107 protein-coding genes (2 of these 107 only partly in view) are annotated in these 114,174 nt (G+C 56.8%); 67 read left to right on the top strand and 40 right to left on the bottom strand.

Annotated features, from left to right (window positions below; translation table 11 throughout):
* From rluB to D0C27_RS15160, 9 genes are all read left to right on the top strand, one after another.
* Positions 1-1,098: the 3' portion of a 23S rRNA pseudouridine(2605) synthase RluB gene (gene rluB, locus D0C27_RS15200; protein WP_115634074.1), read on the top strand. Its footprint begins 735 nt before the window's first position; only the last 1,098 of its 1,833 coding nucleotides appear in the window; its start codon lies off the left edge, out of view; it ends in the stop codon at positions 1,096-1,098.
* 323 nt (positions 1,099-1,421) lie between these two features.
* Entirely contained in the window at positions 1,422-1,913 is a 492-nt protein-coding gene (gene rimP, locus D0C27_RS15195; protein ID WP_009457607.1) for a ribosome maturation factor RimP, read from the top strand.
* On the top strand, positions 1,910-3,394 hold the full coding sequence (nusA, locus tag D0C27_RS15190; protein WP_026484319.1) for a transcription termination factor NusA: 1,485 nt from the start codon (positions 1,910-1,912) through the stop codon (positions 3,392-3,394). The genes rimP and nusA overlap by 4 nt, the downstream gene beginning before the upstream one ends.
* A 67-nt stretch (positions 3,395-3,461) precedes the next feature.
* Complete coding sequence (gene infB / locus D0C27_RS15185) at positions 3,462-6,518, top strand: translation initiation factor IF-2 (RefSeq protein ID WP_137431255.1); 3,057 nt, start codon at positions 3,462-3,464, stop codon at positions 6,516-6,518.
* Positions 6,519-6,521: 3 nt separating this feature from the next.
* A complete protein-coding gene (rbfA, locus tag D0C27_RS15180) occupies positions 6,522-6,935 on the top strand; it encodes a 30S ribosome-binding factor RbfA (RefSeq protein WP_009457603.1) in 414 nt (137 codons plus the stop codon).
* 33 nt (positions 6,936-6,968) lie between these two features.
* The gene (gene truB / locus D0C27_RS15175; RefSeq protein ID WP_022983561.1) at positions 6,969-7,721 is read left to right on the top strand and encodes a tRNA pseudouridine(55) synthase TruB; all 753 of its coding nucleotides are present in this window, start codon (positions 6,969-6,971) and stop codon (positions 7,719-7,721) included.
* A gap of 3 nt (positions 7,722-7,724) precedes the next feature.
* On the top strand, positions 7,725-9,542 hold the full coding sequence (gene typA, locus D0C27_RS15170; protein WP_009457601.1) for a translational GTPase TypA: 1,818 nt from the start codon (positions 7,725-7,727) through the stop codon (positions 9,540-9,542).
* A 363-nt stretch (positions 9,543-9,905) separates the two neighbouring features.
* Entirely contained in the window at positions 9,906-11,096 is a 1,191-nt protein-coding gene (locus D0C27_RS15165) for an NAD(P)/FAD-dependent oxidoreductase (protein ID WP_035275100.1), read from the top strand.
* A gap of 14 nt (positions 11,097-11,110) precedes the next feature.
* Entirely contained in the window at positions 11,111-11,569 is a 459-nt protein-coding gene (locus D0C27_RS15160) for a DUF1641 domain-containing protein (protein WP_170978586.1), read from the top strand.
* A gap of 84 nt (positions 11,570-11,653) precedes the next feature.
* Here D0C27_RS15160 and hisM read toward each other — a convergent pair whose 3' ends face one another.
* The 4 genes from hisM to D0C27_RS15140 form a co-directional block, all read right to left on the bottom strand.
* Positions 11,654-12,355: a histidine ABC transporter permease HisM gene (gene hisM, locus D0C27_RS15155; protein ID WP_022983563.1), complete on the bottom strand. Its 702-nt coding sequence runs from the start codon at positions 12,353-12,355 to the stop codon at positions 11,654-11,656.
* The gene (locus D0C27_RS15150; RefSeq protein WP_009457595.1) at positions 12,355-13,044 is read right to left on the bottom strand and encodes an ABC transporter permease; all 690 of its coding nucleotides are present in this window, start codon (positions 13,042-13,044) and stop codon (positions 12,355-12,357) included. Before D0C27_RS15150 ends, hisM begins: the two co-directional genes overlap by 1 nt.
* 16 nt (positions 13,045-13,060) lie before the next feature.
* A complete protein-coding gene (locus tag D0C27_RS15145; protein ID WP_009457593.1) occupies positions 13,061-13,855 on the bottom strand; it encodes an ABC transporter substrate-binding protein in 795 nt (264 codons plus the stop codon).
* A gap of 102 nt (positions 13,856-13,957) precedes the next feature.
* Positions 13,958-14,626, bottom strand: a complete 669-nt coding sequence (locus D0C27_RS15140; protein WP_009457591.1) for a TIGR00730 family Rossman fold protein — start codon at positions 14,624-14,626, stop codon at positions 13,958-13,960.
* Here D0C27_RS15140 and polA point away from each other — a divergent pair.
* Positions 14,625-17,342: a DNA polymerase I gene (gene polA / locus D0C27_RS15135; protein WP_137431254.1), complete on the top strand. Its 2,718-nt coding sequence runs from the start codon at positions 14,625-14,627 to the stop codon at positions 17,340-17,342. The genes D0C27_RS15140 and polA overlap by 2 nt on opposite strands.
* 94 nt (positions 17,343-17,436) lie before the next feature.
* Here polA and D0C27_RS15130 read toward each other — a convergent pair whose 3' ends face one another.
* On the bottom strand, positions 17,437-19,101 hold the full coding sequence (locus D0C27_RS15130; RefSeq protein ID WP_035270762.1) for a Na/Pi cotransporter family protein: 1,665 nt from the start codon (positions 19,099-19,101) through the stop codon (positions 17,437-17,439).
* Between the two features lie 60 nt (positions 19,102-19,161).
* Positions 19,162-19,611: a MarR family winged helix-turn-helix transcriptional regulator gene (locus tag D0C27_RS15125; RefSeq protein ID WP_137431253.1), complete on the bottom strand. Its 450-nt coding sequence runs from the start codon at positions 19,609-19,611 to the stop codon at positions 19,162-19,164.
* Between the two features lie 177 nt (positions 19,612-19,788).
* On the opposite strand from D0C27_RS15125, the gene aceE reads away from it, so the two are divergent.
* From aceE to D0C27_RS15105, 4 genes are all read left to right on the top strand, one after another.
* Complete coding sequence (gene aceE, locus D0C27_RS15120) at positions 19,789-22,464, top strand: pyruvate dehydrogenase (acetyl-transferring), homodimeric type (protein ID WP_137431252.1); 2,676 nt, start codon at positions 19,789-19,791, stop codon at positions 22,462-22,464.
* A 186-nt stretch (positions 22,465-22,650) separates the two neighbouring features.
* Positions 22,651-23,595 (top strand): prolyl oligopeptidase family serine peptidase, encoded by a 945-nt coding sequence (locus tag D0C27_RS15115; protein WP_137431251.1) that lies wholly within the window; start codon positions 22,651-22,653, stop codon positions 23,593-23,595.
* 64 nt (positions 23,596-23,659) lie between these two features.
* Positions 23,660-24,118, top strand: a complete 459-nt coding sequence (locus D0C27_RS15110) for a GNAT family N-acetyltransferase (RefSeq protein ID WP_137431250.1) — start codon at positions 23,660-23,662, stop codon at positions 24,116-24,118.
* A gap of 25 nt (positions 24,119-24,143) precedes the next feature.
* A complete protein-coding gene (locus tag D0C27_RS15105; protein WP_205717079.1) occupies positions 24,144-24,701 on the top strand; it encodes a GyrI-like domain-containing protein in 558 nt (185 codons plus the stop codon).
* Positions 24,702-24,851: 150 nt separating this feature from the next.
* On the opposite strand, the gene htpX is transcribed toward D0C27_RS15105, so the two are convergent.
* Positions 24,852-25,733 carry a protease HtpX gene (gene htpX, locus D0C27_RS15100; protein ID WP_009457574.1) on the bottom strand — a complete coding sequence of 294 codons (882 nt, stop codon included), beginning with the start codon at positions 25,731-25,733 and terminating at the stop codon, positions 24,852-24,854.
* On the opposite strand from htpX, the gene D0C27_RS19305 reads away from it, so the two are divergent.
* The 12 genes from D0C27_RS19305 (at position 25,732) to D0C27_RS15045 (ending at position 35,374) form a co-directional block, all read left to right on the top strand.
* Entirely contained in the window at positions 25,732-25,890 is a 159-nt protein-coding gene (locus D0C27_RS19305; protein ID WP_155624324.1) for a hypothetical protein, read from the top strand. The two genes, htpX and D0C27_RS19305, sit on opposite strands and share 2 nt — an antisense overlap.
* 89 nt (positions 25,891-25,979) lie before the next feature.
* Positions 25,980-26,888 (top strand): DMT family transporter, encoded by a 909-nt coding sequence (locus tag D0C27_RS15095; protein ID WP_080655545.1) that lies wholly within the window; start codon positions 25,980-25,982, stop codon positions 26,886-26,888.
* On the top strand, positions 26,881-27,732 hold the full coding sequence (locus D0C27_RS15090) for a sulfurtransferase (RefSeq protein WP_088450775.1): 852 nt from the start codon (positions 26,881-26,883) through the stop codon (positions 27,730-27,732). The genes D0C27_RS15095 and D0C27_RS15090 overlap by 8 nt, the downstream gene beginning before the upstream one ends.
* A gap of 179 nt (positions 27,733-27,911) precedes the next feature.
* Positions 27,912-28,178 (top strand): exodeoxyribonuclease VII small subunit, encoded by a 267-nt coding sequence (locus tag D0C27_RS15085; RefSeq protein WP_003802451.1) that lies wholly within the window; start codon positions 27,912-27,914, stop codon positions 28,176-28,178.
* 1 nt (position 28,179) lies between these two features.
* Entirely contained in the window at positions 28,180-29,088 is a 909-nt protein-coding gene (locus tag D0C27_RS15080) for a polyprenyl synthetase family protein (RefSeq protein ID WP_022983568.1), read from the top strand.
* A gap of 113 nt (positions 29,089-29,201) precedes the next feature.
* Positions 29,202-31,067, top strand: a complete 1,866-nt coding sequence (gene dxs / locus D0C27_RS15075) for a 1-deoxy-D-xylulose-5-phosphate synthase (RefSeq protein ID WP_137431249.1) — start codon at positions 29,202-29,204, stop codon at positions 31,065-31,067.
* Positions 31,068-31,216: 149 nt separating this feature from the next.
* The gene (gene folE2 / locus D0C27_RS15070) at positions 31,217-32,020 is read left to right on the top strand and encodes a GTP cyclohydrolase FolE2 (RefSeq protein WP_026484336.1); all 804 of its coding nucleotides are present in this window, start codon (positions 31,217-31,219) and stop codon (positions 32,018-32,020) included.
* A gap of 143 nt (positions 32,021-32,163) precedes the next feature.
* Positions 32,164-32,562 carry a 30S ribosomal protein S6 gene (gene rpsF, locus D0C27_RS15065; protein WP_026484337.1) on the top strand — a complete coding sequence of 133 codons (399 nt, stop codon included), beginning with the start codon at positions 32,164-32,166 and terminating at the stop codon, positions 32,560-32,562.
* Positions 32,563-32,575: 13 nt separating this feature from the next.
* A complete protein-coding gene (gene priB, locus D0C27_RS15060) occupies positions 32,576-32,893 on the top strand; it encodes a primosomal replication protein N (RefSeq protein ID WP_009457572.1) in 318 nt (105 codons plus the stop codon).
* 89 nt (positions 32,894-32,982) lie between these two features.
* Positions 32,983-33,255, top strand: coding sequence for a 30S ribosomal protein S18 (gene rpsR, locus D0C27_RS15055; RefSeq protein ID WP_003802444.1), 273 nt, complete (start codon positions 32,983-32,985; stop codon positions 33,253-33,255).
* An 18-nt stretch (positions 33,256-33,273) separates the two neighbouring features.
* Complete coding sequence (gene rplI, locus D0C27_RS15050; protein ID WP_009457571.1) at positions 33,274-33,729, top strand: 50S ribosomal protein L9; 456 nt, start codon at positions 33,274-33,276, stop codon at positions 33,727-33,729.
* A gap of 274 nt (positions 33,730-34,003) precedes the next feature.
* Complete coding sequence (locus D0C27_RS15045; protein ID WP_009457570.1) at positions 34,004-35,374, top strand: replicative DNA helicase; 1,371 nt, start codon at positions 34,004-34,006, stop codon at positions 35,372-35,374.
* A 144-nt stretch (positions 35,375-35,518) separates the two neighbouring features.
* Here D0C27_RS15045 and D0C27_RS15040 read toward each other — a convergent pair whose 3' ends face one another.
* The 5 genes from D0C27_RS15040 to D0C27_RS15020 all read right to left on the bottom strand — a co-directional run bounded on the left by D0C27_RS15040 (position 35,519) and on the right by D0C27_RS15020 (position 40,280).
* The gene (locus tag D0C27_RS15040; protein ID WP_137431248.1) at positions 35,519-36,490 is read right to left on the bottom strand and encodes a bile acid:sodium symporter family protein; all 972 of its coding nucleotides are present in this window, start codon (positions 36,488-36,490) and stop codon (positions 35,519-35,521) included.
* Entirely contained in the window at positions 36,487-37,479 is a 993-nt protein-coding gene (gene pdxA, locus D0C27_RS15035) for a 4-hydroxythreonine-4-phosphate dehydrogenase PdxA (protein ID WP_035270748.1), read from the bottom strand. The genes D0C27_RS15040 and pdxA overlap by 4 nt, the downstream gene beginning before the upstream one ends.
* Before the next feature lie 116 nt (positions 37,480-37,595).
* Positions 37,596-39,320, bottom strand: a complete 1,725-nt coding sequence (locus tag D0C27_RS15030; protein WP_060185752.1) for a PhoH family protein — start codon at positions 39,318-39,320, stop codon at positions 37,596-37,598.
* Between the two features lie 52 nt (positions 39,321-39,372).
* Complete coding sequence (locus tag D0C27_RS15025) at positions 39,373-39,840, bottom strand: peroxiredoxin (RefSeq protein ID WP_137431247.1); 468 nt, start codon at positions 39,838-39,840, stop codon at positions 39,373-39,375.
* Positions 39,837-40,280 (bottom strand): Mth938-like domain-containing protein, encoded by a 444-nt coding sequence (locus D0C27_RS15020; RefSeq protein ID WP_115634067.1) that lies wholly within the window; start codon positions 40,278-40,280, stop codon positions 39,837-39,839. The genes D0C27_RS15025 and D0C27_RS15020 overlap by 4 nt, the downstream gene beginning before the upstream one ends.
* Positions 40,281-40,447: 167 nt before the next feature.
* Here D0C27_RS15020 and alaC point away from each other — a divergent pair, with 167 nt between their 5' ends.
* From alaC to speG, 4 genes are all read left to right on the top strand, one after another.
* Positions 40,448-41,635 carry an alanine transaminase gene (gene alaC, locus D0C27_RS15015; RefSeq protein WP_137431246.1) on the top strand — a complete coding sequence of 396 codons (1,188 nt, stop codon included), beginning with the start codon at positions 40,448-40,450 and terminating at the stop codon, positions 41,633-41,635.
* Positions 41,632-42,930: a homoserine dehydrogenase gene (locus D0C27_RS15010; protein ID WP_022983573.1), complete on the top strand. Its 1,299-nt coding sequence runs from the start codon at positions 41,632-41,634 to the stop codon at positions 42,928-42,930. The genes alaC and D0C27_RS15010 overlap by 4 nt, the downstream gene beginning before the upstream one ends.
* Entirely contained in the window at positions 42,930-44,339 is a 1,410-nt protein-coding gene (gene thrC, locus D0C27_RS15005; protein ID WP_060185754.1) for a threonine synthase, read from the top strand. Before D0C27_RS15010 ends, thrC begins: the two co-directional genes overlap by 1 nt.
* Before the next feature lie 311 nt (positions 44,340-44,650).
* Complete coding sequence (gene speG, locus D0C27_RS15000) at positions 44,651-45,208, top strand: spermidine N1-acetyltransferase (protein ID WP_009461630.1); 558 nt, start codon at positions 44,651-44,653, stop codon at positions 45,206-45,208.
* Positions 45,209-45,224: 16 nt separating this feature from the next.
* Here speG and hpnE read toward each other — a convergent pair whose 3' ends face one another.
* The 3 genes from hpnE to hpnC are packed head-to-tail and all read right to left on the bottom strand — an operon-like array spanning position 45,225 to position 48,238.
* Positions 45,225-46,511, bottom strand: coding sequence for a hydroxysqualene dehydroxylase HpnE (gene hpnE, locus D0C27_RS14995; RefSeq protein ID WP_009461632.1), 1,287 nt, complete (start codon positions 46,509-46,511; stop codon positions 45,225-45,227).
* The gene (hpnD, locus tag D0C27_RS14990) at positions 46,508-47,371 is read right to left on the bottom strand and encodes a presqualene diphosphate synthase HpnD (RefSeq protein WP_137431245.1); all 864 of its coding nucleotides are present in this window, start codon (positions 47,369-47,371) and stop codon (positions 46,508-46,510) included. The genes hpnE and hpnD overlap by 4 nt, the downstream gene beginning before the upstream one ends.
* Before the next feature lie 6 nt (positions 47,372-47,377).
* A complete protein-coding gene (gene hpnC, locus D0C27_RS14985) occupies positions 47,378-48,238 on the bottom strand; it encodes a squalene synthase HpnC (RefSeq protein WP_137431244.1) in 861 nt (286 codons plus the stop codon).
* A 70-nt stretch (positions 48,239-48,308) separates the two neighbouring features.
* On the opposite strand from hpnC, the gene alr reads away from it, so the two are divergent.
* From alr to phoU, 12 genes are all read left to right on the top strand, one after another.
* A complete protein-coding gene (gene alr, locus D0C27_RS14980) occupies positions 48,309-49,439 on the top strand; it encodes an alanine racemase (RefSeq protein ID WP_009461638.1) in 1,131 nt (376 codons plus the stop codon).
* Positions 49,440-49,457: 18 nt separating this feature from the next.
* Positions 49,458-50,174 carry an SDR family oxidoreductase gene (locus D0C27_RS14975; RefSeq protein WP_009461640.1) on the top strand — a complete coding sequence of 239 codons (717 nt, stop codon included), beginning with the start codon at positions 49,458-49,460 and terminating at the stop codon, positions 50,172-50,174.
* Between the two features lie 9 nt (positions 50,175-50,183).
* Positions 50,184-51,569 (top strand): DNA repair protein RadA, encoded by a 1,386-nt coding sequence (gene radA / locus D0C27_RS14970; protein ID WP_026484350.1) that lies wholly within the window; start codon positions 50,184-50,186, stop codon positions 51,567-51,569.
* 5 nt (positions 51,570-51,574) lie between these two features.
* Positions 51,575-52,354, top strand: a complete 780-nt coding sequence (locus D0C27_RS14965; RefSeq protein WP_060185756.1) for a sulfite exporter TauE/SafE family protein — start codon at positions 51,575-51,577, stop codon at positions 52,352-52,354.
* Positions 52,355-52,363: 9 nt separating this feature from the next.
* Positions 52,364-53,083 carry a 3-deoxy-D-manno-octulosonic acid kinase gene (locus tag D0C27_RS14960; protein ID WP_060185757.1) on the top strand — a complete coding sequence of 240 codons (720 nt, stop codon included), beginning with the start codon at positions 52,364-52,366 and terminating at the stop codon, positions 53,081-53,083.
* A gap of 77 nt (positions 53,084-53,160) precedes the next feature.
* Positions 53,161-54,267, top strand: coding sequence for a polyamine ABC transporter substrate-binding protein (locus tag D0C27_RS14955; RefSeq protein WP_060185758.1), 1,107 nt, complete (start codon positions 53,161-53,163; stop codon positions 54,265-54,267).
* Positions 54,268-54,273: 6 nt separating this feature from the next.
* Positions 54,274-55,404, top strand: coding sequence for an ABC transporter ATP-binding protein (locus D0C27_RS14950; RefSeq protein ID WP_009461650.1), 1,131 nt, complete (start codon positions 54,274-54,276; stop codon positions 55,402-55,404).
* On the top strand, positions 55,401-56,321 hold the full coding sequence (locus tag D0C27_RS14945; RefSeq protein ID WP_060185759.1) for an ABC transporter permease subunit: 921 nt from the start codon (positions 55,401-55,403) through the stop codon (positions 56,319-56,321). Before D0C27_RS14950 ends, D0C27_RS14945 begins: the two co-directional genes overlap by 4 nt.
* Positions 56,318-57,124: an ABC transporter permease subunit gene (locus tag D0C27_RS14940; protein WP_009461654.1), complete on the top strand. Its 807-nt coding sequence runs from the start codon at positions 56,318-56,320 to the stop codon at positions 57,122-57,124. Before D0C27_RS14945 ends, D0C27_RS14940 begins: the two co-directional genes overlap by 4 nt.
* Before the next feature lie 27 nt (positions 57,125-57,151).
* Positions 57,152-57,496: a Spx/MgsR family RNA polymerase-binding regulatory protein gene (locus D0C27_RS14935; RefSeq protein ID WP_009461656.1), complete on the top strand. Its 345-nt coding sequence runs from the start codon at positions 57,152-57,154 to the stop codon at positions 57,494-57,496.
* A 38-nt stretch (positions 57,497-57,534) separates the two neighbouring features.
* Complete coding sequence (gene rpiA, locus D0C27_RS14930) at positions 57,535-58,218, top strand: ribose-5-phosphate isomerase RpiA (RefSeq protein ID WP_009461658.1); 684 nt, start codon at positions 57,535-57,537, stop codon at positions 58,216-58,218.
* 87 nt (positions 58,219-58,305) lie between these two features.
* Positions 58,306-59,040 carry a phosphate signaling complex protein PhoU gene (gene phoU, locus D0C27_RS14925; protein ID WP_009461659.1) on the top strand — a complete coding sequence of 245 codons (735 nt, stop codon included), beginning with the start codon at positions 58,306-58,308 and terminating at the stop codon, positions 59,038-59,040.
* Positions 59,041-59,101: 61 nt separating this feature from the next.
* Here phoU and D0C27_RS14920 read toward each other — a convergent pair whose 3' ends face one another.
* The 3 genes from D0C27_RS14920 to argA all read right to left on the bottom strand — a co-directional run bounded on the left by D0C27_RS14920 (position 59,102) and on the right by argA (position 62,455).
* The gene (locus tag D0C27_RS14920) at positions 59,102-60,388 is read right to left on the bottom strand and encodes an EAL domain-containing protein (protein ID WP_060185760.1); all 1,287 of its coding nucleotides are present in this window, start codon (positions 60,386-60,388) and stop codon (positions 59,102-59,104) included.
* Between the two features lie 368 nt (positions 60,389-60,756).
* The gene (locus tag D0C27_RS14915) at positions 60,757-61,029 is read right to left on the bottom strand and encodes an oxidative damage protection protein (protein ID WP_009461661.1); all 273 of its coding nucleotides are present in this window, start codon (positions 61,027-61,029) and stop codon (positions 60,757-60,759) included.
* Between the two features lie 70 nt (positions 61,030-61,099).
* The gene (gene argA, locus D0C27_RS14910; RefSeq protein ID WP_009461662.1) at positions 61,100-62,455 is read right to left on the bottom strand and encodes an amino-acid N-acetyltransferase; all 1,356 of its coding nucleotides are present in this window, start codon (positions 62,453-62,455) and stop codon (positions 61,100-61,102) included.
* A 72-nt stretch (positions 62,456-62,527) separates the two neighbouring features.
* On the opposite strand from argA, the gene hrpA reads away from it, so the two are divergent.
* The 8 genes from hrpA to D0C27_RS14870 all read left to right on the top strand — a co-directional run bounded on the left by hrpA (position 62,528) and on the right by D0C27_RS14870 (position 75,879).
* A complete protein-coding gene (hrpA, locus tag D0C27_RS14905) occupies positions 62,528-66,319 on the top strand; it encodes an ATP-dependent RNA helicase HrpA (protein ID WP_035270709.1) in 3,792 nt (1,263 codons plus the stop codon).
* Positions 66,320-66,476: 157 nt separating this feature from the next.
* The gene (gene dnaE, locus D0C27_RS14900; protein WP_088450757.1) at positions 66,477-69,953 is read left to right on the top strand and encodes a DNA polymerase III subunit alpha; all 3,477 of its coding nucleotides are present in this window, start codon (positions 66,477-66,479) and stop codon (positions 69,951-69,953) included.
* Positions 69,950-71,056: a glycosyltransferase family 4 protein gene (locus D0C27_RS14895; RefSeq protein WP_137431243.1), complete on the top strand. Its 1,107-nt coding sequence runs from the start codon at positions 69,950-69,952 to the stop codon at positions 71,054-71,056. The genes dnaE and D0C27_RS14895 overlap by 4 nt, the downstream gene beginning before the upstream one ends.
* Positions 71,053-71,895 (top strand): polysaccharide deacetylase family protein, encoded by an 843-nt coding sequence (locus D0C27_RS14890; protein WP_022983576.1) that lies wholly within the window; start codon positions 71,053-71,055, stop codon positions 71,893-71,895. Before D0C27_RS14895 ends, D0C27_RS14890 begins: the two co-directional genes overlap by 4 nt.
* Positions 71,868-72,674: a glycosyltransferase family 2 protein gene (locus D0C27_RS14885; protein WP_009461667.1), complete on the top strand. Its 807-nt coding sequence runs from the start codon at positions 71,868-71,870 to the stop codon at positions 72,672-72,674. The genes D0C27_RS14890 and D0C27_RS14885 overlap by 28 nt, the downstream gene beginning before the upstream one ends.
* 33 nt (positions 72,675-72,707) lie before the next feature.
* Positions 72,708-73,424 (top strand): polysaccharide deacetylase family protein, encoded by a 717-nt coding sequence (locus tag D0C27_RS14880; protein WP_060185766.1) that lies wholly within the window; start codon positions 72,708-72,710, stop codon positions 73,422-73,424.
* Positions 73,421-74,605 carry a glycosyltransferase family 4 protein gene (locus D0C27_RS14875; RefSeq protein ID WP_137431242.1) on the top strand — a complete coding sequence of 395 codons (1,185 nt, stop codon included), beginning with the start codon at positions 73,421-73,423 and terminating at the stop codon, positions 74,603-74,605. The genes D0C27_RS14880 and D0C27_RS14875 overlap by 4 nt, the downstream gene beginning before the upstream one ends.
* Before the next feature lie 158 nt (positions 74,606-74,763).
* Positions 74,764-75,879: a glycosyltransferase family 4 protein gene (locus tag D0C27_RS14870; protein WP_137431241.1), complete on the top strand. Its 1,116-nt coding sequence runs from the start codon at positions 74,764-74,766 to the stop codon at positions 75,877-75,879.
* 67 nt (positions 75,880-75,946) lie between these two features.
* Here D0C27_RS14870 and D0C27_RS14865 read toward each other — a convergent pair whose 3' ends face one another.
* Genes D0C27_RS14865 through D0C27_RS14855 form a run of 3 tightly spaced genes read right to left on the bottom strand, consistent with a single transcriptional unit; the run spans position 75,947 to position 77,876 of the window.
* Positions 75,947-76,213 carry a zinc/iron-chelating domain-containing protein gene (locus D0C27_RS14865; RefSeq protein WP_009461678.1) on the bottom strand — a complete coding sequence of 89 codons (267 nt, stop codon included), beginning with the start codon at positions 76,211-76,213 and terminating at the stop codon, positions 75,947-75,949.
* Positions 76,210-76,974 (bottom strand): YdcF family protein, encoded by a 765-nt coding sequence (locus tag D0C27_RS14860; RefSeq protein WP_009461680.1) that lies wholly within the window; start codon positions 76,972-76,974, stop codon positions 76,210-76,212. Before D0C27_RS14860 ends, D0C27_RS14865 begins: the two co-directional genes overlap by 4 nt.
* Positions 76,971-77,876, bottom strand: a complete 906-nt coding sequence (locus tag D0C27_RS14855) for a glycosyltransferase family 9 protein (protein WP_035270695.1) — start codon at positions 77,874-77,876, stop codon at positions 76,971-76,973. The genes D0C27_RS14860 and D0C27_RS14855 overlap by 4 nt, the downstream gene beginning before the upstream one ends.
* Positions 77,877-78,023: 147 nt before the next feature.
* Here D0C27_RS14855 and msbA point away from each other — a divergent pair, with 147 nt between their 5' ends.
* The 3 genes from msbA (at position 78,024) to D0C27_RS14840 (ending at position 80,972) form a co-directional block, all read left to right on the top strand.
* A complete protein-coding gene (gene msbA, locus D0C27_RS14850; protein ID WP_009461684.1) occupies positions 78,024-79,817 on the top strand; it encodes a lipid A export permease/ATP-binding protein MsbA in 1,794 nt (597 codons plus the stop codon).
* Between the two features lie 30 nt (positions 79,818-79,847).
* Entirely contained in the window at positions 79,848-80,306 is a 459-nt protein-coding gene (locus D0C27_RS14845) for a hypothetical protein (RefSeq protein WP_115634061.1), read from the top strand.
* Positions 80,307-80,492: 186 nt separating this feature from the next.
* The gene (locus tag D0C27_RS14840; protein ID WP_137431240.1) at positions 80,493-80,972 is read left to right on the top strand and encodes an AAA family ATPase; all 480 of its coding nucleotides are present in this window, start codon (positions 80,493-80,495) and stop codon (positions 80,970-80,972) included.
* A 175-nt stretch (positions 80,973-81,147) separates the two neighbouring features.
* Here D0C27_RS14840 and rng read toward each other — a convergent pair whose 3' ends face one another.
* Positions 81,148-82,611, bottom strand: a complete 1,464-nt coding sequence (gene rng / locus D0C27_RS14835; RefSeq protein ID WP_009461688.1) for a ribonuclease G — start codon at positions 82,609-82,611, stop codon at positions 81,148-81,150.
* Between the two features lie 835 nt (positions 82,612-83,446).
* Between rng and D0C27_RS14830 the strand changes: the two genes are divergently transcribed.
* Positions 83,447-84,049 (top strand): nucleotidyltransferase family protein, encoded by a 603-nt coding sequence (locus D0C27_RS14830; protein WP_137431239.1) that lies wholly within the window; start codon positions 83,447-83,449, stop codon positions 84,047-84,049.
* An 8-nt stretch (positions 84,050-84,057) separates the two neighbouring features.
* On the opposite strand, the gene D0C27_RS14825 is transcribed toward D0C27_RS14830, so the two are convergent.
* Positions 84,058-84,798, bottom strand: a complete 741-nt coding sequence (locus D0C27_RS14825) for a flagellar brake protein (protein WP_137431238.1) — start codon at positions 84,796-84,798, stop codon at positions 84,058-84,060.
* Positions 84,799-84,910: 112 nt separating this feature from the next.
* Positions 84,911-85,831: a delta(1)-pyrroline-2-carboxylate reductase family protein gene (locus D0C27_RS14820; protein ID WP_035273380.1), complete on the bottom strand. Its 921-nt coding sequence runs from the start codon at positions 85,829-85,831 to the stop codon at positions 84,911-84,913.
* Between the two features lie 215 nt (positions 85,832-86,046).
* Between D0C27_RS14820 and D0C27_RS14815 the strand changes: the two genes are divergently transcribed.
* Positions 86,047-86,463 carry a YidB family protein gene (locus D0C27_RS14815; RefSeq protein ID WP_088452259.1) on the top strand — a complete coding sequence of 139 codons (417 nt, stop codon included), beginning with the start codon at positions 86,047-86,049 and terminating at the stop codon, positions 86,461-86,463.
* Between the two features lie 148 nt (positions 86,464-86,611).
* Here D0C27_RS14815 and D0C27_RS14810 read toward each other — a convergent pair whose 3' ends face one another.
* Entirely contained in the window at positions 86,612-87,892 is a 1,281-nt protein-coding gene (locus D0C27_RS14810) for a bifunctional O-acetylhomoserine aminocarboxypropyltransferase/cysteine synthase (protein ID WP_060186600.1), read from the bottom strand.
* Between the two features lie 273 nt (positions 87,893-88,165).
* On the opposite strand from D0C27_RS14810, the gene D0C27_RS14805 reads away from it, so the two are divergent.
* Entirely contained in the window at positions 88,166-90,874 is a 2,709-nt protein-coding gene (locus D0C27_RS14805; protein WP_137431237.1) for an AsmA family protein, read from the top strand.
* Positions 90,871-91,263 (top strand): MOSC N-terminal beta barrel domain-containing protein, encoded by a 393-nt coding sequence (locus D0C27_RS14800; RefSeq protein ID WP_137431236.1) that lies wholly within the window; start codon positions 90,871-90,873, stop codon positions 91,261-91,263. The genes D0C27_RS14805 and D0C27_RS14800 overlap by 4 nt, the downstream gene beginning before the upstream one ends.
* Before the next feature lie 63 nt (positions 91,264-91,326).
* On the opposite strand, the gene D0C27_RS14795 is transcribed toward D0C27_RS14800, so the two are convergent.
* The 3 genes from D0C27_RS14795 to rsmD all read right to left on the bottom strand — a co-directional run bounded on the left by D0C27_RS14795 (position 91,327) and on the right by rsmD (position 92,826).
* Complete coding sequence (locus D0C27_RS14795) at positions 91,327-91,584, bottom strand: YfhL family 4Fe-4S dicluster ferredoxin (protein WP_009454772.1); 258 nt, start codon at positions 91,582-91,584, stop codon at positions 91,327-91,329.
* A gap of 85 nt (positions 91,585-91,669) precedes the next feature.
* Positions 91,670-92,176, bottom strand: coding sequence for a pantetheine-phosphate adenylyltransferase (coaD, locus tag D0C27_RS14790; protein WP_009454773.1), 507 nt, complete (start codon positions 92,174-92,176; stop codon positions 91,670-91,672).
* A gap of 20 nt (positions 92,177-92,196) precedes the next feature.
* Positions 92,197-92,826 carry a 16S rRNA (guanine(966)-N(2))-methyltransferase RsmD gene (gene rsmD / locus D0C27_RS14785; protein ID WP_137431235.1) on the bottom strand — a complete coding sequence of 210 codons (630 nt, stop codon included), beginning with the start codon at positions 92,824-92,826 and terminating at the stop codon, positions 92,197-92,199.
* A gap of 463 nt (positions 92,827-93,289) precedes the next feature.
* On the opposite strand from rsmD, the gene ftsY reads away from it, so the two are divergent.
* Positions 93,290-94,372 (top strand): signal recognition particle-docking protein FtsY, encoded by a 1,083-nt coding sequence (ftsY, locus tag D0C27_RS14780; RefSeq protein WP_431188477.1) that lies wholly within the window; start codon positions 93,290-93,292, stop codon positions 94,370-94,372.
* Positions 94,373-94,513: 141 nt separating this feature from the next.
* Here the strand turns inward: ftsY and D0C27_RS14775 are convergent, their stop codons facing one another.
* Positions 94,514-96,043 carry a CYTH and CHAD domain-containing protein gene (locus D0C27_RS14775; RefSeq protein WP_137431233.1) on the bottom strand — a complete coding sequence of 510 codons (1,530 nt, stop codon included), beginning with the start codon at positions 96,041-96,043 and terminating at the stop codon, positions 94,514-94,516.
* 119 nt (positions 96,044-96,162) lie between these two features.
* Positions 96,163-96,990, bottom strand: coding sequence for an IclR family transcriptional regulator (locus tag D0C27_RS14770; protein WP_042488803.1), 828 nt, complete (start codon positions 96,988-96,990; stop codon positions 96,163-96,165).
* 115 nt (positions 96,991-97,105) lie between these two features.
* Here D0C27_RS14770 and ribBA point away from each other — a divergent pair, with 115 nt between their 5' ends.
* From ribBA to D0C27_RS14740, 6 genes are read left to right on the top strand one after another with little or no spacing between them, the layout of a single operon-like run.
* A complete protein-coding gene (ribBA, locus tag D0C27_RS14765; RefSeq protein WP_009454780.1) occupies positions 97,106-98,272 on the top strand; it encodes a bifunctional 3,4-dihydroxy-2-butanone-4-phosphate synthase/GTP cyclohydrolase II in 1,167 nt (388 codons plus the stop codon).
* A 14-nt stretch (positions 98,273-98,286) separates the two neighbouring features.
* Complete coding sequence (gene ribH / locus D0C27_RS14760; protein WP_009454781.1) at positions 98,287-98,805, top strand: 6,7-dimethyl-8-ribityllumazine synthase; 519 nt, start codon at positions 98,287-98,289, stop codon at positions 98,803-98,805.
* Complete coding sequence (nusB, locus tag D0C27_RS14755; protein ID WP_431188460.1) at positions 98,789-99,274, top strand: transcription antitermination factor NusB; 486 nt, start codon at positions 98,789-98,791, stop codon at positions 99,272-99,274. The genes ribH and nusB overlap by 17 nt, the downstream gene beginning before the upstream one ends.
* 13 nt (positions 99,275-99,287) lie before the next feature.
* Positions 99,288-100,250, top strand: a complete 963-nt coding sequence (thiL, locus tag D0C27_RS14750) for a thiamine-phosphate kinase (protein ID WP_035273371.1) — start codon at positions 99,288-99,290, stop codon at positions 100,248-100,250.
* 9 nt (positions 100,251-100,259) lie between these two features.
* Positions 100,260-100,781 (top strand): phosphatidylglycerophosphatase A family protein, encoded by a 522-nt coding sequence (locus D0C27_RS14745; RefSeq protein WP_009454786.1) that lies wholly within the window; start codon positions 100,260-100,262, stop codon positions 100,779-100,781.
* The gene (locus tag D0C27_RS14740; RefSeq protein ID WP_026485462.1) at positions 100,778-101,284 is read left to right on the top strand and encodes a CinA family protein; all 507 of its coding nucleotides are present in this window, start codon (positions 100,778-100,780) and stop codon (positions 101,282-101,284) included. Before D0C27_RS14745 ends, D0C27_RS14740 begins: the two co-directional genes overlap by 4 nt.
* 4 nt (positions 101,285-101,288) lie before the next feature.
* On the opposite strand, the gene D0C27_RS14735 is transcribed toward D0C27_RS14740, so the two are convergent.
* Positions 101,289-102,089 carry an IclR family transcriptional regulator domain-containing protein gene (locus D0C27_RS14735; protein ID WP_137431232.1) on the bottom strand — a complete coding sequence of 267 codons (801 nt, stop codon included), beginning with the start codon at positions 102,087-102,089 and terminating at the stop codon, positions 101,289-101,291.
* Positions 102,090-102,238: 149 nt separating this feature from the next.
* Here D0C27_RS14735 and D0C27_RS14730 point away from each other — a divergent pair, with 149 nt between their 5' ends.
* Both D0C27_RS14730 and D0C27_RS14725 read left to right on the top strand, forming a co-directional pair.
* Positions 102,239-103,225 (top strand): Bug family tripartite tricarboxylate transporter substrate binding protein, encoded by a 987-nt coding sequence (locus D0C27_RS14730; protein ID WP_009454792.1) that lies wholly within the window; start codon positions 102,239-102,241, stop codon positions 103,223-103,225.
* A gap of 25 nt (positions 103,226-103,250) precedes the next feature.
* The gene (locus D0C27_RS14725; RefSeq protein ID WP_239054599.1) at positions 103,251-104,504 is read left to right on the top strand and encodes a CaiB/BaiF CoA transferase family protein; all 1,254 of its coding nucleotides are present in this window, start codon (positions 103,251-103,253) and stop codon (positions 104,502-104,504) included.
* 388 nt (positions 104,505-104,892) lie between these two features.
* On the opposite strand, the gene pyrF is transcribed toward D0C27_RS14725, so the two are convergent.
* The 4 genes from pyrF to D0C27_RS14705 all read right to left on the bottom strand — a co-directional run bounded on the left by pyrF (position 104,893) and on the right by D0C27_RS14705 (position 108,232).
* On the bottom strand, positions 104,893-105,720 hold the full coding sequence (gene pyrF / locus D0C27_RS14720; RefSeq protein WP_026485466.1) for an orotidine-5'-phosphate decarboxylase: 828 nt from the start codon (positions 105,718-105,720) through the stop codon (positions 104,893-104,895).
* 5 nt (positions 105,721-105,725) lie between these two features.
* The gene (locus D0C27_RS14715; protein WP_009454798.1) at positions 105,726-106,109 is read right to left on the bottom strand and encodes a diacylglycerol kinase; all 384 of its coding nucleotides are present in this window, start codon (positions 106,107-106,109) and stop codon (positions 105,726-105,728) included.
* A gap of 154 nt (positions 106,110-106,263) precedes the next feature.
* A complete protein-coding gene (gene groL / locus D0C27_RS14710; protein ID WP_026485468.1) occupies positions 106,264-107,910 on the bottom strand; it encodes a chaperonin GroEL in 1,647 nt (548 codons plus the stop codon).
* A 34-nt stretch (positions 107,911-107,944) separates the two neighbouring features.
* Positions 107,945-108,232 carry a co-chaperone GroES gene (locus D0C27_RS14705; RefSeq protein WP_009454802.1) on the bottom strand — a complete coding sequence of 96 codons (288 nt, stop codon included), beginning with the start codon at positions 108,230-108,232 and terminating at the stop codon, positions 107,945-107,947.
* Positions 108,233-108,552: 320 nt separating this feature from the next.
* On the opposite strand from D0C27_RS14705, the gene D0C27_RS14700 reads away from it, so the two are divergent.
* Positions 108,553-109,386, top strand: coding sequence for an aminoglycoside phosphotransferase family protein (locus D0C27_RS14700; RefSeq protein WP_035273360.1), 834 nt, complete (start codon positions 108,553-108,555; stop codon positions 109,384-109,386).
* Here D0C27_RS14700 and D0C27_RS14695 read toward each other — a convergent pair.
* The 5 genes from D0C27_RS14695 to D0C27_RS14675 all read right to left on the bottom strand — a co-directional run.
* On the bottom strand, positions 109,378-109,935 hold the full coding sequence (locus tag D0C27_RS14695; protein ID WP_137431231.1) for a DUF1697 domain-containing protein: 558 nt from the start codon (positions 109,933-109,935) through the stop codon (positions 109,378-109,380). The two genes, D0C27_RS14700 and D0C27_RS14695, sit on opposite strands and share 9 nt — an antisense overlap.
* A gap of 339 nt (positions 109,936-110,274) precedes the next feature.
* Entirely contained in the window at positions 110,275-111,693 is a 1,419-nt protein-coding gene (gene iaaH, locus D0C27_RS14690; RefSeq protein WP_137431230.1) for an indoleacetamide hydrolase, read from the bottom strand.
* A 122-nt stretch (positions 111,694-111,815) separates the two neighbouring features.
* Entirely contained in the window at positions 111,816-112,961 is a 1,146-nt protein-coding gene (locus tag D0C27_RS14685; protein WP_137431229.1) for a GGDEF domain-containing protein, read from the bottom strand.
* 132 nt (positions 112,962-113,093) lie between these two features.
* Positions 113,094-113,294: a hypothetical protein gene (locus D0C27_RS14680; RefSeq protein WP_009454811.1), complete on the bottom strand. Its 201-nt coding sequence runs from the start codon at positions 113,292-113,294 to the stop codon at positions 113,094-113,096.
* A 515-nt stretch (positions 113,295-113,809) separates the two neighbouring features.
* Positions 113,810-114,174: the 3' portion of a pirin family protein gene (locus tag D0C27_RS14675; RefSeq protein ID WP_086061432.1), read on the bottom strand. 337 nt of this gene lie beyond the right edge of the window; the window shows 365 of its 702 coding nt (coding positions 338-702); the start codon falls outside the window, past its right edge — the gene reads right to left on this strand; its stop codon occupies positions 113,810-113,812.

Raw genomic sequence — 114,174 nt, 5'->3', positions numbered from 1 at the left:
TCGGTCGGTCGACTGGATTTGAATACCGAGGGTTTGCTGATCTTCACGACATCGGGTGATATTGCCAACCGCATGATGCATCCGCGCTACGGTGCCGAGCGTGAATACGCTGTACGTGTTCTGGGTGAGCTGAGCGAAGAGCAAATGCAATCCATGCGCGATGGCGTGCAGTTGGAGGACGGTGTGGCCAAGTTCGGCATGATCGAATTTTTGGGTGGCGAAGGCAGCAACCGTTGGTATCGCGTCACTATTCATGAAGGCCGTAACCGTGAAGTGCGCCGTATGTTTGAAGCGATGGGTGTGACGGTCAGCCGTCTGATTCGCACTCGTTTTGGGGATGTGGGTCTGCCTAAAAATCTGCGCCGTGGCCGTTGGGAAGAATTGGATGCTGATGTGGTGATGGCATTCATGCTGCGCCTGGGGCTGGTGAAAGAGTCGGATGACGAAGGCACCCACCAGCGTCGCGAACGTCAACCTCTGTCCCACGACAGCGCTTTGCCTCCCGGTTTCGGTACGCTGGAGCACAACGGTCTGAGTGGTGCTCGCATGGGGCGTGGTGGTCGTGTGGCAGGTCGCGGTCGCTCCTCAAATAATGTGCGTGTAAACGAATCCGTCAGCGGTGCCTTGTTCATTAGCGGTGGTCTGGCCAATGGCCATCCTGATGGTGGTCGTCGTGAACACGGTGGTCAAGGGCGTGGTGCTCCACGTAGCGGTCAGGGTGTACGTGGTGGCCAGCAACGCGGTCGTTCGGCGGAAGGGCGTTCTTCGGAAGGACGCGCGCATGAAGGTCGCAGTCGCGAGGGGCGTTCGCAGGAAGGTGCGCGTGTGCACAATGGCCGCCGTCCAGTGCGTGGCGACCAGGCGCGCGGTGACCAGGGGCGTGGTGATCAGGCCCGTGGTGGTCACGCTCGCGGTGCTCAGGAAGGACGTGCGCCTTCGGCCCGTCGCGGCGCGTCCGATCGTGCCGGAGCCGGGCAAACTCCCAAGGCTCATGTGAAGAAAACAACGGTGGTGCGCCGTGTCAGCCGTCGTGATGATGACTGGCAACCAGCCAGCTCGGCGGCCCATGAATCCCACCTGGGACGCGGGCGCCGGTAAAGCCAGGACGCACGGACTTTGAGTTTGTGGCCCGAACCCTGCGGTTTGGGCCTGTAAGGCCGTGTGAATGCACGTATTTTCCGGTTTTCTGGTAGAATATAGAACTTGGCTCAGAGACGTTTGTGTCGGCTGGGTCTTTTTTGATGCTGCGCGCCAGCGAATAGGGCGGTCTTTCAAGGCAGAGACCGCGTGGATCATACGGTTCGGTTGCGCCTGCAACTATCCCGATTTGACGTTGGCAATGCGCAAGACCAGGGCCCGCTTGATTCTCAAGCGTGCATGGTGACCATGGGCTGGCGTACAGCCCATTTTTTTTGGATTTTATGGCAGACATTCTAGCTTTGGCACAAGAGACCCTGGCGGGTACCGAGTACGAACTGGTGGACGTGGAGCGTGCGCCGCTAGGCTTGTTACGCATCGTCATCGATCACCCGGAAGGGGTGCGTATCGAACACTGTGAATGGGTGTCTAAACAATTATCACGCGTTTTCGAAGTGGAAAACGTGGATTACAAGCGCATGGAAGTGGCCTCGCCGGGGATAGATCGCCCCTTGTTGCGTATTGGCGATTACGTGCGCTTTGCGGGCAGTCGGGTGCAGGTGCGCCTGCACGAGGCGCTCGACAATCGGAAAGTGTTTGTGGGTACGCTCCACGCTCCTGAAGGGGCGCTACCGGCTAGTGTTCCGCTGGATACCGTTTTTAGGCTGGAACTGGACGAAGCATCGGGCAAGCTGACGCAGGTCGAATTCACCTATGACCAGGTGGATCGTGCCAAATTGGATCCCGTTCTTGATTTCAAGGGTAAGAAGCGATGAGTCGCGAAATTCTATTGCTGGTCGATGCGCTGGCGCGTGAAAAATCCGTAGCGCGTGATGTCGTGTTCACCGCGCTCGAGAGCGCCTTGGCCTCGGCCATGAAAAAGCGCTTCAAGGAAGATGTCGATATCCGTGTGGAAATCGACAGGGAAACCGGCGCCCACGAAGGCTTCCGGCGCTGGCTGGTCGTGCCCGACGAGGCCGGTCTGCAAGAGCCGGACAAGCAGGAGATGCTGTCGGACGCCCAGGAGATCGATCCCGAGCTGCAAGTGGACGATTACATCGAAGAGCCACTCGAGCCTATCGAGTTTGGCCGTATCGGTGCCCAGGCTGCCAAGCAGGCCATCCTGCAAAAAATCCGTGATGCCGAGCGCGAGCAAGTGCTCAACGACTTTCTGGAGCGTGGTGAGACCATTGTTTCCGGTACGGTCAAGCGCATGGACAAGGGCGATGCCATTATCGAAATGGGCAAGATCGAAGCACGTTTGCCTCGTTCGGAAATGATCCCCAAGGAAAATATCCGCGTGGGCGACCGTGTCCGCGCCTGGGTACAGAAGGTGGACTACGCAGCACGTGGCCAGCAGGTCATCTTGTCGCGTACAGCACCTGAATTCATTAAAGAACTGTTCGAGAACGAAGTACCCGAGATCGAACAGGGCCTGCTGGAAATCAAGGCCGCTGCCCGTGATGCGGGTGTGCGCGCCAAGATCGCTGTTATTGCTTACGACAAGCGTATCGATCCTATCGGTACTTGTGTGGGCATGCGAGGTTCGCGCGTTACTGCGGTGCGTAACGAACTGGGCGGCGAGCAGGTCGATATCGTGTTGTGGGCCGATGATCCGGCCGAATTCGTGATCGGTGCTCTGGCACCGGCACACGTCGAATCCATTCTGGTGGACGAAGACAAGCACGCCATGGATGTGGTGGTAGACGAGGAAAACCTGCCCAAGGCGATTGGTTCGCGTGGTCAGAACGTGCGTCTGGCATCGGAATTGACGGGCTGGCAGATCAACATCATGACACCGGAAGAAAGCCGCAACCGTCAGGACGAAGAGCGCGAAGAATTGCGCGCTACCTTCATGTCCCGTCTGGATGTGGACGAAGCCGTGGCCGATATTCTGATCGACGAAGGGTTTACCGGTCTGGAAGAAATCGCTTATGTGCCTCTGCAGGAATTGCAGGACATCGAAGCCTTTGACGAAGAAACCGTCAACGAGCTGCGTGCCCGCGCCCGCAATGCGCTGCTGAGCGAGGCCATCGCCAAGGAAGAATTGGTACAGACCGCGGTCAAGGAACTGGCAGGAGTCGAGGGCATGACGCCTGAGCTGATCGCCGTACTGGCCGAAAACGAGATTACAACGCTGGATGAACTGGCGGAACTGGCAACGGACGAACTGTCCGAGATGACCGGCCTGGCGCAAGATGCGGCCAGCGAACTGATCATGCGTGCCCGTGCCCACTGGTTTGACGACGAGGCCTGATATGTCTAGCTAGGTCCCGCGCGTTGTATTCATTAAGAATAGTTGTAGTAAAGCAAGAGAGAGTCGAATGTCGAGTAACACTGTCGCCCAGTTCGCTCAAGAACTGAAAATGCCTGCGAATGTTCTGCTGGAGCAGTTGCGTAGCGCAGGTATTGAGCTCAAATCAGTTGATGACGCCATCACTGATTCGGATAAGGCGAAGCTGCTTGAATCGTTGCGCCGCTCGCACGGCAGTCAGGAAGGCAACAAGATCACCCTGACTCGCCGTCAAACATCGGAGATCCGTCAGGATGACGGATCGGGTCGCTCCCGCACGATTCAGGTGGAAACACGCAAAAAACGCGTGTTTGTAAAGCGTGATCCCTCCGAGCTGGTGGCAGAAGCCAATGCGGCATTGGCACAGGAAAATGCAAAGGAGCAAGCTGCTCAGGCCCAGGCGGCCAGTCAGGAAAAGCAAGCTGTTGAACAGGCGCCTGCCGCGCCTGTCAGCAAGCCCGTAGATCCTGTGGCAGCAACTCCTGAAGCTCCTGTGAAAGAGCAAGCCCCTGTCGAGCCCAAGCCTGAGCCCAAGCCAGAGCCTGAGCCCGAAGTGGTGGCTGCTCCCGAGCCGACTCCTGTTGCCGAGCCTGCGCCCGAACCTGCTGCTCCTGCACAGCCCGTTGAGGCTGCTCAGGAAGATACAAAGAAACCCGAGCCTCAGCCTCAGGAACAAGCACCTGCTGCAACGGAGCCATCCGAAGCCGCGGCAGCGCCTGTTCAGGAAAAGGCCGAATCGGCTCCCTCTCCTACGGCCCAAGAAAAGCCCGTGGAACCTACTAAATCTGTAAACGACGCCCGTCAAGCTAACTCTGTGAATAAAAATCAGCACCCTCAAGGGACTAAAACGCCCACTTCGACTGGAAAACCTCGGGATATGGCCGCTACTGGTCAGCGCCGTGCAGTGCGTGGCCCGGTGATTCCTCCTGTTGCCGCCGATGTGGAGCAAGACCAGGATCGTGATCGCGCCCGTAAGGCCGCAGAGGCCGAAGCCGCTGCGTTGCGCGATATGTTGAACCGTCCTCGTAAGGTCTTGCGTGCTCCCGAGCCAGAGGCTGATAGCAAGGCAGGTGCCAAGGGCGCTCAGAAGAAAGACGCCAAAGGCTCCAAGACCGAGAAGGCCCCGGGCAAACCCGTCAAGACTGACAGCACCCCTGGCTGGACCAGCGATGCCAGCCGCAAGAAGCAGCCTTCCAAAGCTGATGTGGCTTCCGCCGGTGCCGGTGGTGGTCGTGAAGGCTGGAAAGCCAATGCCAAGGCAGGTCGTGGCAAGGGTGGTCGTGGTGGCCGCAACGCTCAGGCCGAGCGCCGTGAACCACAAGTGGCAGAATTCATTGCCCGTGAAGTGCACGTGCCAGAAACCATTTCGGTCAGCGATCTGGCTCACCGGATGGCCGTCAAGGCTGCCGAGGTGATCAAGCACCTGATGAAGCTGGGTCAGATGGTTACCATCAACCAGGTTCTGGATCAGGAAACAGCCATGATTCTGGTCGAAGAACTGGGTCACAAGGCGATTGCTGCCAAGCTGGACGATCCTGAAGCCTTCCTGGTCGATACCGATGCTCAGAACGACGCCGAACTGAAGCCCCGTGCTCCAGTGGTAACTGTCATGGGTCACGTTGACCACGGTAAGACTTCGCTGCTGGACTACATCCGTCGTGCCAAGATCGCCTCGGGCGAGGCCGGTGGTATTACACAGCACATCGGTGCGTACAACGTCAAGACAGAACGTGGCACGGCTACGTTCCTGGACACCCCCGGTCACGAAGCCTTTACGGCCATGCGTGCTCGCGGTACCAAAGCCACTGACGTGGTGATTCTGGTGGTGGCCTCCGATGACGGTGTGATGCCCCAGACCCGTGAAGCCATTCACCACGCTCGCGCCGCTGGCGTGCCGCTGGTGGTGGCGATCAACAAGATTGATAAGCCTGAAGCTAATCCAGAGCGCGTCAAGCAAGAGCTGGTAGCCGAAGAAGTGGTGCCTGAAGAATACGGTGGCGATGTGCCCTTTATTCCTGTGTCGGCCAAAACCGGCCAGGGCATCGACGAATTGCTGGAAAACGTGCTGCTGCAGGCCGAAATGCTGGAGTTGAAGGCTCCGGTTGACGCACCTGCCAAGGGTACGGTTATTGAAGCCCGTCTGGACAAGGGCCGCGGTCCTGTGGCCACCATCCTGGTTCAAAGCGGTACCTTGAACCGTGGTGACAGCGTGCTGGTCGGCGCCTCCTTCGGTCGCGTTCGCGCCATGCTGAACGAAACCGGCAAGTCGCTGAATTCGGCTGGTCCGTCGATTCCTGTAGAAATCCAGGGTCTGACTGAAGTGCCCGCTGCGGGTGATGAACTGGTTGTGATGGCTGACGAACGTAAAGCTCGTGAGATCGCGCTGTTCCGTCAAGGCAAGTTCCGTGATGTGAAACTGTCGCGTCAACAGGCCGCCAAGCTGGAGTCCATGTTCGACAACCTGGGCGAAGGCATGCAAACCCTGTCGCTCATCATCAAGACCGACGTTCAGGGCTCGCAAGAAGCGCTGGTACAGTCGCTGGTCAAGCTGTCTACCGACGAAGTGCGTGTGGTGGTTGTACACGCCGCCGTGGGTGGTATTTCCGAGAGCGACGTCAACCTGGCGATTGCCTCCAACGCGGTAGTGATCGGCTTTAACGTCCGTGCCGAGCAAAGCGCCAAGAAACTGGCTGAAGCCAACGGCATTGATCTGCGTTACTACAACATCATTTACGATGCGGTTGACGAGGTCAAAGCAGCCCTGTCCGGCATGCTGGCTCCCGAGCAGCGCGAAGAAGTCATCGGTATGGTTGAAATCCGCGAAGTCTACAACGTGTCGCGTATTGGCAATATCGCCGGTTGTATGGTTACCGAAGGCGTGGTCCGTCGCGATTCGCAAGTTCGCTTGCTGCGCAACAACGTCGTGCACTGGAGTGGCTACCTGGATTCCCTGCGCCGCTTCAAGGACGACGTCAAGGAAGTGCGTTCCGGCTTCGATTGCGGTATCACGCTGCGTGGCAACAACGACATCCAAGTGGGCGACCAGCTTGAGATCTTCGAGATCAAAGAGATCGCCCGGACACTGTAATTTATGGCACGACACAAGTCCAAACCAAACCCAGGGCGCAACCTGCGCCTGGCCGACCAGATCCAGAAGGATCTGGCGGTTCTGATCCAGCGCGAGATCGACATGACCCGCGCTGGTCTGATTACCTTGACCGGCGTGGAGCTGTCTCCAGACTACGCACACGCCAAAGTGTATTACTCGGTGCTGGGCGCCGAGCCCGAAGTCGCTCAGGCGGCTTTGACCGAGAAGGCCGGTTGGTTGCATTCGCTGCTGTTCAAGCTGCTGCACATCCACACGGTTCCTACTCTGCATTTTCATCACGACCGACAGTTGGAACGCGGCATGGAGCTCTCCAAGCTCATCGACAGCGCCAACCAGGCCGATAGCGAATTGACTGGCTCTGCTTCCAAATCGGACGAGCCAGACGAACAGCCCTGACGCGGCTGTTGTTTCTTCACGGATTGACACACGATGGCTACGCGAAAACGCGGGCAGTTGATTGATGGTGTGCTGCTACTGGACAAGTCCGACGGAATGTCCAGCAACCACGCTTTGCAGCGTGCCCGCCGCACTCTGGATGCCCGCAAAGCTGGCCATACTGGAACCCTGGACCCGTTTGCAACGGGCCTGCTGGTTTGCTGTTTTGGCCGGGCTACCAAGATTTCCGCCACGATGCTGGAAGCAGACAAAGCCTATGAAGCTACCTTGCAGTTTGGGCAGGAAACCGATTCAGGTGACTTGACCGGCAATGTGGTGTCCCAGGCTCCGGCAGATTTTGCCGGTGTCACCCTCGAGGCGCTGGAAGCAGTTCTACCTGCTTTCCGAGGACCCATTACCCAGGTGCCGCCCATGTATTCCGCGCTCAAGCGCGATGGCAAGCCCCTGTATGAATATGCCCGTCAGGGTATAGAGCTGGAACGTGAGGCACGACATCTCGTGATTCACGATTTGCAGGTGCAAGACTTTACGCCGCAATCGGCGCGTTTGTTTGTACGTTGCAGCAAGGGAACCTATATCCGGACCCTGGCGCAAGACATTGGACGTGCTCTGGGGTGTTTTGCCCATCTGACGGCCTTGCGCCGGACAGAATTAGGACCTTTTCATATCGACGACGCCTACACCCTGGACGGGTTGCAGGCGATGGAAGACCCGATGTCGGCCTTGCTGGCCATCGAGAGCTTGCCTACCGAGATTTTGCCCAAAAAACTTCAATCAGAAGGATGAGTTATGAGACGCGCATTGCGCAATGTGGCCATTATTGCCCACGTTGACCACGGGAAGACCACCCTGGTCGATCAATTGTTGAGACAGGCAGGTACGTTCCGTGACAACGAACATATCTCCGAACGTGTCATGGACTCGGGCGATATCGAGAAAGAACGCGGTATTACCATTCTGGCGAAGAACTGTGCCGTCGAATACGAAGGCACCCACATCAACATTATCGACACCCCCGGTCACGCCGACTTCGGTGGTGAGGTCGAACGCGTGCTGTCCATGGTTGACGGCGTGTTGTTGCTGGTGGATGCGGTTGAAGGCCCCATGCCTCAAACCCGCTTTGTGACTCGCAAAGCTCTGGAACTGGGTCTGCGTCCGATTGTGGTGGTCAACAAGGTTGACCGTCCCGGCGCCCGTCCTGACTTCGCGATCAACGCTACGTTCGACTTGTTCGACAAACTGGGCGCGACCGACGAACAGCTGGATTTCCCCATCATTTATGCATCGGGTCTGTCGGGCTACGCCGGTTTGACCGAAGACGTGCGTGAAGGCGATATGCGTCCTTTGTTCGACGCTATCCTGGAGCATGTGCCTCAGCGTGAAGACGACGTCAACGCACCGTTGCAGTTGCAGATCTGTTCGCTGGACTACAGCTCCTACGTGGGCAAGATCGGTGTAGGCCGTGTGAACCGTGGCCGCGTGCGCGCTGCCCAGGACGTGGTCGTGAAATTTGGTCCTGATGGTGAAGTCATCAAAGGCCGTATCAATCAGGTTCTGAAGTTCAAGGGCCTGGAGCGTGTATCGGTAGATGAAGCTGAAGCCGGCGACATCGTGCTGATCAACGGTATTGAAGAGCTGGGCATTGGTTGCACGGTGACCGATCCTGCTCACCAGGAAGCTCTGCCTTTGCTGCGCATTGACGAGCCTACCCTGACCATGAACTTCATGGTGAACACCTCGCCTCTGGCCGGTCGTGAAGGCAAGTTCGTGACCAGCCGTCAGCTGCGTGATCGCCTGGACCGTGAATTGAAGTCCAACGTGGCTCTGCGCGTTAACGAAACTGACGACGATACCGTGTTTGAAGTGTGCGGTCGCGGTGAATTGCACCTGACCATTCTGATCGAAAACATGCGTCGTGAAGGCTATGAAATGGCCGTGTCGCGTCCACGCGTGCTGATTCGTGAAGAGAACGGCGTCAAGATGGAGCCCTACGAGCAACTGACCGTGGACGTCGAAGACGGCCACCAAGGTGGCGTGATGGAAGAACTGGGTCGCCGTCGTGGTGACTTGCAGGATATGGTTGCTGATGGCCGTGGTCGTACACGTCTGGAGTACCGTATTCCCGCCCGTGGCCTGATCGGTTTCCAGGGCGAGTTCATGACGCTGACACGCGGTACCGGCTTGATGAGCCACACCTTCGACGAGTTCCGCCCCATGCGTGAAGGCACGGTTGGCGAGCGTCGTAACGGCGTGCTGATCAGCCAGGACGACGGTGATGCCGTGGCCTACGCCTTGTGGAAGCTGCAGGATCGTGGTCGCATGTTCGTGTCCCCGGGTGATGCCCTGTACGAAGGCATGATCATCGGTATTCACAGCCGCGACAACGACCTGGTGGTTAACCCCATCAAGGAAAAGAAACTGACCAACGTGCGTGCTTCCGGCAAGGACGAGCATATTGATCTGGTTCCACCTATTCGTCTGACTCTTGAATACGCCGTGGACTTCCTGGATGACGACGAGCTGGTTGAAGTGACTCCCAAGTCCATTCGCCTGCGCAAGCGTTACCTGAAAGAACACGAGCGCCGTCGCAGCCAACGCGAAAGTTAATTCTTCGGGTTTAGCGATACGAGAAAACGCCTGCTTGATGCAGGCGTTTTTTTTGTCTTACTATGGTTGGCGTCAGCCGGATTTAGAACGCGGTATTAAAAAGCTGGGGTGTATGCATAAGCACCCCAGCTTGATTTTTAAATTCAAGAAAGGGTGTGGGATAAATAAAATTGATTAAGTGGCTTATTGAGTCTGATGGGTTGCTTTAATTTCTGCTTAATACCTGCCTGATACAAACTGGCTGGACACATTACCAAGCTCGCTTTGCAAAGTCTCAGTTGTAGCTGGGCATCTTCTTGTTTTTGAAAAGATTTTTTCATTGCAAGAGCCGGTGCGCAGTTTCCCCCATTAAGGAGAATACTGATGGTGCAGCATATTGTGATTGTAGGTGGTGGTATTGGCGGCACGATGACCGCCAATCATTTAGTGACCAAGCTATACCCGGAAATTCGCTCTGGTAAAGTCCGCATTACCATGCTGTCCAACTCTCCCTGGCATTATTACAAGCCCGCTTTTATGTACGTGGCGTTTGATGCTTTTTTTCGGGACGAGTTGCGACGTCCGCAAATTTCACTTTTGCGCCCCGAAATTGATTTTCAGCTAGAGGAAGTCAGTGGTTTTGACTTCAAGGCCAGCCGCCTGCATTGCGCCAGTGGCAAGAAGATTGATTACGACTACCTGGTGCTGTCTACGGGCTGCGTGCCCTCTCCGGAAAAAATTGAAGGTTTGAAAGAGGGCGGTGACCACTTCTATCAGCATGCTCCTGCGCGTCAACTGGCTGACCGCCTGAGCAAGTTGGAAAAAGGCCGCGTATTGGTAACGGTCACCTTCCCCAAAACTCATAACGTTCCTCACCAGTGCGGTATTGCACCGGTAGAAACAACCTTGATGCTGGACGAGTACCTGCGTCGTCGTGGTGTACGCGACAAGGTGGAGATTGCTTATACCTATCCCACAACCTCCCAGCTTTTGCGTAATTGTCTGTTCATGCAGAACGAGGTTTGTCAGGTCTTGCCGCCCATTTTTGAGGATCGGGACATCAAGCATCAACGCGGTTTCACCCTGAGCCGTGTGGACCCTGAACGCAAGATTGCCTATTCCGAAGAAGGCGCAGAAGAGCCGTTCGACCTCCTGATGGCGACTCCTCCCATTACGGCGGTGCCTGCTGTACGTGACTCGGGGATTTCTCAAGCCGCCGACAACGAAGGCTGGGTCCCCACCGATCACCAAACCATGAAGGTGCTGGGGCTGGACAATGTATACGTGCTGGGTGACACGGTGGACCTGCCTATCAGTAAAGCGGGCGGCTCCTGCCATAACCAATCGCCCGTAGTGGTCAACAACCTGGCCTCAGAGTTGCGATTTGGGCGCACCAGCGACGAGTACGATGGCCGGGTGGTGGCGGTAGCCCAAATGGGTCTGGAGGGCGGTATGCCGCTTTGGTACGACTACAAGGAGGATGTGCATCCCACGCCGCCCACCAAACTGGGTGGACTGCTGCGCAAGGGTTTTAACCGGGGTATTTACTGGGCCGTGGCCCGTGGCTTGGTCTAATTCAGGAGAGACAGATGAATTCGGTATCGGATAAATCCTTGAATCCCGGTGATGCGGGAGCTGCTCAGAAGTCCCCTTCCGCCCTGGAAAGCCTGCTTGGAGAGGATCCGGGCATCAAGGGCCTGGATGAACTGATCGGCAAGATCGAACCTTTGCTGGCCGGTGGTCGCCTTAATCGGGTGGTGGATGCGGTGTCCCTGCTGGCCGATCTGGTGGATATGACGGACGACTATATGCTCGAAAAGCTTATGAAGGGCTTTGAGGAGGGCATAGGGGCCGCCTGGTCGGTTGGAAATGCGGCACGTATGGCTTCGGATCAGGTGCGGGCCACGGAGACCACACCGACCCTGATGGGCCTGATACGACTGGCCAAGGAGCCGGAAGTGCGTCGCGGCCTGACTTTCTTTTTGATGATGGCCGGTGTGATGGGGCGCCAGATGCGTTATCAGGACCTGGATCACACGGGGGACTGACACGGCCGCTGTATCGCTAAAGAAAAAAGGGCGGCTTGTGAAAGCGGCCCTTTTTTCTTGTTCGGCACCTCAGCACCTCAGCGTTCAGTGATTCAAAAATGCCATTTGGCGCTTTTCCACGATACGGAAAATGCCCACCAGAATGAAGGACACGCACAGGTAAATCAGTGCAGCAATCCCGTAGGAGGTAAAGGTTTGATAGGTGGCCGCATTGGCATCGCGCGCGATCTTGAGCAGATCCGGGACGGTGGCTGTAAAGGCCAGCGAGGTGGCATGCAGCATCAGCACCACTTCATTGCTGTAAGCAGGCAGCACACGGCGCAGGGCTTGCGGCAGAATCACGCGGCGGTACAAGGTCCAGCCGGACATGCCATACGCACGGGCCGACTCCACTTCACCGGGAGGCATGGAGCGGATGGCTCCGGCAAAAATCTCGGTGGTGTAGCCAACAGTGTTCAAGGTCAGTGCCAGAATCATGCAATTGAAGCCGCTCATGAAGAAGGCTTCCAGTGCAGGTACGGATTTGACGATGGCCAGCTTGTACATGGCGGTGTAGATCAGTAGGATCTGCACGTACAAGGGGGTGCCACGGAAAAAGTAGGTGAAGGCACCGATAGGGCGCGATAGCCAGGCCTTGCCCGAGACACGGCCAATGGCCATGAAAATCGACAGGAAAAAGCCGATGGCAACCGAGATCACCAGCAGCCAAAGTGTCATGGCCAGACCCGAGAGCTGACCATTGCTTTGGTACAGATAGGCGCGCCAGAATTCGTTCAGAACATCCATTAGAACTGTGCTCCTTTCACGCCAATGTTGTAGCGTCGTTCCAGGTAGCCCAGTCCAATATTGCTGACGGCGGTCAGGCCCAGATAGATCAGGGCAGTGATGCCCACAAAGAGGAAGGAGTTGAAGGTCGCGTTACCGGCATTTTGCGCAATCTTGACCACATCGCTCAGGCCGATCAGGGACACCAGCGCGGTGGATTTGAGCAGGATTTGCCAGTTATTGCCCAGTCCGGGCAGGGCGTAGCGCATCATTTGAGGAATCTGGATGCGATGCAGAACTTGCCAGGCGCTCCAGCCACAGGCTTTGCCCGCTTCCATTTGGCCCTTGGGGATAGCCATCAGGGCGCCACGGAAGGTTTCGGCAAAGTAAGCACCATAAATAAAGCCCAGCGTGACCACACCGGCTCCGAAGGGATCGATCTCGATCATGTCCCATTCCAGCCAGTCAGTCAGTTCGTTCAGCCAGATTTGCAAGCTGAAAAAGAACAACATCAAAAGCACCAGATCCGGGACGCCCCGGATCAAGGTGGTATACAAACCGCCCACCCATCGCAGCAGCGAGGTGCGGGACAGTTTCATCAGGGCAGCGACCAGACCCAGCACCAGGGAAACCAGCAGCGAGAGCACTGCCAGTTTGATGGTTTCCCAGGTGCCGACCAGCAACTGCGGCCCATAACCGTAAAGCAACATGGTTCAGGTATCCAGGTCAGGGCGCGATGCGAATGTTTTCTTTTTGGAAGTATTTGTCGGCAAAGGTCTGCATGGTGCCATCGGCCTTCATTTCACGCAGAACTTCATCAACAGTTTTCTTGAGTTTCTTGTTGCCCTTGCGAATACCCATGGCGATAGGCTCGTTCAGGATGGGGCTGTCGTCCACGGTGCTGCCAGTCAGCTCAAAGTCGGCACCGGCAGGTTTGGTCAAAAAGCCTTCAACGGCGTTCTGGGCTTCCTGGAAGGTGGCGTCCACGCGGCCACCGGCCAGGTCATTGAAGGCGTCGGTGTAGCTGGGGTAAGCCACGATGGTGACACCGTTGTTGGCCCAGTTCTGGCGCGCATAGGTTTCCATGGTGGTGCCTTGCTGCACACCGACACGCTTGCCTTTCAGGGATTCGGCGGTGGGCTCCAGACCGCTGCCTTTGCGGGCGGCCAGGCGAACCGGCACGATATACATGGGCTCGCTAAAGTCGATCACCTTGGCGCGTGCCTCGGTGGCGGTCATGGTGGAGTTGGCCAGATCGAATTTGCGCGCTTGCAGGCCGGGGATCAAGCTGTCAAAGGACTGATCGATCCACACGCACTTGGCTTGCAGGCGCTTACAGATTTCGTTGCCGATGTCGATGTCAAAGCCTTGCAGCTCGCCACTGGGGTCCAGAAACTCGAAGGGGGGATAACCCGCCTCAGTGGCAAAACGGATTTCGGACGGCCCGGCTGCATGGGCAGCAGCGGGCACCAAGGCACTGCAAAAAGCCACCATCAGGAGGCGGGCAAGCATTTTGTTCATGTGGAGGACTCCGGCAAATATCGACTAGCTTGTGGCATTCAATACAAATTCGGCCCTGCTGATGGAGGGCCGAAGAAAGACTGCAAATTTAACCCGTACGCCTTACTGGGGCAATGCGGGTTCCGCCCTAGGCAGTACGCAGCACTGGTTGATGTAGCCCATGACCTCGTCCAGATCGTCGGTCAGGACCAGCAAATTCAGGTCTTTCGGACCAATCAGGCCCATCTCCATCAATTGGTCACCAATCCATTCGATCAGGCCGGACCAAAAGGAAGTGCCGATCAGTACAATGGGTGCGGGTGGGACTTTGCCTGTTTGAACCAGGGTCATGACTTCAAACAGCTCGTCCAGGGTACCGAAACCGCCAGGCAGGGCAATGTAGGCCCAGCTGTGCATGAAAAAGGTGGCCTTGCGCGAGTAGAAGTACTCGAACTGCAGACTTTGTGTCTGGTAAGGGTTGTTGGTGGTTTCGTGAGGCAAGCGTATATTCAGGCCAATACTTTGCCCGCCTGCTTCGTACGCGCCTTTATTGGCGGCTTCCATCAGGCCAGGGCCACCGCCAGCAATCAGGGTGACGCCCGCTTCGGCCAGACGACGGCCCAGTTCCTGGGCCAGTTCGTAGTAAGGATGACCGGGTTTGATGCGTGCGCTGCCGAAAACACTAACGCCAGCACCCATTTCTTTTAATGTATCGACCGCAGTTTGCAGCTCCTTCATGATGGTAGGAATCTGCTCAGAGGCCGGTAAACGGACGATTTTATTGTTAGACATGAAAAAAACCTTGTTGCTCGTTGATGGTTCCAGCTATCTGTACCGAGCGTACCATGCGATGCCCGATCTGCGAAACGCGCAAGGCCAGCCCACAGGCGCCTTGTACGGGGTCATCAATATGCTGCGCCGTCTGCTACAGGATTATCAAGCGGACTATATGGTATGCGTATTTGATGCCAAAGGCCGCACATTCCGGGACGATCTGTACGATCAATACAAGGCTAACCGGCCCTCCATGCCCGAAGATATGGCGGTGCAAATAGAGCCTATTCATAAAGCGGTACGCGCCATGGGCTGGCATCTGATTTGTCAGCCTGGCGTAGAGGCCGACGATATCATCGGCACGCTTTCCCGTCTGGCGGCAGAAAATGGCATCGAGACCGTGGTGTCTACCGGGGACAAGGACCTGGCCCAACTGGTCAATGAGCATGTGCAGCTGGTCAACACCATGAGTAACGAGAAGCTGGATGTAGAAGGCGTTACCAGCAAGTATGGGGTACGCCCAGATCAGATTATCGATTATTTGATGCTGATTGGCGACACCTCGGACAATATTCCCGGCGTTCCCAAGGTGGGGCCCAAGACGGCTGCCAAGTGGTTGGGCGAATATGGCAGTCTGGATGAACTGTTGCAGCATGCCGACAAAATCAAAGGAGTGGCCGGCCAGAATCTGCGCGACTTCAGCTCCAACTTTGAAATGACGCGCAAACTGGTCACCGTCAAACTTGATTGCGAAGTGCCTGGGTTTACGGGGGATTTCGAGGCGCTGGAGCCAGAGCCCCGCGACAACGCCGTGTTGCAGGATATCTACGAGACCTTCGGTTTCCGCACCTGGTTGCGTGAATTGACAGATGATCCCAAGCGCGTTCCCGCCCAGGATGCCCGTGTCGAGGCTGAAACACCTGCTGCGCCTGCCGAGCTGGATTACCAGACCGTCATGACGAAAGAACAACTACAGACCCTGCTAAACCTGCTGGAAAAGGCCGAGCTGGTGGCCTTGGATACCGAAACCACCTCCCTGGACCCCTTGATGGCGCGTCTGGTGGGCTTGTCGGTGTCGGTCAAGGTCGGTCAGGCTTTCTATGTGCCGGTGGCCCACCGTGGCTCGCTGGATGTAGAGCAGCTGGATAAAGACTATGTGCTGGAAACCCTGCGTCCCTGGCTGGAAAAAGCAGAGGCGGCCAAGGTCCTGCATAACGCCAAATACGATACTCATGTCCTGCTGAATGAAAAAGTCAGCCTGCGCGGTATCCGCGAGGACACCATGTTGCAGGCTTATGTTCTGCAATCGCACAAGCGTGTCGGCATGGAAGAACTGGCCTTGCAATGGCTGGGTCTGAAAGGGGCGTCTTACGAGGATATTTGTGGCAAGGGTGCCAAGCAGATCGGCTTTGATGAGGTGGATATTCCGGTGGCTTCGCAATACGCCTGCGAAGATGCGGACTACACCTTGCGTCTGCATCAGTGCCTGCGTCCCCAAGTGGCCAAGGAAGAGGGGCTGGAGCGCATTTACCTGCTGGAAGTTCAGGCCTCGGACGTGCTGACCATTGTGGAGCGCAATGGCGTCAAGATTGATGTACCTACTTTGGCGCGCCAAAGCCACGAGTTGGGTCAGAAAATGCTGGAGCTGGAAAACAAGGCCTACGAACTGGCCGACCAGCCCTTCAATATGAACTCCCCCAAGCAAGTGGGCGAGATTCTGTTCGGCAAGCTGGGTATTCCGGTGGTTCGTAAAACGGCCAGCGGTGCTCCCTCTACCGATGAGGATGTGCTGACCCGTTTGGCTCAGGATTACCCCTTGCCGCAGGTACTGCTGGAGTACCGTGGCCTGGCCAAACTCAAGTCCACCTACACGGACAAACTGCCCAAAATGGTAAATCCGGACAGTGGCCGTGTGCATACCCGTTATGCACAGGCTGCCGTCATTACCGGACGTCTGGCTTCCTCCGATCCCAACTTGCAGAACATTCCTGTTCGTACCGCAGAAGGCCGCCGTGTTCGCGCCGCTTTCGTGTCTGAACTGGGCAAAGTGGTGTCGGCTGACTATTCCCAGATCGAATTGCGTGTCATGGCCCATGTATCGGGCGACGAGAATCTGCAGCAGGTGTTCGAGCAGGGCGGGGACGTGCACACGGCAACCGCTGCCGAGATCTTCGGTGTGGATGCCAAGGACGTCAGCTCGGACCAGCGTCGTGCGGCCAAGGCGATCAACTTTGGTCTGATCTACGGCATGGGCGAATTCGGTCTGGCCAGCAATCTGGGCATTACTCGTGATGCAGCCCGTGCCTATATTGATCGCTACTTCGCCCGCTATCCTGGCGTGGCCAGCTACATGACGCGCATCAAGGCGCAGGCGCATGAGCAGGGTTATGTGGAAACCGTGTTTGGTCGCCGTCTGTGGCTACCTGAACTGAAGGGCGCGAAAGGGCCACGCATGGCCGGTGCAGAGCGTGCCGCCATTAACGCGCCGATGCAGGGCACGTCGGCCGACCTGATCAAGATGGCCATGGTGGCTGTGCAGCGCTGGCTGGAAGAAAAAGGGCTGCGCACGCAGATGGTGATGCAGGTACATGACGAGCTGGTATTCGATGTACCCGAAGACGAGCTGGATGTTCTGCGTGAAAACCTGCCGGGCCTGATGTGCAATGTAGCCAAGCTGGATGTGCCGCTGGTGGCTGAAGTCGGCGTGGGTGATAACTGGGAACAGGCTCACTAAGGCTTCCTGGCAAGCTAAAGGAAAAGGCGACCTGATGGTCGCCTTTTTTTTAAGTAGCAGAGCGGCTTGTTTTCACTGCCTGGCTGCAGTCTGTTTATTCCTCGTTGGAGCGTACTCGGTTGGGCAGCAACTCGTCGTGCTTGGCCAGAATTGGATAGGCGGCGGCGCTGACCAGATAGGAGTTGATGGTACGCACGTCGCGCAAAATCTCCAGGTACAAGGAGCCCTGCTCGGCGGAGTCCAACTGTCCGGCCTTGATCTTGCGAATATGACGGTCTCCCGCCGCCACTTCCAGTTCGCGGAAGAAGTCTTTTTCAAAGGCCAGGAAGCGGGCGGTTTTTACATCTTCGGCCACAAACAGGGCTGCTGCCTGACGCTGGTTGCGAATCAGCCTGTCCATGACTTTGCCGATTTCGGCCTGTTCTTCCGATTGCAGTATCCAGCCTTGTTTACGCAGCTTGGCCGTGTGGCTGAGCAAGCCATTGACGCTGATCGTGGCGGCGTGCGAGATATTGGTGGAGAACGTCAGAATATCGTTCAGACGACGGGTATCCTTCTTGCTGAGGTTTTCCTGGTCCATACTGGCCAGATAGGTGGTGATCAGCGGCTCCAGACGGTTGACGGCATTACTGATATAGCGCGCATGGTTAATGCTTTGGGCGCTATTGTTCAGCATGTTCTGACGGGCCGTATCCAGGATTTCCTGCAGCATATCGGACAGACGCAACGCCTCACGCGCAGCATTGCCCAAGGCCACGGCAGGCACTTCCTGGGCGGACTGGTCCAGATACAAGGGCAGGCCGGGATCATCCGGGTCGGTGCGGCGGGGCAGATAACGGCTCAGCAGACGCGAATAGGGTTTGAGTAAAGGCAGGAACAAGGCTGCCACGGCCAGGTTGAAGAAGGTATGGAAGTTGGCCACAGCACGAGCTGGGTCATTGGTGAACCAGCTCATCAAATCCGGAATCCAGGGCAGCAAAATCATGCCGACCAGACAACCAAACACACGTGTGCCCAAGTTGCCGATGGGCAGACGTTTGTTGGCTGGGTCCTTGGAGCCGCCAGCACCTTCCAGAATCGGGTTGATAGCGGTACCCACATTGGCACCCAGCACCAATGCGTAGGTCAGTTGCGGGTCCATATGCTGGTGACTGGCCAGCGAGATGATCAGCACCACAATGGCCACACTGGAGTGTGCGGCCCAGGTCAGCAAAGCGGCCAGCAACATGCCCGTCATGGGACTGCCTGCCAGCGCTTCCAGAATGGTTTGCAGCAGGGGGGCGTCCTGAATGGGGGAGAACAAGCCCACCAGTTCATGCAGGGACAGCAGCAAGAGGCCCAGACCAATAAAGACGCGACCCAGGTCACGACGGCGTCCAGGCTCCTGCGAGCGGAACAGCCAGACGCCCAGAAGAATCAGGGCTGGGGCCAGCGCGGTCATTTTGAAGGACAGCAGTTGCACGATCAGCGTCGTACCCACATTGGCGCCCAGCATGGCGGCCAGGGCCGGAACCAGGGCGACCATGCCGGTGGCGGCAAAGCTGGTAATCATCAGCCCGGTGGCGGTACTGCTTTGGATGGCGGCCGTAATGGCCGCTCCGGCAACAAAAGCACGGCGGGGACGCCCCAGGGCATGACCCATCCAGATGCCCAGTTCGGCACCGAAGGCGCGTTGCACACCGCTTTGCACCATGTGGATACCCCACAGGAGCAAGGCGATATAACCCCCGAAATCGAGAAGTGCGAAGATTTCTTTCATTGCTAAATAATAGCCCAGCGCCTCTTACAAGCGTGAGCCTCAGGTATCAGTTAGACACATCTAGGTGTTGGAGGATTGCCGCGCTTGTCGGGCAGCCTGATCCAGCCCGTGTGCAAACTGCGTTTGTTCCTGATCGGAAAAGGCCGACAGAAACAGTTCCTGCACAGCGCTTTGGTAGATCTGCCACATCTGTTTGCGCAAGGCCCGGCCTTCATCCGTGATGCTGGCAAAGGCGGCCCGACCATCTTCCGAGGAGCGACTGCGCTGGACCAGCCCCTGGGCTTCCAGCCGGTCGATCAGTCGCGTCAGGTTATAGCGTTCTATGACCAGTCGATCGGCCAGTTCATGCATGCGACGGGTTCCCTCCGGCCCGCTTTCCAGTCCCCACAACACGTCGTACCAGGCATAGGGTGGCAATTTTTCGGCAGCCAGTCTGCGTTCGATTTCTTTCAGGGTGCTACGGTGCGCGCGCACAAAGGAAAACCACAGATCAGTGTCGGAGCGACTCATCGTTCTTTCCCCCAGGAATTTATTTTTTAGTTGCAAATGCAATTATACGCGGATAAGATGCGCTCATAAAGTAGTTGCAATTGCAATCGTATGGGTGAGGGTCTGTCCTGCCCTGCGTCTTGTTCAGGCCGTGAGGACGTCGCGTGGCGGATCCGGCCTATCCACCTGGAGATTGTTATGAATCACGCTTTGCAGATCGCGGATGTGGACCCGCAAGAGACGACCGAGTGGCTGGATGCCCTGGAATCGGTCACGGCGGCAGTAGGACGCCCCCGTGCCCACTATCTGATTGATCAATTGCTGGATTTCGATGCGCGTCATCACGGTGACCTGTACACACGCGTGACCACCTCGTATGTGAATACCATTCCGGTGCATCAGCAAACCCCGTATCCCGGTGACAAGGAACTGGAGCGCAAGCTCAATGCCTATGTGCGCTGGAACGCCATGGTCATGGTGCTGCGTGCCGGTCGGCACTCCAATGTGGGCGGACACATTGCTACTTATCAGTCCGCGGCCGTTCTGTACGACGTGGGCTTTGACCATTTTTTTCGGGGCCGCACAGAAAGCTTTGACGGTGACCTGGTCTATATACAGGGTCACTCCGCCCCTGGTATTTATGGCCGTGCTTATGTGGAAGGGCGTCTGGATGATGAACAGATGGACAACTTCCGTCGTGAGGCGGGGCGTCGTGGCTTGTCGTCTTACCCGCATCCACGCCTGATGCCCGAGTTCTGGCAATTTCCCACGGTGTCCATGGGCCTGGGGCCTTTGATGGCTGCCTATCAGGCACGCTATATGCGCTATCTGGATTTCCGTGGTTTGAAGCCTATGGATGGTCGCAAGGTCTGGGCGTTCCTGGGGGATGGGGAAATGGATCAGGCCGAGTCCCTGTCCGCCATTGCCGTGGGTGGGCGTGAGAAGCTGGATAACCTGATCTTCGTGGTCAACTGCAATTTGCAACGTCTGGACGGCCCTGTGCGTGGCAATAGCAAAGTCATTCAGGAACTGGAAGCGAACTTCCGTGCGGCAGGCTGGAATGTCATCAAGGTAATTTGGGGCGCGGGCTGGGATGAGCTGCTTGCCAAGGATAAAACCGGTCTGTTGCGCAAGCGCATGATGGAATGCGTGGACGGGGATTATCAGACCTTCAAGTCCCAAAGTGGCGCTTATGTACGTGAGCATTTCTTTGGCAAATATCCCGAGCTGCTGGAACTGGTAGCGGGTTTGTCGGACGATGACATCTGGGCCCTGGCCCGTGGTGGTCACGATCCCGACAAGGTCTACGCCGCGTATGCCCAAGCCGCACGTAACAGCCATGGCGGGCCGACCGCAATTCTGGTGAAAACCGTGAAGGGTTTTGGTATGGGCGAGGCTGGTGAAGGCCAGAACATCAATCACCAGCTCAAGAAAATGAGCGCAGATGCAGTGCGTGCCTTCCGGGATCGTTTCCAGCTACCCGTTACGGATGAACAACTGGAAGAGCTGCCTTATCTGCGCCCCGAGCCAGGCAGCCCGGAAGCGGTGTACTTGCAGCAGCGTCGTGCTGCCTTGGGTGGCTTTGTGCCATCGCGAAGAACCTCTGTTCGGGCCTTGACGGTGCCCACGCTGGACAGCTTTGCGGCCCAGTTGAAGGGCAGGGGCGAGCGTGGCCTGTCCACGACCATGGCCTTTGTACGTATTTTGAGCACCTTGTTGAAAGACCCGGTACTGGGCAAATTGATTGTGCCCATCGTGCCGGATGAGTCGCGCACCTTTGGTATGGAAGGTCTGTTCCGCCAGATTGGTATTCACTCGTACTTGGGGCAGTTGTACACGCCACAGGATGCTGGCCAGCTGAGCTATTACAAAGAAGCCAAGGACGGGCAGATCTTGCAGGAAGGCCTGAATGAGTCCGGGGCGATCTCCTCCTGGATTGCAGCAGGCACGGCCTACAGCAATCATGGTGTGCCCACGATTCCGCTCTTTATCTTCTACTCCATGTTCGGTTTTCAGCGAGTAGGGGACTTTATCTGGGCTGCGGCGGATGCACGGACACGAGGCTTCTTGTTTGGTGCAACGTCGGGTCGCACCACCTTGATGGGCGAAGGTTTGCAGCACGATGATGGTCATAGCCATGTGCTCTCCAGCGTGGTGCCTAGCTGCTGCTCTTATGACCCCACCTTCTCTTATGAGCTGGCCGTGATCATGCAGGATGGTATCCGTCGCATGTATCAGGATCAGGAGGACGTGTTCTATTACATTACCGTGCTCAATGAAAACTACCCGCATCCCGAGATGCCGGACGGGGTGGAGCAGGGCATTATCAAAGGGCTGTATCTATTGCAGGCGGGACCGCAGCAAAAAGCCAAGGCCCCGCGTGTGCAGTTGATGGGCAGTGGCTCTATCTTGATGGAGGTGCTGGCTGCCGCACAATTGCTGCAAGAGGACTTTGGTGTGGCCAGCGATGTGTGGAGTGCGCCCAGCCTGAACCAACTGCGTCGTGATGGCCTGGATACGGAGCGCTGGAACACCTTGCACCCGGAAAGCGAGCCGCGTATCCCTTATGTGCAGTCTTGCCTGGAAGGGCATGCAGGCCCGATTGTGGTTGCCACGGATTATATGAAGATTGTGGGCGAGCAGATCCGGCCCTTTTTGCCGGAGCGTCGTTTGCTGGTTTTGGGTACGGACGGCTTTGGGCGTTCCGACACACGGGCCTCGCTGCGCGAGTTCTTTGAAGTGGACCGACACTTTATCGTGGTCTCGGCCTTGAAGGCCTTGGCCGACGAAGGTTCGGTGCCACGCTCGCTGGTCAGCGATGCTTTGCAGCGCTATCAAATCAATCCAGAAAAGACCAATCCCATGAAGCCTTGAGTCTTGCCAGTCCGGTCGTCTTTTTGGGCAAATGGCGACCGGCGGCGGGACACCAGCCAGCAAAGGGTGTGATGGCTTGATGTCTCCCCCGGTCAGGTCAGCTCTTTGCTGACTGGTCCCTTTTCATGGCGGCGAGTCCGCCATTTTTCTCCATCAAATCTTCATCATTCTGTGCCACAGTGCGGCATGGATTATTCAATTTCTCTGGCCCGCCTGGCGGGCCTTGCTATCTCTGGGGTCGTGGGCAGCCAGGCTTATGCTCAAGCGCAGCCACATGAATTGGCGCGTGCAGATGGCAGCACCATTCATTATTACGTCCAGCCTGCCATCGCCCCTCAAGAAGGTGTGCATGAGCTGCTTCTGATTGTGCAAGGCTCGGATTGCAATAGCGTGGCGCACAAGAAAGTTGTTTGGGAAACCCTGGCCAAGGCTCGTCCACAAGCCCAGGTGCTGGCGGTGGAAAAATATGCGCTGACGGCCGCGCTGCCTGATAGCGACGATCCCGAGCGTAGCGATTGCCCGACAGACTATATTCAGCGCGACCAGCCCCAACAGCGTGTGGCTGATCTGGATGCGGTTTTAAAACAGCTGCAAAGTCAGACCCGCTATGACAAGCTTTTTGCCTTGGGTGGCAGCGAGGGAGCGGTGATTGTTCATTTGCTGGCGGCCCAGACTTCGCATCTGGATGCGGCCATCAGTTTTAATGGCGGCGGGCGCTGGTTCCAGGATGATGTGCTCTATAGCGCCTCAATCCAAGAGATGCCGGCTGCCGACAAGCAAACCATGCTTGATGGCTTGGGCGAATTTTTGAGGCAGGCCAGGGCCGGCCTGGATACTCGGATGAGCGGACATGGACGCGATTGGTGGCAGCAGATGCTGAATCTGGATCAGGCTGAGGTGCTGCGACGGATTGCTATCCCCACTCTGGTGATTCAGTCCGGGCGCGATACCTCGGTCTCGCCGCAAGCCGCTGCCCAGATGGTGGCACAGGTGGATAACCCGCATGTGGTGTGGCGCAGCTATCCCGATCTGGATCACGTCATGACGCAGGCCGATGGCAGCTCGGCCATGCCCCAGGTCGTGGGCGACATTGCCCAGTGGTTGAGCCAACTCAACACTGACACCCCTTAAGTCTTTTGTATGGTCGATGACGTGATGATTTGCCGTCATTGCCCTTTTTATATTGGAGTAGTGAATGAGCAAGATAGTCTTGCGCGCTGCAGTGCCTGATGACGCCCGCGAATGCCTGCGTATCCGGGGACTGACTCGTGAAAATGCTTTTTCTGAAGAGGATCTGGCCGCCTTGGGAGTTACCGCCGAAAGCTGGGCCGCAGGTATTGAGGATGGTAGTTGCCCCGGCTATGTGGCCCTGGTCGATGAGCAGATGGCTGGCTATTGCTTCGGTGATAGCGAGAGCGGCGAGATCATGGTGCTGGCGCTGTTGCCCGACTATGAAAGCCTGGGTCTGGGCCGTCGTTTGCTGAAACAGATGATGCAGGACTTGCAGGGGCGTGGTTTTACGCGCCTGTTCCTGGCTTGTAATAGTGATCCTCAGGTGCGCTCCTATGGTTTCTATCGTCATTTAGGCTGGACCGAAAGCGGCCAGCGTGATGAGTTCGGTGACGATATTTTGGAATATCACTTTGCTGATTAGGTTTGGAGTTAGGTGAGACCTTTTTATGGCTTACGAAAACATGATCGATTTAAGCCAGGATATCCCAGCCCTGAAGATGTTGTATGCGCCTTTGCAGCACCATTTTCGGGTGCTGGATGTGCCCACTTTGCCGTTTGCCATTCTGGATGGCAAAGGTGCTCCCGAGCCTGTTGCGGTGGGGGCGGCTATCAAGACCTTGCAGCTTGCTATTGAGCCTATCCGTCGAGAGGCACGCCAACGCATGGGGCGTGACTTTATGGAAGCGCCGGTCGAAGTTCTGTACTGGGCTGCGGATCCGAAAGATGTGGAAGCAGGGCGGCGGGAAAACTGGCAGTGGCGTGTACAAGTGACCTTGCCTGTATGGACCGATAAGGCGGGTCTGGAAGGCGCGGTGGCCCAGATGCGTGCTCAGTTGGGGAACGCTCCAGCTCCCAGGTGGGAAGCCGTGACGGAGGGCAAGTGCGTGCAGGTGATGCATGTGGGCTCCCCAGCCGATCTGTCAGCTTTGTTATCGCAGCTCTATGCGAAGTTCCTGCCGCAGGAAGGGCTGGAGCTTTGGGCGTGTATCACGAGATCTATCTGAGTGATTGGAGCAAAGCGTCGTCGAGTCGGCACAAGATGATTGTTCGGCAGCCCATACGCTAACTTTGCGCCAAGGCATAAAAAATGCCCCAAAAGCCTGTGTGCTTTTGGGGCATTTTATTTGGCTGTGCCGTTCAGGCCGCCTGGGATCTTAGACTGATTGAGCGCTTTGCAAAGCCTGAATACGTGCAGCGATAGGAGGGTGGGAGGCGAAGATCGCACTGATCGAACGACCACCCGAAATACCGGAGGCTTCAAAGTTCTTGGGCAGTTCGCCAGGAGCCATGCCGCCCAGGCGGGCCAGCGCGTGAATCATGGGCTGACGCGAACCCAGCAACTGAGCGGAACCGGCATCGGCACGGTATTCACGCTGACGCGAGAACCAGGCCACGATGATGGAGGCCAGCACGCCAAAAATCAGCTCAAACACAAAGACCGAGGCGTAGTAACCCATGCCCACATCGCGATCATTGCGCAGTAGCACGCGGTCAACAAAGTAGCCGGCCAGACGGGCCAGAAAGATCACAAAGGTGTTCACCACGCCTTGGATCAGGGTCAGGGTGACCATGTCGCCATTGGCAATGTGGGCAACTTCGTGGCCGAGCACCGCCATGACTTCTTCTTCGGTCATGCCTCGCAGCAAGCCCGTGGACACGGCGACCAGAGCATCATTCTTGAAAGCGCCGGTGGCAAAGGCATTGGGCTCGCCTTCGTAAATGGCCACTTCGGGGCGGCCAATACCGGCACGGTCGGCCAGTTGGTGCACGGTATCGACCAGCCAGGCCTCTTCGGCATTGGCGGGGGCATTCGGGTCAATGACACGGGCGTTCACGCTTTGCTTGGCCATCCATTTGCTCATCAGCAAGGAGATAATGGCGCCGGTAAAACCGACCAAAGCCGAGAAGATCAGCAATTGAGTCAGGTCCAGACCTTGCGCGTTCAGGTAACGTCCCACACCCAAAATATTCATGGAGGCGCTGAGCACCAGCATGACGGCCAGGTTGGTGATTAAGAAAAGGACAATTCGTTTCATGAATGCGGATTCCGGTGTAACAGAAAAAATCGTGATCGTGAGAACACGATCTGCGCGAATTTTAGCCTTGATTCCAGGCGTTAAAATAAAATATTCAGCTTTTAGTCAGCTTCCGGGCAAGATAGTTTCTTGCGCCGAGGTTCTTGCTGTTGCGTAAGTGGTCTGGATATGGGGTTACCGGTCCACTTTTACAAGGTGGGGAGTATAGTAATGGCTTTCCCTTATTACTGAATCTGGTTTGATCACATGCAGTCATTATGGATGCTGGTAGCCTGCGCCATGTTTGCCATTATGGGGGCTTGTGTCAAAGTGTCCGCCGATGCCGGGGCGTCGATGGCGCAAATTGTTTTGTTCCGGGGTGTGCCCTCGGTTCTTCTTCTGGTGTTCTGGGCTAAAAGCCGTGGTTTGAGGCTGGCTCCTCAAAGCTGGAAACTGCATGTCCGGCGTAATGTCTCCGGGGTCAGTTCCATGTGGCTGGGCTTTCTGGCTCTGGCTAATCTGCCCTTGTCCACCGCGGTCAGCCTGAACTACACCGCTCCCTTGTTTATTGCTTTCTGGATGCTTGCCTGGGGTGGCACCCAGCGTGACCCTGTGCGTCTGATTGCCGTGTTGTTGGGCTTCATGGGCGTGATCGGTGTCCTGCGCCCCAGCATTACGCCAGACCAATGGTGGGCCGCCATGCTGGGCCTGTGTGCCGGCGCCTTGAGCGCGGTGGCCATGATGCAGGTACGCGCTCTGGGGCGCTCTGGCGAGCCGGAATGGCGCACCGTGCTGCTGTTCTCCTGTTTTGTCGTCTGTTCCAGCCTGGTTGGACTTTTGTGGGAAGGCTGGCGCGAGCTGAGCTGGCGCGCGTGGCTGGCCTTGCTGGGCGTGGGCCTGTCCGGTTTGTTCGGGCAATTGACCATGACGCGTGCTTTTGGCTTGGGTTCGGCCTTGTTGACCGCAGCCTTGCAATACACCACCATTATTTTCGCCGCCCTGATTGGCATTGCTTTCTGGGGGGATGTGCCTGACTGGTTAGCCTGGGCAGGTATGGCATTGATTATTGGGTCTGGTCTGTTGTCGGCCTGGCGTACCTACAGCGAGGATCGTATCTTGCGAGGTCAGGCCGCGACAGCGGAGCAGGCTCCCGTCAAGGAGGCAGAACGTGTTTGAATTTCTGATTAGCGCAGAGCAAGTCCAGGCCAATCTGAATAATTCGGAGTGGCTGATTCTGGATGTACGCCATGATTTGGCCGACCACCAGGCAGGGCGACGCGCTTACGAACAGGGGCATATTCCGGGTGCCGTGTTTCTGGATCACGAGCTGGATCTGGCGGCACCCAAGACGGGTCTGAATGGCCGTCATCCTTTACCCAGCCGTCAGGAGCTGGCGCAGCTTTTGCAGAAAAACGGCTTGCGTGATGGTATGCAGGTCGTGGTCTACGACGCCCAAGGTTCTTTATTCGCCAGCCATATGTGGTGGATGCTGCGCTGGTTGGGGCATCCTCAAGTCGCCATTCTGGATGGGGGCTGGCAGGCCTGGCAGCAGTTGGGCGGAGCCGAAGAAAGCGGCCAGGCCAAGCCTGTACCAGCAACTGCTAAATTGAGTGTGCCTGAGCAGGCTGCCATGCCTACTGTGCAGACCGAGCAGGTACTGAAAAACCTGTCCAAACCTATCTTTACCGTATTGGACGCACGTGCTGCCGAGCGATATCGCGGTGACGTGGAACCGATGGACCCGGTAGCGGGTCATATCCCCGATGCGCTTAATCGGTCGCACCTGAATAATCTGGGTGAACAGGGGCGTTTCAAACCGGCCGATCAGCTGCGCCAGGAGTTTCAGGACTTGCTGGGAGCGATTTCGGCAGAGATGGTTGTGCACCAGTGTGGTTCCGGCATTACAGCTTGTCACAATCTTTTTGCCATGGAGTTGGCCGGTTTGTCTGGCTCCAGCATTTATCCCGGCTCCTGGAGTGAATGGGTGAGTGACGCCAGCCGACCTGTTGCGCGCAGCTAGTTCAATGCCCTGAGTTTCTGGTGCTGAGAAAGCCGCTCCGGAGCGGCTTTTTTGCTGTGGAGCGGTCCCAAAGTAGAAAGTACTCCTTGGGAAGGGCAGCAAGCCGCCGCCTCCCGTACAATGCCACTTCCAATTGGGTCTCAGCCAGTCCTGACGGCCCTCATTGATCAGGAATAGTTATGGTTAAATCTCGCGATGATAATCAAAGCGCCCAGGCGCCAGCCCAGCAGGATTTCGAGTCCGCTCTGGCACAACTGGAAGCGCTGGTCGCTCGCATGGAAAGCGGGGCATTGCCGCTGGAGCAGGCTTTGCAAGCTTACGAGCAGGGCGTGGAGTTAGCCCAATTGTGTCAGCGCAAGCTGGACCTTGCACAAGAACAAGTCAGCGTATTGCAAGGCAATCTGCTGCGCCCCTTGTCCGGGGATGAAGCTGTTGGAGATAGTTAAGATGAGTTCTACCAGTTTTTCTGATTGGCTGCAGGCGCGGGTTGAGCAGACTGAGACCGTACTGGAACAATTGCTGCCCCCTGTCAGCCAGGAACCTGCTCGTTTGCACGAAGCCATGCGCTACTCCGTGCTGGGTGGTGGCAAGCGCGTGCGCGCTGCCTTGGTGTATGCCGCCGGTGAGGCTGCCTTGCAAGGCAAGCCCATGGCCGCTGCCCAATTGAAAGCATTGGAGTTGGCAGCGGCGGCGGTGGAATTGATCCACGCCTACTCGCTGGTTCACGACGACTTGCCGTGCATGGATGACGACAAATTGCGTCGTGGTCGCCCAACCACCCATGTTCAGTTTGATGAAGCGTGCGCCATGCTGGCTGGCGATGCCTTGCAACCCTTGGCCTTTGAACTGCTGGCACAAATGCCGATTGCCCCTGCGCTGATTGTGCAAGCCATTACCCAGTTGGCGCAGGCCGCCGGCAGTGCCGGTATGGCTGGTGGTCAGGCTATTGATTGCGCCAGCGTGGGCATTGCTCTGGACCGTGATCAGTTGCAAGAGATGCACAGCATGAAAACTGGCGCCATGTTGCAAGCCAGCGTTTTGCTGGGTGGTATTGTGGCGGGTGCTTCCTCTACCGTGCGTAATGGTTTGGAAGAGTACGCTCAGGCTGTGGGTCTGGCCTTCCAGGTCGTGGACGATATTCTGGATGTGACGGCTGACACCGCCACGCTGGGCAAGACGGCGGGCAAAGATGCCGCCGATAACAAGCCCACCTATGTCTCCATCCTGGGTATGGACGGATCGCGCGAGTTGCTCGGTGCTCTGAATGAGCAGGCCCAGTTGGCCTTGCGTCCTTTGGGACCTGCTGCGGCACGTCTGACGCAACTGGCTGATTACATCGTGGGTCGCAATCATTAAGCGACGCGGGCCTGTGCTACTTTGGCACAGGCCGCGAAGCGTTTTACAATAGCCGATTGGCGATTGTTTTTAGACAGTCGTTTCACTTATTTGCCCGGATAGACGTCTTTAGTATGACAACCGTTTCCCTAGAGCAGATCCAGTCTCCCGCCGACTTGCGCCAGCTTGATCAACGTGATCTTCCCGAGCTGGCACGACAACTGCGCGAGTTTGTTCTGCAATCCGTATCCAAAACCGGTGGGCATTTGTCGTCCAATCTGGGCACGGTTGAATTGACCACTGCCTTGCACTATGTGTTCGAGACTCCCCACGATCGTATTGTGTGGGATGTGGGTCACCAGTCCTATCCGCACAAGATTCTGACTGGCCGCCGCGATCAGATGGGTAGCTTGCGTCAGCAAGATGGCATCTCCGGTTTTCCCAAGCGCTCCGAGTCCGAGTACGACGACTTTGGTACGGCACATTCCTCAACCTCGATTTCCGCAGTGCTGGGTATGGCCGTGGCCTCGCGCAATGCCGGGATCGAGCGTCAGCACATTGCCGTGATCGGTGATGGCGCGATGACGGCCGGTATGGCGTTTGAAGCCCTGAACAATGCCGGTGTGACGCCCGATGTAAATGTGCTGGTGGTGTTGAACGACAACGACATGTCGATCTCGCCGCCGGTGGGCGCCTTGAATCATTATCTGGCTCGCCTGATGTCGGGCCGGTTCTACGCCGCTGCCAAAAATGTAGGCCGTACTGTCTTGCAGCATGTCCCGCCTGTGCTGGAGCTGGCGCGCAAGTTTGAAGGCCACGCCAAGGGGATTCTGTCTCCGGCCACGCTGTTTGAAGAGCTGGGTTTTAACTACGTAGGCCCGATTGATGGCCACGATCTGGATGCGCTGGTCTCTACCTTGAGCAATCTGCGTGATCTGGGTGGTTTGCAGTTCCTGCATGTGGTGACCCGTAAAGGGCAGGGCTACAAGCTGGCTGAAGCCGATCCGGTGCTCTACCACGGTCCCGGCAAATTCGATCCTTCTGTGGGTTTGGTCACGCCTACGACCAAGCCGCGCCCTACCTTTACACAGATCTTCGGTCAGTGGCTGTGCGATATGGCCAGGCAGGACCAACGTCTGTACGGTATTACTCCCGCCATGCGTGAAGGCAGTGGCATGGTGGAGTTCGAGCAACAATTCCCCCGTCGTTATTTTGATGTGGGTATTGCCGAGCAGCACGCCGTGACCTTTGCCGGTGGTTTGGCCTGTGAGGGGCAAAAGCCGGTTGTGGCGATTTACTCCACCTTCCTGCAGCGCGGCTACGATCAACTGATTCATGATGTAGCCCTGCAGAATCTGGATGTCACTTTTGCGCTGGATCGCGCCGGTATTGTGGGCGCAGACGGGGCAACGCATGCCGGTAATTACGACATCGCCTTTCTGCGCTGCATTCCGAACATGGTGGTGGCCACGCCGTCGGACGAAAACGAAACCCGCTTGCTGCTGACCTGTTGTTATCAGCACCCAGGGCCCAGCTCGGTGCGCTATCCGCGCGGAGCGGGTATCGGTGCTGAAGTGGATCAGGAGCTCCATACCGTGCCGCTGGGCAAGGCCAATCTGCGCCGTCAGGGCAAGAGCCTGGCCATTCTGGCTTTTGGTCCCGTGTTGCACGAGGCGCTGAAAGCAGCCGAGGTTCTGGACGCTACCGTGGTAGACATGCGTTTTGTAAAACCTATGGACGAAGCCTTGCTGCAAGAGCTGGCACAAAGCCATCAGGCATTTGTGACCGTGGAAGAGGGCTGTTTGATGGGGGGCGCAGGCAGCGCGGTGCTGGAGTTTGTCAGCCGTGAAGCGCTGGTGATGCCGGTATTGCAACTGGGCTACCCCGACGAGTTCATCGATCACGGCGATCAGAAGAAAATTGCTCAGGATCTGGGCCTGGATGCCGCAGGCATTGAGCGCTCCATTCGTGAACGTTTCTCAAGTTTGCTTGAGGCGTGAGGCAATTTCTGCACAGTTTAGGGTTTAAATACCCCAATATGCGCGTTCTTATTAAGGTTATCGAACCTCGCGTGCGATAAGCGTAAGATAATAATTCATTATTGTTTTTATTTACGGTTGCGGCTCTGTCGTAGCTGAACCTGATGGATATGAATACAGTGTCGGAATCGCCTTTGGCCATGCCAGATGTGCAAAGCAGCACGGATACACGCCGTGTTGCGATTCAGCGCGTGGGTGTGCGCGGGGTGCGGCATCCGATGATGCTGGACCTGCAAGGGCAGGCCGTGCCCACCGTGGCGCAATGGGAGTTGACGGTGGCCTTGCCGCCCGAAGAAAAAGGCACCCATATGTCGCGCTTTGTGGCTTTGCTGGAAGAGTACCGCCGTCAAGCCATGACGCCCGCCGGTTTTGTGCAGATGGCCCAGGCTATGTTGCCTTTGCTCAATGCCGGGCGTGGCGACATGACAGCCACCTTCCCCGTTTTCCTGGAAAAAGTGGCACCCGTATCCGGTGTGGCCAGCCTGATGGATTACACCGTCAGCTGGACAGCACGTGTTGGTGTGGATGCCCAGCCCGAATTTGAGTTGTCCGTGCTGGTTCCGGTTACCAGCCTGTGCCCGTGCTCCAAGGCAATTTCAGAGTACGGTGCCCATAATCAGCGCTCGCACGTTACCGTGCAGGCCGTGTTTGCAGATCCGGCTGCGCTGGACTTGCCTACGCTGATCAAATCGGTTGAAGAGCAGGCGTCCTGCCAGCTGTGGGGCTTGCTCAAGCGCACTGACGAAAAGTACGTTACCGAATACGCGTACGACAATCCCAAATTCGTCGAAGATCTGGTGCGTGATGTAGCCGTTAGCGTGCGCAGCTTGCCCGGAGTGTTGCGTTATAGCATCGAAGCCGAGAATTTTGAGTCGATTCATAATCACTCTGCCTACGCAAGCGTGCAGGGCTAAGGCTTTTGGCTTGTCAGCCAGCCTTTCTTGGTGCTAGTATCTATGGTTTCTTGCTCGACCCGGATTGAATGGGCGGGCTGTCGCGCTTGGTGCCTGACTGGTTTTACAGCGGGTAGTAGGCGATATCCACAAGGAGTTGTTCCATGCGTCACTACGAAGTAGTGTTCATTGTGCATCCCGATCAAAGCGAGCAAGTGCCCGCCATGATCGAGCGCTATTCGGCGATTGTTACTTCCGAAGGCGGTGCTATTCATCGTCTGGAAGACTGGGGCCGCCGTCAACTGGCTTACCCAATCCAGAAACTGGTCAAGGCTCACTACGTGTGCCTGAACATCGAATGCGGTCAGTCCACCCTGGACGAGCTGGAGCATTCCTTCCGCTACAACGACGCTATCTTGCGTTACCTCGTCGCTGGCACGAAGAAAGCCCCTGAAGGCGCTTCGGTCATGATGAAGTCCGTCGAACGCGAAGAAGCACGTAAAGCAAGTACTGAAGCCAGCGCTCCTGCAGCTGCTGAAGCCGAAGCTCAAGCTGAAGAGTAATAGCTCCGACTACGTGAACCAGTTCTCTCTTGCCGGTCAGCTTGTCGACATCAAGCCCTTGCGTTATACGCCGGCTGGTGTCCCAGCTCTGGAATTGGTTCTGGAACACGAATCTTCCGTAATGGAAGCCGGTCACTCCCGGCAAATCGCTTTGACGATGCAGGTAGTGGCTTTGGGAAATAATGCACTGGGTCTGGCAGACACTCCTTTGGGAGCCCGTTTGCAGCTACAAGGTTTTATTGCCCCAGCCCGTAAAGGTTCGACGCGTCTGGTGCTGCATGTACAGCAATATCAGCGTCACTTTCCGGGACAAGGCTCTGTTACGGTTTGACTGGTCTGGCTCGATCGTCGCGAAGTGTTCAACACCTCGCTTCACACTGAATTCTTCCGGGTATAGCCCGGTTACTAACGAGGCACAAAATGGCTTTCCGTAGAGGCAAAGACAAAAAACGCAAATTTGCACAACAGAACCCACTGTTCAAGCGCCGCAAATTCTGCCGCTTCACCGTCGCTGGCGTTGAAGAAATTGATTACAAAGATCTGGACACCCTGCGTGATTTCATCCAGGAAAATGGCAAGATCATCCCTGCACGTTTGACGGGCACCAAAGCTCACTACCAGCGTCAGCTGGACACCGCTGTCAAGCGCGCTCGTTTCCTGGCTCTGTTGCCGTACACCGACAACCACAAATAATCCAGAGGAACCTTAGTCATGCAAGTTATTTTGCTCGAAAAAGTCGCCAACCTGGGTAATCTGGGTGACGTTGTGCGCGTACGTGATGGTTACGCCCGTAATTTCCTGCTGCCACGCAAAGTTGCTCGCCGTGCTACGGCTGCCGCTCTGCAAGAGTTCGAAGCACGCCGTGCCGAACTGGAAAAGCTGCAAGCTGAAAAGCTGGCCGCTGCTCAGGCTCAGAACGAAAAGTTGAACGGCCAAGCTTTCACCCTGGTTCAAAAAGCCGGCGTGGACGGTCGTTTGTTTGGTTCCGTGACCACCATGGACATCGCCAATGCATTGCAAAATGCCGGCTTTGCCGACCTGGTCAAGACTCAGGTTCGTCTGCCAGACGGTCACCTGAAAGCCATTGGCGAGTACCCCGTTCAGGTTGTTCTGCACCCTGACGTGATCGCTGAAATCAACGTTGTGGTTCAAGGCGATGTAGCCTAAGCCTAGCGCGTTGACGCATGGTACATTCTTTCATGGAGTGTATCTGCCAAGCTCAAAAAAGCCGGTGCAAGCCGGCTTTTTTGTTTTCTCTTCATTCTGTTTGAAGAGAGCCAGCACGCCTGCGGCGTGACTGTATTGCCGCATTCGGTCCTGTCAGCCCAGCACGCTGTTGAGCCTGACTGTTCTGACCCCAGATACACATACTGTTCAAGCCCGCACAACACATTCTGTTGGCTGCGGCGTCGATTTTTTTCCTTGATTTGAAGGTATATGCATGGAAAGCAAGTCAGCCAAATCCGATTCAACGCTGGACTACCTCAGGGTCCCGCCTCATTCCATTGAGGCGGAGCAGTCGGTGCTCGGTGGCTTGTTGCTCGATAATGCCGCGTTTGACCGGGTGGCCGATATTGTCACCGACGAGGATTTTTATCGTTTTGATCACAAGCTGATCTGGCAACACATTACCCGCTTGATTGGTCTGGCCCGTCCTGCCGACGTCGTCACGGTCTTTGAGTCCTTGTCGGTTGCAGGCAAGCAGGAGGAGGTGGGTGGGCTGGCCTATTTGAATGCGCTGGCTCACAACACGCCATCGGCGGCCAATATTCGTCGCTACGCCGAGATCGTTCGCGAACGTTCCACGCTGCGCAAGCTGGTCACCGTTGCTGATGATATTTCCTCGGCCGCCTTCAATCCGCAGGGCAAGGAGGCCCGGCAGATTCTGGACGAGGCGGAAACCCGTGTGTTTCAGATTGCCCAGGAAGGGGCGCGTGGTTCGCAGGGCTTTCTGGAAATCCAGCCCCTGCTAAGCCAGGTGGTGGAACGTATTGACGAGCTGTATCACCGCGAAGGCGATTCGGAAGTAACCGGGGTCCCAACTGGCTTTATTGACCTGGACAAGATGACGTCAGGCTTGCAGCCAGGCGACCTGGTGATTGTGGCGGGTCGTCCTTCCATGGGTAAAACTTCGTTTTCCATGAATATTGGCGAGCACGTTGCGATTGCCCAGGGTTTGCCCGTTGCCGTGTTCTCCATGGAAATGGGCGCGGTGCAGTTGGCCATGCGTATGGTCGGTTCGGTCGGTTTGCTGGACCAGCACCGTATGCGTACCGGCAAGCTGACAGCCGACGATTGGCCACGTCTGACACATGCCGTGCAGCAGGTGCAGGAGGCCCAGATTTACATTGATGAAACGCCCGGCCTGTCGTCCATGGAAGTGCGGGCACGAGCTCGACGTCTGGCACGACAGTGTGGCCAACTGGGCTTGATCATCATCGACTACTTGCAGCTGATGTCCTCAAGCGGTGGCGAGAACCGGGCAACGGAAATTTCTGAAATCAGTCGTTCCTTGAAAGGTCTGGCCAAAGAATTGAATTGTCCCTTGATTGCTTTGTCGCAGTTGAACCGAAGCCTGGAGCAACGGCCCAACAAGCGCCCAGTGATGAGTGACTTGCGCGAATCCGGTGCTATTGAGCAGGATGCTGACTTGATCTTGTTTATTTACCGTGACGAGGTCTACAACCCGGACTCGCCCGATAAAGGCACGGCTGAAATTATTATTGGTAAACAGCGTAACGGTCCTATTGGTTCGGTTCGCTTGACCTTCGCCGGAGCCAGCACGCGCTTTCTGGATTACATGCCCAATTAAAAAGCACAGTGGCTGCTTCAGTGCGCGGGCTTGTGAGGCCGTTTGCCAGATGTCAGGACAAAAAAGAGGCATACCAAAGTATGCCTCTTTTTTATTCATCGTTCAGCGTGTATGGGTAGTCAGGCAAGGTGGTTCGCCGTTCTCTTAGTTTTCACTCCGGGCCGCCAGCCGTTTCGCCAGCCATGCACATACCAGTAGCTGCCACTGGTGAAACAACATGATCGGCAAGATGATAGGCCCGACCATGGCACTGGGGAAAATGACATTGGCAATCGGGATGCCGCTGCTCAGGCTTTTATTGGAGCCGCACATCAGCAGGCTGACACGGTCCTCAAAGGAAAAGCCCAGCCAGCGCCCCAGGTTCCAGGCCAGCACTTGCGCCAAGGTCAGCAGAACGGCGTTGGACAGCACAATCAGTCCCAAGGCACTCAATGGGGTGGAGGACCACAGGCCGCCCACCACCGCGCCCGAAAAGGCCGTATACACCACCAGCAGAATCGATCCCTGATCCACGACTTTCAGCAGTTGCTGGCGCTTCATGACCCAGGCTCCGATCAGGGGACGCAGCATATGCCCGAAGACAAAGGGGAAAAATAGCTGCAGCATGATCTTTCCCACCGCCTCCAGCGACACGGTGGCCTGGGCGCTGGTGGCACCCGCCAGCATGATGCCGACCAGCAAGGGAGTGATGAACACGCCCAGCAAGGTGGAGGCCGAGGCGCTGCAAATCGACACCGGCACATTCCCTCTGGCCATTGCGGTCAGCGCCACCGCAGATTGCACGGTGCTGGGCAGGCAAGCCAGAAACAGAATTCCCAGGTACAGATTGTCGGTTAGCCAGGGACGCAGCACAGCCGCCACGCCACTGCCGAGAATCGGGAAGAGCAGGAAGGTGACGGACAGAATCAGCAGGTGCAAGCGCCAGTGAGACAAGCCGCCCCAAATGGCCTCTCGTGACAGACGAGCACCATGCAGAAAGAACAGCAGGGCAATCGCGATCTGCGTGATGTGTTGAAACAGCGGCACGCCCCAACCTTGGGCGGGCAGCAGGCTGGCAAGAGCAACAGTGGCAAACAGCTTTAGCAAAAACGGGTCAATCGGTAAGCGCCTGATCATGCTTGATGCGCGCTCATGGAAAGAGCCATACGGTAGGCATAGCCCAGAGAGGAGGCGTCGGCCTTACCCTGTCCGGCAATGTCGTACGCGGTGCCGTGGTCGACACTGGTGCGAATAAAGGGCAGGCCCACTGTCACGTTCACGCCTTCGTCCAGACCCAGCAGCTTGATGGGAATCAGCCCTTGGTCATGGTACTGGGCCACCACAATATCGAACTCTCCCTGACGAGCCCGCATGAAGATCGTGTCGCCGGGCCAGGGGCCGCTGGCCTGGATGCCTTCGGCGCAGGCTTGTTCAATGGCCGGTGTGATCTGCTCAATATCCTCAGAGCCGAATTTGCCGCCCTCACCGGCATGGGGGTTCAAGCCTGCCACAGCCACACGGGGCTTGGCGATCCCGGCCTGGGTGCAGGCCAACTGTGCCAGCCGGATGGTTTGCAAGACGCGTTCTGTAGTAATCAGGGAGGGGACACGGGCCAGCGGTTCGTGAATGGTGACCAGAATGGAGCGCAAGTGTTCGTTAGCCAGCATCATGGCGTAGTGCTCGGTGTGGCTGCGCTCGGCCAGAATCTCGGTGTGGCCAGGGGCATCGATACCGCCTTTTTGCATGGCAAGCTTGTTCAGTGGGGCGGTGACGATGGCACGGATCAGACCGGCTTGGGCATCATCAATAGCGTGGCACAGGTATTCGTAGGCGCCGCGTCCGGCCTGAGCGTTAACTTCGCCATAGGGCAGATCGTCGGGCAGGGCTTGCCAGCGATTCAGGACGGCAATGAGCCCCTTGGGTGTGCAAACAGGCTGCTCCACCTCCTCGACGTGCCAGTCCTGGTCGGCGCCAATCAGTGTCAGGGCACGGCGCAGCGCACCCGCATCGCCATAGACTACGGCGGGGTGGGGCAGGCCTTCAACAATCAGGCGGGCAATAATTTCCGGGCCTATGCCAGCGGCATCGCCCATGGTAAGCCCGATGGGCTGTGCGGTACGTTTCATAACAGTCATTAAAAATCCTCCACGCTGCGTCTTTGCTGTGCTTGTTGGCCTTGATGCAGCCTGGCGGTAAAAAAAAACCGGGTCCAGGACCCGGTTTGAGTGAGTAGCGATTCGGTTTAGAGTGCGTCGCTGGCGTAATCGGCCAGACGGGAGCGCTCACCACGTTGCAAGGTAATGTGGCCTGCATGCGGCCAGCCTTTGAATCGGTCTACTACGTAGGTCAGCCCCGAACTGCCCTCGGTCAGGTAGGGCGTGTCGATCTGGGCAATATTGCCCAAGCAGACGATTTTAGTTCCTGGACCGGCGCGCGTCACCAGTGTTTTCATCTGCTTGGGCGTCAGGTTCTGCGCCTCGTCGATGATCAGGAACTTGTTCATGAAGGTACGACCGCGCATGAAGCTCAGGGATTTGACCTTGATCTTGGAGCGCACCAGTTCCATGGTGGAGTTGCGCGGAGCCTCGGTGCCTTGTGGGTTGTTCAGGTTGCTGGAGGACTTGCCGGTGCCCAGGTGCAGGACTTCCAGGTTGTCTTCCAGCGCACCCATCCAGGGCTGCATTTTCTCTTCCTCGGTACCGGGCAGGAAGCCAATGTCATCTCCGACAGGCACGGTGGCACGGGTGATGATGATCTCGTTGTAGCGCTTGGTCTCCAGGGTTTGGGTCAACGCACTGGCCAGGGCCAGCAGCGTTTTACCGGTACCGGCATGGCCCAGCAGGGAGACGAAATCAAAATCCGGGTTCATCAACAGGTTCAGGGCAAAGTTCTGTTCGCGGTTGCGAGCCGTAATGCCCCAGACGTTGTTCTTGCCGTGACTGTAGTCGCGCAAGGTGGCCAGTACGGCGGTATTGCCAGCGGTTTCGCGTACCTGGGCATACAAGGGATCGTCGCCTTCGGTAAATACGAACTGGTTGACCATGAACTGGCTGCACAGCGGTCCGCTGATACGGTAGAAGGTGGTGCCACCCTGTTGCCAGGACTCCATGTTCTTGCCGTGCTTGGTCCAGAAATTGTCCGGCAAGGGCATGACACCGTCATACAGCAGGTCGGAGTCATCCAGAACGTGATCGTGGCGGTAGTCTTCGGCCAGCAGGCCCAGTGCCTTGGCCTTCAGACGCATATTGATGTCTTTGGACACCAGCACCACTTCGCGTTTGGGCATGCTCTGGGTCAGGGCATTGACCACGGCCAAAATGGCGTTGTCCGCCTTGCCCAGCGGCAGCTGGATAGGCAGGGTGGTATCCAGAGCGCTGGTCTGGAAGGTGACGGCGCCACGCGCTTCGGTATTGCCGATGCCATCCAGATTGATGGGCTTGTCCAGACCATGATCGCCCACCAGACCTTCCAGGGAGCGGCTGACCTGACGTGCATTACGAGCCACTTCGGACAGGCCCTTTTTCTGGTGATCCAGCTCTTCCAGCACCATCATGGGCAGGAAGATGTCATGCTCTTCAAATTTGAACAGCGAATTGGAGTCGTGCAGCAAGACGTTGGTATCCAGCACAAACAATTTGCGCTGGGTGGGGGCCAGACGGGTGCGTTTGCTGGCTGCGCCGGCGACAGGCTTGGGAGCCTGGGCAGGGCTGGCGGCAGCGCTTTTGCTGGGAGCTGCTTTGGCCACACTGGCGGGCGCAGGCGCTGCTGCGGGGGCCGCGGGCGCCGTTTTGACGGGCGCAGGCTTTTTGGAGCGTGGCGTAGCAGCCGCTTTACTGGGGGCGGCTTTGGGGCTGGCGGGGGGAGTGTCGGGTTCGTCTAGTGGTACGGGTGGATCGGCAAGGATGACACTGTCATCTTTTTCGCTAAGCAGGGTTCCCAGCTTGGTGGGCAACGTTGGTAGCGGCATATAACACGTACTCCTGGTTGTGTGCCGACCTGCAAGTCGGCACGGTAAGGTTTCAGGCGGCTTGCTGAACAGCCTGTAATACAGCTTGGACGTGGCCGGGCACTTTGATGCCACGCCATTCTTGAATCAACACACCTTGGGCGTCGATCAAAAAGGTGCTGCGCTCGATGCCACGTACCTGTTTACTGTACATGTTTTTCATTTTCATGACCCCAAACAGTTCGCACAAGCGCTCTTCGGTGTCGGCAAGCAAAGGGAAAGTCAGGGCTTGCTTGTCGATAAAACGTTCGTGCGAACTGAGCGAGTCGCGCGAAACGCCAATGATTTGCGCGCCTGCAGCCTGAAATTCGGTCAGGGCATCGCGGAAATTCTGGGACTCGGTGGTGCAGCCCGGCGTGTTGTCTTTGGGGTAAAAGTACAACACTGTCATTTTTCCTTTCAGGTCAGCGGCGCTGAACTCGCCCTGGGTGGAGGGCACGGAAAAGTCGGGGATGGGGGCACCAATTTGTAGGGCTGTCATGCTTTTTCCTGTATGAGTAAGGCGGCGACAACTTTGCGGCCTTCGGACATGAGGATATTGTAGGTTCTGGCGGCGGCCTGGGTATCCATGATTTCCACACCTATGCCCCACTGCAGCAGCTCCTGCGTGACAGCCGGGTGCAGAAAGTGTTGGCGCTGGCCAGTCCCAATCAAGATCAATTCGGGGGCGTTGTCAGGGCGCGCCGGTGGGGCGTCGTCCAGAAAGGCCATGGGGTCTTGCTTGACCGATTCCAGTCCGGCAATCCGGCGCAGCAACGGGGCTGTCAGCTCGGTTGCGCTTTGAATGGCCAGGTCCTGCACAGGACCTTCAGGGCTAAAGAAGATGGAATGATCGTGGTTTTGAAAGTTGATTGCCACATAGTCCTCACCGTAAGCGGTGATGGCATTCATGGCTGGATTGTGTTCGCGTTGCAGTTGCACGATGAGTCTCTCCCGTTACAGGGTCGATGATAGCGCAAAGAGTCAGGGACGATGCGGCACCTGATCTGTTTGCAGTGATTCTCAGTAAGTCAATCATGGATTAAACTCTTTGATTTACTTCGCACCTTTTGGTTTGGGTCTTCGCTGTTTTCTTCTCAAGGAATGTCATGATTCGCTTTCCGCGCATCGAGCGTTTGCCGCCTTACGTGTTCAACATTACAGGCGAGCTGAAAATGGCCGCCCGCCGTCGTGGCGAGGACATTATCGACATGTCCATGGGGAACCCGGACGGCGCGACACCGGCGCACATCGTGGAAAAGCTGGTCGAGGCGGCCACCCGCCCGGACACTCATGGTTATTCTGTCTCCAAAGGCATTCCGCGTCTGCGCCGAGCCGTGACCAATTGGTACGAGCGCCGCTACAATGTGCACTTGGATCCTGATAGTGAAGCGATCGTTACCATCGGTTCCAAAGAAGGTCTGGCCCACTTGATGCTGGCAACCCTGGACAAGGGCGACACCGTTCTGGTGCCCAACCCCAGCTACCCGATTCATATATATGGTGCCGTCATTGCCGGCGCGAATATCCGTTCGGTGCCCATGGTCCCCGGCGTGGACTTTTTCGAGGAAATCGAAAAAGCCGTGCGGGAGTCCATTCCCAAGCCCAAAATGATGATTCTGGGTTTTCCCAGCAATCCGACGGCCCAGTGTGTGGAACTGTCCTTTTTTGAGCGTATTGTGGCGCTGGCACGCGAGCACAATATTCTGGTGGTGCACGATCTGGCCTATGCCGACATTACCTTTGACGGCTACGTGGCCCCCTCCATCATGCAGGTGGAAGGTGCGCGCGATGACGCAGTCGAGTTTTTTACCATGAGCAAAAGCTACAATATGGCCGGCTGGCGTATTGGCTTCATGGTGGGGAACGAGTCCTTGGTCAATGCCCTGGCACGTATCAAGAGCTATCACGACTACGGTACCTTCACACCGATTCAGGTGGCCGCCATTGCGGCGCTGGAAGGACCACAAGATTGTGTCAGCGAGGTGGTGGAGCAGTACCGCCGCCGTCGCGACGTATTGGCCAAGGGCCTGCATGAAGCAGGCTGGATGGTCGATGTCCCCAAGGCATCAATGTATATCTGGGCCAAGATTCCCGAGTTCTACAAGGACATCGGTTCGCTGGAGTTTGCCAAGCGCTTACTGAGCGATGCCAAAGTAGCCGTATCCCCCGGCATCGGCTTTGGTGAGTATGGCGACAATTATGTGCGCTTTGCGCTGATCGAAAACGAGCAACGTACCCGTCAGGCGGTACGCGGCATCAAAGAAATGTTCCGTAAGGACGGATTTGTTCAATGAGTCCTATCAAAGTAGGTTTGCTGGGTTTGGGTGTGGTTGGCAGCGGCACCTGGAACGTATTGAAACGCAATGCAGATGAAATCGCTCGCCGCGCCGGTCGCCGTATTGAGGTGGTCGCTATTGCTGTGCGTGACCTGGAAAAGGCACGTGCGCTGGTTGGGGACGAGGTCACCCTGACCACAGACGGCATGGATGTGGTGCGCAACCCCGAGATCGATATTGTGGTCGAGCTGGTGGGTGGCGACACCCTGGCACGCGAGTGGGTCATGGAAGCCATTGCCCAGGGCAAGCACGTGGTCACCGCCAACAAGGCGCTGCTGGCCAAGCATGGCAACAAGATTTTTGCCGCTGCTCACGAGCGTAGCGTCATGGTGGCCTTCGAAGCCGCTGTGGCCGGTGGTATTCCTATCATCAAGGCAATTCGCGAAGGCCTGACGGCCAACCGTATTCAGTGGCTGGCCGGCATTATCAACGGCACCACCAACTACATCCTGTCCGAAATGCGCAACCGTGGTGTCAGCTTTGCTGAAGCCCTGGCCGATGCCCAGCGTCTGGGTTACGCCGAAGCCGATCCTACTTTCGACATTGAAGGTGTGGATGCTGCGCACAAGCTGAGCCTGCTGGCCTCCCTGGCCTTTGGTATCCCCGTGCAATTTAGCAAGGCTCACGTGGAAGGCATTACCAGCCTGGCACTGGAAGACCTGCAACACGCACAACGCCTGGGCTACAACATCAAGCTGCTGGGTATTACCCGCGCCCGTGAGGAAGGTATCGAACTGCGCGTACACCCCACACTGGTTCCACTGCAAAGCATGCTGGCCAATGTCCAAGGTGCCATGAACGCGGTGCTGGTGCATGGCGATGCCGTGGGCCAAACCGTTTACTACGGTGCCGGTGCCGGCGCCTTGCCAACCGCCTCGGCGGTGGTGGCGGACCTGGTGGATGTGACCCGTCTGCAAACGGCAGAACCGGAACATCGCGTGCCTTACCTGGCCTTCCAGCACAACGCCATGTCCGATACGCCCATCCTGCCTATGGATGAAGTGGTGTCCTCGTACTACCTGCGTTTGCGTGTGGATGACCGTCCTGGTGTTCTGGCTGATGTGGCTCGCATTCTGGCGCAAGCCTCGATCTCGATCGGTTCCATGTTCCAGGAGCCAGCCGGTGAACAGGCTGACATCATCTTCCTGACGCATGAAGCGCGTGAAGGTGCCATTAATGGCGCGATCAGCCAGATTCAGAATCTACCCTTTGTACAGTCTGCCGTGACCCGTTTGCGCGTGGAGAACCTGTAATGAATTACATCTCTACCCGTGGCGGCATGAAGGCCCAGCCATTTTCGGACATCTTGCTGGAAGGCTTGGCTCCGGATGGCGGTTTGGCCATGCCAGAGAGCTACCCTCAAGTCAGTGCAGAAACGCTGGAGTCCTGGCGCGCCCTGAGCTACCCCGAACTGGCCGCCAAAGTGCTGGGCCTGTTCGTCACCGATATTCCGGCTGATGAACTGTCCGCCTTGACGGCACGTGCTTATGCCCCCGGCGTGTTCGACAGCGAGCAGGTGGTACCGGTCAAGGAACTGGAACCCGGTTTCTCCTTGCTGGGCTTGTCCCAAGGCCCAACCCTGGCTTTTAAAGACATGGCCATGCAGTTCCTGGGCCAGGTTTTCGAATACGTGCTGACACAGCGCAACAGCACCTTGAACATTGTGGGTGCCACGTCTGGCGACACGGGTTCGGCGGCTGAATACGCCTTGCGCGGCAAGCGTGGCGTCAGCGTGTTCATGCTCTCGCCTTATGGTCGCATGAGTGCTTTCCAACGCGCTCAGATGTACTCCTTGCAAGACGAAAACATCCACAACCTGTCGGTGAAAGGTGTGTTCGATGATTGCCAGGACATCGTCAAGGCCTTGGCGGGTGATCTGGAGTTCAAGTCCAAATGGCATCTGGGCGCCGTGAACTCCATTAACTGGGCCCGCATTTCGGCTCAGGTGGTGTACTACTTCTGGGGCTGGCTGCGAAGCACCAGCCAGGCGGGTCAGAAAGTCTCTTTTGCCGTTCCTTCGGGTAACTTCGGCAATATTCTGTCGGGCCACATTGCTCGTCAGATGGGGCTGCCTATCGCCAAGCTGGTTCTGGCCACCAACGAAAACAACGTGCTGGAAGAATTCTTCCGCACCGGTATTTATCGTCCCCGTGGTTCCGAGCAAACTTACGCCACGTCCAGCCCATCCATGGACATTTCCCGCGCCTCCAACTTCGAGCGCTTTGTGTTTGATCTGCTGGGCCGTGATGGCAGCAAGGTCAAGGCATTGTGGGAGCAGCTGGCCAAAGAAGGCCAATTCGACCTGAGCGAGCATCTGCCACGCTTCCAGGAAGAGTTCGGCTTTGTGGCTGGTGCCAGCTCGCACCAGGATCGTCTGAACACCATTGCTCAGGTGAACAAGCAGTACCAGACTCTGATCGACCCGCACACGGCAGACGCCGTCAAGGTGGCTCAGAACTTCCGCGAAGAAGGCATCCCCATGCTGGTGCTGGAAACCGCGCTGCCTGCCAAGTTCTCCGAGACAATCGAAGAAGCGATTGGTCAGCCCGCTCCGGTGCCTGCGCACCTGACCGGTTTGGCAGACTTGCCACAGAAGGTGGTGGTGATGGATTCGGATGTAGCTCAAGTACGTCGCTACATCGAGGAACACGCCCCAACCTGATGCCCGCTACCTGCGCTAGCTCCGGGCTGGCGCAGCCACAGCGGCTAGGTAGTAGTTTCAAACCCCGATTTTGATATTCCTGCTGGCCTGACTGATGTTCAGTTTGCTATGCAGGAAAGCAGAAATCGGGGTTTTTGCGTTTTTGGCCGGTTTTGCCGCAAGACTGGTCGGGCTGCGGTTTTGCAGCCAACTGAACTTTTTCTATCAGGCCTTCATCAAAAACACACGATATGCGGGCATGATGTCTATGGCCTTTGGTATAGGCAGATAGGCGGCTCGTCTATCGAACATAGAGAAAGGATAGAAAAATCATGAGTAAAACGACTCACGTTAAATTACGCCCGCTGGAGCGCGAAGACTTGCGCTTTGTGCATTTGCTGGACAATAACGCCAGCGTGATGCGCTACTGGTTCGAGGAACCTTACGAAACCTATGGCGAGCTGGCGGCTCTGTACGATGAGCATATTCACGATCAGCGTGAACGTCGTTTCGTTGTGGAGTGGGAAGGGCAGCCGTCCGGCGTGGTGGAACTGGTGGAAATTGATTATGTACACCGCCGGGCAGAGTTCCAGATCATTATTGCGCCGGAGTTCCAGGGCAAGGGCATTGCCTCGCGGGCGACCAAGCTGGCTATCGAGTACGGCTTTGGAGTGCTGAACCTGTACAAGATCGTGCTGATTGTGGACAAGGAAAACCACAAGGCCATTCACATTTATCAGAAGTTTGGTTTTCAGGTGGAAGGCGAGCTCAAGCACGAGTTCTTCATTAACGGCCAATATCGGGATGTGGTGCGCATGTGCCTGTTTCAATCGGAGTTTCTGGCCGCTCATAAGCCTGCGCAAACTTTGCTGACACCGTCGGCGCAGTAGTGCTCAGTCGTGGCCCTTACAGATGCGCGGCTTTCAGCCCGCTGCGCACAGCGCCTTCCAGCACACCGGGGTAGCCGGTATCGGTCCAGTCGCCTGCCAGGCGAATAGCTGGCCAAGGTGTCGCTACCGAAGGGCGACGCAGACCGGGCACAGCCGCAAACGTGGCCCGTTTTTCGATAATCAGCTCGCTGGCCCGTATGGCAGGCATGGCTTTCAGGTGCCGGGTCTGGCTGCGTACCTGCTCGATGATCGCGGCAATGGCTTGCTCGCGGTCCAGCGCTTGCAGGCGCACAGCATCGCTGATGACAATCCCCACCAGCGTTTCACCGCTGCCCGGTTTCAGGGCGCTGTGATCAAACAGCCATTGGCCACCACTGCCGCTTTTATCGTCCAGCATCAACATGGAATGGGGCAGATTCCAGGCCTGTTCCAATTCCAGATACAGGGTGGCAATAGGGATGTAGCTGAAGGCTTCCAGATCGGCCAGCAGTTGTTCGCTGGCCGGGCTGCTGGGTAGGCTATGCAGCAGGCGCGCAGCCTGTACGGGAGGGCAGGCCACAATGGCTGCATCAAACTGCAGGCCGTCAATTTGTACACCTGACTCTGTCAGTTCCAGTCTTTGTACTCTGTGGCCCAGCTGTAGCTGAATGTCACGCAGGGCGGGCTCGCACCAGAGCTGGCTTAAATCCATCAAGGGAATCAAGGTTTGGCTGGCTTGCCGGGGACCGCCCAGGCTGTCGCGCAAGACATGGGCAAAGAGTTGGGCGCAGGCTTGCTCAATGGGCGTGTTCATGGCCGCCACGCAGAGCGGCTGCCAGAACAAACGGATGACCTGGCTGTCTTGCTGATGCTGCTCCAGGAGCTGCAAAACCGTCAGACCATCCGGGGTGCGCCATTGCTGTTTCATCAGCCAGCGGCAAAAACGTGCCAGCTTGATTTTCTGCGACCAGCTCAGGCCCTGGGCGCCTAGCAGGCCAGTCAATAAATGGAAGGGGGCAGGCAAGGGGCGATTGCGCAGGCGAAAGCGCCCATCGGCCGAGATCACGTCCAGATCCTTGCGTTCCAGACGGGATGCTTCGTCCAGCCCGATTTCCCCCATCAAACCCAGAATGACGGAGTAGGCGCCCAGCATGATGTGCTGGCCATTATCGGTATCACGCCCCAGATTGGGGCTGTGGATGCGGCGGGCACGCCCGCCTATATGGCGCGAGGCTTCAAAGACACTGACCTGATGGCCTTGCGTCTTCAGCCGCCAGGCGGCAGCACAGCCCGCCCAGCCCGCCCCGATAACCGCGACTTTCATCGGCCCAGTTTGCGTTGCAAGCTGCGGCCGCCCGATACCCAGGTTTTCCAGGCCAACCAGAATTTGCGAATGGGTGTCAGCGAAATGCGCTGTTCCAGCACATGCCAACGATCATTGGCAATTTCTACCAGCAGGGCATGGTAGATGGCGGCCATCAACAGGCCTGGGCGTTGTGCCCGGCGGTCCACAGCGGGCAGGGTGCGCATGGCCTGGCGGTACAAGTCCTGGGCGCGTTCGGTTTGAAAGGCCATCAGGGCCTCGAAGCGCTCCGAATGCTGTTGATCCAGGATCTCGTGAGGTGACACACCAAACTTGTCCAGATCTTCCTGGGGCAGGTAGATGCGGCCACGACGAGCGTCATCGCCTACATCACGGATAATATTGGTCAGCTGAAAAGCCAGGCCCAGTTTTTGGGCATAGTCGCTGGTCTGTTCCTGGGTTTGGCCAAAAATACGCGCCGACAGCAGTCCCACCACGCTGGCGGCGTGCCAACAGTAGCGTTCCAGCTCGGTCCAGCTTTGGTAGCGAACCTGGTCCAGATCCATTTCCATGCCGTCAATCACGGCCAGCAGTTCGTCCTGAGGCAGATCGAACGCCTTGATATGAGGCGCCAGGGCCTGCATGACCGGGTGATGGGCACGGCCTTCGTACAGATCGGCCACTTGCGTGCGCCACCAGACCAGCTTCATGCGGGCAACCGATTCCTCGTGAACCTCGTCCACCACGTCGTCCACCTCGCGGCAAAACGCGTACAGCGCCGTGATGGCACGGCGGCGTTCAGGCGGCAGAAACAAAAAGGCGTAGTAAAAACTGGAGCCGCTCTGGGCTGCCTTGTTCTGACAATACTCGTCTGGGCTCATGGACGTTCAGGGTCGGTAAGGGGTACGGCTCAAGCCGCGGGTAATCAGGCGTAGCCAGTCCAGGCGGGACAGGGTGGGACGATGGCTGAAGACATCAAACTTTACCGCTTCCAGGCGTTCCAGAATACGCAGGCCGCCCAATACCATCATTTTCAGTTCCAGGCTGATGCGCCCGGACAGATAGCTGGACAGCAGCAGCCCGGCTTGCAGGCGTTGACGGGCATCGGTAACCAGCAACTGCATCATTTCCTGCCAGCGGGCATCGGCCTCGGGCTGACGCAGCAGCTGGGTACGGGCCTGGATGTAATCATCATCCAGATCATATTGGGCCAGCAGGTCTTGCGGGATATAGACACGGTTCTTGTGCCAGTCCAGTGCCACGTCCTGCCAGAAATTAACCAGTTGCAGCCCGGTACAGGTGGAGTCGGCCATCTCGATCAGCTCCGGGCTGTGGGCTTGATACAGATGCAGCATCAAACGGCCGACCGGATTGGCCGAGCGGGTACAGTAATCCAGCACCTGGGCCATATCGCTGTAGCGATGAGTGGTGACATCCTGGCGAAACGCAGACAGCAGGTCCAGAAAAGGCTTGAGCGGCAACTGGAAGTTACGGATGCTGCTGGCCAGAGGGACAAAAATTTCACTGTGCGGGGTATCGGCCAGGACGGGCTGGTGATACTGCAGTTGTTCTATTCCGGCTTCGAACTGCGCCAGCAGTTCCAGGCGCTCGGCAGCGCTTAAATCGCCTTCATCAGCAATGTCGTCGGCGCTGCGGGCAAAACGATAAATATCGGTGACCGGTCGGCGTAGCCGACGAGGTAGCAGCACAGAGGCGACAGGGAAGTTTTCATAGTGCTCGATAGACATAGTCCGCCAGTATACGGCTTTCGTTTCCACTAGGGCTGGTTTAGACTTTCGTATTGCTTCGGGGAGAACCATGCCACGTCCTATCTCGGCCACCATTCATATTGCGTCACTGCGTCACAATCTCGATATGGTTATTCAGAGCCTGAATAACGCCACGGCTCCATCCGGCGTAAAACGGCCCCATATCTGGGCCGTCATGAAGGCCAATGCTTACGGTCATGACATCGAAAATGCAGTGCGGGCATTCAGTGCCGCCGAAGGCATGGCGATGCTGGACCTGAAAGAAGCCATACGTTGTCGGGCTGCCGGTTGGACCGGCCCCATCATGTTGCTGGAAGGTTTTTTCCAGCCTGAAGATCTGGATGTGCTGGCCGAGTTTGGCCTGACCACTGTCATTCATTGCCACGAGCAGCTCAAGATGCTGGAGCAGTGGAAGGGCGGGGTGGCCTTGAATGCCATGGTCAAGCTCAATAGCGGCATGAACCGTCTGGGTTTCAGCGTGGACGATTACCCCGCCGCCTTCGAGCGCGCTCAGCGTCTGCAAAAGGCAGGCAAGCTGGGAACCGTGGGGCGCATGACGCACTTTGCGCGCGCTGACGACAATATCGACGCCACGCTGGAGCAGATTCGCTGCTTTAACCGGATCACCGACGGCTTGCCGGGCCCGGTCAGTGTGTGTAATTCAGCGGCAACACTAAGCCCTGACCTGGGTGCATACATGCCCTCCGGTCCGGATCACTGGGTACGGCCCGGTATTTGTCTGTACGGCAGCTCTCCTTTTGCGGACATCAGCGCCGAGGACTTCGGCCTGCAGCCTGGTATGACTCTGGCCGCAGAGCTGATCAGCGTGCGCGGCGTCAAGCAGGGCGAGGGCATTGGCTACGGCCATACGTACATTGCCGAGCAGGCCATGCGTATTGGCGTGGTGGCTTGTGGCTATGCCGATGGTTACCCGCGTCACGCGGGAACTGGCACCCCGATTACCGTGAACGGTGTGCGCACTCGTTTGCTCGGTCGTGTGTCCATGGACATGCTGGCAGTCGACCTGACCCCGGTGCCCGCCGCCGGTGTAGGCAGTCAGGCGGTGTTGTTCGGTCAAGGCGGGCCCAGTGTGGATGAGGTTGCTGCGGCAGCCGGAACCCTGGGCTACGAATTGATTTGCGCGGTCGCCCCACGCGTGCCGCGCGTCATCCAGGATTAACACCAACAAGGCATAGCCATGAAAAATAAATGTGTACTCGTTACCGGCGCTACCAAAGGAATCGGCTGGGCAATCAGCCAAAGGCTGGCTGATGCCGGGGCCCACGTTGTGGGTCTGGCCCGCCACACCGAAAGCATTGATTTCCCCGGATATCTGTACTCCTGCGATTTGAGCAATGCAGGCGAAACCGAGGAAATGCTGCGCGTTATCCGCGAAAAATATCCCGTTGATGCGGTAGTGAACAACGTAGGTATGGTCGCGCCCGAACCGATTGGTCAGGTGGACCTGGGCAATCTTTATCAGGTGTTTGACCTGAATGTACGTGTGGCGGTGCAAGTGGCCCAGGCTTTCATCCCTTCGATGAAAGCGCGCAAGGAAGGCCGCATCGTCAATATTTGCAGTCGTGTTGTGCACGGCGGTTCCGATCGCACCAGCTATGCCGCGGCCAAAAGTGCCTTGCTGGGTTGTACCCGCACCTGGGCCTTGGAATTGGCTCCTTACGGCATTACCGTCAATGCGGTCTCTCCTGGTCCGATCGAAACCGAATTGTTCCGTGCCAATCATCCCGTCGGCAGCGAAGCCGAACAGCGCAGCCTGTCCTCCATTCCTTTGGGACGTTTTGGGCAGGCGGCCGAAGTGGCTGCTGCGGTTACCTTCTTGCTAAGCGATGAAGCCGCTTATATCACCGGCCAGAACCTGGGCGTGGATGGCGGTGGCAGCTTGGCCGGACGTTAAGGAATTTCTATGGCCACCAGTACTCGTGCGGCCCGCAAGGCCAAAGTTGTATTTGTTTGCACGGAGTGCGGGGCAGATACACCCAAGTGGGCAGGCAAATGCCCGGCCTGCGGGGCTTGGAACAGCTTGCAGGAAACGGTAGAGACACCGGCTGCGGCCAGTGCGCATCGTTTTGCTTCCCTGGCTGGCTCCAGCCCGGTCCAAAGTCTTTCCGATGTGCAGGCACGGGAACTGCCGCGTGTGCCCACAGGCATAGGCGAGTTCGATCGTGTCCTGGGCGGTGGCCTGGTGGAAGGCGGCGTGATCCTGATCGGGGGCGATCCCGGTGTCGGTAAATCCACGCTGCTGCTGCAAGCCATGGCAGCCTTGGCCCAGCAAACCAAAGTTCTGTATGTGACGGGCGAGGAATCCGCCGAGCAGGTCGCCTTGCGTGCTCGCCGTTTGGGCGTGCCTACCGAGGGTGTGGATCTGCTGGCTGAAATTCGTCTGGAATCCATCAGCCAGGCCTTGCAGTCGCACCAGCCTAGCGTGGTGGTGATCGACTCGATTCAAACCCTGTATTCCGATCAGCTCAGTGCGGCCCCAGGCTCGGTATCGCAGGTGCGTGAATGTGCGGCGCAGCTCACCCGTCTGGCCAAGCAAAGCGGTACTTCCATGATTTTTATCGGTCACGTCACCAAAGACGGGACCTTGGCTGGTCCGCGTGTGCTGGAGCACATTGTGGATACGGTGCTGTATTTCGAGGGGGATACCCATTCCTCCTTCCGCATGGTGCGCGCGTTCAAGAACCGCTTTGGCGCGGTAAATGAATTGGGCGTGTTTGCTATGACGGAAAAAGGCTTGAAAGGAGTCAGCAATCCTTCGGCCCTGTTCTTGTCCCAGCATTCCCAGTCAGTAGCCGGTTCCTGCGTCATGGCCACCCAGGAAGGCACACGGCCTTTGCTGGTGGAAATTCAGGCTTTGGTGGACTCGGCCCATGTACCCAATCCGCGTCGCCTGTCTGTGGGGCTGGAAAGCTCCCGTCTGGCCATGCTGCTGGCGGTGATGCATCGTCATGCTGGCGTGGTCACTTACGATCAAGACGTGTTCGTGAACGCTGTAGGGGGCGTCAAAATTACCGAGCCAGCCGCTGACTTGGCGGTGTTGCTGGCTATTTTGTCCTCCCTGAATAACCGCCCCTTGCCACGGGGCCTGGTCGTGTTTGGGGAAATCGGCCTGGCCGGTGAAATTCGTCCGGCCCCGCGTGGGCAGGAGCGTTTGCGCGAAGCGGCCAAATTAGGCTTCAGCATTGCCTTGATTCCCAAGAGCAACGCCCCGCGTCAGTCTATCGAAGGCCTGGAAATCTGGGCGGTAGACCGGGTGGAAGACGCTGTCGACCGTCTGCGTAATCTGTAACCGCCATGATAAGTATTGAGTTGATCCTGGCCTGCTTGCTGGGAGGCGCGCTTATTGGCTATACCGGCGGGGTCCTGGGGATCGGTGGCGGCTTGCTGGCTATTCCGTTGCTGGGCCTGATTCTGGGCATGGACCAGCAAACCGCTCAAGGTACGGCCCTGATCATGGTGGTGCCTGCGGTTCTGCTGACCGTGCGTCAGTACCATCGTCGCAACCACATTGATTTTCGTCGGGCAGCATTGGGGGCGATCTCCTCCATTATCTTTACCTGGCTGGGCGCACGTCTGGCTCTGGGCATGGATGCGATCTTGCTGCGTCGCATTTACTCTGTATTTGTGATGGCCATTGCCCTGTATTATTTTGACCAGAGTTTGGGCTTTTCCCGGCGACGTCGTCGCAGTGACAAGCCGCGTCCGGACCCGGAGTCGTTTGGCCAGCTGTGGTATATCACGGTAGGCATGATGGCGGGCTTGGCCGGAGGCGTGTTTGGTGTGGGCGGTGCGGTGCTGGTAGTGCCGTTCCTGACCAGTCGTATGGGTTATAGCCAGACCGGTGCGCAAGGTTTGGCCCTGTCCATGATTATTCCCGGCACGTTGGTCGCCTTGGCGACGTACGCGTTTCATGGTCAGGCTACCTGGCAGGTCGGCATACCGATGGCGATAGGCAGCCTGTTGCTGGTGCCGTTTGGCGTGCGCTTGGCCTATCGTTTGCCCGAGAATCGTCTGAAGTTTATTTTTGCCTGCATGCTGGTATTGATCATGGCCCTGTTGCTGGTTCGTGCCTGAGGAGCTGCCGTGAGCACCCAATCCGAAACTGTCTATTCCTTGCCCGGTGGCGGTGCCTTGTTGGCTCCGGAGCTGGCCAATCAGCTGGATCTGGAACCCGAGGCCTTGCAGCGCTGGTTCGAGGCCGCCTCGTATGGCGACCAGGCCAGCAAGGTGGGACAGGGTGGTCGTCAGGCAGCCTGGTTTGTGAACGGGCCCTTTGGTCAGGCAGTGCTGCGCCACTACCGGCGTGGTGGCCTGGTGGCTCGCTTCAATGAGTCTTCCTACTTGTGGCAAGGGGCATCGCGGACACGCAGCTGGCGAGAATTTCAGGTGATGTCTTATTTGCACAACAAGGGCTTGGCCGTCCCCAAAGTGCTGGCGGGTGCATGGTGGCAACAGGGTTTTTGGTACCATGCGGCCCTGATAAGCCAGCGTGTGCCCGATGTGCAGCCTTTGACTCTGTGCCTGGACCGTGCCTCCCCCGAAGCGGTGGCACACGAGATTGTCCGCATGCACCAATTCGAGGTTTGGCACGCTGACCTTAACGCCTACAATATTTTGCTGGATGCGAATGACAAAGTCTGGCTGATCGATTTTGACCGTGCACGACAGGGGCCCGTCAGCCCCGCCCAGGCGCTGGGTAATGTGCAACGCCTGAGACGATCTTTGCTCAAAGTGTGTGGGCCGCGTGGCGATCAGTGGTGGCAGCAGATGTTTTCTGCTTACCGTCACCAAACGCAGCGTTAATTACGACTACGGGCTTTAAAAAAGCTTTATCATCTCGCCTTTTGGGTTTTTCGCTTTCGATAGGAAGGGGACTCGTGATGTCTTTTGGGATGAACACACCACAGGTACTCGCCGGCCTGCTGGCCGCTGCTGCCATCATGCCTGTTGCACAGGCACAAAATCAGGTTGTTAACGTCTATAACTGGGCTGAATATACGGCCCCCGATACCTTGTCCGGCTTTCAGAAAGCCACGGGCATTACCGTGCGTTATGACGTTTACGATAATAACGACACCTTGCAAGCCAAGTTGTTGACGGGCAAGTCGGGGTACGACGTGGTGGTTCCCTCCACGCATTACGCAGCGCGTCAGATCGAAGGCGGTTTGTTCCAGAAGCTGGATAAAAGTCAGATTCCCAACTGGTCCCATCTGGACCCGGACATCATGGCGCTGCTCTCCGATGTGGACCCCGGCAATGAATACCTGATTCCCTGGGGCTACGGCACCAATGGCCTGGGCTACAACGTCACCAAGGTCAAGGAAATCATGGGTGAGCAGGTGGACCTGGGTAACTGGGACATGCTGTTCAAGCCTGAAAACGCCGAGAAGCTGAAAGGCTGTGGCATTTCCATTCTGGACGAAGCCGCCCAGGTGTTCCCGGCCGTGCTGCACTACATTGGCAAAGACCCCAACAGCAGCAATGAAGCCGATTACCGCGAAGCCCTGGACTTGCTCAAGCAAATCCGTCCTTACGTGCGTCAGTTCAGCTCCTCGGGCTATATCGATGAGCTGGCCGCGGGCGATCTGTGCATGGTCTACGGTTTCTCCGGCGACGTGATGATCTCCGCTGATCGTGCGCGCCAGGCTAAAAAGCCGTACGCCATCGACTACTACATTCCGCAAGGCGGGGCGCCGGTCTGGTTTGACACCATGGCTATCCCCAAGAGCGCGAACAATGTGAAAGAGGCTCACGCCTTCATCAACTACATTGAAACGCCGGAAGTCCATGCCGCCATTACCAACACCATGTTCTACCCGAACGCCAATAAAGATGCGCGCGAGTTCGTGGTCAAGGAAGTAGCTGACAACCCCATGATTTACCCGTCGCCCGAAGTCTCCAAGACTTTGTTCGTCATCAAACCACAGCCACTGAAGGTGCAGCGTCTGCAAACGCGCCTGTGGGCTGAACTCAAGTCTGGACGTTAAGGCATCATGCAAGATATCCGTACCGGAACCTCGCCCTGGATGGATGGCGAGGATGCTTTCGTGCGTGTGGACGAAGTCGTCAAGATTTTTGGCGATACGGTGGCCGTCCAGTCTGTAAGTCTGGACGTCGCCCGTCACGAAATTTTTGCGCTGCTGGGTAGTTCAGGCAGTGGCAAATCCACCTTGCTGCGTATGCTGGCAGGTTTCGAGGAGCCGACTTCCGGTCGGATTTATCTGGACAACGAGGATATTACCGACCTGCCGCCTTACCGGCGGCCGGTCAATATGATGTTCCAGTCCTACGCGCTGTTTCCGCACATGTCGGTTGAGGCCAATGTGGCTTTTGGCTTGAAGCAGGAAGGCGTGCCCCGCAACGAAATCCACGAACGCGTATTTGAAGCCCTGGATCTGGTGCAGATGGCGGGTTTTTCACGCCGCAAACCCAATCAGTTGTCAGGCGGGCAGCAACAGCGTGTCGCTTTGGCGCGTAGCCTGGTCAAGCGTCCCAAGCTGCTCTTGCTGGACGAACCCATGTCCGCATTGGACAAGCAGATTCGTCAGAAAACCCAGATTGAATTGGTCAAGATTCTGGAGCGTGTGGGAGTGACCTGCATTATGGTGACTCACGACCAGGAAGAGGCCATGACCATGGCCAGCCGACTGGCGGTAATGTCCGATGGGCAGATCATCCAGTCCGGTACGCCTTACGATGTGTACTCCTTCCCGAACTCGCGCTTTGTGGCGGGCTTTATCGGTTCCACCAATTTGTTCACCGGCGTAGTGACGGTGGACGAACCGGACCACGTTCATATCGAGTGCGAGGAGTTAAACCGCCCCTTGTATGTCAGCCACGGGATCAGCGAACCGCTGGGCATGGACGTGTATGTGTCCATTCGTCCCGAGCAGATCAAGGTGAGTCGTGAGTTGCCTTCCGAGGACACCAACTGGGGCCACGGCATCGTGACTCATGTGTCCTGGATGGGTAGTTACACCCGCTACCAGATTCGTCTGGATGCCGGCATGTTGATCGAAGCGCAAATGCCCAGTGGCACCTTGGCCCAGCCAGATGCTCCCGGCGTGGACGAAGAGGTCTACGTGTCCTGGTCCGACGATAGCGCAACGGTACTGAGCACATGAAGAACCTGTCCTGGCGCAAACTGCTGCCTACCAGTCGCACGCTGGTGGTCGCACCCACATTCCTGTGGATGATCCTGTTTCTGCTGGTGCCATTTTTGCTCGTGCTCAAGATCAGTTTTGCCGATCTTGATTTCGGGGTGCCGCCGTATACGCCCTTGGCCCAGTTTGCCGAGGAAAGCATTTCCTTTGTACTGAACCTGCGCGGCTATGTCCTGCTGTTCAGCGACAATCTGTATTTGGCCACCTACGTCAGCTCCTTGAAGATGGCTGCCGTCACCACGATCTTTTGTATCTTGATCGGCTACCCGGTGGCTTACTACATTGCGCGCTCTTCACCCGCCGTGCGTAGTCTGTTGTTGCTGGCGGTGATTCTGCCTTTCTGGACCTCCATGCTGCTGCGTGTCTACGCCTGGGTAGGCATTTTGCGTGGCGATGGCCTGCTCAATCAGGTCTTGCTGTGGATAGGCATTATTGATGCGCCGCTGGAAATCTACCGCACCGATCTGGCCGTCTATATCGGTTTGATCTATGCCTATCTGCCATTTTTCATCCTCCCTTTGTATGCGAATCTGGTAAAGCTGGATATGCGCTTGCTGGAAGCGGCTTACGATCTGGGCGCGCGTCCCTGGTCGGCGTTCTGGAATATCACCTTGCCCATGTCCATGTCCGGCGTGATTGCCGGTGCCATGCTGGTGTTTATTCCGGCCGTAGGTGAGTACGTGATTCCGGAAATGCTGGGTGGGGCTGACACCCTGATGATGGGCCGTGTCATGTGGACCGAGTTCTTCAATAATGCGGACTGGCCGATGGCTGCTGCCGTCACTTGCGTGATGGTCCTGCTCTTGATCATTCCCTTGATTTTCTTCCAGTACAGCCAGATGCGACAGATGGAAGCGCAACGGGGAGGCCGCTCATGACCAAGCCTAATCCCTGGCTGCGTGCCATCGTCCTGACGCTGGGCTTTGGTTTTCTGTACATTCCTATCCTGTTCCTGATCGTCTTTTCATTTAATGAATCGGCCATCATGACGTCCTGGTCGGGTTTTTCCTTCCGCTGGTACGAGTCCCTGTTTCAGGATAAAGCGCTGCTCAGTGCTGCCAAGCTGTCTTTCCTGATAGCCGTGCTGACCGCGACCATGGCCACCATTCTGGGCACCTGGGCCGCCTATGTACTGGCCCGTATGGGACGCTTCAAGGGCTTTGCTCTGTATATCGGTCTGGTCAGTGCACCGCTGGTCATCCCGGAAGTGGTGCTGGGTATTTCCCTGCTGCTGATGTTTGTGGAGCTGAACTCCCTGTTTGGCTGGCCGGAACAGAACGGTATCTTCACTATCTGGATTGGTCACGTGGTGCTGTGCACCGCGTACGCGACCGTGATTCTGCAATCGCGTATGCGTGAGCTGGATCGCTCTCAGGAAGAAGCGGCGCTTGATTTGGGTGCCACCCCCTTGAGGGCGTTTTTCCAGGTGGTCCTGCCTTCGATCGTGCCTGCCTTGATGGCGGCCTGGTTGCTGGCCTTTACCTTGTCGCTGGACGATGTGGTGATCGCCTCCTTCCTGTCCGGTCCGGGCTTTACCACCTTGCCGGTGGAAGTGTTTTCGCGCGTACGCTTGGGTCTCAAGCCCGAGATCAACGCGTTGGCGACCCTGCTGATTTTGGTGATTGGTATTTTTGTTGTGGTCGCCAGCCGCTTGCAGGTACGCCGCGAGCGTCGCGCCTGATTGATAAGGAGTATTGCCGTGTTCACGATGTATGGTTTGAAAAATTGCAGCACCTGCCAAAAGGCGATTGCCTGGTTTGAGCAAAACGGTCTGCCTTTGAACTTTGTGGATTACCGCGAACATCCCTTGGAAGCGGCCCGCCTGCAACAATGGGCGCAGGAGCTGGGTGGCTGGCCCAAGCTGGTCAATCGTGCCTCCATGACCTGGCGTAATCTGCCTGCGGAACGTAAAGAGCCGCAGGACGATGCCCAATGGCTGGCCTTGATTGCTGAATTTCCGGCGCTGGTGCGCCGCCCCTTGCTGATTACGCCTGAGGGCGAAGTTAGTGTGGGTTTCAACGAAGGCAAATTTGCCGCTCGTTTTCTTAAGTAAACCAAGGGGGGCCAAGCCCCCCCATTTTTATATCTGCCATGTACACACAGACCGAACTCAAACAACAGGTGGCTCAGGCTGCGGTTGATTACGTCCTTCCTTTCCTGACCCCGGATTCCATTCTGGGTGTGGGTACGGGTTCCACGGTTGATTTGTTTATTGATGCTCTGGCGGCGCACAAACATGCCTTCAAGGCTGCTGCTTCCAGCTCGGAGCGCTCGACCGCTCGCCTGCAAAGTCTGGGTATTGCAGTGCAAGACTTGAACACCATCGAACGCATGGACTGGTATGTGGATGGTGCCGACGAAATCGATGCGGCGTTGAACATGACCAAGGGCGGCGGTGGCGCTTTGACCCGCGAGAAAATCGTGGCTTCGGTCTCGGACAAGTTCCTGTGCATTGTGGACGATTCCAAACTGGTGGATCGCCTGGGTGCGTTCCCCTTGCCGGTGGAAGTCATCCCCATGGCCAAGAATGCCGTGGCTCGCCAATTGCGTGCCTTGGGCGGTAATCCCGTCGAGCGCACGGGCTTTGTCACCGATAACGGTGGCCTGATTCTGGACGTGTCCGGTTTGTCGATTGCAGACCCGGCTGCTCTGGAAGCCCAGATCAACAATATGCCCGGTGTGGTGTGCTGTGGCCTGTTCGCGATTACCCCAGCCAGCGTGGCCTTGATTGCCGGTCAACAGGGTGTGCGTACCCTGCCTGGCGACGGTTTCTGAATTTTAATGTCTCTGTCATAATCGGTGCTTAATCTATGCACGGATTAAGCGCTGGCGCGAGCCATTTTGCTGTTACAGAAGGCCACTATGAACGAACATACCAATAAGCAGTTTCACTCCGATCTGGAGGCCACCCGTTCGCTGTTCTTGCAGATGGGCGGTATTGTTGAATCTATGGTTCGCAGTGCGACCGAAGCCCTGCAAACCGGGGATATGTCGCTGGTCGATCAGGTTCGCGAGCGTGAAAAAGAAATCAACCGCCTGGAGGTGGAGATTGACGAGCGCATCACCAATCTGATCGCCCGTAATCAACCCACCGCCATTGACTTGCGCATGCTGCTGTCCATTTCCAAAATGCTGACCGATATGGAACGCTGCGGGGACGAGGCCGAGCGCATCGCCAAGATGGCTCGCCGTCTGCACGAAGGTACCGCTGGCTACGAGCCCGTGGTGGAACTGCGCCACATGAGCTCCTCAGTCGCTGGCATGATCAACGATGTGCTGGACGCCTTTGCGCGCCAGGATGCCGTCCACGCAGCGCAGATTGTGCGTAGCGACAAGGAAGTGGATCGTGAGTGGAAGGGTTCGCTGCGTCACATCATCACTTACATGATTGAAGATCCACGCACGATTTCGCACTCCATTGATCTGATCTTTATCGCCCGTGCGCTGGAGCGTATTGGCGACCACGCCAAGAACATGGCTGAACGCGTGATCTACATGGTGCGTGGTGACGACGTGCGTCACACCGGTGTGAAAAACACCGAGCGTACTGCACGTGGTGAACCCTTGCCAGAACCGGAATCCGAAGACAAAGCCTGATTCCGACCCGGGCCTTCTTGCTGCAAGCCTTGCATGACACCATGCAAGGCTTGTTTGCTTTTCAAAAACTAAAGCCGTAGCCTTGGGGGGCTTGGTCAGGATAGAACTGGGTACGTAGCAGTACCGCATCCTGCACCGTAATCAATACTGCTGAGTTCCACCAGGACGGGGTCAGCGTTGGCAAGGCCAGCAGATAGCCCTGCACGCCGTGCGCACCGGACTGGCGCACAAACTCCAGATCAGCCTCGTCCTCGACACCTTCGATGATCACGTAGGGGCTGTAATCGGCGCAGACATTGACCAGATTGCGCAGCAAATGGGCTGGCTGACCGGGGCTGCGTGCCCGCAGCAAGATCGAGCGGTCAATTTTGATAATGTCGGCATGGGTCTGTACCAGAAAGGCCAGGGTACTATTACCCGATCCCGTGTCGTCCAGAGCAATCCGTACCCCCAGGTTTTGTAGTTGGGCAATCAGGCGCAGCGCCGTGGGCTTGTGGGCGATGGTGCCGGTTTCCGTCACCTCCAGAATCAGGCGCTGGGCCACATCCGGGCGACTGTCCAGATAGCTGAACAGATCCTGCCACCACAAATCGTCCTGCAGGGAGCCTGCGGAGATATTCACTCCCAGACAAAGACCGGGTTTTGTACTGAGCAGCTCCACCACACTGCCCAAGACACTGCGATCCAGCCGGGACACCAGACCTAATCGCTCCAGAGCGGCGATGGCCTCGGGTAAAGAGTAATCCGCCGTGCCGCAGTGACGAATCAAGGCTTCTTCATAAAAGTCCTTGTTCTTGTGTTTTTCACCCAGGTGATAGATGGGCTGAAAGGCCAGGGCCAGCAGCCCATTCTGTAAATCATCCAGCATGCGAACTGCCAGACTCATATCGTCCCGGTAGGTCTTGGCCCAGACCTTGTGCCAGGCGGCCAGCGTGGCTGGGTGATTATGAGAGCAGGGGTTGGGAGCGGGAGGGTGGAGCTGATTCGTGTCGTACTGACGGCTATCGTAGTGGTAAGCCATCTGGGTGTGCAGGTAGATGCGGTGCTCATCCTGGGTGATGGGGTCACACTCCAGTGCCGCACCCAGCAATTGGGCCAGGGCATTGGGATGGGTACGCTGAAAGCGGTGTTGCTTGCCCAACTGCTTCAAGGCAATCAGGACAAAATCCCCCCGGATAAAGATTTCATTGGCAGTCAGCCCACAGTCCAGCAGCCTTTGCTGCACGGTATCCAGCACAAAAGCATGAAACTGCGGCCCATACAAAGCCTCCAAATAGCTCAGGTTGACCAGCCACAGGCGCAAGTGAGTGGAGTACTGGTCAATCTCGGGTAGGTCTAGGCGGCACATGAACTTCTTTTCCTGTGGGTAAAGCAGTAAGCGGCGGTGCTGTGCAGGGCTCGGCGCAAGGCTGCTCAGACATGGACACGTGATGGGCCGGTGTGGCTTGGGCACTGTATGCGCATCAAGGCCAGCCGTGATTTTGTGCCTTAGGGCTTCAGGTAACTGTAGAAAAATCCCATTTCTTTTGATTTTTGACCAGTCTGAAACTAACTTGTCGCGCAGCGTTTCATTTAATTACGTTTTGGCTGCATGCTGAAGGCGGGGCTATTTGATAGGAATGCGGGGAAAGGCGGGGGAATCGGGGGCAGAAATAAAGAAACCCCGGAGCACGATGGTAATGCTCCGGGGTTTGGGTGCGCGTCCTGAATCGGGACTTAAGCGGAAGGGGCGGTAAAACCGTCGGCTTCCACGTCCTTGTCTTCAAACAGATATTGCTCCATCTGTTCTTTCAAATACGTGCGGGCACGGGCGTCGGCCAGGTTCAGGCGGTTCTCGTTCACCAGACGGGTTTGCACGTCCATCCAGTTGGCCCAGGCCTGTTTGGAAATCGAGTGCCAGATCTTGGTGCCCAGCTCGCCGGGGTAGGGGGGAAACTCCAGGCCCTCGGCTTCCTGTTTCAGCTTCACACAGTGAATCATGCGTGCCATATGTGTTCCTTTTCAATCAAATGCTTGGATGGGCGTATTGTACTTAGGGGCGCAGGAGGGTCAAACCGGCTTACAGCTTTTTAATAAAGACCATGCTGTTGCGCGAACGGTTGTAATGCGACTGCTTGCCCTTGGGCAGATCGGACACGCCACCTTGTACAAAGCCACGCTTGATAAACCAGTGAGACGTGCGGGTGGTCAGCACAAAAAGACGCTTGAAGCCGGCCGCACGGGCCTTGGCTTCGGTATGGCGCAAGAGAATTTCACCTTCGCCCGAGCCTTGCCATTCCGGGTGCACGATGAGACAGGCCATTTCGGCCATGCTTTCTTCTTCGTACGGAATTAATGCCACACAGCCGTAAATAATGCCGTCGTGCTCCAGAACCGTGAACTGCTCCACCTCGCGCTCGATGACCGAACGGCCGCGGGGGACCAGGGTGCCGTCAATTTCAAGGGGTTCGATCAGTTGCACGATTGCACCCACATCGTCCAGATTGGCCGGGCGCAAATCGTCCAGTGTGTCTTCCACCACCATGGTGCCCACCCCATCGTGGGTGAAGATCTCCAGCAAAATGCTGCCGTCCTGCTTGTAGGGCACCAAGTGCGCACGGGCAATACCGCGTTTGACGGCTTGCGAGGCGTAGCGCAGGAAGGTGGAGCAGTCCTCGTCCAGCTTGCCCGAGGCCAGCAGGGAGTCGGCATCGGCACGAGCCAGCTCCGAATCGATATCCAGATTATTGGAGTGCCCGATATGCTCCGGGGTCAGGAAAATCAGCTTTTCAGCGCGCAGGGCGATGGCCGTGCTGGTGGCCAGATCTTCCATGTCCAGGGTAAAGGCCTCGCCAGTTGGAGAAAAACCCAATGGGGAGAGTAGAATAAGCGCTCCTTGGCTCATGATCAGCCGCATGGCGTCCACGTCCAGCTTGCGTACCGCGCCAGAATGCTTGAAGTCCAGGCCATCAATCACGCCCACCGGACGCGCGGTCACAAAGTTGCCCGAAATGATGCGAATCTGGGCATGTGACATGGGGGTGTTGGGCAAACCCTGGCTGAATGCGGCTTCAATGTCCAGGCGAATTTCACCAGCGGCTTCTTTGGCGCATTCCAGAGCGACCGCACTGGTTGGCTCGGTACCGCGACCAAATTGCGTGGTTTCGCCTTTCAGGCGCAGTTGCTCATTGACCTGGGGGCGGGAGCCATGCACCAGCACCAGCTTGATGCCCAGTGCTGACAGCAGCGACAAATCCGGGATCAGGGTGTAGAGCAGTCCATCGTTGATGAGCTCGCCCCCAAAGGCCACCACGAACGTCTTGCCACGAAAATCGTGTACATAAGGCGCCACTTCCCTGAACCATCGCACAAATTGTGCCTGGGATTCATCAGGTGGTTCGATGGCGTTGTACGAGTCGGGGATGTCTGTGTTCATTGCGGGGGATCTTTGCGTCCAAATGGTTTCAAGCCAAAATTATAATGATGTCTGTACCAGAAACTACCTTTCATGCACGAGTCCGACGAATTGACTGAAAACCCACACTCTTTACCAACAATTTCGTACCCTGATGACCTGCCAGTCAGCGCCCGACGGGCCGAAATTGCGCAGGCGATCAAAGACCATCAGGTGGTCATTGTGTGTGGTGAAACCGGCTCGGGCAAAACCACCCAATTACCCAAAATCTGTCTGGAGCTGGGCCGTGGCCTGCAGGGCAAGATTATTGGTCATACCCAGCCGCGCCGTCTGGCCGCCACGTCGGTCGCCAAGCGTATTGCCCAGGAGCTGCAATCGGAGATTGGTGACTGGGTAGGGTACCAAATCCGCTTTAACGACAAGACCGGACCGCGCTCGGCCATCAAATTGATGACAGACGGGATCTTGCTGGCCGAGTCCCAGCGCGATCCCCTGTTAAGCCGCTATGACACCATCATTATTGACGAGGCCCATGAACGCAGTCTGAACATCGACTTTCTGCTGGGTTTTTTAAAGCAACTGTTGCCACGTCGTCCGGACCTGAAGCTGATTATTACCTCGGCCACAATTGATGCCGAACGTTTCGCGCAGCACTTTGCCCACAAGGGCAAGAAGGCGCCTGTCATTGAAGTGTCGGGCCGTCTGTATCCCGTCGATATTGTGTACCGCCCGATTCTGGACCCGTCTTTGGTCGATGCCGAAGAACGCCGTTCCGCCTCCGAGGAAGAGCGGGATCTGATGCAAGGCATTGTGGATGCGGTGCAGGAATGTGCCCGGCATGGTACGGGCGACATTCTGGTCTTCCTGCCTGGTGAGCGTGAAATCCGCGAAGCCACCGAGGCGCTGGAAAAAGAAAAGCCCATCAATACCGTGATCCTGCCCTTGTTTGCGCGTCTGTCGCAGGCGGATCAGGAACGTATTTTCCGACCCAAAGGCAATGCGCGCCGTGTGGTGCTGGCGACCAATGTGGCAGAAACCTCGCTGACCGTGCCCGGCATTCGCTTTGTGGTCGATAGTGGTCTGGCGCGTATCAAGCGCTATTCCTGGCGCAACAAGGTCGAGCAACTGCGTATTGAAGCGATCAGTCAGGCATCGGCCAGCCAGCGGGCAGGGCGTTGCGGTCGTATTGGGCCCGGTATCTGTATTCGTCTGTATGACGAGCAGGATTTCAAGAGCCGCCCCCCCTTTACGGATCCCGAGATTCTGCGTTCCTCGCTGGCCTCGGTGATTCTGCGCATGAAGGCCTTGCATCTGGACGATGTGGAAACCTTCCCCTTTGTGGAGCCGCCCACTGGCCGTGCGATTGCCGATGGCTATCAGATTCTGCAAGAGCTGGGTGCGCTGGATGAACAGCAGCGCCTGACCAAGGTAGGCCGTTCCCTGGCCAAGCTGCCCGTGGACCCGCGTGTGGCCCGCATGATTCTGGCCGGACATGAACATCATTGTTTGACGGAAATGCTGATCGTGGCCTCGGCCATGTCCGTGCAAGATCCGCGTGATCGTCCTGTCCATGAGCGTGAAGCGGCCAATCAGGCCCATGCCCGTTTCAACGACGACAAGTCCGAGTTCCTGTCCTATGTGAAGCTGTGGAACTGGTTGGAAGAGCTGTCGCAGGAACAAAGCTCGCAGCGCAAGTTTGCCAATAGCGTCAAACAGGCTTTGTTGTCCCCTTTGCGTATTCGTGAATGGCGGGATGTTCATACCCAATTACGCAGTCTGGTACAGGAGCAGCGCTGGGTCGCCAACCCCTCGGCAGCCACGTATGAGCAGGTGCATCTGGCCTTGTTGACGGGCTTGATCGGCAATATTGGCTACAAGAGTGAAGAAACGGGTGTCTACCAAGGCACGCGTGAATTGCGCTTTGTGATTCACCCCGGCTCCAAGCTGGTCAAGAAAGCAGGCCGTTGGATACTTGCGGGCGAGCTGATGGAAACCACGCGACTCTTTGCCCGCTGTGTGGCGCGTATCGAGCCGCAGTGGATTGAGAAAGTCGGTGCTCATTTGCTGCGCAAAACCTGGGGCGATCCGCGTTGGGAGAAGAAAGCTGGCCAAGTGGTAGCCAACGAGCGCGCTACCTTGTACGGCTTGCTGATTTACAGTGGCCGTCGCATTCATTTTGGCCGCATTGACCCGGTGCAGGCACGCGAGTTGTTCTTGCGCCAGGCTCTGGTGCCAGGCGAGATCGACTCCAACCTGCCTTTCCTGCGTCATAACCGTCAGCAGATACAGGCGGTAGAGCGTTTGGAGCACCAATCCCGCCGCCCCGATATTCTGGTGGACGAAGAACTGATTTACGCGTTTTACGATCAGCGCATTCCCAAGGACGTGTACCAGACCGCCACATTGGAAAAGTGGTTCAAGGGCTTGTCCAAAGAAGAGGCCAAGGGCCTGGAGCTGAACCGCGACGAATTGATGCAGCACGACGCAGCCGGCATCACCACCGAGGTCTTTCCGCGCTCCGTTGAATGGCAGGGCGTGAAGATGGCGCTGGATTATCACTTCGAGCCGGGCTCGGTGCGCGATGGGGTGACCTTGAGCGTTCCCTTGTTCGCCTTGAACCAGATCGACGCTGCGCGTTGCGAGTGGCTGGTGCCCGGCATGCTGAAAGAAAAAGTGCTGGCTTTGCTGAAATCCTTGCCGCAACGCATCCGCCGCCATTGTGTGCCGCTGCCCGATTATGCTGCCGCCTTTCACCAACGCTGGTTTGAAAAAGCAGCCGATCCGGGCATGAGCCTGCTGGACGCCATTTCGCAGGATATGTGGACTCAGCTCAAGCAAAGGCCGCAGCGCAGTGACTTCAAACCCGAGACGCTGGCGACGCACTTGTTCATGAACTTCCGGGTCATTGACGAGCATGGCCGCATGTTGTCGGGCGGGCGCAATCTGGATCAGCTCAAGGCCGAGCATGGCCGTCAGGCCCAGGCATCCTTCCAGCAAATGGCCGCCAGCGACGAACAGGTAGCGCAAGTGCTGGATCACGAGCAACTGACCAGCTGGAGCTTTGGTGAACTGCCCGAGCTGATGGAAATCAAACGCAAGGGGCGCAGCTTTATTGGCTACCCGGCCTTGATCGACAAGAAAACCCATTGCGATCTGGATGTGTTCGATGACCCGGCCCAGGCCCAGCGTCAGCACCGTCAGGGTTTGCGCCGCTTGTTCCGTTTGGCCCTGCGCGAGCAGGTGCGCTTTCTGGAAAAGAACATTACGGACCTGACTCGTATCAGCATGCTGTACATCAATCTGGGGACGCAGGAACAATTGCGTGATCAGATCATTGATGTGGCTCTGGAACAGTCCTGCATGATGGAGCCCTGGCCCAAGAACCAGGCCGAGTTCGAGGCTCGTGTGCAGGAGGGTCGCAGCCGTCTGGGTCTGGTGGCCCAGGAAGTGGCGCGTCTGGCCGGGCAGATTCTGACTGAATGGAGTGCCGCCCAGAAGAAACTGGCGCAAATCAAGGCCCACCCCGAGGCTTTGAAAGACATACAGCAGCAATTGAACGCCTTGATGCCCACCTTGTTTCTGGAAAGCAATGAATACGCGCAGTTGGCGCATATGCCGCGTTACTTGAAAGCGGTACAAACACGGGTGGACAAGCTGCGTGCCGACCCGGCTCGCGATCAACGCCTGATGCAGGATATGTCGGTTCTGCTGACCAAGTACCAGCGTGCCGTTGCCGCGCTGAAAGGTGCGACTGATAGCGGTTTGCGGGATTTCCGCTGGATGCTGGAGGAACTGCGCGTGTCCTTGTTTGCCCAGGAACTGCGCACCCCCATGCCTGTCTCGGTCAAGCGGCTGGAAAAAGCCTGGGCTGCCTTGCAGCGCTAGATTGTTTGTTATTTTGGTATTGGTCGGCAGGGGGCGGGTGATTGTGCGTTTGTTGTTCAGTGAGATGTGAACCAATCGAAACATATTGCCTGCCCTTATTCACCTTGAGCATCGCTTCAGGGTCACCAATGTCTATTGGCTTCAGTACAATTCCATCATGAGCGAAACCACCCCTTCCTTTGTCCATTTGCGATCCCACTCGGAGTTCTCCGTGGTGGACGGCATCGCCCGTATTCCCGAAATGATAAAAAAAGCGCAGGCCTATGGGCAGCCTGCACTGGCTTTGACGGACTTGTGCAACTTGTTTGGACAGATCAAGTTCTATACCTCGGCGCGTAAAGCCGGGCTGAAAGCCATCATGGGCTGTGATATCTGGCTGCAGAACGAGGAAGACCGCGAAAAACCGTCGCGCTTGCTATTGCTGGTGCAAAACGAGGCCGGTTACTTGAGCCTGTGTGACATTCTGACCCGCGCCTGGTTGGGGAACCAATACAAGGGGCGGGCAGAGGTACAGCGCGCCTGGCTGAAAGAATGTAGTGGCTTGATTGCCTTGTCCGGTGCTCGTATGGGTGATGTAGGCCAGGCTCTGGCCGATGGCAATCTGGATTTAGCCCGTGATTGCGCCCGCCACTGGGACAGTCTGTTCCCGGGCGCTTTCTATATTGAGTTGCAACGCAGCGGTGCGGACGGCGATGAGCTGTATGTACAAGCTGCCATGCGTTTGGCAGCAGAGATGGACCTGCCTGTCGTTGCTACGCACCCGATTCAGTTTATTGCCCCGGACGATTTCCGCGCGCATGAGGTGCGGGTGTGTATTGCCGAAGGCGAACAGCTGGCCAACCCCAAGCGTGTGAAGCGTTTTACGCAAGAGCAATATTTTCTAAGCTCGGACGAAATGCAGCAGCGCTTTGCGGACGTTCCTGCTGCGCTGGAAAACACGCTGGAAATTGCCAAGCGTTGCAACCTGGAGCTGGAACTGGGCAAACCCTATCTGCCCGATTTTCCCACGCCCGATGGCATGTCGCTGGGTGACTTCCTGATTCAACAGGCCAAAGACGGTCTGGAAATCCGCTTGAAGCAGCTGTATGCCGACCCCGAGGAGCGCGAGAAGCAACGCCCCACTTACGAAGAGCGTTTGATGTGGGAGTGCAACACCATTATTTCCATGGGCTTTCCCGGCTACTTCCTGATCGTGGCGGACTTCATTAACTGGGGCAAGCACAATGGCGTGCCCGTAGGACCGGGCCGAGGCTCGGGTGCGGGTTCACTGGTGGCCTACAGCATGGGGATTACCGACCTGGACCCCTTGCGCTATGACTTGCTGTTCGAACGTTTCCTGAACCCCGAGCGGGTATCCATGCCTGACTTTGACGTGGACTTTTGTCAGGACAACCGCGAACGCGTTATTGATTACGTTAAACAGAAATATGGCCGTCAGGCCGTCAGCCAGATCGCTACGTTCGGTACTCTGGGCGCAAAAGCCGTGGTGCGCGACGTAGGCCGTGTGCTGGAACTGCCTTACAGCCTGTGCGATGGCTTGTCCAAACTGATTCCTTTCAACCCCGCCGATCCCTGGACGCTGGAACGTGCGCTGGCCGATGAGCCGGCCTTTCGCGAGCGTTACGAGAACGACGAGGAAGTCAAAGCCCTGATCGATCTGGCCCGTCCCTTGGAAGGCCTGACCCGTAGTGTGGGCATGCACGCCGGGGGGGTCTTGATTGCACCCGGCAAATTGATCGATTTTTGCCCGCTATATGCCCAGTCTGGCCCGGACGCCAACGCCGTGTCGCAATACGACAAGGACGACGTGGAGGCTGCCGGCCTGGTCAAGTTCGACTTTCTGGGGCTGCGTAACCTGACGATTCTGGACTGGGCCGTGCGCTATGTACGCCAGTTCAATGCGGACAAGCGCGAGTTCGACATCATGGCCTTGCCATTGGATGACGACGCCTCCTACAAGCTGTTGTGCGAAGGTAATACGACAGCGGTGTTCCAGCTGGAATCGCGTGGGATGAAGGAGCTGCTGCGCAGTCTGCGGCCTTCCACTTTTGAAGACATTATCGCCATGCTGGCCCTGTATCGTCCGGGGCCGCTGGAGTCCGGCATGGTGGTGGACTTCGTGAACCGTAAACACGGTCGAGCCGAGGTCGATTATTTCCACCCGGATCTGGAAAGCACCTTGAGCAGCACCTACGGGGTCATCGTCTACCAGGAACAGGTGATGCTGATCTCGCAGATTATCGGCGGCTACTCGTTGGGTGGCGCCGACTTGCTGCGCCGTGCCATGGGCAAGAAAAAGCCCGAGGAGATGGCCAAGCACCGGGTTCTGTTTGAGGAAGGGGCGGTCAAGAAAGGCCACGACCCTGAATTGGCGGTCAAGCTGTTTGACCTGATGGAAAAGTTTGCGGGCTATGGCTTTAACAAGAGTCACTCCGCTGCTTATGCTCTCATTGCCTATCAGACGGCCTGGCTCAAAGCCCACCATCCGGCCGAGTTCCTGGCCGCGACTTTGCTGTCCGATATGGACGATACCGATAAGGTACAGATTTTCTGGAAGGACGCGCTGGCCAACGGCGTGGAAGTCTTGCCGCCAGATATCAATGCGTCCAACTATCGCTTTGAGCCTGTGCAGGACAGCTATACGGAAAAAGGCTTGCCGCCACGCACCATGCGCTACGGTCTGGGCGCCGTGAAGGGGACCGGTCAGGCTGCGGTTGAAGCAATTGTGGATGCTCGCAAGCAAGGCGGTCCTTTCACCAGCCTGTTTGATTTCTGCCGTCGTGTAGACCGCCATCAGGTGAACAAGCGCACCATTGAAGCCTTGGTGCGTGCCGGCGCTTTTGACACGATTGATGAAAACCGCGCCGCTTTGTTGGCCAGTATCGGTGCCGCTACCGAAGCTGCCGAACAGGCCGAACGTAGCGCCAACCAGTCTTCGCTGTTTGATGACGACTCCAACGATATTGTGGAAGGCGAGGTTGCGAAAGTGGCTCCCTGGAGCCTGCAAGATCGCTTGCGTCAGGAAAAGACGGCACTGGGCTTTTACTTCAGCGGCCATTTGTTTGACGCCTGGCGTGATGAGGTCCGCCGTTTTGCACCGACACCGTTGGCACGTCTGGAAGCGTCGCGCAGTCCGCAGTGGTTTGCCGGTGTGCTGTCAGCGGTGCGTGTACGCATGACACGTCGCGGCAAGATGCTTTACGCCATGCTGGATGACGGCTCGGCGCAGCTGGAAGTGGCCATCTTCAATGAGCTGTTTGAAGAGCATCGCCAGCGCCTGAAAGAAGACCAGTTGATCATCATCCAGGGCAAGGTCAGCAACGACGATTACACCGGCGGTTTGCGTATCAATGCTGATGCTATTTTTGACTTGCAGTTGGCCCGTGAAGCCCGTGCCAGTTGCCTGAGCATCGGCCTGAACAATAATGCCGACGCACAGCGTCTGCAAACCTTGTTGGCACCACACCGTGCCCAGGAGCAGGGCGGGGTGCCGGTCGAGGTACAACTGCTGCGTCCCGATTATGAGTGCGTGGTGCAGTTGGGCCCGCAGTGGCGTGTTCGTCTGGCGGATTCCCTGCTGGAGCAGCTGGAAGGCTGGGACGCCACGCGCGAGGTGGAGATCAGCTACCGATGAGGCCCTTGCGCATTCTGCACTCGGAAGCTGCCACCAGCTTTGGTGGTCAGGAAAACTACATTCTGCGAGCCATGCGCATCTTGCGCGAAAGGGGGCATCAGGTGGAGGCCGCCTGCCAACCCCACGCCCAGTTGACCGAGCGCCTGCGCGACGAGGGTTTTGTGGTTCATACCCTGTTGATGGATGGCCCGGCCAATTACATGCGCGGTGTGCGCCAGTTGCGTCGGGTCTTGCGCCAAGGTCAGTTTGATGTGCTGAACAGCCATAGCCGCCGTGACACCATGCTGGCCGGTGTGGCCGGGCGCCTGGCGGGAACCCCCTTGATTGTGCGTACGCGCCATCTGGCCAAGAAAGTGGGCTCCTTGATGTCTTACACCATCGTGCCCAAACGGGTGATTACGCCCAGCGATTATGTGCGCGATCACCTGATCGAGCGGGGCGTGAAACCTGGGCATGTTCGGGTGGTCTATCCCTGTGTCGATCCCGGCGTGATTGATTCAGCGCCCCTCCTGGATTTGCGTGCCCAGTTGGGTTTGGCGTCTGATACCTTGCTGGTAGGTTGCGTTGCCGTATTGCGGCGCGAAAAAGGCCATCATGAACTGATCGCCGCCATGCAGCCTTTATTTGATCGCTACCCTCAATTGCACTTGGTGCTGGTGGGGGGCGGCTCTCCGGGCTATGAACAGTTGCAGGCCTTGATCGCGGAGCTGGGGCTGCAAGGGCGGATTCATATGCTGGGCGCTCGTGCAGATGTGCCCTCGATTCTGCCCAATCTGGATATTTTTGCCTTGGCGACCCATATGGAAGCGTCGGGCACTGTTTTTGTAGAGGCTGGAAGCGCCGGCATTCCTGTGCTGGGCAGCCGCGTTGGCGGGGTCCCGGAGATGATGCAAGAAGGCCGCAGCGGTTTGCTGGCGGATTTGCACGACCCGGAGCAGTGGCGTGCCGCCTTGGAAAAAATGATCCGGAGCACGGAGTTGCGTCAGGAAATGGGAGCCGCAGGGCGCCTGTTTTGTCGTAGCGACGAGCGCTTTACCCCGGTTGCCATGGGCGACCGGCTGGAAGGCGCTTATTATGCTTGGTTAAAGGAGCTTCAGGGATGAAAGTGGCAAGCACTGTGCCCGTCATGATGTACCACCATGTCACCCCGGAAGGGGGCATGATCAATGCCAGTCCCGAGCATTTCGAGCAGCATTTGCAATGGTTGAAGAAAAACGGCTGGACCAGCCTGACAACCGAGCAATTTGTAGGCCATCTGCAAGGGCAGGGCGTACCGCCCAAATCGGTACTGATTACCTTTGATGACGGCTACCTGGATAACTGGGTCTACGCTTATCCCTTGTTGAAAAAATATGGCTTCAATGCCGTGATTTTCCTGGTGACAAGCTGGATCAATGAGGGGCCTGTGCGCCCTTATCTGGGCCAGGGCCAGGACGTGCCCGAATGCCCGGATCATCGTGAATGTGAAGCGCGTATCGAGCAAGGTCGTAGCGACGAGGTGATTTTGCGCTGGAGTGAAATCCACGCCATGCAGGCTGATGGTGTGTTCGAGTTCCACAGTCATACTCATACCCATACTCGCTGGGACCTGAGCGAACAGCGCGATCAAAAGAACGACAAGATGCGTTGGGAACTGGAGCAATCCCGTCAGACCTTGAAGGCCAATATGGGTATGGTCTCTGACCAGCTGTGTTGGCCGCAAGGCTATTTTGATCCTGATTATGTGCAGGTCGCCCAGCAAGCCGGTTTCCGCTATCTGTATACAACGCGCGCCTTCGGCTCCAACCAGCCTGGTAGCGATCCTTTGCACATTTATCGTTTCGCCGTGCGTGACACGACGGGCGTATCGGTAGGACGCAGGCTGAATGTTGCGGTACATCCCGTGATCGGTCCGATTTTCAACAGGTGGAAAGCATGGCGTCGTCGTCAACGACAGAAGTAGGGCAAAGCGCCGCGTCGAGTTCTGGCAAGCGCCTGTCCGTTATCCTGATCACGAAAAACGAGCAGGCGCATATTCGTGCCTGCCTGGAATCCGTTGCCTTTGCGGACGAGATTATTGTGGTGGACTCGGGCAGTACGGATGAGACGGTGGAAATCGCCCGTTCCATGGGGGCGAACGTGACGGTCACCCCGGATTGGCCCGGTTTTGGGCCGCAGAAGAATCGGGCACTGGATCAGGCCACGGGCGAGTGGGTGCTGTCCATTGACGCGGACGAGCGTGTTACGCCCGAGCTTGCACAACTGATTCAGCAGGAAATGACTCAGCCGCGTGGTACGGCTTACCGGATTGCCCGCCTGTCAGAGTTCGCTGGCCGCTGGATGCGCCATAGCGGTTGGTGGCCAGACCGGGTATTACGACTGTTCAAGCGTGGTACAGCCCGTTTTAACGACGCCAAAGTCCATGAAAGCGTGCAGACCGAGCATCCAGTCCTGGTCTTGGATGGACATTTTCTGCATTACCCCTACGCCAGTCTTGAAGTCTTTATCGACAAGATCAACCGTTATTCCTCGGATGCGGCCCGTCAAATGCAGGCCAAGGGCAAGACCACCAGCCTGCCGGGCATTGCTGGCCATGCCAGCTGGACCTTTGTGCGTCACTATATTGTTCGACGGGGATTTCTGGATGGCCCGCAAGGCTTCATTCTGGCGTGTATGGCTGCTTCTGGCAGCCTGTTTCGATATAGTAAGCTGTGGTATTACACCCGTCAGAAGTCTGATTAGCCCCTTATAATGCCGCCTATGATTCCGATTCTTATGTACCACCAGGTCGGGGTGCCTGCTCCCAAGGGCTCGCCTTACCGTGGTTTGACCGTGCATCCTACTGATTTTCGGCGCCAGATGACTTGGCTCAAGCGCTTGGGTTACCGTGGTTTATCCATGGCGCAACTGATGCCGTACCTGCGGGGTGAAAAGCAGGGCAAGGTTGTGGGAATCAGCTTTGATGATGGCTACCGTAACGTCTTTCAGAACGCCATGCCGGTGCTGGATGAATTGGGCTTTACGGCGACCAATTACATTGTGGCGCGGCATCTGGACGGTTCGAACTTCTGGGACCAACCCAAAGGAGTGCCGCATTCCGGTCTGATGTCCTTGCCAGAACTGCGCGCCTGGGTGAACGCCGGTCATGAAGCCGGTTCGCATACGCTGGACCATGTGCATCTGACCGATGTGTCCTCGGAAATCGCCCATTACCAGATCGTGCAATCCAAGGCAGAGCTGCAGGACGTGCTGCAAGTGGAAGTCAGCGCGTTTTGCTATCCCTATGGCGATCAGAATCAGGCTATTCGTGAGCAGGTGCGTCAGGCTGGTTATCTGAATGCCACCACGACCAATCGCGGTCTGGCCCGTTCAGACGATGATTTATTTGACTTGCCCCGTGTGACGGTCTCGCGTTCCACCAATATTTTGCGCTTCGTGCAAAAGTGCGTGACACGCCTGGAAGACAAGCGTCGTACGGTTTCCCGCTCATGAGCTCAGATCAAACCCGCGACACTCCCGCTGCGATTCCCGAGCGCCTGCGCATCGCTTTTGTGGTCGACCGTTTCGGTAACCGCTTTGGCGGCGCTGAAGCGTATGGGGTGGAACTGATGCGCGAGCTGGCCGAAAAACACGAAATCACCGTGTTTGCGCGCGAATATGACAGTCGCTGTGATTTGAAACTGGCCTATGTGCCTATTCGACATTGGTCGCATTGGCCGGGCTGGATACGCGGTATCCTGTTTGCCCGTCAGGCCGCCAAGGCCACGGCGCAAGGTTTTGATATTGTGCACTCGCACATGAACGGCTGGTGCGGGGACGTGGAAGTAGTGCATGTCACCCCCGTGCGGTTTAACTGGCGCGTGCGGCCTTTGCCTTTATTGAAAAAACTGGGCTCCTACTTCAGCCCCAGGGTCTGGGGGTATCTGGGCCTGGAAAAACGTCGTTTGCGCCCTGGTCCTCATGCCGTAGTCGCCGTTTCGGGCCTGATTGCCGAACAATTGCAGCAAGCCTATGGCAGCGTGCACGACTATCCCGTCATTGCTCCCGGTGTGGCCTTGCCGCAAGCCGATGCCCAAGGCCAGGAGCGCACCCAGGTTCGCGAGTCTTTGGGTTTTACGAACGATCAGGTCGTCTGCCTGTTGGTGGCTCGTAATCCGCTGCGTAAAGGCTTGAATACGGTGCTGGAAGCCTTGGCGAAACTGCCTTCCCATTATCGATTGCTGGTGGTGGGCGGAAAACCGGGTTTGCGTGACCAGATACGCCAGCAGCTTCAGACTCTGAATATGCAGGATCGCGTCATCCTGCAGGGTGAAACCTCCAACGTCGAACCTTTTTATCGCGCTGCCGATATCTACGTGCATCCCACCCTGAATGACAGCTTTGGCATGGCACCGTTGGAAGCCATGTCCTATGGCTTGCCAGTTGTCCTGAGCCCGGCTCCGTGGTGCGGCTTTGCCCAATATGTGCAGGGCGGCTATCACGCACTGCTGCTCAGCCATCCGGAGGATGCTCAGGAACTGGCTCAGGCGATTGAGAAAATCAGCAAGGACCCGGCCATGGCCAGGAACCTGATCGAGAACTCGCGTGAGTTATTGGTGCAATTCAGTTGGCCTGCCGTCGCGACTCGCTATCAGGACCTGTATCAAAAAGTGTTGCTTCGCCGCCAAGATTAAAGGCAGGTGCAGCCAGGTTTTCTCTTTTACCGAGATTAAATCGTCAAAACTGCTGTTCAGTCATTGTTCAGCTTACGCAATAGCGGATACACTTTGTGGCCTGTAGATGCTCGATCTGAGTATTTGTCTGTCATTCACAGCCGCTGACGGAGCGAGTTTTGAAGGTCCTGATCACTGATATTCACCATGGTAATGGCGGTGGCCATGTCACCTATATTCTGGGTTTGTTGCGCGGTTTGGCCCATCAGTGTGAATTCACTCTGGCGGCACCGGCAACGGGCCGACTGTATCGGGAAGCGTCGCAGATACCCGGTGTAAGAGTGTTGCCAGGCCTGTATACCGCCCGTATCGGGACGGCCTTGTCGGAAATCTGGAACCTGCGCCGTTTTTTGCAGCGCGAAGCCTTCGATATCGTGCATTGCAATGGCAGTACCGATCATCGTCATGTCATGATCGCCTGCAAAACCTTGTCGAATCCTCCCGTTATTATCTGGACCAAACACAATACCAAGCGTCTACACAGCATGGGTAACCGTTTGCGGGCGCGCTTTGGGACTGATCTTTGCATTGCTGTCAGCGATTATGTTGCCCGCCAACTCGCCAATTCTGATTATCGGCGTTGCAACGTTGAGCGGATTTATCACGGTCTGGACTTGGAGCATTATTCCCCGGTTTCCGCGCAGGAAAAGCAGGCTGCACGCCAAGCACTTTTCGGCGCTGATTTGGCAGAGAACAGTTTGGTGCTGGGCTCAGTGGGTGGCACGGATCTGGAAAAAGGTTGGTTGCTGCTGGTTGAAGCAGTGTCCCGTCTGGAGCCGGAACTCAAGCAGCGCGTTCGGATTGTGGTAGCAGGTGATCCACCTGCGCAGGCTGTTCGGGAGCAAGTGGAGGCTTTGGGCTGTGCCGAACAATTGGTTTTCCCCGGCTTGGTTAAGGATGTGCGGTCGATCCTGGCTGCCTGTGATGTGGGGTTTGTGCTTTCATACAAAGAGTCGGCCTCGTACGCGTGCTACGAATCCTTGGCTTTGGGGCTGCCCGTCTTGATCTCCAATGCGGGTGGTCTACCGGAAAGCATCGAGCATTTGCATGAGGGTTGGGTGGTGCCTTGTGGAGACGTGGCAGCCATTGAGGCGCATGTCCGAGACATGTTATGTCAGAAGTACTGCTTGCATACCGTGGGCAAGCGTGCCAGGCAGCGCGCAGAAAACCGTTTTGATGCGCAGCGTTTTTCGGTGGATACCTATCAGGCCTATTTGAAGGCGCGGGCGCTATAAAGTCAGATGCAGGCCAAGCCTGTAGTAAAAAGCGTTCTGAGTGTATTTCAGAACGCTTTTTTTATGCTTAGTTGTTGAGGGACGGAGCAGTGAGTGTTTCCAGCTCCGTCAGCCAGATCAAGGCATCTTCCCGCTTTTCTCCACACATTTCCGGCGAGGCTTGCAAGCCCGAGCAACAGGCAGGGCGTTCGGGTTGGCCAAAAATCCGACAACGTAGCTGTTCGTCCAGCTGAATACAGGGCACACCCGCAGGCTTGCCGTGGGGCATGCCGGGGATAGGACTGGAGATAGAGGGGGCGATACAGCAGGCCCCACATTCAGAACGGCAAATCATGCCCAGCCTCGGGACCAGTACACCAGAATCCCGACATATTCCTTGATGATGGAGCGGCTGGATTGCAGGGCCATCAGATTGGGTTTCCACATGGAAAACTCGGGGCTGTTCGGAACCGTTAGCTGTGGGGCGGCACCAGCCGCAATGACATCGACCCCTTGCTTGCGGAAAATTGCCATGGCGCGTGGCATGTGCAGGGCAGAGGTTACCAACAAGACTTTCTTGGCCTGCTTTTCTTGCAGTAGCTGGGCGGTGTATGCACCATTTTGCTGGGTGGTCAGGCTTTCGTTTTCCATCAGTGTGGCCGAGGCGGGCACATCCAGATTAGTCAGGGTGTTGGCCATGACCTTGGCTTCACTGATGCCGCCGTCCAGCGCGGCTCCCGACAAGACAATGTAAGGTGCACGGCCCGCTTTATACAGATCGGCCGCTCGTTCTACCCGCGCCGATGTTTTCTGTGCTGTTTGGGGCAAGAACCAATTGCTGCGGTTTTGAGCGGTGTGGCCGCCCAGAACCACAATGGCATCGGCTTGCGTTACCTGCTCAGCCGGCTGATAGGGATACATTTTTTCCAGATAACCGCCCGCATACAGACTGGTGGCAGGCAGGGACCAGGCGCCGGTCCAGAGCAGTCCGGCCAAGGCCAGAGCGGCGGCGGTTTTGCGCAGGCGCAAGATAAAGAGCAGCACCGCCACAAGTAGTAGGGCGGCAAACAAATTCAGCGGAATGACCAGGCTGGTCAGGATGCTCGATACATTCATGGGTGCTCCCGCTCTGACTCCAGCACTTGCACCACCTCGTCCAGCGTTGGCCATTGGCCATCGCGCCCCAGGCAAATCGCCCGTGGCGACCAGGGACCGGTGTCTTCAGGGTTGGTGACGCCACATAAGGTCAGCTGCTGGGCCTTGATGGCTGCCGCGACATGGGAGACGCCAGAGTCATTGCAAATAACCCACTGCGCCTGTTGGCAAAGCCGCGCAAACGCTCCTAAAGGCAGGGGCGGCAGGCAACGTGCGCTGGGCGCATTTTGCAGGGCAGCCTCATGCTCGTTGGGCGGGGGGCACATAATGACGGTTTTGCCTTGGGCTTGCAGATGGCGGGTCAGTTGGTCGAAATACGGCCAGACTTTGACGCGGCCTTTGTGCAGTCCCGTTGCGGTAGGGGCGATCAGAATATAGTCACCGGGGCGCAGGGCGGCTTGGCGCAGACTGTTGTCGCCTTCTTGCCGTTGCAGGGGGCTGAGCGTCAAATCCAGGGTGGCTGGGGCTTGTTCAGGCGCCGGGTTCAATTTCCACAGCGCCAAAGCCTGCTGAACAATATAGAACCAGGATTGCACCGCATGCAACTGCTTTTGCGGCTTATTTAACGGCCATCGTAATAAAAGGCTACGGCCATCGTCCCGGTAACCGCAGGCTGGCAGACCTGCCAGTTTGAAGCTGAGGGCACTGCTCAGCGAATCGGGCAGCAGCAGGCCATAAGCTTGGCGATGGCCGTGCTGGCGACGATAACGGCGTATGGCCTTGGCATCCTGGTGCCAGTGGCTGCTCATGGGGATGAAGCCATGCAAGGGGTAAGCCGACAGCAGTTCGCGGGCCCAGGGGCGGGCGCAAACCACGACGGGCAAACCGGTATCCAACAGAGCCTGTAAACACGGCAGGCTCATGCATACATCGCCTAGCCAATTAGGCAATCGTAAATAAAGGGCAGAGGGATCAGACATGAACAGGACAACTAGGCAGAACCAACAAGTGCGGAGGCGCTCGACTCAGGCAATGAGCGTTAGAATAAACACAATTAGATAGTATATAGGGTGTCCTCGTTGTCCAACGCCATAGAAACCAAAATCAAGCCTGCTGGGCACGATCCTGTCAAATCCGATCTCTGGAAGCGCATTTATAGCCGTTTGCTGCCTTATTGGAAGGTGGCGGTGCTGGCGCTGATCCTGGTCAGTATCTCCTCGGCTACCCAGCCAGTGCTGGCGGTGATCATGAAGCCTTTGCTGGATGATGGCTTTACGGGTGCCAATCCGGACTATATGTGGTCCATCCCGCTGGCGGTGATCGGGCTGATGTTTGTGCGCGGCGTGACCAGTTACGGCAGTTCTTATTTGTTTGCCTGGATCGCCAACAAAATGTTGCTGACTTTACGTGGTGACATGTTCTCCCGCTTGCTGGGATTGTCCGATTCGGAGTTCAAGCAAGGGGATACTGGCCGTTTGCTGAACCGCTTCACGATTGATGCCGGCACCATGACTGGTGTGGCCACCGAGGTGGTCACCGTCGTAGTGCGTGAAACCTTGACCGTGATCGCCTTGTTGGGTGTTTTGCTTTACATGTCCTGGCAATTGACCGTGATCGTGTTTCTGGTCATGCCCGCCTCGGTCTTTGTGGCCAAACTGGTGTCGCGTCGCCTGCGCCGCATCAACCGCGATACCGTGAACATGAATGCCGAGCTGACTCGTGTGGTCAGTGAAGCTATCGATGCCCAACGTGTCATCAAGCTGTTTGATGGCTACGAGCGCGAAAACACCCGTTTCATGTATGTGAATGCGCGCCTGCGCCGCTTCGCCATGCGTGCAGCTTCTGCGGATGCCGCTCTGTCGCCCATCACACAGTTGTTTGTGTCGATTGCCGTGGCCGGAGTGATTTTTGTCGCTCTTTACCAGGCCAATACCGGCACGCTGACTATCGGTAGCTTTGCCGCTTTCATGGCTGCCCTGGGACAGATTTTTGACCCTATCAAGCGTTTGACCAATATCACCGGCACGATGCAGCGCATGCTGGTGGCGGCGGAAAGTGTCTTCAAGCTGGTTGACCAGGACCCTGAGCCCGATACCGGGACTCGAGAGTTCACGCAGCCTGTGCATGGGCATATCGAGTTCGACTCGGTGTCACATCGTTTCCCCAACGCGCATCGCGATACCTTGTCCGAGGTCAGTTTTGCGGTGCAGCCCGGCCAGACCATTGCCCTGGTTGGCCGTTCCGGTAGTGGCAAGACCACACTGGCCAATATGTTGCCGCGTTTCTTGATTCCTAGCAGTGGGCAAGTGCGGGTAGATGGCATTCCCTCCGAAGAGCTGACCTTGCGTAGCTTGCGTAGCCAGATTTCTTTGGTCAGCCAGGACGTGGTGCTGTTTGAGGCGACGATTGGCCAAAACGTGGCCTATGGTGCAGGAGCCGATGTTACGCCGGAGCGTATCTGGGAAGCGCTGGAGGCAGCCAATCTGCGCGAGTTCGTGGAAGGCTTGCCACAAGGTCTGGATACGATGGTGGGCGAGAACGCCAACTCTCTGTCTGGTGGCCAGCGTCAGCGTCTGGCCATTGCCCGTGCCTTGATTAAAAATGCTCCCATTCTGATTCTGGATGAGGCCACCTCGGCTCTGGATAATGAGTCCGAGCGTCAGGTTCAGATGTCGCTGGAGACCCTGATGAAGGGCCGCAGTACCTTGGTGATTGCGCATCGTCTGTCTACCGTACAAAATGCGGATCAAATCCTGGTGCTGGACGAAGGGCGGATTATTGAGCAGGGCCGTCACGACGAATTGCTGGCCCGCAACGGTGTGTACGCCGGTTTCTACCAAATGCAGTTTCAGTTCAACGAATAAGCAGCCTGGGGCTGCACGATAAGGAACATCATGAAGAAAATCATTCTTGCGCTGGCCGGGCTGGCTGTGTTGGCAGGGTGTGCCAAGCAGGGTGCGGAACTGCGAGAACAGGATTTGCGTCGTCCCAGTTACTTCAAGACGGAGCGCCGCATCAATACGGACTTTGTGGGTATTCAGCGTGCCTTGTTCAAGCATCAGGCCGAGTGTGGCAAAGCAGCGGTTTTCAAAATGGATGAGCGTCAGGCCAGCTACGGCACTTTGCGCTACGAACTGGAACCGGGGGCGGGCTGGGATAAAAGTATCCTGATCGATCTGACCCTGATGCAAAAGGGTTGGGTAGACGCAAAGGTTTACGCTTACCGCGCTGATGTGAAGCGAGAGATTCAGGAGATCTTCACTTCAATTCGTGCTCCAGGTGTGTGCAACCCGGACGATGCACCAAAAGAAGTGCTGCCCGAGGATGATTTTGTACCGGTTGCGCCGCTGTAAGTGTCCAAGCTTTGTGCTGGGCAACTCGCTCAGCACATGAGGCGCCCTGATCGCAGGACAAGACTGTCCTGCTCGTGACCCGCTTTTTCAGGCGGGTTTATTGTTTTCAGTCCCTCTCAATGAACAGAGATGATTATGGATCTTGCTTCTACACCCCCAGTCAGACAGACAGCCTCGACAGCAGCGATGCTTTATCTGATTTGCGGCAAGATTGCGGCGGGTAAATCCACCCTTGCTAAAAAGCTGTCCGAGCAGCCCAAGACCGTGCTAATCAGCGAAGATTTCTGGCTGGCTAACGTATACCCCGGTCAAATTGCGTCTTTGGAAGATTACGCGCGCTGTTCAGCGCAGTTGCGGGCGGCCATGGCACCGCATATTGCTGCTTTGTTGCGGGCCGGAGTGTCTGTAGTGCTGGATTTTCCGTCCAATACCTTGGCAACACGCGCTTGGGCGCGGGAGCTGATTGAAAAATCGGCTGTGGCTCATGAACTGCATTATCTGGATGTGGCAGATGAACTGTGCAAAGCACGTTTGCATGCCCGTAATGCCAGTGGTGAGCATCCCTTTGAGACGACCGAAGCGCAGTTTGATTTGTTCAGCTCTTACTTTGTGGCACCTCAGGAGTCAGAGGGCTTTCATATCATCCGCCATCAGATCCGCGAATAAGCCGGGGCGTGTTTTTCTGCTGCTAGTTGCCGCGTGCCAGAAGATGTTTGCTGGTTTGCTTGTATCTGTGTCTGAGCTTTGCGTGTGTAGGAGCGTGTCCGAGCAGGCCGCAGACCTTGCCGTACAAGAGCTAATGCAGGGGATTGGCTACCCAGCCAACCCCAATGCTGACCAATTACAGCAAAATAATGTCGTACTGTTCCTGGGAGTAGTGTGGATCTACTTCCAGAGAAATAGGTTTGCCGATAAAGTCGCCCGCCACGGCCAGGTGCTGGCTTTCTTCTTCCAGAAACAGGTCCACGACCTCTTGAGCCGCCAAAATACGAAATTCTTTGGGATTGAATTGTTTGGCTTCGCGCAGGACCTCGCGCAAGATTTCATAGCAGACGGTGCGGGCCGTGCGGACGGAACCTCGCGATTGGCAGGTGGGGCAGGGCTCGCATAGTTGGTGCGCCAAAGAGTCACGCGTACGTTTGCGCGTCATTTCCACCAGACCTAATTGACTAAAGCCATTGATCGTCACGCGAGTGCGGTCTTTGGCCAGCGCTTTTTGCAGCTCCTGCAAGACAGACTCCCGGTGAGCAGGGTCGTCCATATCAATAAAGTCCAGGATGATGATGCCACCCAGATTGCGCAGACGCAGCTGGCGGGCCAGGGCAATCGCTGCTTCCAGGTTTGTTTTGAAGATCGTGTCGTCAAAGTTGCGACCACCGACGAAACCGCCGGTATTCACATCCACCGTAGTCAGGGCTTCGGTCTGATCGATAATCAAATAGCCGCCGGACTTCAAATCTACCCGACGCGACAGGGCGCGATTGATTTCTTCATCCACATGGGCTGTATCAAACAGAGCGCGACTGCCTTTGTGGTGACTGATGCGCTCAAGCACCGAGGGCGTGTAAATCTGTGCCCACTCCTTCATCTCCTGCACGACGGTGCGTGAGTCCACGATGATGGATTGGGTGTTGGGCGTCACCATATCGCGTAAAACACGTTGCGCCAGGCTCAAGTCCGTATAAAGCACAGAGGGGGCGCCTTGCTCGCGGATACGTTCCTGAATACGTGTCCACAAAGTACGCAGATACTGCTGGTCTGCACTGATCTCTTCATCCGTCGCGCATTCGGCCTGAGTCCGTACGATGAAACCGCCTTTCTCATCCTTGGGCATAAGACGACTGACACGCTCGCGCAGCTCGATCCGGTCTGCATCCGAACCAATCCGTTGCGATACGCCAATATGAGGATCAAAAGGCAGATACACCAACATGCGGCCCGCAATACTGATTTGTGTTGATACACGAGCACCCTTGGTACCCAATGGATCCTTGATGACTTGTACTAATAGAGACTGACCTTCGTACAAGAGCTTTTCAATCGGCGTGGTGGGACTACCCTGATTACGCTCGGTGCGATTCTGGCGTAAGTCCGCGACATGGATAAACGCCGCGCGTTCCAGGCCAATATCAATGAAGGCACTTTGCATGCCGGGCAAAACCCGTGCCACCTTTCCCAGATAGACGTTCCCCACATAACCGCGTTGGATGCTGCGCTCGATATGAATTTCCTGGACAGCACCTTGCTCGACCAGGGCAACACGGGTTTCAAACGGAGTGACGTTAATCAGGATGTCTTCATGCATAGTAATTTCGCTCAGGAATATCTGTTCCGGGCTAGTGTAGGGCCAAGTCGGTGAGGCTGCTATGCCTTTATGACTATATAGAGAGTTTAGGGAGGATGAATGCTTCGTTTGTCTTTGTTGCGGAGACTGCTTGGGGATGTTTATGGTTCCAGCTGCTTTATGCAGGTCGCCACTCGAGGCCCCGGGACCGGGTGTTGGGGCGGACTACTTAACTCGGAGCGCGGTTTGTCCCCCGGACAAACCGCAAGCGTGCTCCTCAAACAGCACGACCCTTGCATCCCGCCCCAGCACTCTGCCCGCGGCAAGAGCCCTGACTCGCCCGCCAAGCCGTACCCGGGCCCCACAAGAAAACCATCCACCGGCCTCACTCAAAGCCCAAACGGCACTGGCAGAGGAGGTGAAAGGAAAGAAGCCCTATTTTTCAAGGAATTAGCAAGGATTTGGTAGAGAGAAAACCATTGTGAGCCGTTCAGTCGGCCTGTTGATGTGTTGGGGCGGATCAGAGTACTTGCCGCGGGCAGGAGATAGCGTAGGGGTGCAAGCATCCTGCTGTTTGAGCGGGACGCTTGTGGTTCGTCCGGGGGACGAACCACCCCGCGAGTTCAGGATGCGCCCGTAGCTATCTTCTGACTAGGGTACCGGTGCGTAGCACCGGCAAGTGCTCAGCCCGGACACATCAACAGGCCGACTGAATGGCGTTTTCACAGAGACTTCTTTTATCCACTAATCAATGTTCTTTCACCCAGCTTGTTCCTCCACGCTTCTTTCTATTAGTCTAGTGAGCGAAGTAATAAGCATTTTCGACGAGGCACCACATCGTTCAAAAGGAGCCAGGATGGCAGGGCAGCAGCATGTATCTGGAGTGGCGGGCATTATTCTGGCGGCGGGCCTGGGTAGGCGGTTCGATCCGTCGGGCCAGCAGTTGAAGCTATTGGCCAAGACTGAAGATGGCAGAACGATGGTGCGCCGCGTCTGTGAGACGGCTTTGTCCGTGCTTGATGAAGTGCTGCTTGTTTGTGATGTCCATGAGCAGATTTTGCGTCGGGAGCTGAGTGGCTTGCCGGTCAGATTTGTTCAGGCACCTGAGGCCATCCGCGGTATGGGTGTCAGCCTGAAAGCCGGGATCCACGCTTGCAGTCCCCGTTATGGTTATGTCGTTCTGCTGGCGGATATGCCTTGGTTGCGGCCAAGCACCGTAGCGGCGGTGGCCCAGGCTGTGCAGGATGGGGCCGGAATTGTACGTCCCGTTTTGAATGGCCAGCCCGGCAACCCTGTTGGCTTTGGATTGGAATGGCATCAGCAGCTTTTGGAGCTTGCAGACGAGCAGGGCGCGCGTGGCTTGTTGCAGGCCAACAAGGATCAGACCTTGTTTGTGCCTTTGGTGGACGAGGGGATTTTGCGCGATGTGGACACCCCCAGCGATTTGAGGATGCCCTAAGCATCGAATTAGCCGTGACCGCGCTGTTTGGCGATCTGCTGGCGCTCCAGACGGCCGATGTAGTGTTGAATTGCCATCTGCGTGGAGGCAGAAAGATCAATAAAGGTACAGCCCAAACGTTGAATCTGTTTGCCATTAGGCAGTTGCTGCGTTTCCGTACGCGCTACTTGTAGCGCTACAACAAAAGAACCGGCTTGCGGCAGTTCCAGCAGGGATTCGGTTTTATGCGTGCCGATCACCTCTGCCAGGGTTTGCGATTCGTCCACCAAAGACAAGCCGCCACCACTGATGTCGTGCAGCAGAAAGCTTTTGGACTCGTTATTCAAGCGCAAGATGACCATGGCTGGTTCGCTAATGGGTACGTTGACGCGGAAGAACTCGCGTCGCTGCAAGCGGCGAATGGATTCGGGGATCGGGATCGCCAAGGCTGGCTGACCTTCGTAGGACACGACCTCTGGGGTGGGACCCTGAAACGTCACCTTGATCTTGTCCAGCGAGGTCTCGAAATGGGTGTGTTCGGACTGCAGCAGATTGCGGGTTTTTTCTTCTTTGTTGGCGGTATCAATCACCACCACGTTATTGTCCAGATCAATATCCAGAATGGTGGTGACAATCCGGTCATTGCCCTGATTGGCTTCCATGTGCAGTAACAGGCCCCCTTTTTCGATAGCCCGTAAAACACGCAGAATTTCAAACTTGGACTGGATCTGATACGGATCGTCTTCGGTGGGAGGGAGCGTAGAAGTCATGGGTAGGGCGGCAAAAAGAGATCGGTAAGTGACTGTAAGGGATTGTACGCGCCAGAGTAACACTCTGGGCGCGCTTTGGCGCGTGAAGTCAGCTAGTTAACAGCCTAAGTATTTAGGCTTGGTTTAAATGATGCAGGGCACAACGTGCTGCTGCCAAATCCCACGCAGCCGAGCCTACTGATTTGAAGAACAAGGGCTTGTCTTTGGGGGCTGGGGTACGCAGCGCCTGGTGAATGCTGTGGACTTGCTCCCAGTCCACGCCGGCCTGGATCAGGTCGCCTGCTTCCTGGCGGGCGCCGGCGACATCATCGGCATATAGACGGCTGGCCAGCAAGGTGTGGGCCTCGAACTCGGCCATATCTGGTTGAAAGGCTCCCAAGCCAATCAGCAAGCGATCAAGGCGTGCGGGTTCGTGATACACGGGTGTCAGGCTGGAGGTCAGGGCGATCAGTACATCCGTTTTTTCCGGAACAGCCGTGGTGGCCTGGACCCGGTCCCCGAATCTGGCTTGCAAGGATGTGGCCACAGCCTGTGCACGGTCTGGGTTACGGCCCGTCAGGGTGACGCGTGCTTTGGGGTACAGCGTCATGATGGCATCGCAATGCGCGACAGCCTGTTGTCCGTACCCCAGCAAAGTGATGTGCTCCGGCCCTTGGGGCCACAGGGCTTGAATACCCAGCATGGATACTGCTGCAGTACGGCGTTCGGATAGGGTGGGTGCATCCAGAATCAGTAGTGGCAAACCGTTCTGGGCATCGTAGACGCTGACCAGGCCCTGGATACTGCCCAGTTCCTGCTGCTGGTTGTCCAGCATCACATTAGCCAGTTTATGAACACCTATATCGTGTGAGACCGCTGGCATGGACAGCATTTGCCCCGTTTTGGGATAGTCCAGAACCTGACGGGTTGGGGCGACGATAGTGCCAGCAGCATACTGGGCCATGGCCTTGCCTAGCTGGGCGACCAGTTCAGGATAGGGCAGAGCACGAGCAGTCTCTTCAGAGGACAGGACGGTATAGGAAGCTTGCGTCATTCCAGGGTCTCCATGGAGTCGGTCTGTGGGGGATGCCGGACTATTGAGAAACCAGTGTAGCGTAGGCCCAGCCCAGGGCAATAGGGCCTTTCCGCCAGTGATCTATTGACCCACCTTGACAATTAATCCGCCCCGCCTGGTGGCCTGTCGCGGCATAATGAGGCCTGATATCAACACCTGTCCACGCGCGGGGCCGTGCATTGGGGAGAAAAATAATGAGTTTGCTTAATTCTGTTGTGTCGGCCTTGTCGGCTACGGATTCCAAATCCAAAGAGCAGGGCGCTTTGTTGCCCGCCCTGATTCAAGTCATCAGCAACTATCCAGGCGGTTTGAGCGGCCTGATCGAGCGTTTTCGCTCGGGCGGGTTTGGTGATGTGGTGTCGTCCTGGATTTCGCAGGGCAGCAATCAGGAAATCGGCCAGCAGGATTTGCTGGGCGTGATGGGGCAACCGGCCATCAAGCAATTGGTGGACCTGTCGGGTTTGAATCAGCAAAGCGTGCTGGATAATCTGAAGATCATGCTGCCGTCCTTGATCAATCAAGCCAGCCCCAATGGTCAGTTTGACCCATCTCACATTACCGATGCCAGCAGCCTGCTGGGTGGTTTGACGCAGTTGTTTCGCAAGTCCTGATTCTCTTGCGTCCGTGACACGGTCTGTCTGACGGCCGTATTGCCAAGAATGAAAAAAGCCTGGAGTCGGTGCAATACCGATTCCAGGCTTTTTTGCTTGATGCAGAAAAACCTGTACAGCAATTCCGGCCTGTACAGGTTTTTGGGTCTTAGCCGCGTGCCGCTGCTTCCAGAGCTTGTTCCAGATCGGCCAGAATGTCGTCGATGTGTTCCAGACCAATGGACAGACGCACCATGTCTTCGCTCACGCCCACGGCGGCCAGTTCTTCGGCATTGAGCTGACGGTGAGTTGTGCTGGCAGGGTGGCAAGCCAGGGATTTGGCATCACCAATATTGACCAGACGCAGCACCAGGTTCAGCGCGTCGATAAAGCGAGTACCGGCTTCAATGCCGCCTTTGATACCAAAGGACAAAATCGCCGCAGGTTTGCCACCCATATAGCGCTTGGCCAGTTCATGATCCGGATGATCAGGCAAACCGGCGTACTTCACCCAGGACACTTGTGGGTGCTTGTTCAGATACTGGGCTACTTTCAGGGCGTTTTCTGTATGACGCTCCATGCGCAGAGGCAGGGTTTCGATGCCTTGCAGGATCTGGAAAGCGCTCAAGGGGGCCAGGGCAGCGCCGGTATTGCGCAGCGGAGCCACGCGGCAGCGGCCGATGAAGGCGGCTGGGCCAAAGGCTTCGGTATAGACCACGCCGTGGTAGGACGGGTCAGGCGTATTCAGGATGGCAAAGCGATCTTTGTGCTCGGCCCAGGGGAACTTACCGGAGTCCACGACCATGCCCGCAATGGTGGTGCCGTGACCGCCCATGTATTTGGTCAGCGAGTGCACGACAATGTCGGCACCGTGCTCGATAGGACGGCACAGGGCAGGCGAGGCCACGGTATTGTCTACAATCAGGGGTACACCATGACGGTGAGCGGCATCGGCCAGGGCACGGATATCGATGATGTTGCCAGCCGGGTTGCCGATGGTTTCGCAGAACACGGCACGAGTGCGGTCGTCGATCAGGGCTTCCAGTGCTTCGATATCATTGGGTTGGGCAAATTTGACGGTAATGCCCTGGCGCGGGAAGGAGTGCGCGAACAGGTTGTAGGTGCCGCCGTACAGTTTACTGACGGACACAATGTTGTCGCCGGCCTCTGCAATCGTTTGGATAGCATACGTGATGGCTGCCATGCCAGAGGCTACTGCCAATCCCGCAATCCCGCCTTCCAATGCTGCAACACGCTCTTCAAGCACGGCATTGGTGGGGTTCATGATGCGGGTGTAAATATTGCCGGGCACCTTCAGGTCAAACAGATCCGCGCCGTGTTGCGTGTTGTCGAAAGCGTAGGAAGTGGTCTGGTAAATCGGAACAGCAACGGCTTTTGTGGTCGGATCTGGCTGGTAGCCAGCATGAATGGCAAGAGTCTCTAGTTTCATGGTTAATTCTGGAATTGATGATCAAGTGGCTTATATAAGACAAAGCAAGCATAACCCCTGTATGTAGAGAAAAGCATCTAAGGGCGCAGACATTAATACTATGCCTTTATTTCTTTTGGTAATAATGGCGAATTACTGACAACAGGCTCTGCTTTTTAAAGTGCGGGTGGATATTTCTTATTTTCGTTACTTCGCAATGGCCCGACATGGGTTAGCATTTCGTATCCGGGCAGATGGCGTGTTGCATCCTGCCCCGAGGTCCTAGAGGCTTACATGAAAGTATGGTTTAAGCGGGGCTTATTCAGCCTCGTCGTTTTAGCTATTGTCACGGTGGTAGGCGGGGCGATTTTCCTGCTGACATTCAATCCCAATTCGTACAAGCAGAAGCTGGCTGACATCGTCCAGCAAAAGTATCAGCGTACGCTCAAGATTGACGGTGATATCGAACTTTCTTTATTTCCCCGCATTGGCCTGTCCGTGCAGGGGCTGTCCCTGTCTGACCGTAATTCGGAAGATCCTTTCGCTTCTTTGGAAAGCGCCCGGTTTGCGGTGGCCTTGTGGCCTTTGATCAATAACCGCCTGGTAGTGGACCACGTTGCTGTTACCGGCTTCAAAGCCTGGATTGTGCGCGATGAAGAAGGCAAGCTGAATTTTGACGACTTGCTGCAAGCCCCGCCGGCTGGCCCTCACCTTCCCCTTGCCCGCTCGGGCGTATCCTTGTTGCCCGCAGCACAAGCTGCCGAGGCGCCTCAGACAGCCGAGCCTGCACCCGAATCCTTGCCTGTTCCTGAATTGATTGCCAAGCGCTCGGGCAGCGAAACGGATTTCCAGATTGATATTGCAGGTCTGAGCCTGAAGGGTGGTGAGATTCATTACTTCAGCAAACGCAGCAATGTAATTGGCCGTTTGTTGCAGCTGGAAGTGAACACGGGCCGCATGACCTTTGGTCAGCCTTTTGATGTAGCTTTCAAGAGCCGCTTGTCGGGGGACTATCCCGTGGCGGATGGTGTGCTGGAAGGGCAAGGGCAACTGAGTCTGGACCCTGCTTCCAAATCTTACGGCGCACAAAAGCTGAACTTGAGCTTTATCGGTGATCTGGACCAGCTGCAGGCACAAAGCCTGACACTTAAGGGCAATGTGGCCTACAAGTCGGCCCAACGCCAGTTCAGCGCCACCAATCTGGATACCCAATTGCAAGGTCAGTGGTTGGGCGCTTACCCGGTCAGCGATCTGAATGCCACGCTAAATACGCCCAAGATGGAAATCGACAGCGTCAGCGACCTGGTGTCTTTCGAGAAGCTGGCGCTGCGTGTTCGTGGCAAAAATGAAGATCAGAATCTGGATCTGGCCCTGGATGTGCCTCGTATCCAGGTATCGCCTGCCCAGGCTGAAGGCTCGCCTGTCGTTGCCAGCCTGAAAGTCAGCGGCCCCAAGGTCCTGGGTTTGGGTTTGACGTTGCAAGGCTTGTCCGGTAATAGCCAGGAATTGATATTTGAGCAGGCCAAGCTGGACGGTGCCATCAAGCAAGGCAGCCGTGTGGCGCAATTGAAGGCCAGTTCCCCCATGCAGTGGCAACCATCGAATGAGTGGCTGCGTCTGCCGGAGATTCAAGCCAATATCCGCGTGGAAGACGAGGCCGACGCAGGTAGTCGCTTCGAGATGCCGCTGACGGGCCAGGCAGACCTGAACAAAGGTAAACAAGAATACAGTGCGCAGTTAAGCAGTAGCACCGAGCAGGCTCAAGGCAGTCTGGATGTGAGCTTGCAAGATAAGGGTAAAGGGCCGTTGCTGAACGCGGTACTCAAAGCAGACAAGCTGGACCTGGACGAACTGCGTTCGATTTTCTGGGTGACAGCCCCCGAAGTGGTGACCCCACCGGAGCCGGAGCCAAAGGCTGAAGCGCCGGAAGCCGCTGCCGAGCAGGAGCCGGGCGCAGAGGAAGCTGAGCAGGTCGAGCAGCCCAAGGCAGAGCAGGCAGAGGCGGCTCCCGCAGCCGAAGAAGTGGTTGAAGAAGCTTCCTCTTACGCTTGGCTGGATACGCTCAGCTTTGATCTGCGTTTTGAAATCGAGAAGCTGCGCAGCCTGGGTGTGGTGATGGATCAGGTGAAAGCTCAGGTCAAGAACCAGGGCCAGTTGATCAATTTGTCGCAGTTCAATGCGCAGGCGTATGAAGGTCAGCTTCAGGCCAAGGCCAAGGTTGAGCCCGGCAAGCGCTTCGAATTGGGCCTGAAGTTGCAGCAAATGCAGGTCGGTTCGCTCTTGCTGGATGCGTTCGGCAATGACTACCTGGCAGGCAAGGGCAATGTGGATCTGAACCTGAAGGCTCAAGGTGCCACAAGCCAGGAGCGTCTGAATGCTCTGGAAGGCGGCCTGACGGTCGATTTGCATGACGGCAGCTGGCGCAGCGTTGATCTGGACCAGAGCGTGCGCGATATCAACGAAGCCGTGCGCAATGCCTTTGGCGGTCAGATTCCTTTGCTGCTGCCCCAGTCCGATCCTTTGCGCCGCACGGTGTTGAACCGTTTGCAGGGCAGTCTGGATATCAAGAAAGGGCAAGCGACTTTCCGTAATTTACGGGCCACCACCCCGATTCTGACGGTGACAGCGGCTAAAGGCGCCACGCTGGACCTGGTAAATCAGCAAGCAGATGTGACTTTGCAGGCTCGCCTGAACCACAACAATCTGGCCGTGGAAGAGCGCAAGTCCTTCCAGGACCTGCGCAATGTGCTGATTCCTATCCATATCTCCGGCCCCTGGACAGGGCTGTCCTACCAGATTCAGTGGAAAGACATTGCCAGCAACTCCATCAAGAAGGCACTGCAAGACGGTTTGCTGGATTTGTTGAGCCAGCAAGCTTCAGAAGCTAAAGCAGAGTCCACCCCCGATGTGAAGTCCGAGGTGAAGCAGATCATCAAGGAAGAGTTGGGGGCCAAGGTTCCACAAACCGTGGGCGAAGCCATGAAGCAGTGGTTCAAGCCATGAGCACCAGTTCAGCGTTAAGTTCGCCTGACCAGACGGTTTGCCTGTTGCAAGGCGGCCCGTCCCTTAGTGACGGCAAGGCACTGGCCTGCAAGGGGCGATGGGTGCTGGGGAACGATCAGGGGCAGGTTCTGGCCGCCGATGCGCTGCTTGCTTTGGCCGAGCTCAGTATGGAACTGCGTTTTGGCCAGCTGGTGTTGCGCGCTCCCGGTATGTTGCGCCTGGATATTGAAGTGGATGTTATTGAAGACGATCCGGATTCCTTTTCCCTGTGGCAGGAAAATGGGCAATCCGTGCAATTGGTAGACGAAGGGGATTTGCCTGCCCAGTGGTTCAGCCGCTATACAGGCCAGTCGCTGCGTCTGTTAAAGCGTTTGCCCCAGGCTGAGTAAGCTGTCTGCGCGGTGATCCCTATAGAACAAGCCCTGCTCATGGCAGGGCTTTTTTTATTCTATTTATGTCGTAGGTTCGGACTGTAGCCGGTGATAGCGGGCAAGCAGCGTTTCCTGGCTTTCCTGGTGCTGGGGGTGAACCTCGATACATTCGACCGGGCACACTACCACACACTGCGGCTCATCAAAGTGGCCGACGCATTCTGTACACAGGTTGGGATTGATCTCGTAGATCTCCTCGCCCATGTAAATAGCCAGGTTAGGGCACTGCGGCTCACAAACGTCGCAGTTAATGCATTCTTCAGTAATGTGCAGTGCCATAGCGCAGTGTCCTGATAAGCGTGGTCCTTGGATTTGACCAGTCGGTCACCCTACAGTGTAGTACGGACCGCTGCGCAGGGCGAGTTCAGGTGGCTGAAACCGTTTGCTGATTGCGTTCCTTGGCTTTGGTTTGTAGCCAACGCTCCACGGACGGGAACACAAATTTGCCTACATCACCGCCCAAAATGGCAATTTCGCGCACGATGGTGCCGGAGATGAACTGGTACTGATCCGAAGGAGTCATGAACATGGTCTCGACTTCGGGCAGCAGGTGACGGTTCATGCCCGCCATTTGAAATTCGTACTCAAAATCGGACACGGCGCGCAGGCCACGTACGATAACGCGACCATTTTGTTCGCGTACAAAGTCCTTGAGCAGGCCGGAAAAGCTTTTCACTTCCACGTTTGGATAGTGGCTGAGCACTTCGGAGGCGATCTCAACACGCTCTTCAACGGTGAAGAAAGGGCGCTTGTTCTGGCTGGAGGCCACACCGACCACAACGTGATCGAAAAGGTTGGCGGCTCGCCGGACCAAGTCTTCATGGCCTCGTGTCAGGGGGTCGAAGGTGCCGGGGTAAACAGCTGTGATCATGGTGCATCCGCGTAAGTGGTTCAAGTTGGCAGGTCGGAGTCCGGGGGGAGCGGTGCAGGCGTCCCGGAAAATTCGGCATTATTGACTGTTTTTTGCATCGCAGCAAATCGCAACAAATGATAATGTACCTGCCCTGCCTTATCCTGTCGTAGTATCCCGTATTGATCTGGGGCTTGTATAGGGGTTTCGGACTCAATGTAAACCAGTGCGTCCGGTGCCAGCACATTGGGCAGCAAGGGCCAGAGACGTTCCATCCAGTCCTGCGCAAAGGGCGGGTCTATGAAGACCAGATCGTAGCGCATCTGGCTGCGCTCCAGAATATGGAGGGCGTCGCCCGCATGGATACGGACGTGGTCTGCCTTGAGTTTGGTACGCAGGCTGCGCAAATTGCTGACAGCGGGTCCGTGGCGTTCCACCATTTGTACAAAGGCGACACCGCGCGAGGCCGCTTCAAAGCCCAGGGCTCCGCTACCGGCAAACAGATCCAGCACGTTCTTGTTGCTGAATTGACCGCCCCAGAAGTGGTTAAGCCAGTTAAACAGCGTTTCGCGCACACGATCCGGGGTGGGCCGCAGACCGGGTGCATCGACGACTGAAATCGGTGTGCGGCGGTAATCACCACCTACAATACGGACAGCATGTTTTCTCATTAGCGCTTTGATCGGATAATGTGGTCATTCAACAGAATTTTCTAGTGTAAATCGTATGTTCAGTTTTTTTAAAAGAAAGAAGGCCAAGCCAGAGCCACAAGTCACTCAAACGGAGCTGACCGAGCCGCTTTCTCCTGCCCCGTCTCAGCCCCAGGCTGACGCGGCAGATGCATCCCCCGCTGTATCGCAGGAGCAAAGCACGCCGGTTCAAACGCCGGTGGCCTCGCCTGCTGTGGCTTTGGATAGCCAGGCAGCCAGCCAGGCTGAACATCGCGCTGCTTCCGAGTCTACGCCCACGCAGCCAGAGGTGCCACAACCCGCCCCGGCCAGTGTCCCGACCCCAGAGCCTGCCCGTATCCACGAGCCGCAAGTGCAGCCCGTACCTGAACCCGTTCGTATTCCCGAGCCGGAGGTGCAGCCTGTGCCGGAGCCAAGCCGTGCTCCGGAGCCCGAGGTCGAGCCAGTGCCTGAACCCGAGGTGCAGCCGATTCCCGAGCCGGTACCGCAACCGGAACCTGAGATACAGCCGACTCCTGAACCGGAGCCAGAGATTGTTCCAGTTCCTGCGCCACAGCCTGACCCAGCACCTGCCCCGACGCCAGAGCCAGAAGCCGCCGCACCTGTGGTGAAAACTTCCTGGATGGCACGCTTGAAACAGGGCTTGTCGCGTACCGGTCAGAGCTTGAGCAGCCTGTTCGTCGGTGCCAAGGTTGATGAAACGCTGTTCGAGGAACTGGAAGACGCTTTGCTGATGGCAGACGCGGGTGTTGAGGCTACCGAGAAACTGATTACCGCCTTGCGTGCTCGTGTTCGCAAGGAAAAAATCAGCGATGCAGCCCAAGTCAAACAAGCCCTGTGCGACATCCTGACCGATCATTTGAAGCCCCTGGAGAAATCCTTTCCTCTGGAATCGAGCAAACCACTGGTAGTCATGATTGCCGGGGTGAATGGTGCAGGTAAAACCACGTCTATCGGTAAGTTGGCCCACACCTTCCAGGAGCAGGGCGCAAAAGTCTTGTTGGCCGCCGGTGATACCTTCCGTGCCGCCGCTCGTGAACAACTGATTGAGTGGGGCACCCGCAATAACGTCAGTGTTATTGCTCAGGACGGTGGTGACCCCGCCGCGGTGGCGTTTGATGCTGTGCATGCAGGGCGTGCCCGCGATATGGGCGTGGTCATGGTGGATACCGCCGGCCGCTTGCCAACCCAGCTTCACCTGATGGAAGAGCTCAAGAAGATCAAGCGCGTCATCGGCAAGGCCGATGGTCAGGCTCCTCATGAAATTCTCTTGGTTGTGGACGGCAATACCGGCCAGAACGCCATTTCGCAGATCCGTGCCTTTGATGCAGCCTTGGGTCTGACTGGCCTGGTTGTGACCAAGCTGGACGGCACGGCCAAAGGCGGTACGCTGGCTGCCGTTGCTGCCTGTGCGCAAGGCGTACGTCCTATTCCGGTTTACTGGATTGGCGTGGGCGAGGGCATGCAGGATCTGCAGGCCTTTGTGGCCCGTGAGTTTGCGTCGGCCTTGTTGGGCATGACCGCTTAAATCCAAGTTTGGCTGTCAAAAAAGCGGCGATGTCTTTACAGGCATCGCCGTTTTTTTATTCCTGGGCCTTCCAGGAAAAGAGCGCTACGTAGTGGCAAGCAAAGGCTCAGTGCACAGTGGGCTTTTCAGTACTTTTGGCGTTCAGCGTCGCAGAAGCTCTGTTTGCGGCTGATGCTGATCCAAGGCATTGAGCGCATGCTGTGCATGGGCGGCACGACCTTGGCGGGCATGCGTCAGCCAGTCCCGCGCAAACTGCGCTTGCTCGGGGTTGGCCGCATGTTGGGCATACCAATCCAGTGCCACGTCCACGTCGGTGACTGCACCAATCAAGGCCTGACATTCGCGCAGCACTTTGTGCAGCCCTTGCTTGTCGGCTGCGCTGGGTAAAAACTCCAGGCAGTAACGCAGGCTCTTGATACGGTTGCGCAAACGATGCTGCTTGTCCTGGCTGATCTGCGCAAAGCGTTGGCTGCGTAGTTGAATTGTCTGGAACCAGCGGCTGATACGGGCTTCGATCAAATGTTCGGGCTGAGGTACACCGTTCAGTTCCAGCGTAGGGCCGCAAATCAGGCTCTGCAGATTACTTAACAGCAGGGACTGAAACTCGGCTGCACTGGCCAGTTGGACCGGGTCGTGCTCCAGATGGGCGGGAGTAGGCTCAGGTGCGGGGCCGGGCATTCCCGCCTGCAGCAGCAAGGGGGTGATTTCCAGGTGTACCAGGTCATGGTCGCGTGCCTGACCAAACAGACCAAAATAATGTGTCAGACGCGTATTGGCATACCCTTCGCTAGCCGATAGCCACATTTTGAACAGCTTGCGGCAGGAGCGCAGACGGCGCAGACCCACGCGCATCAAGGCCAGATAGTCGGCCTGACGGGAAGAGTCCGGACGTATGCCATCCACGCCGGCCAGCAAGGCGGCATTGCGAATGACCTGTTCCAGGCTCATGGTGGCACTCAGGCTATAAAACTGTTCCAGATCTTCGGTGTCAACAAAATGCGGTTTGGGCAGGTCGTAGGCTTTGCGGGTCAAGGCCGCAGCTACCTGTTCGGGCGTCAGATCCAGACTTTCCGATTTGGCCCGGCGGCGGTCCGCCAGACTGGCCAGGGCATCACCACGCTCGGACTTGCTGCGCATCTCCAGAATCAGGCCATGTTTGTACAGCCAGCGCTGGCCAACCTCAAACATGGTCAGGCTCTCGCCCTTGATCAGCTCAATTTCCAGCTCGTTGACCAGCAGCTTCAAACCATTGGATTCGATATGGCCCACATCGTAGGCTAGCTCCAGTTCAGACTGGCCTTGCTTGATCAGGGCCAGCTCGCGCTGGATGCGGGTTTGATAACGGGCTTGGATTTGATCCGCGTAACGAGCCAGCGCAGTGTGGGCGGGTGTGTCCTGATACAGGCTCAGGTCCAGTTCCGGGCCGGGACGGGGGTGATTGATTTCAATGCGGGACAGGGTATCAGGACCGGGCAGTTTGACGGTCTGAACCCATTGCTCGCCTTCCTTGCGCAGACGCAAGGCGATACTCGAGCGCGCCAAATCGCGTTCGGGCGTATCAAAGTAAATGGCATTTAAGGTAATGCTACCCGTGCGTACGGCGTCAAAGGCGGTCAATAAACCGGGACGGGCACTCTCGGGTACAAAAAATTTCAGTTCTTGTTCTAGCACAGCATCGCACTCGAGAAATCACCCACAACAGGTGGGCGGATAAAACGATTATTTTGCATGTAAACCAGCCAAACTTGAAGTGTCGACACCCGTATAAGTGTGTGTAGTCATGTCAAGTTTTATAAAGGGGGAGTACCTAGTGGCTCGCGCCAGCCCAACTGGTGTGAAATGCTGTTGGCGCACTGTCGCAACTGAGCCAGGATGGGGCTGTTGATACTGGCATCAAACAGCGTACTGGGGCCCAGACTGGTCAGGGCCAGCACAATCTGGCCGGAGTGATCAAATACGGGGACGGACAGGGCATCAATACCGGGCAAGGGGTTGCCCAGTGCCTGTGCCACACCTTGTTCACGGATTTTCTCCAGCATGGCAGCCAGTTCTTTGGGGCTGGGGCGCAGCGGACTGATACTGGTGACAACCGCGCTGTCACCTGCCTCGCGCTCAATGTAGTGGCGCGCCACTTCAGGGGGCAGCCAGGCGGCAAAGACGTGGCCGGTGGCCGTGTGCAGCATGGACATGACCGTGCCGCAGCGCATGTTCACATGGACCGGGTAGCTGGCCTCGCTGATATGAACCATGGTGGGTCCGTGTGAGCCCAGCACCGCCAAGCCCAGGGTGTGCCCGATGCGCGAGGCCCAGGCTTGAACCAGGGGCAGGGCAATCTTCACCGGGTTCTGGCTTTGCAAGCTGACCAAACCCATCTGCAAGGCAAACGGCCCCAGCTCGTACAGGCCGGTAGCCGGAGCCTGCTGCACCAGTCCTACGTTGGTAAAACTGACCAGATACGGGTGGGCTTTGGCCGAACTCATCCCAGCTTGCGTGGCCAGATCTCGCAACATCATGGGTTGTCCGCTATCTACCAGCACTTTCAACAGGCCAAAACCCGTTTCAATGGATTGGATACGGCGACGCTTTTCGTCCAGAGCAGGCAAAATGGGTTCGGTCATAGGGGTTTGGAGCGGTTTGGCACGGTCTTCAAGTGTACCGACTAATGAAGCTGCCCGCCGGGCCTTGGGTGTCGTAAAATGGCCTTAATTATTATCTGTCTGAGCAAAGAGCACGATGAATCAAGAAATTCAGTCCGACGCTGGTCAACTGGGCGCCAGTCCAATCGCTCCCGTTCCAGAGATTGTCGAAGAGCTGCGCGCCGGTCGCATGGTTATTCTGGTTGACGAAGAGGACCGCGAAAACGAAGGCGATCTGGTCATGGCCGCCGAATTCGTAAATGCCGAGGCGATCAACTTCATGGTGACGCATGGCCGCGGTCTGGTTTGCCTGACGCTGACCGAAGAGCGCTGCCGTCAGCTGGACCTGCCTTTGATGGCCACCCGCAACGGTACACGCTTTGGCACCAACTTCACGGTGTCGATTGAAGCGGCTGAAGGCGTGGAGACCGGCATTTCCGCTGCTGACCGCGCCCGTACTGTGCAAGCGGCCGTGGCCCGTGATGCACGTCCCATTGATCTGGTGCAGCCTGGTCACATTTTTCCCTTGAAGGCGGCCAAAGGTGGTGTGCTGGTGCGTGCCGGTCACACCGAAGCGGGCTGCGATTTGACGGCGATGGCAGGCTTGACCCCGGCTGCTGTCATTTGTGAAGTGCTCAATCCTGACGGCACCATGGCGCGTTTGCCCGATTTGTTGGTGTTCGCCCGCGAACACGGCATCAAGGTTGGCACTATTGCGGACCTGATCCAGTACCGCAGCGAACACGAGTCCATGATCGAGCGTTTGCACAAGAAGTCCGTCAAGACTCCTTATGGCGAATTTGAATGCCACGCTTACCGCGATCTGTCTTCCGGTGGCTTGCATCTGGCACTGGTGCACGGTGAAATCAGCCCGGAAGTGGAAACCCTGGTGCGTGTACATGAACCGACTACCGTGCTGGATGTTCTGATCGAGGGGGATGTGGGCCACAGTTGGACCCTGCCCACTGCGTTGCGTACCGTGGCCAAATCCGACAGCGGTGTTGTCTTGCTGATGAACTGCCAGAGCTCCGAAGAAGAGAGTTTCGAGCAGATTCAGGCTTGGGCTGCAGACAGCCCGGCCCAGGCGCCACGCGGTCGCCCTAGCCGCAACGATCTGCGCACCTACGGGATTGGTGCACAAATTTTGCGTGACCTCAATGTTGGTAAAGCCCGTTTGATGTCGCGACCACGTAAAATGCCAAGCATGGCCGGGTTTGCATTGACCGTGACGGGTTACCATAGCGAACCAGACTCTCAATCCTAAGCGGAGCTTCCAACATGAATCCTTACATTGTTACCCCTGACCTGAATGGGGAAGGTCTGCACATTGGTATTGTGCGTGCGCGTTTTAATGAATCCATCGGTCTGACCGAGTTGGAAGCCTGCTTGAAAGAGCTGGAAGCTTTGGGTGTAGACGAGCGCGACGTGACCGTTCTGTCCGTCCCCGGCGCGCTGGAACTGGGCATCACCCTGGGCCAGATGGCTGAAACCGGCGAATTTGATGCCCTGATCGCTCTGGGTGCTGTTATCCGCGGTGACACCTACCACTTTGAAGTGGTCAGCAATGAAAGCGCTTCGGCCATTACTCAAGTCTCCCTGGCAACCGGTATTCCTGTTGCCAACGGTGTACTGACCACCAACACAGATGAACAAGCCGAGATTCGTGCTGCTGAAAAAGGTCGCGATTGCGCCCGTACAGCGGTCGAGCTGGGCAATCTTATCGCCGTCCTCGAACCCGAGCTGGACGACGATGAGGACGAAGATTACGAGGACGAAGATCTTGACGACGACAAATAAAGTCCTGGCCAGCAAGGCCAACGGACGATCCGCGCGCCGCCGCTCGCGCGAATTTGCCCTGCAGGGCATCTACTCCTGGCTGTTGCGAGGTGCTGATGGCCTGCAGGAAGCCACCTCCATCGACGCCCATATCCGGGGCGACGAGGAGTTTGGCGAAGCCGACGCAGCCTGGTTCAAAACCTTGCTGTTCGGCGTCATGCGCGAAGCCCCTGTGCTGCGCGAACGCTTTTTGCCGTATGTGGATCGTCCTTTGGAAGAGCTCTCTCCCATCGAACACGGCATCTTGCTGATTGGCAGCTACGAACTGGTGCATCACGTTGAAGTGCCTTACCGTGTTGCCATTAACGAAGCCGTTGAACTGGCCAAGTCCTTTGGCGGTACCGACGGTTTCAAATTCGTGAACGGCGTGCTGGACAAACTGGCCGCCGACGTACGCGCACCTGAAGTTGCCAAGCAGGCCCGCCGCTAAAACGGGGCGTGCCGTGCTGAACGAGTTCGGTCTTATCCAGCAGTATTTCAATCGTCCCGCTCCCGAAGGCTATTTGGGAGTGGGCGACGACTGCGCCCTTTTTACTCCAACACCCGGCTGGCAACTGGCCAGCAGCGTGGATCTATTGATCGAAGGGCAACATTTCTTTCCCGATGTGGACCCCTTTCTCTTGGGGCACAAGGCGCTGGCCGTGAACCTGTCGGACCTGGGCGCCATGGGAGCCAAGCCACGAGCCTGCCTCCTGGCTTTGTCCATGCCCGAAGTCCGGCCCGAGTGGCTGGCCGCATTCTCCAAAGGTTTGTTTGAACTGGCCGATCAGGCGCAATGCCCCTTGATCGGTGGCGATACCACGCGCAGCAAGCAAGGGGTGGTCATCAGCATTACGGTGCTGGGTGAAGTCCCGGTGGGACAGGCCTTGCAACGCAGTGCGGCTCAAGCTGGTGACGACATCTGGTTGACGGGGACGTTGGGGGCGGCAGACATTGCCTTGCGCCTCTTGCAAGGTCGACTGGCTGCGGACCCGGATCGTCTGGCTGCCAGCCGACCAGCCTTGGAACAACCCTGGCCGCCTTACCGCCTGGGCCATGCCCTGGCAGGTTTGGCTCATGCTGCCATTGATGTGTCTGATGGCCTGGTTCAAGACCTGGGTCATATCGCCAAAGCCAGCCAATGTGCCGCCCATCTGGATTGGGACGCCTTGCCGCTGGATCTTTCCTTAAAGGGTTTGCCTGCCGAGCTGCAACGCGAAGCGGTTCTGGTTGGTGGTGACGTTTTTCAATTGTGTTTTACGGGGGCTCCCCAACAACGGGAGTCCATCATGGCGCTGGCCCAGCGCGAAGGCGTGCAGCTTAGCCGTATTGGCTCCATGCACGCTGGTAGCGGGGTGTACGTGCGTGATCAACAGGGTCTGCATCCTGCCCCTGCCCAGGGCGGTTTCGATCATTTTGGTGGCTGAGTCTGTGTCATGAGCACATTTCCTGATCCTTCCTTGAATCCCATTCAACGTCCTACCCTGGATTGGGTGGTGAAAAAGCCTTGGCGCCTGATTGCCTTTGGCGGCGGTACCGGCGTATTGCGTCCGGGGCCGGGTACCTGGGGCACGGTGCTGGCTTGGGTCTTGTGGGTCTTGGGTCTGCATGTGCTGACCGACACGCAAATGGCCATTTTCTTGCCACTTACCTTTTTCATTGGCTGCTGGGCTTGCCACCGCACGGGCTACGACCTGGGCGTGTCCGATCACAGCGGCATGAATTGGGATGAGATGGTCGCCTTTTGGCTGGTGCTGTGGCTGATTCCGCAGACCTGGCTTGCACAGGGCATCGCATTCGTTTTATTTCGTTTCTTTGATATTCTCAAACCACCGCCAATCCGCTATTTTGATCGTCGTCTGCATAATGGTTTTGGCGTTATGTGGGACGATCTCCTGGCGGCAGGCTATACCTTGTTGCTGATGGCTGTCTTGGTACGTTTTGGAGTTTTCTCATGAGCGATTACGAGCACGGCAATGCCGCCCTGGCCCTGGGGCGAGCCCTTAAAGATCGCGGCTGGATGGTGGCCTGCGCCGAGTCATGTACCGGTGGCCTGCTGGCTGCTGCCCTGACGGACCTGCCCGGCTCCAGCGCCTGGTTCGAGCGCGGTCTGGTCACTTACAGCAATAAGGCCAAGGTTCAGGAACTGGGCGTGAACCAGGACACCCTGGATCGTTTTGGCGCGGTCAGCGAGGAAACCGCCATGGAAATGGCGGCGGGTGCGCTGGAAGCCACTGCAGATGCGGAACTGGCTATTTCCACGACCGGCATTGCCGGTCCGGATGGAGCCACGGCGGGCAAGCCGGTTGGCCTGGTGTGCTTCGGTTTTGCACAGCGCCGGGGTGATGGCATTGTGACCCGCGCCTCTGCTCGTATCTTTGATGGAGACCGGGCCCAAATCCGTCAGCAGGCCGTGGAATACGCCTTGGCCAGTGCGCTGACCATGCTCAATCCCGCCTGATTGCTCAGGCCGGCAACATCAAACCCAGCTGCCTGGCGCTCGAACGTAGTTCGGGCAGGCAGCGCTGGATCAGTTTCTCTTCCGTATCCTGCCAGTCCTTGATGCTGATGCTCATCCCGGCCACAACGCGCCCGCTGGCACTGCGCACGGGTACGCCAATTGCCGTTAGACCCAGTTCCAGTTCTTCCTTGATCAAGGAATAATCCTTTGCCTGTACCTCCTTCAATTCGCGCAGCAAAGCCTCGCGAGTATGGGCGGTGTATTGCGTCATGATCTTGAAGGGAGCCAGCTCCAGGTAGGCATCCAGCCTGCTTTGCGGCAACTGCGACAGCATCATTCGCCCGATAGAGGTGCAGTGAGCAGGCAGGCGGCTACCCAGGCCCAAAGACACAGTCAGTACACGCTGTCGTTGGGCGCGTGCCAGATACAGAATTTCGTCTCCATCCAGCAAGGCCAGTGCACAGGTTTCACCGACGCGGTCACTCAGGTCGTCCAGTATGGGCTGGGCCAGACTGACAATGGAGGTCGAAGAAAAGTAGGCATGGCCCAGCTGCAAAATCGCCGGACGCAGCTTCCAGAACGGACCTTCCTGCTCTGCATAGCCCAGGGCTTGCAGCGTGTAGAGGCAGCGCTGCACCACCGCCCGTGCCAGACCCGTTTTCAGGGCAATTTCTGCGGCCCGCAATGGCCGCCTTCTGTCTGAAAAAGCCGTAATCACCTGCAAACCACGGGCTAGCGATTGCATGTAGTCCGGATCGCCTTTGTAGCTGCTGGCGGTAGGGCTTGTCTCTTTATTCGTCGTCATTGCTCAGTAAGTGGCAAGGTCTAGTTTTGTTCGATTAGCGAACTCGATGGGATTAACAAGAATTATCGATGATAAATTGTAAAAAAAACAAGACTTAGCAATTTAATAATCAAGTTCGATTATCGGACAAAATAAGTTTGGAGTGATTCATGAAAAAAATTCTAGCCCGTAAAGTGGCTCCTCTGCTGGCCGGAATGGGTTTGTTGTTTTGTTCCTTGGGCGCGCAAGCCGCGTATCCGGACAAGCCTATCCGTCTGGTTGTGCCCTTTACGCCGGGCGGTGTGACTGACGTGATTGCCCGAGGTGTCGCGCAGCAACTGTCCAAGGATCTGGGCCAGATCATCATTGTGGAAAACAAGCCCGGCGCCAGCGGCATTATCGCTACGGACTTCGTCGCGAAATCTGCCCCCGATGGCTATACCGTCTTGCTGGCCGCGGTTGGTCAGGCCGTGGTGAACAACCACCTTTACAAGAAACTGCCTTACGATCCGGCGCAGGATCTGGCTGCTGTTTCTCTGGTGGCGGAAGGGCAGAACGTGCTGGTGGTGAACGCCAAGCAAAGCCCGTTCAATACGGGCGAAGAGTTGATCAGCCATGCTCGCGCCAAGCCCGATGATCTGACTTACGCTTCCTTTGGTAATGGTTCGTCCTCGCACCTGTCGGCCGCCGCCTTTACCACGATGGCCAATATCGACGTCATCCACGCTCCTTACCGTGGCAGCGCACCTGCCATGACTGATCTGCTGGGTGGCCACATCTCCTTCATGTTCGACAGCATGGGCACCGCAATTACGCACATCAACGCCAATACTGTGCGTCCCCTGGCTGTGTCCGGTCCGGAGCGTTCCTCCTTGTTGCCAGAGGTTCCAACCTTTGCAGAGTTGGGCCTGAACCAGGGCTATAACGTGACAGCCTGGTTTGGTTTCCACGTCAGCAGCGGCACGCCTACTGAAATTATTGATCGCCTGAGCCAGGCCATGAAAACCGTCAGCGAGAACAGCGAGTTTGTTGAAACCTTCCGTCGTCAGGGCGTGGACATCATTTCCTCCACCCCTGCCGAGTACGCCGAGTTCCTGCGTCAGGAAGACGAGAAATTGGGCAGCCTGATCAAGCAAGCCAATATCACGCTGGACTAATTGTTTTTGAATGGAGCACTGTAACGTGAGCGATCAGCACGCCTCGCAGGCGACGCGTCCTGCCCCTTTGGATGGTATCCGGGTTCTGGATCTGACACGCATTCTGGCTGGCCCATGGTGCACACAGAACCTGGCCGACCTGGGGGCCAATGTCTACAAGATAGAGCGACCCGAAACCGGCGATGATACCCGCGCCTGGGGCCCGCCCTTTTTGCAGACACCTGAAAAGGAAGATACGGCGGAAGCGGCCTATTACTTGTCGGCCAACCGTAACAAGCAGTCGATCAGCCTGGATATTGCCAGCCAGGAAGGGGCGGATGTGGTGCGTGCCATGGCACGGGAATGCGACATTCTGGTGGAGAACTTCAAGGTGGGGGGGCTGGCTAAATACGGCCTGGACTACGCCAGCTTGAAAGAGATTAACCCTCGCCTGATTTATTGCTCGATTACCGGCTTTGGCCAGACAGGCCCTTATGCCGAGCGTCCGGGTTATGACTTCATGATCCAGGCCATGGGCGGCATGATGAGCTTGACGGGCGAGCGTGATGACAAGCCCGGCGGTGGTCCCCAGAAAGCGGGGGTTGCCGTCGCGGACTTGATGACGGGCATGTATGCCACCAGCAGCATTCTGGCCGCCTTGTTTGAACGCTCACGCAGTGGTTTGGGGCAGCATATCGACATTGCCTTGCTGGACTGTCAGGTAGCCATGCTGGCGAACCAGAACATGAATTATCTGGTCAGTGGGCAGGCACCGAAGCGAGCCGGTAATGCCCATCAGAATCTGGTGCCCTATCAGGTGTTCCCGACGGCCGATGGCCACATCATTGTGGCTATCGGCAATAACCGTCAGTTCGCGGCTTATTGCGAAGCAATTGGACACCCGGAAATTGTTGAGGATTCGCGTTTCAACATTAACAGTCAGCGGGTCAAGCACAGGGATGAGCTGGAGCAGATCCTGAGTGCCGCGATGCAACAGCATCCTAGCGCTTACTGGCTGGAAGCACTGGATAAGATCGGTGTGCCAGCTGGACCTATCAATGATCTGCACGGCGTGTTCTCGCACCCGCAGGTTCAGGCCCGGAATATGCGTATCGAGCTGGACCACAGCCAGGCCGGCAAGGTCAGCATGACGGCCAGCCCCATGCGCTTCTCTGACAGTCCGGTGTCCTACCGTATGGCTCCGCCACAATTGGGCGAGCATACCGAGCAGGCGCTGGAGAGTTTGCTGGGAGCGGATAACCCGGAGCTGAAGCAGTGGCGCAACCGGAACCAGGCTTGACTAGGGTTAAAAGCCAAAGCCAAACCAGAATTTGAACCAGTGTCAGAGTCGAGGCGCAGGCCTAGTTTAGCGTTTGGACTTGTGGCAGAAGTAGTGTCTGATTGACACCGCCCCTGCTACCTGAAATACAGGTCAGACCCTGGCCTAGGCCTCGTGACTCAGTAGGGGGGAAGCTGCTCCCACGCTTAAGGCTCAACTGAGCCTGAGCGGGTCCTATCGGTCATAGCTTAATAAATAAGAAGCCCCACTCACTTTGGTTTGAATCCAAGTGAGTGGGGCTTTCTTGTATCTACACTAATTGCTGTCGCTGTCGCTGTCGCTGCCGCTGTCGCTACAAGCTTGGACTCTGTATCCCCGGTCTGTTTTCAAACCGGGGAAGGGCAGTCAATTAGCGCTGCTTGTTTCGCGCATCATTAATCGCATTGCGTGTAGCAATCGCTGCAGCTTGTGCCGCATCACGCCAGTCATCGCCTCGGCTGGCGTACAGAATGGCACGCGAAGAGTTGATCATCATGCCGTTACCTTGCGAGTCCATACCAGCAGCAACGGTGGCGACCACATCGCCACCTTGTGCGCCAATGCCGGGCACCAGCAAAGGCATATCGCCAATACGGGCACGTACCTTGCCAATTTCCTCGGGGAAGGTTGCGCCCACCACCAAAGCACATTGGCCGTTTGTATTCCATTTCTCTGCCACCAGGCTGGCTACGTGCAGGTACAACGGGGTACCGTCGGCCATCTCCATGAATTGCAGGTCCGAGCCACCAGGGTTGGAGGTGCGGCACAGCACGATCACGCCCTTGTCCTTGTGCTCCAGGTACGGCTCTACCGAGTCAAAGCCCATGTAGGGGCTGACGGTGACGGCGTCTGCGCGGTAGCGCTCAAAGGCTTCGCGTGCGTACTGCTCGGCTGTCGAACCCACGTCCCCACGCTTGGCATCCAGAACGATGGGCAGGTGAGGGTAGCGGCTGCGAATGTAGTCGCACAGGTCTTGCAACTGATCCTCGGCACCCTGAGCGGCAAAGTAGGCAATCTGTGGCTTGATGCCACAGGTGTAGTCGGCGGTGACGTCCACAATCGCTTTGCAGAACTCATAAATCGCGCCGGGTTTGCTGGCCAGCTCCAAAGGCAGGCGGGCAGGGTCTGGGTCCAGACCCACCATCAGCATGGATTGGTTGTCCGTCCAGGCACGGTTCAGTTTTTCTATGAATGTCATGGGAATCAGGAAAGTAAACGGCTATACAAAAAGCTGAGCCAGACGGCACCAGCAAAAATAAGGGACAGCAGCACGGCAGCACTGGCCAGATCCTTGGCCCGCCCGATCAAGGGGTGGTGCTCCAGGGTAATCGTGTCGGCCAGGGCCTCCAGGGCCGAGTTCAGCAGCTCCACCACCAGCACAAAAACCAGTGTGCCCAGCAGGACCAGAATCTCCGCCGGGGTTTGCCCCAGCCAGAATGCCAGTGGCGTCAGGATGACAGCCAGCGCCAGTTCCTGGCGAAAGGCAGCCTCATGGCGCAGAGCAGCGGCCAGGCCCTGGCTGGAGTAGCGCAGGGCATTGAACAGGCGACCAACACCGCCTTTGCTTTTGAATGGAGAGTCTGACATGAAGGACGCTGCAGATTGAAGTGCCCTGATTATAGGGGTTTGCTTGGGCGAAAAAAAACCGGATGGAAAAATCCATCCGGTTTTTGTACTAAAAGCGTGGCGATCAGGGCAGAAGTGATCAATTTCCGCCCGGATCGGGGTGCTGATAAGTGGCTTAGAAGCCGCCCATACCACCCATGCCGCCCATGCCACCCATGTCAGGCATGGCTGGAGCAGGTTTGTCTTCCACGATTTCGGTCACGGCCACTTCGGTGGTCAGCAACAGGCTGGCGATCGAAGCTGCGTTTTGCAGGGCAGTGCGAGTCACCTTGGTTGGGTCCAGAACGCCTTGCTCGACCAGGTCACCGTATTCGCCAGTAGCAGCGTTGTAACCATAGGTGCCGGTGCCGCTGGCCACTTGGTTAACAACCACGCTGGCTTCTTCGCCGGCGTTGGAAACGATGGTGCGCAAAGGAGCTTCGATAGCACGCAGGATCAGCTTGATACCGGCGTCTTGGTCGGTGTTGTCGCCTTTCAGTTGGGCAACAGCTGCGCGGGCACGAATCAGAGCAACGCCACCGCCAGGAACGATACCTTCTTCGACGGCTGCGCGAGTAGCGTGCAGGGCGTCTTCAACGCGGGCTTTCTTCTCTTTCATTTCGACTTCGGTGGCAGCACCAACGCGAATCACGGCAACACCGCCAGCCAGCTTGGCCACGCGCTCTTGCAGTTTTTCACGGTCGTAGTCGGAAGTGGACTCGTCGATCTGAACGCGGATTTGTTTCACGCGAGCTTCGATGTCGGTGCCGTTGCCAGCGCCGTCGATGATCGTGGTGTTTTCTTTGGCCACTTCAATGCGCTTGGCCTGACCCAGGTCGTCCAGAGTCGCTTTTTCCAGGGACATACCGGTTTCTTCGGAGATCACGGTACCGCCAGTCAGGATAGCGATGTCTTCCAGCATGGCTTTGCGACGATCGCCAAAGCCAGGAGCTTTAACGGCGGTAGTCTTCAGAATGCCACGGATGTTGTTCACAACCAGAGTAGCCAGGGCTTCGCCTTCCACGTCTTCAGCAACGATCAGCAAAGGACGGCTGGTCTTGGCAACTTGCTCCAGTACGGGCAGCAGGTCACGGATGTTGGAGATTTTCTTGTCGAAAATCAGAACAAACGGATCGTCCAGAACAGCAACTTGCTTGTCAGCGTTGTTGATGAAGTAAGGGGACAGGTAGCCGCGGTCAAACTGCATACCTTCGACCACGTCCAGTTCGTTTTCCAGGGATTTGCCGTCTTCAACGGTAATCACGCCTTCTTTGCCCACTTTGTCCATGGCATTGGCGATGATCTCACCAATGGAGTGGTCGCTGTTGGCGGAAATGGAACCGACCTGAGCAATTTCTTTGCTGGTGGTGCAAGGACGGGACAGTTGACGCAGTTCATCAACCACAACGCCAACGGCCTTGTCGATACCGCGCTTCAGGTCCATTGGGTTGATGCCAGCGGCAACAAACTTCAGGCCTTCTTCAACGATGGCTTGAGCCAGAACAGTAGCGGTAGTGGTACCGTCACCGGCGTTGTCGGAAGTTTTGGAAGCAACTTCTTTAACCAGTTGAGCACCGATGTTCTCGAACTTGTCTTTCAGTTCGATTTCTTTGGCAACGGACACACCGTCTTTAGTAACGGTAGGAGCGCCGAAAGAGCGGTCCAGAACAACGTTACGGCCTTTGGGGCCCATGGTGGTCTTAACAGCGTTGGCCAGAACGTTGACGCCGCGCACGATGCGGGTACGTGCGTCGTCGCCGAAGTAAACTTGTTTTGCGGTCATGGTTTGAATCCTATTGAATTTTCGTTGGCGGTACTTATTCGATCACGGCGAAGATTTCTTCTTCGCGGATCACCAGCAGCTCTTCGCCGTCGATCTTGACGGCCTGGCCGGAGTATTTGCCAAACAGAACTTTGTCGCCGACCTTCAGATCCAGCGCCAGAACCTTGCCGTCCTCGGTTTTCTTACCGGGGCCAACGGCCAGGATTTCGCCTTGATCGGGCTTTTCAGTCGCGCTCTCGGGGATAACGATACCGGAAGCGGTGGTGCGTTCGTTGTCCAGACGCTTGACGATCACACGATCGTTCAAAGGACGCAGTGCCATGGAGAAACTCCTGTTTAAAGATGACTTTAGTTGTTGGTCCGATTGTGGGGGCGAGGCGTTTTAGCACTCAACCCCTTCGAGTGCTAATTATAGGGACGACTTTTCTAATTTCAAGAGCACCAGGGTCAGGCTGTTACATATTTGTCCTGGGGCGTGAAGTAGGGGGGAGGGAAACGCCGGATTCTGGTGCGTGTCTGGACTTGGACTCACATTAATAAGGCAAGCTCAGTTAAGCTGGGCGCTTTCGATCATGAGCGGTCGGGCATGATCGAACGCCAGGCTTTCTTTTGCCTAAAGAGATTTCCACGAAAACCAGCGCAATGTCCAACTTCAACCTATTCAATGTCTTTCTCCAACGCTGGGGGGCGCAGGCCGCTGGCAAGCCTTTCAGCACGGCGACCAGCGATCTGATGCCCGTGCGGCTGACCGGGAAGTTGGAGGGGCAGCCGGCGATGATCAAAATCACACGAGATCTTGATGAGCGCATCGGTGGCCAAGTGCTGCAATGGTGGGCTGGTGATGGCGCGGCGCATGTATATGCGCTGGACCCAGACTCTGGAGCGTTGCTGATGGAGCGTGCAACGGGCTCCAGGGATCTATTGCGCATGGCTTTAGAAGGGGAAGATGATGCAGCGACGACCTGTATCTGCCGTGCCCTTGAGCAATTGCATTCAAACCGACCTTCGGCCCCACCTGACAATTTGCGCCCCCTGAGCGATTTTTTTGAATCGCTGGCACCGATGGCGCAGCAAGAGGGCGGTTTGATGGCCGAATGCGCACTAGTGGCCAATGAGCTGCTGCGAGATCAGCGTGATCAGGTCGTTCTGCACGGGGATGCGCACCATAGCAACATTCTTGATTTCGATCAGCGTGGATGGCTGGCAATAGATCCCAAGCGCGTCACTGGTGAGCGCTATTACGACTATGTAAATGTGCTGTGCAACCCTGATCTTAAAACGAGCACCGATCCAGCGCGCTTTGCACGGCAGTTGTCGGTAGTCATCGAGGTTGCAGGGCTGGAGCGTCAACGCTTGCTCAGATGGGTCATGGCGCATGCGGCCTTGTCAGCTGCCTGGTTTCTGGAGGATGGATTGCGCACCGAGGCCAATAAAGAGTTGGCCGTTGCGGCGCTGGCTCGACGGGCCTTAGCTTGAGGGGTTCATCACTATTTCATTACCCGTACTCAAGGCGATCAGCTTGCTCATGGTGTTGAAGTTGCGTGTCGTCGCAACGACCTTGAGCTTTCTCTCGATGAAATTATTGTTGGCTTTCAGGTCTCGATACCGGGTTGCGCACACAATATAGGCGATGTCATCAATGACGCGGACCTGATCCGGTGCGTGCTCCAGGGCGTGGAAGGCATGCAGCAAGACGCTATCTGCTGGGGAGCGCAGCAGGGTGAAATATAGCTGGCTGGGGCTTTCGTCCTTGAAAGGATTGTTCGCCATCACCCGCATGAAATAAGTCGGTGTTCGGGCGATAACCTGAATATCTCCGCCCAGCTTGTTCTTGATAGTGTGGTGAACCAGTTGCTCCAACTCCGGCTGTTCCAGCTCTGTGGACACAATCACATTGCCGCTTTGTATATAAGTCCGGACCTCTTTCAGACCCGCTGCTTCCAGGGCTGCGCGTAGTGGTGCCATCAAGACCTTGTTCTTGCCGGTGGGCATGAGGCCGCGCAATAAAAGAATCTGTGTATTCATGGTGTGTGCTGGCCGTGAAGTTGGGGTGTTGCCGTGCAGGCGGGAGTTTCAGTACGCCATTTTATGCTGTGTTAAAAAACAGTAGTGAGTTTAGTTTTCAAGGCTCGTCAGTCTGCACTGTGTGAGCATCACGGCTGGTTGGTGCAGATGTGGCGTCGGCGGTTTGGCGGTAATACGGACCCGGGCGCATGACGCCTTCGTGAGGAGCCTCATCAAAAAAACAGGCCGATTTCCCTAGGAATTCGGCCTGTTTCTTGTTGGGCTGATGGCATTTGGATGTGGCGAGTTATTCAGCCTGGTGCAGTAGCCTGCAGATTGCTTAATCCGTCTTTACGTCATTTAAGCCCGTTTGCCCAAATCCGGTGCCGGTGTCGTTGGCAGCAAAGGATCAATCGCACGGCACAGAGCCAGCAGCTGATCATCTGCACCGATACCCGCTTCAATCAGCATCCCCACTGGCAGACCACCTGACAGACCGATAGGCAGTGAGATGCCCGGTGCGCCCAGGTTCGAACCCAAGTCGGTACGAGAGATGTAAGTGTTGAAGGTAGGTACTGCCTTGCCGTTCATCATGGTGGTTTCATCATCGCCAATCGGGCAGGCGGTCAGCGGGCTGGTCGGGAAGATCAAGCCACTGACATTGGACTGGCGCAGCAGGTCTGCATAGGCCTGTTGCATCAGGGGGCGGTCTACATTCAGCGCTTCTTCGTAGGCTTCCTGGCTGATGGTGTAGTCGCCCGTAATGGCGTCGAAAATCTCTTTCACATCGGGGCTGTGAATGCCAGCAATCAACTCGTCCAAGCTAATGTCGTACTTGTTTTCGGCCAGGTACAAAGGCAGGTTCTGCAAGGTTTCATACAGCACAATCGGCATGCCGACGCGGGCATTGATCTTCAGAACCGGAGACAGGTCTATATCGACCAGCGTGACACCGGCTTTTTGCAAATCATCCAGAAACGCCAGGGTCACGTCGGCCACACCGGCATCCATATCCTTCCAGAAGCTGTCACGGGGTACGCCCAGACGCAGCTCCTTCAAGGAAGGAGTGGCAATCACAGTGGGGGCCTTCTGGCAGAGCAGGCTGTCCAGCAAGCTGATGTCAGCTAGACTGCGAGTCATGGGGCCTGCTGTATCGCGGGTAGGGGACAAGGGCACAATGCCCTGGCCTGAATAACGGCCCACTGTAGGACGGAAACCGTACAGGCCGCAAAGCGCGGCAGGTAAACGCACCGAAGCGCCCGTATCCGTGCCCAAGCCAGCTGGAAACTGACGAGCTGCCACAACCGTTGCAGTGCCACCGGAAGAGCCGCCGGGAATACGACTTGGATCATAAGGGTTGCGACTGGGGCCCGTAGTGGCGTTATTGGTCGTAATCCCAAAAGCCAGTTCGTGCATCACGGACTTGGCGGGCAGCACGGCACCGGCCTTGCGCAATTGTGCGACTACATCTGCATCTTTCAGCGGCACGCGACCTTGCAGGGCGCCGGTGCTGGACGTGGTGGGCATGTCCGTGGTGTTCAGGTTGTCTTTCATCACCAAAGGCACACCGTCCAGCGCCGAGGCTTCGCCACGGGCGCGGCGTGCGTCAGACTGATCGGCCTGCTGGTAAAACAGCTCTGAATCCAAATGTGCCAGACCGCCCAAATGGGCCATTTCTTGTGAGTGTTTGAGCAGCTCGTCGGCAATCTCTCGGGCGCTGAACTGGTTTTTTTCCAGACCTGCCAGCAGTTCGCTGGCGCTAAGTTCGGTAAGTGACATGGAGTCTCCTGGGGAGGCGTGAACGCCCCCGGCTTTTGCTGTGATAGTCCTATCAATCAGCCTCTAACGGGGCTGTCTTGAAAAAAGAGACTGTAAGGGTATCAGCAAGCAGGAGGAATAACTCAGGACGCCTTCCAAACGACCTTGTTGCGGCCAGCATGCTTGGCTTCGTACAAAAGCCGGTCAGCTTGCTCAATGGCCTGGTTGATGTCGCCATTGCTGTTTAGCTGAACCACACCGAAACTGGCCGTCAGCGTATGCGCCGTGGCCGGGATATGCAGATTCATCACACTGCTGCGCAAACGCTCGGCAACCAGCACGGCGGTATGCAAGCTGGTGCTGCGTATCAGCAAGACAAACTCCTCGCCCCCAAAGCGGGCTGCCAAATCGTCCTGGCGAACCGTGCGAGCCAGTAAGGCCCCGAACTCCTTCAAGGCCCGATCGCCCGCCACATGGCCCCAGGTGTCATTGACCATCTTGAAGTGGTCCAGATCGCAGGTCATGACCGCCCAGCCGCTATGTCCATACAGCTCCAGCCGTTTTTTGACCTGCTCGAAAAAAGCACGACGGTTCAACAAACGGGTCAAAGGGTCCCGGCTGCGCTCATGATCCAGCGTCTGCACAATCGACATGGCTGTACTGGTCAAAATAGCCAGCGCGACCCAAATGCTGATGAACATATTGGTCGCCAGCATCAAGAGCCAAAAACCGGAGCGGGTCAGCTCTGGCTGCATCTCGCGAGGGATCAGTGTGGCCAGCGCAAATACACGAACAAAGGCATAAAGCAAGGCTGTCAGGTAAGAGGCCCGCAACAGCGTTGCTAAAGGAATCGTGCGTGACCTGCCGGACAAGATCGACTTGATGGGCAAAGCAACCAAAAAGGCCAGGCCCCAGTTCAGAATTTGTAAACGCAGCCAGAGATCATCATCAATCTGGGAAAAATAAAAAAGCAGCCCCAGCGTGACGAGGACGATTGCTCCAGCCAATCTGGGATGAGCACGTCCGCCAAAACGTAAAGCGACCCCATGAGACAAAGCCCAGACACCATATAAATACATAGCCGACAAGGGCAGAGTCCAGCGGGCGAGTTGCTCATTGGGCATCAGGCTATGGATCCCCATAGGAATAGCCGTGGAGATATACCCCGAGGCAATCCAGAGCAGGTAACGGTGATCGCGTAGACGGCTCCAGCAGTAAATCATCGCGATGCCCAGCAATGCCGCGCAGGCAGGGACGATCAGAACGAAATACTGGTTGGGAGAGGACACGGTGTGTTCGCGTGCATTAAGAAGAGTTGAAAACTGGCGTTACAACAATTGTAACGATATTGTTGCAGGGCAGACGCTTATCGATTGAGAACAAACAGTTTAATCAGAGAAAAGAAGAAGTTTTGATCTGCTTTATGAGCCGGTTTCCGTTAAGGGAAGGCTGCGCAGAATGAGAAGGACAGACAAGGGGAAGGATTGTTTACCTAAGCTAAACAAAAAATCAGGAATACTTTTCAAAACCACACCGAAAACAGACAGTTGAGACAGCCCACCTCCAACTGTATTTTTCATGGCAGGAAATTGAGCCACGAAAAATACCCCTGAATCCATCATCAATTAGCTCATAGGGCGGCATCACAGTTACGTTTCGCCCTTAAATTGCTCATGATGCCAGCCACTTGGAGCCCTGCCTGGGTGTCGGGGCGATTCGGAGGACTTGCCGCGGTCAGGAGATAGCGTAGGGATGCAAGCGCCCTGTTGTTTGACCGGGGCGCTTGTGGTTCGTCCGGGGGACGAACCACCCCGGGAGTTCAGGGTGCGCCCGTAGCTATCTCCTGACAAGGGCACCGGTGCGCAGCACCGGCAAGTGCTCAGCCCGGACACCCAGGCAGGGCTCCAAGTGGCGTCTTTCTGCCAAGGTGGAGTACTGAACAAACAACATTACGCCAGCAAACGGCAAGGCAACCCAAGCGTTCTATTGGGTTGTTTAATTTCCGAGCTGACATATGACCTTAAAAAGACATATATTTTCTCTTACCTGCGTTTATTTTCAGAGCACCAGAACAGCAAAAAGAAGCGGGGGGAGCGCTCAAACGGCCCCCCCCATCTTCAAAACAGCCCTTCCGCAATTACTGCGCCGTCTCAACCAGCACCAGCTCCGCATCCTCCAGCGCCTGAATTTCCAGCGTCGTTTCATTGCGAATCGCCGCCCCATCACGGGCATTCAACTCCAGACCATTTACCGAAACCCGCCCTGTGGCAGGCACCAGATAAGCCAGATGCTCGGCAGGCAAAGACAGAGTCGTGCTTTGACCTTTCTTCAAGGTCGCTCCCAGCACACGGGCCTGGGCACGAATCGGCAAAGCCTCTGCGTCACCTTCAAAACCACTGGCCAGGGCCACAAATTGCCCCGAACGCTCATCCTTGGGGAAAGGCTTGGCACCCCAGGCAGGTGGCAAACCACGACGCTCTGGCTGAATCCAGATCTGGAAGA

This window comes from Alcaligenes faecalis (assembly GCF_005311025.1).
Classification (GTDB): Bacteria; Pseudomonadota; Gammaproteobacteria; order Burkholderiales; family Burkholderiaceae_B; genus Alcaligenes; species Alcaligenes phenolicus.
The sequence above is the reverse complement of the archived record's forward strand: the minus strand, read 5'-3'. Positions and strand labels throughout refer to the sequence as shown.

Bases quoted from the DNA above. Each gene is read 5' to 3' on its own strand.
- hisM (WP_022983563.1), bottom strand. From the start codon at position 12,355: ATGGATGTTCTGAACGAATTCTGGCGCGCCTATCTGTACCAAAGCAAT.
- D0C27_RS14730 (WP_009454792.1), top strand. From the start codon at position 102,239: ATGAAAAAAATTCTAGCCCGTAAAGTGGCTCCTCTGCTGGCCGGAATG.
- D0C27_RS15010 (WP_022983573.1), top strand. From the start codon at position 41,632: ATGAGTCCTATCAAAGTAGGTTTGCTGGGTTTGGGTGTGGTTGGCAGC.
- D0C27_RS14895 (WP_137431243.1), top strand. From the start codon at position 69,950: ATGAGGCCCTTGCGCATTCTGCACTCGGAAGCTGCCACCAGCTTTGGT.
- D0C27_RS15125 (WP_137431253.1), bottom strand. From the start codon at position 19,611: ATGAGTCGCTCCGACACTGATCTGTGGTTTTCCTTTGTGCGCGCGCAC.
- folE2 (WP_026484336.1), top strand. From the start codon at position 31,217: ATGAATACAGTGTCGGAATCGCCTTTGGCCATGCCAGATGTGCAAAGC.
- radA (WP_026484350.1), top strand. From the start codon at position 50,184: ATGGCCACCAGTACTCGTGCGGCCCGCAAGGCCAAAGTTGTATTTGTT.
- D0C27_RS14815 (WP_088452259.1), top strand. From the start codon at position 86,047: ATGAGTTTGCTTAATTCTGTTGTGTCGGCCTTGTCGGCTACGGATTCC.
- nusA (WP_026484319.1), top strand. From the start codon at position 1,910: ATGAGTCGCGAAATTCTATTGCTGGTCGATGCGCTGGCGCGTGAAAAA.
- D0C27_RS14855 (WP_035270695.1), bottom strand. From the start codon at position 77,876: ATGAGCCTGCCGTGTTTACAGGCTCTGTTGGATACCGGTTTGCCCGTC.
- D0C27_RS14825 (WP_137431238.1), bottom strand. From the start codon at position 84,798: ATGACTTCTACGCTCCCTCCCACCGAAGACGATCCGTATCAGATCCAG.
- alr (WP_009461638.1), top strand. From the start codon at position 48,309: ATGCCACGTCCTATCTCGGCCACCATTCATATTGCGTCACTGCGTCAC.
- truB (WP_022983561.1), top strand. From the start codon at position 6,969: ATGGCTACGCGAAAACGCGGGCAGTTGATTGATGGTGTGCTGCTACTG.
- D0C27_RS14840 (WP_137431240.1), top strand. From the start codon at position 80,493: ATGCTTTATCTGATTTGCGGCAAGATTGCGGCGGGTAAATCCACCCTT.
- alaC (WP_137431246.1), top strand. From the start codon at position 40,448: ATGATTCGCTTTCCGCGCATCGAGCGTTTGCCGCCTTACGTGTTCAAC.
- D0C27_RS15150 (WP_009457595.1), bottom strand. From the start codon at position 13,044: ATGTTGCTTTACGGTTATGGGCCGCAGTTGCTGGTCGGCACCTGGGAA.
- rimP (WP_009457607.1), top strand. From the start codon at position 1,422: ATGGCAGACATTCTAGCTTTGGCACAAGAGACCCTGGCGGGTACCGAG.
- rpiA (WP_009461658.1), top strand. From the start codon at position 57,535: ATGTACACACAGACCGAACTCAAACAACAGGTGGCTCAGGCTGCGGTT.
- D0C27_RS14880 (WP_060185766.1), top strand. From the start codon at position 72,708: ATGTACCACCAGGTCGGGGTGCCTGCTCCCAAGGGCTCGCCTTACCGT.
- ribH (WP_009454781.1), top strand. From the start codon at position 98,287: ATGAATCCTTACATTGTTACCCCTGACCTGAATGGGGAAGGTCTGCAC.
- rpsF (WP_026484337.1), top strand. From the start codon at position 32,164: ATGCGTCACTACGAAGTAGTGTTCATTGTGCATCCCGATCAAAGCGAG.
- dnaE (WP_088450757.1), top strand. From the start codon at position 66,477: ATGAGCGAAACCACCCCTTCCTTTGTCCATTTGCGATCCCACTCGGAG.
- D0C27_RS14915 (WP_009461661.1), bottom strand. From the start codon at position 61,029: ATGGCACGCATGATTCACTGTGTGAAGCTGAAACAGGAAGCCGAGGGC.
- rsmD (WP_137431235.1), bottom strand. From the start codon at position 92,826: ATGAGAAAACATGCTGTCCGTATTGTAGGTGGTGATTACCGCCGCACA.
- D0C27_RS19305 (WP_155624324.1), top strand. From the start codon at position 25,732: ATGAATGCGGATTCCGGTGTAACAGAAAAAATCGTGATCGTGAGAACA.
- D0C27_RS14820 (WP_035273380.1), bottom strand. From the start codon at position 85,831: ATGACGCAAGCTTCCTATACCGTCCTGTCCTCTGAAGAGACTGCTCGT.
- rplI (WP_009457571.1), top strand. From the start codon at position 33,274: ATGCAAGTTATTTTGCTCGAAAAAGTCGCCAACCTGGGTAATCTGGGT.
- D0C27_RS14935 (WP_009461656.1), top strand. From the start codon at position 57,152: ATGTATGGTTTGAAAAATTGCAGCACCTGCCAAAAGGCGATTGCCTGG.
- rbfA (WP_009457603.1), top strand. From the start codon at position 6,522: ATGGCACGACACAAGTCCAAACCAAACCCAGGGCGCAACCTGCGCCTG.
- rpsR (WP_003802444.1), top strand. From the start codon at position 32,983: ATGGCTTTCCGTAGAGGCAAAGACAAAAAACGCAAATTTGCACAACAG.
- thrC (WP_060185754.1), top strand. From the start codon at position 42,930: ATGAATTACATCTCTACCCGTGGCGGCATGAAGGCCCAGCCATTTTCG.
- D0C27_RS14700 (WP_035273360.1), top strand. From the start codon at position 108,553: ATGTCCAACTTCAACCTATTCAATGTCTTTCTCCAACGCTGGGGGGCG.
- D0C27_RS15095 (WP_080655545.1), top strand. From the start codon at position 25,980: ATGCAGTCATTATGGATGCTGGTAGCCTGCGCCATGTTTGCCATTATG.
- dxs (WP_137431249.1), top strand. From the start codon at position 29,202: ATGACAACCGTTTCCCTAGAGCAGATCCAGTCTCCCGCCGACTTGCGC.
- ribBA (WP_009454780.1), top strand. From the start codon at position 97,106: ATGAATCAAGAAATTCAGTCCGACGCTGGTCAACTGGGCGCCAGTCCA.
- hpnD (WP_137431245.1), bottom strand. From the start codon at position 47,371: ATGAGCCCAGACGAGTATTGTCAGAACAAGGCAGCCCAGAGCGGCTCC.
- hrpA (WP_035270709.1), top strand. From the start codon at position 62,528: ATGCACGAGTCCGACGAATTGACTGAAAACCCACACTCTTTACCAACA.
- D0C27_RS15140 (WP_009457591.1), bottom strand. From the start codon at position 14,626: ATGTCTAACAATAAAATCGTCCGTTTACCGGCCTCTGAGCAGATTCCT.
- rng (WP_009461688.1), bottom strand. From the start codon at position 82,611: ATGCATGAAGACATCCTGATTAACGTCACTCCGTTTGAAACCCGTGTT.
- D0C27_RS14955 (WP_060185758.1), top strand. From the start codon at position 53,161: ATGTCTTTTGGGATGAACACACCACAGGTACTCGCCGGCCTGCTGGCC.
- D0C27_RS15105 (WP_205717079.1), top strand. From the start codon at position 24,144: ATGGCTTACGAAAACATGATCGATTTAAGCCAGGATATCCCAGCCCTG.
- D0C27_RS14795 (WP_009454772.1), bottom strand. From the start codon at position 91,584: ATGGCACTGCACATTACTGAAGAATGCATTAACTGCGACGTTTGTGAG.
- iaaH (WP_137431230.1), bottom strand. From the start codon at position 111,693: ATGTCACTTACCGAACTTAGCGCCAGCGAACTGCTGGCAGGTCTGGAA.
- D0C27_RS15115 (WP_137431251.1), top strand. From the start codon at position 22,651: ATGGATTATTCAATTTCTCTGGCCCGCCTGGCGGGCCTTGCTATCTCT.
- hpnC (WP_137431244.1), bottom strand. From the start codon at position 48,238: ATGTCTATCGAGCACTATGAAAACTTCCCTGTCGCCTCTGTGCTGCTA.
- D0C27_RS15165 (WP_035275100.1), top strand. From the start codon at position 9,906: ATGGTGCAGCATATTGTGATTGTAGGTGGTGGTATTGGCGGCACGATG.
- D0C27_RS14950 (WP_009461650.1), top strand. From the start codon at position 54,274: ATGCAAGATATCCGTACCGGAACCTCGCCCTGGATGGATGGCGAGGAT.
- D0C27_RS15110 (WP_137431250.1), top strand. From the start codon at position 23,660: ATGAGCAAGATAGTCTTGCGCGCTGCAGTGCCTGATGACGCCCGCGAA.
- D0C27_RS14770 (WP_042488803.1), bottom strand. From the start codon at position 96,990: ATGACCGAACCCATTTTGCCTGCTCTGGACGAAAAGCGTCGCCGTATC.
- phoU (WP_009461659.1), top strand. From the start codon at position 58,306: ATGAACGAACATACCAATAAGCAGTTTCACTCCGATCTGGAGGCCACC.
- D0C27_RS14875 (WP_137431242.1), top strand. From the start codon at position 73,421: ATGAGCTCAGATCAAACCCGCGACACTCCCGCTGCGATTCCCGAGCGC.
- D0C27_RS15030 (WP_060185752.1), bottom strand. From the start codon at position 39,320: ATGCCGCTACCAACGTTGCCCACCAAGCTGGGAACCCTGCTTAGCGAA.
- D0C27_RS14740 (WP_026485462.1), top strand. From the start codon at position 100,778: ATGAGCGATTACGAGCACGGCAATGCCGCCCTGGCCCTGGGGCGAGCC.
- D0C27_RS14800 (WP_137431236.1), top strand. From the start codon at position 90,871: ATGAGCACCAGTTCAGCGTTAAGTTCGCCTGACCAGACGGTTTGCCTG.
- groL (WP_026485468.1), bottom strand. From the start codon at position 107,910: ATGACCGCAAAACAAGTTTACTTCGGCGACGACGCACGTACCCGCATC.
- D0C27_RS15145 (WP_009457593.1), bottom strand. From the start codon at position 13,855: ATGAACAAAATGCTTGCCCGCCTCCTGATGGTGGCTTTTTGCAGTGCC.
- D0C27_RS14745 (WP_009454786.1), top strand. From the start codon at position 100,260: ATGAGCACATTTCCTGATCCTTCCTTGAATCCCATTCAACGTCCTACC.
- D0C27_RS14945 (WP_060185759.1), top strand. From the start codon at position 55,401: ATGAAGAACCTGTCCTGGCGCAAACTGCTGCCTACCAGTCGCACGCTG.
- D0C27_RS14920 (WP_060185760.1), bottom strand. From the start codon at position 60,388: ATGTGCCGCCTAGACCTACCCGAGATTGACCAGTACTCCACTCACTTG.
- infB (WP_137431255.1), top strand. From the start codon at position 3,462: ATGTCGAGTAACACTGTCGCCCAGTTCGCTCAAGAACTGAAAATGCCT.
- D0C27_RS14885 (WP_009461667.1), top strand. From the start codon at position 71,868: ATGGCGTCGTCGTCAACGACAGAAGTAGGGCAAAGCGCCGCGTCGAGT.
- D0C27_RS15025 (WP_137431247.1), bottom strand. From the start codon at position 39,840: ATGACAGCCCTACAAATTGGTGCCCCCATCCCCGACTTTTCCGTGCCC.
- D0C27_RS14705 (WP_009454802.1), bottom strand. From the start codon at position 108,232: ATGGCACTGCGTCCTTTGAACGATCGTGTGATCGTCAAGCGTCTGGAC.
- speG (WP_009461630.1), top strand. From the start codon at position 44,651: ATGAGTAAAACGACTCACGTTAAATTACGCCCGCTGGAGCGCGAAGAC.
- D0C27_RS14865 (WP_009461678.1), bottom strand. From the start codon at position 76,213: ATGATTTGCCGTTCTGAATGTGGGGCCTGCTGTATCGCCCCCTCTATC.
- D0C27_RS14830 (WP_137431239.1), top strand. From the start codon at position 83,447: ATGGCAGGGCAGCAGCATGTATCTGGAGTGGCGGGCATTATTCTGGCG.
- D0C27_RS14975 (WP_009461640.1), top strand. From the start codon at position 49,458: ATGAAAAATAAATGTGTACTCGTTACCGGCGCTACCAAAGGAATCGGC.
- D0C27_RS15130 (WP_035270762.1), bottom strand. From the start codon at position 19,101: ATGAAAGAAATCTTCGCACTTCTCGATTTCGGGGGTTATATCGCCTTG.
- htpX (WP_009457574.1), bottom strand. From the start codon at position 25,733: ATGAAACGAATTGTCCTTTTCTTAATCACCAACCTGGCCGTCATGCTG.
- D0C27_RS15160 (WP_170978586.1), top strand. From the start codon at position 11,111: ATGAATTCGGTATCGGATAAATCCTTGAATCCCGGTGATGCGGGAGCT.
- D0C27_RS14940 (WP_009461654.1), top strand. From the start codon at position 56,318: ATGACCAAGCCTAATCCCTGGCTGCGTGCCATCGTCCTGACGCTGGGC.
- D0C27_RS15080 (WP_022983568.1), top strand. From the start codon at position 28,180: ATGAGTTCTACCAGTTTTTCTGATTGGCTGCAGGCGCGGGTTGAGCAG.
- hpnE (WP_009461632.1), bottom strand. From the start codon at position 46,511: ATGAAAGTCGCGGTTATCGGGGCGGGCTGGGCGGGCTGTGCTGCCGCC.
- D0C27_RS14890 (WP_022983576.1), top strand. From the start codon at position 71,053: ATGAAAGTGGCAAGCACTGTGCCCGTCATGATGTACCACCATGTCACC.
- D0C27_RS15040 (WP_137431248.1), bottom strand. From the start codon at position 36,490: ATGATCAGGCGCTTACCGATTGACCCGTTTTTGCTAAAGCTGTTTGCC.
- D0C27_RS14845 (WP_115634061.1), top strand. From the start codon at position 79,848: ATGAAGAAAATCATTCTTGCGCTGGCCGGGCTGGCTGTGTTGGCAGGG.
- coaD (WP_009454773.1), bottom strand. From the start codon at position 92,176: ATGATCACAGCTGTTTACCCCGGCACCTTCGACCCCCTGACACGAGGC.
- D0C27_RS14805 (WP_137431237.1), top strand. From the start codon at position 88,166: ATGAAAGTATGGTTTAAGCGGGGCTTATTCAGCCTCGTCGTTTTAGCT.
- D0C27_RS14695 (WP_137431231.1), bottom strand. From the start codon at position 109,935: ATGAATACACAGATTCTTTTATTGCGCGGCCTCATGCCCACCGGCAAG.
- typA (WP_009457601.1), top strand. From the start codon at position 7,725: ATGAGACGCGCATTGCGCAATGTGGCCATTATTGCCCACGTTGACCAC.
- D0C27_RS14680 (WP_009454811.1), bottom strand. From the start codon at position 113,294: ATGATGGATTCAGGGGTATTTTTCGTGGCTCAATTTCCTGCCATGAAA.
- argA (WP_009461662.1), bottom strand. From the start codon at position 62,455: ATGAACACAGACATCCCCGACTCGTACAACGCCATCGAACCACCTGAT.
- aceE (WP_137431252.1), top strand. From the start codon at position 19,789: ATGAATCACGCTTTGCAGATCGCGGATGTGGACCCGCAAGAGACGACC.
- D0C27_RS15085 (WP_003802451.1), top strand. From the start codon at position 27,912: ATGGTTAAATCTCGCGATGATAATCAAAGCGCCCAGGCGCCAGCCCAG.
- D0C27_RS15045 (WP_009457570.1), top strand. From the start codon at position 34,004: ATGGAAAGCAAGTCAGCCAAATCCGATTCAACGCTGGACTACCTCAGG.
- D0C27_RS14715 (WP_009454798.1), bottom strand. From the start codon at position 106,109: ATGTCAGACTCTCCATTCAAAAGCAAAGGCGGTGTTGGTCGCCTGTTC.
- polA (WP_137431254.1), top strand. From the start codon at position 14,625: ATGAAAAAAACCTTGTTGCTCGTTGATGGTTCCAGCTATCTGTACCGA.
- D0C27_RS14810 (WP_060186600.1), bottom strand. From the start codon at position 87,892: ATGAAACTAGAGACTCTTGCCATTCATGCTGGCTACCAGCCAGATCCG.
- D0C27_RS14860 (WP_009461680.1), bottom strand. From the start codon at position 76,974: ATGAATGTATCGAGCATCCTGACCAGCCTGGTCATTCCGCTGAATTTG.
- pdxA (WP_035270748.1), bottom strand. From the start codon at position 37,479: ATGAAACGTACCGCACAGCCCATCGGGCTTACCATGGGCGATGCCGCT.
- D0C27_RS14965 (WP_060185756.1), top strand. From the start codon at position 51,575: ATGATAAGTATTGAGTTGATCCTGGCCTGCTTGCTGGGAGGCGCGCTT.
- D0C27_RS14735 (WP_137431232.1), bottom strand. From the start codon at position 102,089: ATGACGACGAATAAAGAGACAAGCCCTACCGCCAGCAGCTACAAAGGC.
- pyrF (WP_026485466.1), bottom strand. From the start codon at position 105,720: ATGACATTCATAGAAAAACTGAACCGTGCCTGGACGGACAACCAATCC.